This is a genomic window from Amycolatopsis speibonae (assembly GCF_042647925.1).
Classification (GTDB): Bacteria; Actinomycetota; Actinomycetes; order Mycobacteriales; family Pseudonocardiaceae; genus Amycolatopsis; species Amycolatopsis speibonae.
Genome location: NZ_JBHRWK010000047.1, coordinates 1 through 115343 on the forward strand (window position 1 = coordinate 1; position 115343 = coordinate 115343).

Below are 115343 nucleotides of genomic sequence, written 5' to 3' on the forward strand. Positions count from 1 at the left end.
AGTACCGCCTCGACATCCTCCACCGAACCCATAACACAAGCATGACAGCCGAAATCAAAATATACGGTTTATTTATCGGCGCGCCCTCAACGTCCGAAATCTTCTCCCGTCGGCCATCGGCCGGGACGTCCTCGCGACGATGGAGGAATCGGGACACTGAATGTCCCGATTCCTCCATCGTCGACCCAGTACTCTCCTGAAACGCCACCTTCGCCCTGGTCAGGCGTAGGCAGATCCCGGGACGCCGTGAAGGTCCCCTTTACTACCGTCAGGGTAGGGAAGGAGGCCTTCACGGACAGGCCGCCTCCCGACAGCGCGCTCCCTCACCGTGGTCGTGAGTGGCAAGTCGCGTTCTAACCGTCCTTACCACTCACGAGGTCTCTGGCAGGGTGCGCGGCTCCAGGCTGGACCCTGTCACCATCCGAAAGTCGCGTCCTGTTGCTCCGATCATGCAGCGCGGGGACGGAACCCTTGAACCCAGCAGGCACCTATGTTTCTATCTGCTCGATAGTTGGATCAAAGGTGCAGTTTCGATCACATTCGAGCGGGTTCAACGCAATTTCTGGAGGGCTCCGTGCGCCGTCGTACCCTGCTGAAGGCCGCTGGCGCGGCTTCCGCCTTCACCTTGCTGCCGGAGAGTGTCCGGCAGGCGCTCGCCGCCGACGCGCCGACGGGCGGACTCGACGTCATCGAGCACGTCGTCGTCTTCATGCAGGAGAACCGGTCGTTCGACCACTATCTCGGGACACTGCGCGGCGTCCGCGGTTTCAACGATCCGGCCGCGATCAAGCTGCCCTCGGGGGCATCGGTGTTCCAGCAGCCCAACGGCGCGGGCACCCTGCTTCCGTACGCGATCGACGACCAGTTCATGGCCGACGTCGACCACAGCTGGTCCGGCGGGCACCGGGCGTGGAACAAGGGCCGTCACGACGCGTGGAGCGCGGCCAAGGGCGTCCGCTCGCTGACCTATCACACGCGCTCGGCCCTGCGGTTCTACCATGAGCTGGCCGACGCGTTCACCGTCTGCGACGCCTACCACTGCTCGGAAATGGGCCCCACCAACCCGAACCGGATGTACCTGTTCACCGGCAAACTCGGTTTCGAGCCCGACGGGACGACCCGCGCCATCGGCAACGCCGCCTGGCAGAACCCCGGGCACACCGGCTACACCTGGAAGACCTACGCCGAACGCCTCCAGACCGCGGGGCGCAGCTGGCGGGTCTATCAGGAATGGGACAATTACGGCGATAATTCGCTCGACTATTTCAGCGGCTTCCTGGCCGTCGGTGCCAAAGCGCTGTCGAAGGTGAAGGACTCCGCCGGCAAGGCCTTCCCGAAGCTGGAGTACTTCTACTACGCCCTGGATTCGGCCTCGGCCACCGAGCGGACCCGGCTGCTCGACGGGCTGGCGGCTGGAGTGGCGACCCTGACCGCGGCCGAGCGCGCCCTGTACGACCGCGGGCTGGACCGGGTCGCGCCGAAGCAGTTGCTGAGCGCCTTCAAGGCCGACGTCGACGCGGGCAAACTGCCGTCCGTGTCCTGGATCGTCGCGCCGGAGTCGCAGACCGAGCATCCCGCGTGGGGCCCCAACACCGGTGCCGACCTGGTCAAGTCGATCCTCGACACGATCGCCTCCAAGCCGGGGGTGTGGAACAAGACGCTGTTCCTGCTGACCTACGACGAGGACGGCGGTTTCTTCGACCACATGCCGCCGCCGGCGCCGCCCGCTTCCGACGACGAAGGCAAGAGTTCCGTCGCCACGACCGACGAATTCGTCTCCGGCGAACCGATCGGGCTGGGTGTGCGGGTGCCGATGTTCGTCATCTCGCCGTGGAGCCGGGGCGGCAAGGTGTGCTCGGAGGTCTTCGACCACACCTCCGTGCTGCGGTTCCTGGAACAGTGGAGCGGCGTCGCCGAACCGAACATCTCACCGTGGCGGCGCACCGTCTGCGGGGACCTGACCTCGGCTCTGGACACCACGGCGCCGGGCGCCACCTATCCGGCGCTGACCAAACCGGTGCCGACGAGCGGACCGTGGAACACCCAGCCGCAGCCGCCTTCGGAGCAGAAGCCGCCCGTGGCGGAAACCGGGGTCCGGACGGCGCGGCCGTTGCCCTATCAGGTGACGGCGTCGGGGCGGGTGACGGCAGAGCGGTTCTGGATCGACTTCGCCAACACCGGATCCGCCGGCGCGCATTTCTACGTCTACGCCAACGCGCACCGGACCGACGGGCCCTGGCGCTACACCGTCGGTGCCGGAGCGGCGCTCTCGGACTACTGGCAGGTGGGTTCCCCGGACGGGGCGTACGACCTCACCACGCACGGTCCCAACGGTTTCCTGCGGCGGTTCGCGGGAAACCGGATCACCGCGACCACCGGGGGCAAACCGAATCCGGAAGTCGTGCTGCGGCCGGGATCCGGTGTCGTGTACCTGAAGATGACCAACGCCGGAGCCGCCTGCGAGCTGACCGTGCGCACCGGCAACCGCGGCGGCGGCCCGTGGACGTATCAGGTCGCCACCGGCGCGACGGTCGAGGACTGGTTCAGCACCGAAGGCGGCATGAGCGGCTGGTACGACCTGACCGTCCAGGGGCCGGACGGCTTCCTTCGCCGCTTCGCGGGCCATGTCGAGACTGGCGCCGAGACCATCAGCGACCCGGTCATGGGATCCGGGCCGCTCGCCGCCAGCGTCCGCTCGGCCGACAGCCAGGAGACCGCGGGCGAATCCGGCGCGGCCACGAACGCCGTCGACGGCAACCCGGCGACCCATTGGCACACCAAGTGGTCCGGCGGTGAGGACGCGTTGCCCCACGAACTGCAGCTCGACCTGGGCGCCGCCCGCACCGTCACCGGCCTGGCCTACCTGCCGCGCCAGGACGGCTCGGACCACGGCCGCGTCGGCGGTTACGAGGTTTACTTGAGCGCTGACGGCTCGGCTTGGGGGAGTCCCGTCGCCGCGGGTACTTTCGCGGACGACGCTGTGCGGAAAACTCTTCGGTTCTGGCCCGCGCGAGCGCGGTATGTGCGGTTCCGCGCGCTCACCGAGGCGGGCGGGCGCGGGCCGTGGACGTCGGCGGCGGAGGTCACCCCGCTCGGCTGGCCGTGACCGAAGGGGCAGAATCCACCGTCCTAACGGGAAAGATGTGTGACGGCCGCCGAGGTTGCTTTTGTGAGAGCAGCGTCATCGTGACGCATCTTTCCGACCCCGTTGGGCATCCTGCTTGGTGAATGATCCACAGCGAGCGGGACCAAACGGGGAGAAGACGATGAGCCACCGAACCATTCGAACGAACGTCGCGCGGGTCGCCAAGGTGATCGCGGCCTGCGCCGGTGTGCTCGCCGTCGTCGCCTGCAACAACTCCGGTACCCCTTCGGCGGCGCCGCAGTCTTCCGCATCGGCGGGCGGTGCCGGGGTCGAGACGTCGGCCGCGCCGACCGCCACCTCCGCCGCGTCCGTCACTCCCGCCCCTCAGGGCAAGGAAACGGGAGCGGCGAAACCGCCCGCCGCCGGGAAACCTGCCGGTTCGGGGAACAATCCCCGTTGTGCCACAACGGATCTGGCACTCGCCATCGGCACTCCGAAGTCGAGCCCGAACTCGCCGACGCAGCTCGACGTGCCGCTGACGTACAAGAACACCTCGTCCCGGACGTGCGCGCTGTACGGCGTGCCCGGCGCCGACCTGAACGGCCCCGCCGACCCGAACGGCCCGGTCTACCACCTGACCCGGGTCGCCAACGGGGTGAAGTACAACGAGGTTCCCGCGGGTTCCACCGCGACCGCGACCGTCACCGTCCTGAAGCCCGCGGCCGGCGAGGCCACCTGGACGCCGACGCGGGTGACGACCATTCCGCCGGGGCAGACCCAGGCGCTCACCGCGAACTGGCCGTCGGACCTTCCGGTGCTGCGCCAGGACGCCGCCACGCACCCGGGGACCTACGTGAACGGGATCCTCGCCGATCCCGCCTGAGCCCGGCGCTCTTGGTCGGGGTCGTGAGTGGCGATTCGGGTTAGAGCCACGACTTGCCACTCACGACCACCTCGCGGCGGTGGGGCTGGTGGGAAGCGCACGTTGCGAAAGTGGCTTTCGCGACATCCCGCCAAGCCCGTGCGGTGCAGCCACCCGGCGACCACGAAACGTTCGTCTGAGGGGTGAGGCAAAGGTGCCGGGACGAGGTGGCCGGCGAGAGTACGAGGTGTCACTCAGGGTGAGGGGCCGTCGTGACAGGTCCGGTCTGGCGGGACTGTGGATTTCTGGTCATTCAAAGCGCCCGCGGTGCCGCGCGGCTCCCAGTCTTGTATCGTGTACTTGATACAAGACTGGGAGGCTGATCGTGCCGTTCGACAACATCGTGGCCGTCGCCCTGTTCATGGGCCTGTTCGGGCTGGTGCTCCTGATCCTGCTGTGGCCGGGCGAAAAGCAGGGCGCCAAGGTGCTGCGACGGTGGGGCGTCGAGGATCCTTCGCTGTCCGACGTCGACGAGGCCGTGCGTTATCTGCGCCGCCGCCGGTTCTGGTATCCGTGGCTGTACCTGGGGTTGCCGTTGCTGGCCGAGTCCACCGGGGTGCGCGGGGGCGACACGTCGTTCTTCCTGGCCACCCTGCTCGTCGGCGCGCTGATCGCCGAGGTGCTGGCGCAGCGGCCGCGGAAAGGTTCCCGCCGCGAGGCGGGGTTGGACCGGCGTGGGGTGCGCGCGCTCATTCCCGTTTGGGGCCTGGTCACCTACGCGGTGATCGTCGTGGCCGCGGCGGCGTGGCTCGTGGTCCATCGCTGGTGGGCGCTGCTTGGGGTCGCCGCGGCCGTCTCGACGGTCACGTGGCTGGTCATCCTGCTCGCCGTGCGCCGACCGTCCACAGGGGACAGTGTGGCTGACACCGCGTTGCGGGTTCGGAGCGCGCGGGTCGCGGCGGGGCTGGGGCTGGCCGCCACCGTGACACTGGCGATCCCGGAGGTGACGAACTTCGGCTCGTGGATCCTGGTCGTCGCCGGGTTCGCCGGTTGGTACCACCTCGCGCACCGCTCGCGGGCCGAGGTCGCCCGGTCGCGTCCTGAAGCAGCCTGATGCCGCTGAAGGTCGTCGTCGACACGGATCTCGGGATCGCGCCGTGGCGGCAGGTCCGGGACCGGATCGTCCAGTTGATCACCACCGGCGCGCTGGCGCCGGGCACCCGGCTGCCGTCCATCCGGCAGCTCGCCAGGGATCTGGCGCTGGCTTCGGGCACGGTGGCGCGCGCCTATCGCGAGCTGGAAGAGGACGGTTGGGTGCACACGGCTCGCGCCAGGGGCACCGTCGTCGCCGAAGCCGCCGACCGTCCGGGCAAAGCCGCGCTGCTGCGGGCCGCGGCGGACGAATACGCGCGTGCCGCCCGTGAGCTCGGCGTCGAACCGGGCGACGCGCTGACCGCCGCGGTCGCCGCACTGAATGCGGACTGATTCGGCCGTCCGCCGATTTGCGCTTTCCTTCTGGGCAATGGTAGGAACGCCTCGCTGCTGCCCGGGGAGGGGTGGCCAGGCTGAGAAAGGCAGGCGGGTTCCGTGGATGAGCCGCTCCAGAAAGCGGTCGTCATGGTCGACGTCGCAGGTTTCGGCGCGAGAAGCAACCCACATCAGCTGACGGTGCGCGAGTGGCTTTTTTCCACACTCGAAGAGATTCTCGTCGGGAAAGGTCGTTCGCGGCCGGGTTTCTCCCTTGACGAAAGGGGCGATGGTGCCCTCATCGTGATTCCGCCGGACATTTCGTTGACCCGGGTCGTGCGTGTCTTCACGGTGGACCTCGCCCGGCGGGTGCGTGAGCGCAACGATGCCGGCCCTGTGACACAGCGGATCGCTCTGAGGGTGGCCTTGCATGTCGGGCTGGTGCACGCCGATCCTTGGGGTTCGGTGGGGTCGGATGTGAACCTTGTGGCCCGGCTTGAGGGCGCCAAGACCTTTCGGCGGATGATGCGATCGGCCGAGGCCGATTTTGGCGTGATTGTTTCCGGCGCTGTTTACGAGCAAGTCGTCCGCCATCATTACGAGGACATAGATCCAGCAGATTACCGGCGGATATCGGTTTCCAGCAAAGAGACCCGTACCCGGGCATGGGTGACCTTCGCTGGCGCCGGGTCCCCGAGTAAGCGAAGGCGCTTCGATAAAAGCCGAAATAGAGCCCTTTTCGCCCTGACCGCGGCACTTGTGGTGATCGTTGTCGCGGGCGCGGTCTTGATCGCCGTACCTTCGGCGACCGAGGACGACCCCGTCTACCGCATTCCGTTCACGGCTCATGCGGAGTATCTGCTTGAGGACTATCCGACGGCCGTTCACTCCGAATCGCTCACGCCGGACGGCATCCCCGGATCGAGGTACTGCCGAGATCTGGAGAGTGAGGTCGTTCGGCGAGGCGGATGGTTTGCCAGTGGGACACCGGTGCGTCTCACGCTGATCGGGCTCGGCAGCCGGACGGTGGTGATCCGCGGGATCCAAGCGCGGATCGTGGAACGGGGGAAGCCTGCGACCGGAACGGCCTTCGCATGCGCACCCTGGAACAGTGCCCACCCGAGCATTCCACTCGGCGTGGATCTGGACGCCCCGGATCCCCGTGTGAGGAAGGCGTCGGAGCAAGTGAACGGGTCACCTTCCTACTTCGCCGACACCGTGGTCGAGTTGGCTCCCACGGAAAGTGCCACCTTCGACATCAAGCCGATCACCGAGGACTGTGCGTGCGGTTGGGTGGTGCATCTTTCGTATGTGGATGAAGGGCAGGTCCGGGAAACGGAGATCGGAGGGAAGGCGGGTCAACTGCTCCGTACGTCGTCAGTCCAGTCCGCGGGACAGAGATACTCCGAAACCGGCGGTGTCTGGCGGCGCAGTCAGGGTGAGCGATGATCTCCTGTTCGTTGATCGGGTCACTCCAGTGACGTGTCGCCGAAGTGTTCGAGCAGCAGTCGCAGGGCGCCGACCAGTTCGGCCCACCGCGCGGGCTTGAGGTCGGGCAGGAGGCGGGCCTCGTTCTCCAGGTGGAGCACGAAGACCTCGTCCACCATCCGCCGTCCCTCGTCGGTCAGCCGGATCTTGACCGAACGGCGGTCGTCGCTGTCGCGCACCCGCTCGACCAGGCCTTTGGTCTCCATGCGGTCGATGCGGTTCGTGATCGCCCCCGACGTGACCATCGCGGCCTTGAGCAGCGCGCCCGGGGTCAGTCCGTCGGCCTGACCGGAGCGGCGGAGCGTGGTGAGCACGTCGAACTCCCATGATTCGAGGCCGTGCTCGGCGTTGAACTCCTTGAGCTTCTTGTCGAGGATCCGGGAAAGTCGCTGGAGACGCCCGATCACCTCGGCGGGCCAGAGCTTGTCTTCGAGGTCCGGCCGCTCGTGCCGCCAGAGCCCGATCACCCCGTCCACCGCGTCGGCCACGGGACACCTCCAAACATCTCAACATTAAGAAACTTGACAGTGACAGAACTCGCTGATGTTATCTCAACGTTGAGATTATCAGTGAGGAGACATCATGGCGATCATCGCCGAGCGGCCCGTCGTCCCGACCGAGGCGGCGGCCGCGAAACCGACACTTCGCGACGCCGGACTCGCCGCGCTAACACCGGCCAGCTGGGGCACCGTCTACGTCGTCACCGCGACCATGCTGCCCCCGGACAGACCCCTGTCGGCAGCCGTGCTGCGGGCGCTCCCGGCCGGGCTGCTCCTGCTGGCGCTGACCCGCCGGCTCCCGCGCTGGCGTACCCGCTGTGGTTCCGCGGCATCGACCGCTTAGCCCCGACGTCGGTCTCCCTGCTGACGCTGACCAACCCCCTGGTCGCCACGGCCGCGGGCTTCCTGGTGCTCGGCCAGACCCTCACCGGCTGGCAGCTCACCGGCTTCGCCATCGCCCTCACCGCCTTGACACTCAGTCAAACGCTCGGGGCCGTTCGTGCAGGAGCCCGGCGAGTTCGGTGACGGTCGGATGGTCGAACAGGACGCGCGCGGGGACTTCCACCCCGGTCAGCTCCCGGAGCCGGGTGCGCAGGTCGATGACGGCCAGCGAATCGAGCCCGAGGTCGGTGAACGGCTTGTCCTCGGGGATCGTGGCGGGGTCGTGGTGGCCGAGGACCTCGGCGAGTTCGACGCGGAGCAGGTCCCGCAGCTCCTCCTCGGCGGGATCGTCCGGCCAGCGCCGATCCGGTGACGGCGGCGTCGCCCTCGGCGCCGGACGGCCGAGTCCCTCGGCGATCGGGGGCAGGCCGGCGGCGGTGGGGTCGAGCCGGGCGGCGATCAGGACCGGTTCCGCGTGCCCGAGCGCGGCGTCGAACAGGGCCATTCCCTGCTCCAGGGTCAGCGCGGCCACCCCGGAGGCCTGGATGCGATGCCTCGCCGCGTCGGGGATCTGCGAGCCGAGCCCGATTTCCAGGTCCCAGAGACCCCAGGCGATCGACGTCGCGGGCAGGCCCTCGGCCCGTCGCCGGACGGCCAGCGCGTCGAGAAAGCGGTTCGCGGCCGCGTAGTTCGCCTGCCCGGCGTTGCCGAAAATGCCTGCCAGTGAAGAAAAGAGCACGAAGGCCGACAGCGGAAGATGCCGGGTAGCCTCGTGCAGGACCTGGGCGGCGTCGGCCTTCGGGCGGAAAACGGTGTCGAACCCGGCGGGCGTCTGAGCGGTGAACGCGGCGTCGGCGACGACGGCGGCGGAGTGCACCACGGCGGTCAGCGGCGGATCACCGGAGTCGACCAGCTGCCGGACGACGGCGGGATCGGCGATGTCGGCGCCGACGATCCGCACGTCGGCGGGCAGCTGCCGGAGCTCTTCCGCGCCGGGCGCGTCCGGGCCGCGGCGGCTGACGAGCAGCAGGTGCCGGACACCGTGCGCGGACACGAGATGCCGGGCCAGCGCTCCGCCGAGCCCGCCGGTGCCGCCGGTGATCAGCACGGTCCCCGCCGGATCGAGCGGCCGGGCGGACGCGGGCGCGGTCCGCGCGATCCGCAGCGCGTGCGGCACGCCGTCCCGGATCGACAGCTGGGGTTCGGGGTTGCCGCCGACGAGTTCGCGCACCTTCTCCACCGGCAGCCCGGTGGCGACCACGGTGATCAGGCCGCGGTACTCGGCCGAGGCCGCGGTGCCGAGCCCGAAGACGGCGGCCGCCGCCGGATCGGTCTCGTCGCGGGTGACGACGACGGTGCGTTCTCCGCGCGGCAGCGTGTCCTGCAGCTCGGTGAGCACCTTGGCGGTCAGAGGCAGGACGTCTTCGCTGTCGCGCGTGTCGATGATCCGGACGTCGTCGGCGCGCGCGGCAGGCACGGGGAGCCAGCGCGGGCGGTAGAGCATCGTGCTCCCGGCGGGCAGCGGCCGGGTGAACAGGGATTCCACGAGCGCGATGGGTGTTCCGGTGGGGTCGAAGAGTTCGACGCGGACCTCGCCGGGACCTGTCCGTACACAGTGGACTCGCGCCCGGCGCTCGCCGGGGGCGAACACGTGGACGCCGCTCCAGAGGAACGGCACGCGCACCTCGGCGTCCGGCGGTTCGGCCAGCGCCAGGGTGTGCACGGCCGCGTCGAGCAGGACGGGATGCACTTCGAACCGGCCGTCGACACCTTCGGGGAGCGCGACGTCGGCGAACAGTTCGTCGCCGTCGCGCCACAAACCAGTCACCGCGCGGAAAGCGGGACCGTAGTCGAGGGCCGCGTAGGCCCCGTCCAGGTCGACCGGCCGGGTGGCGGGCAGCGGCCACTCGCCTTTCCACGGCTGCGCGAAGACGTCGGACGGCCGCAGCCTGCCTGTGGCGTGCCTTGTCCAAACGCCGGAATCCCGGGCGTAGAGGTCGATCCGGGGTCCGTCCACGACCACTTGGAGTGCGACGTCCTCGGCCGGGCCGAGCCGCAGCGGCGTTTCGATCGTCAGTTCGGCCACGCTCGCCTTGCCCGCGTGCAAGGCGAGTTCGACGAAAGCGGTCGCGGGGAACAGGGTCGTGCCGCTGACGACGTGGTCGGCGAGCCACCCGTGCGAGCGCACGCCCGCCGAACCGCCGTGCACGATCCTGGGGGAGTCGGGCGCGACCAGCGCCGGGCCGAGCATCGCGTGCCCGTCACCCGCCGGGCTCCGGAGCGGTGGCGGGTCGAGCCAGAAACGCTCGCGCTGGAAGGGATAGGTCGGCAACGAAAGCCGGCGCGCCGTGCTGCCGTCGAACACCGATCGCCACGACACGGGGACTCCGGCGGTGTGCAGCTCGCCCGCCGCTTCCAGTACCCCACGACTGGTGTCCAGTGTGGACACTGTGGGGAGCACGGCTCCGGCGGCCCTGCTCAGGACGGCCGACGGGCCGACTTCCAGGCAGATACCGGTTCCTTCGGCGGCGACGGTGTCCAGCGCGTCGGCGAACCGGACCGTGTCCCTGGCGTGCCGAACCCAGTACTCCGGGTCGGCGCCGGTGAGCGCGCGGCCGGTCAGGCCGGAGATCAGCGTGCTTTCCGGGCTGAGGTAGGTCAGCCCGGCGGCGACCTCGCGGAACTCGGCGAGCATCGGATCGATCAGCGGCGAATGAAACGCGTGGCTGACGCGCAGGCGCGTCGAACCCGGCCACTGGGCCGCGATCGCTTCCGTCACGCTCCCGGCTCCGGACAGGACTAGGGATCGAGGGCCGTTGACCGCGGCGATCGCCACCTGGTCGGCGAATTCCCCGACCAGCGGCGCGACCTCGCTTTCGGCCGCCCGGACCGCGATCATCACGCCACCCGGCGGCAACGCGGCCATCAGGCGGCCGCGCGCGGCCACCAGGATCCCGGCGTCTTCGAGGGAGAGAACACCGGCGACGTGCGCGGCGGCGATCTCCCCGATCGAATGCCCGGCGACGACACCGGGCCGGACGCCCCAGGATTCCAGCAGCCGGTACAGGGCGATCTCGAAGGCGAACAAGGCGGCTTGCGCGTGATCGGTCCGGTCCAGCAGTTCGCCGCCGTCGAATGCGACGTCACGGACTTTCCCGCCCAGCGCTTCACAAGCCGCGTCGAACGCCGTGCGGAACACAGGGAAGGTGTCCGAGAGTTCCCTGCCCATCCCCGCGCGCTGCGCGCCTTGCCCGCTGAACAGGAACGCCGCCGTCGCCGGTCCGCGCACGATCCGGCCGCGGCGTTCGCCCGTGGCGAGTGCGCGCAGCGCGGCGAGATCGCCGGACGAGACCATCGCGCGATGCTCCAGCGAGGTACGGGTGGTGAGGGTGAACGCGACGTCGTCCTCGTCCCGGCCGCCCGCCGTCGCCAGCAGCCGGGACGCGACCGCTCGCAGCGCGCCGTCGCCGGCGGCGCTCAGCAGCCACGGCGCGGTGAGCGACGCCGGGCGTCCGGCCTCGGCCGAAGGCGGTGCTTCCGAGACGAGGACGTGCGCGTTGGTGCCGCCGATCCCGAACGCGGAAACCCCCGCGTGCCGGGGTTTCGGCCCGGCACGCCATTCCCTGGCCTCGGCGAGCAGGGTCACGTCGCCCGCCGACCAGTCGATACGGGGACTCGGATCGTCGGCGTACAGCGACGGCGGCAACTGTTCGTGCCGCAGCGCTTCCACCATCTTGATCACCCCGGCCACGCCCGCCGCGGCCTGGGTGTGCCCGATGTTGGCCTTCACGGACCCGAGCCACAACGGCCGGTCACGCCCGGCGCCGTACGCGGCGATCAGCGCCTCCGCCTCGATCGGATCGCCGATCGGGGTGGCTGTCCCGTGCCCCTCCACGGCGTCGACGTCCGCTGCCGTCAGACGGGCGTCGGCCAGCGCCGTCTCGATCACCGCGCGCTGGGCCCGTCCGCTCGGCGCCGTGATCCCGTTCGACGCCCCGTCGGAGTTGACGGCCGAACCGCTCACCAGCGCCAGCACCGGATGCCCGTTCCGGCGGGCGTCCGAAAGCCGCTCCAGCAGGACGACCCCCGCGCCCTCGGCCCAGGCCGTGCCGTTCGCGCCCGCCGCGTAGGAGCGGCAGCGCCCGTCCGGGGAAAGGCCGCGCTGGCGGCTGAATTCGAGGAACGTGCGCGGCGTCGACATCACCGTGGAGCCACCGGCCACGGCGAGCGAACACTCACCGGCACGCAGCGCGCGCACGGCCCAATGCAGCGCGACCAGCGAGGAGGAGCACGCGGTGTCGACGGTGACCGCCGGGCCGTTCAGGCCGAAGGTGTAGGAGATCCTGCCGGACGCGAGCGCGTGTGAGGACCCGATGCCCAGCCGTCCTTCCAGCTGGTGCCCCTGCAAGCGACTGGCGTAGTCCTCGTTCATCACGCCGACGAACACGCCGGTGTCGCTGCCCCGCAGCGTGCCGGTGTCGAGACCGGCGCGTTCGAACAGTTCCCACGACGTCTCCAGCAGGAGCCGCTGCTGAGGGTCGGTCGACAGTGCCTCGCGCGGTGACATGCCGAACAGGGCGGGGTCGAAGTCCGCGGCGTCGTAGACGAATCCGCCGCGCCGGGTGGTGGATCCGCCGATCCGGCCGGGGTCCGGGTCGTACCGCACAGCCTGGTCCCAGCCCCGGTCGGCAGGGAAGTCCCCGGTGGCGTCGACACCGCCGGCCACCAGGTTCCACAGGTCCTCGGGTGAGGTGACGCCACCAGGGAACCGGCAGGCCGTCGCGACGATGGCGATCGGTTCGTCGCTGCCGGCGGGCGCGGTTCCCGCCGTGACGGGCCGTCGCTCCCCGGACAGCAGGCGTTCGAGTTCGGCGATGACCGCCGCCGGTGTCGGGAAGTCGTAGACGAGGGACTGGGGGAGGGCGAGGCCGGTCGCCTCGGCCAGCCGGTGCCGCAGGTGCACGCCGCCCACCGACGTCAGGCCCAGTTCGGCGAACGGCAGGTCACGCCATCGCTCCCCGGCGTTCCCTTCGCACAGTTCGGCGACCGCCTCGCGCACCAGCGCTTCCACGTCGTCGGCCGGGGGAATCCGCAACTCCCGCCGCAGCGCCTTTCCCGACGGCGTCCGCGGAAGCCGCTCGACCAGGTGAAAGGCCACGGGAACCTTGAAGGGGGAGAGCCGCTGACGGCACAGACGGCGTACCTCGTCGAGGTCCGGCTCGTCGGACACCAGGAACGCCACCGGCACCGCGCCGAGGACCCCGTCGGGTCTTCCCGTCACGAGGACGTCTTTCACCGCGGGAAGTTCGGCGATGACCGCCTCGATCTCCGTCGGGTGCACGTTCTGGCCGCCGCACACGATGAGGTCGTCGGCCCGCCCGTCGAGCGTGAGCCGTCCGTCGGCGAGACCGCCCATGTCGCCGGTCCGGTACCAGCCGTCCACGCCCGCCGCGCTCGGCGCCACCCCGGGACCGCGCACCTCGATCTGCCCGTCGGCGATCCGGATCTCCATGCCCGGCACCGGGATCAGGCCTTCCTCGCCGGGGAGCTGGGCGGCGATCTTGCCGCTGGTCTCAGTACTGCCGTAGCCGTCGAGGACCGGGATGCCGAACAGGTCCCGGACCGCGGTCCGGGCCGACGGGGTGCAGGGTGCGCCCCCGGACAGGCACAGGCGTGGCGCGGGGAGCGTGCCGCGGACCTCCTGCCGCAGGTTCAGGAAGGTCGCCGGGACCCCGGCGAGAACGCCGCCGGGATACGCCGTGAGCGCTTCCCGCAGGTCGTGGCCGACGATCCGGGTGTGCGTGCCCAGCGCGATCGTCCCGGCGAAGGCCAGCGACAACGCGTACGCGTGGTGCAGCGGAAGCGGCCAGAGCAGCGTGTCTTCGCCGGTGATCCCGTACATCGGGCCGTAGCAGGCCGCCGACGACCAGAGGACCGCGCGCTGTGTCGTCAGGACGCCTTTCGGACGGCCTGTCGTGCCCGAGGTGTACAGCAGCCAAGCGGACTCGTCGAGACCGAGATCGTCGCGCGGTTCACCCTGGGACGGCATCGGCTCGTCCTCGACGAACACCACCCGCAACCGGGGCCGCTCCGCCTGGACTTCCCGCACGGCCGCCGCGTGCCGGGCTTCCGTGACCAGTAGGACGGCGCCGGAGTCGTCCGCGATCCGGGTCAGCTCGGCCGCCGTCGACCGCGCGCTCGCCGGAACCCCGACCCCGCCCGCGCGCAGTACCGCCAGGCAGTACTCCGCGAACTCGACGCGCCCGCCGAGGTGGATCAGGACCCGGTCGCCGCGGGCGATGCCGAGCCCGGTCGCCAACCGGCCGCTCGAGTCCAGCAATTCCCCGAAAGTCAGGGTCCGGTACTCGTCGGTGAACGCCGGCCGATCACTCGGCAGTTCTCGCAACAAAGTCACCAATGGCCGCAGCGGCCCGCCGCGAATCTCGGTCATTACCCGAAGGTATAGCCGCGCTGCTCCACGCTGGTACAAATGGCCGCGGCCGCGAACGCAGCGAAGTCTTTTCTTGCCCGATCGTGCACTGTCCGCGGACGGATCGCGCATTCCAGACTGGATGTTCCGCAGTGAACCCAGGAGGAAACATGACGGAGACCGCGGCCTCTGCCGAAGCCACACAGATTTTCGAAGCCGTTGAGGCCGAACAGGAAATCCACGTTCCGGCGGACGCGAAGTGGGGCCGGTTCACGTTGCGAGGAGGACAGGGCGGACACGGCAACGCGGATTCCGGCGGCCCCGGGCACGGTGCCGAGGTCGAAGCGACCGTGCCGGTCAAAGGCGGGGAAAAACTCAAAATCCAGGTGGGCGAACAAGCAGGCAGATCCGGCGGTTCCGGATTCCGCACCGGTGGCAGAGGCGGTTCCGGGGAAACCGATTCCGGCCGCAACGGCGGAGGGGGCGGTGGAGCGAGCGCGGTCTGCCGCGGCGACGTGCCGTTGATCGTCGCGGCCGGTGGAGGCGGTGCCGGCGGTGGGGCACTGATCGCCCGCGGCGGTGACGGCGGGGCAGGGGACCAGAAGCCGCACAAGGGCGACGGCGGCGAGGCAGGGGCGCTCGGAGTGGGCGGCGACGGCGGAGGCGGTGGCACCGCGAAGACGTCCAAGGGTGACAACGGTCAGGGCGCGCCTGGAGCGTCGACAGCCGGTGGCGGAGGTGGTGGCGGCGCGGGATACACGCTGGACGGCGGCGGCGGAGGCGGGGGCGGCAAGTCGGGCACCAACGACTCTGCGGGCGGCGGCGGTGGCGCCGGGGCTTCGTACTGCGTCGAGGGCGCCCGGAACGCGTCGATCCACAAGACCGGCGCGAAGGGGAACGGAACAGTCAAACTGTTGGAGTGGCTGAAGAAGTGACCCTCCCGTTTTAGAACTCGTGAGTGGTAAAGGCGGTTCTAACGCAATGCCGCGTAGCTTAAGTTGATCTTGGCACGCGCCCTTCGGTGACTGTCGGTCTGATCGATCAAGCTGGACAAGTCGTCGGCGCCGAACCTGTGGGGTGACTGTTCGCAGAGGACGCCAGCTGGGATCGAGGTGCCTGATGTGGGTGCTTTGCGTAGTCGTACCGGAGGGTCGTGAGTGACAAAGAGCGTTCTAACGCTCTTTGCCACTCACGACCCCTTGATAGAATCGCCCATTAAGTAACAAGTCAGGCATCCTGTCGGCGATAAGTGTCCACAGTGGACGCCCGACGCCTGGTCGGCTCCCATCGGCCAGGGCAACGTGTCCTGTCGTTGAGGTGTGCGCCCAATGCCACAGTGGGGGCTTCCGGGTGGGCGGGATCGGTGTCGCTCTAGGTGTCCCGAGCGCCACGTTCGAGACGATGTGCGTCCCCAGCGTGGCGCTCGGGACACCCACGCCGACCCAGCACGACACGCCAGGTTGCCTTACCCCTCAAGAGAACGACACTTGCCACTCGCGAGGACGGTAAAGGGGGCCTTCACGGCGTCCGGTCGGTCGGGGTGCCCCCGATGCGGCATGGGGGACACTCACCGTCCCCAAGGCCACATTCGGCGCACACCACTCACGAGCGTCAAGCCTTATCGGTCCCTATTCCGTCCAGGTGACCGGCAACGCGTGCACGCCGTAGATGTTCATGTCGGTCTTGAGCTTGATCTCGCCGGCGGGGACGGCGAGCGCGAGGGTCGGGAAACGGCGCAGCAGGCCCTCGAAACCCGCGCGCATTTCGATCCGCGACAGCTGCTGGCCGAGGCACTGGTGGACGCCGTGCCCGAACGAGAGGAGACCGCGGGCGTTGCGGTGGATGTCCAGGGTGTCGGGGGCCTCGAAGCGCCGCGGGTCGTGGTTGGCGGCCAGCAGCGAGACGATGACCGTCGAGCCCGCGCGGATCGTTTCGCCGCCGAGTTCGAGGTCCTCCGTGGCGTAGCGGAAGAAGATGTCGGCGACGGACAGGTAGCGGAGCAGTTCCTCGACGGCGCCGGGGAGCAGCTCCGCGTCGGCACGCAGTTCGGCCAGCTGCCCGGGGTTCTCCAGCAGCGCGAAGGCGCCCAGCGCCAGCATGTTCGCGGTGGTCTCGTGCCCGGCGAGCAGCAGCAGGAAGGCCGCACCCGCCAGCTCTTCGATGGTGAGGTCGTCGTAGCGGCCCAGGTCGGACAGGATGTCGTCGTCGGGGGTCTCGCGTTTGCGCGTGACCAGCTCGGTGAGGAAGGTGTTCATCCCGATGAACGCGGCCATCTTCTCTTCCAGCGTCTGGTCCCGGACCATGAGCTGGGCGGAGCTGGCCTGGAAGCTCTCGCGATCCTCGTAGGGGACGCCGAGCAGTTCGCAGATCACCAGCGACGGCACCGGCAGCGCGAACTCCTTGACCAGGTCGACCGGCGGGACCAGCTTCGCCATCGCGTCCAGGTGCTGTTCGGTGATCTCGACGATGTGCTCTTCGAGCTGCTTCATCCTCTTCACGGTGAAAGCGCCGGTGAGCCGCTTCCGCAGCCGGCCGTGGTCCGGCGGGTCCATCGCGACGAACATGCCCGGCATCGGCGGGGACGGTTCGGTCGGGGTGGGCATCCCCGGCGTCTCGTACGGCATGTGGAGGATGCCGATGTCCTGCCGCGAGCTGAACCGGGTGTCGGCCATCATCTGCCGGACCTCGTCGTAGCCGGTGACGAGCCAGCCTTCGTGACCGTCGGGGAAGACCATGGGACTCACCGGGCGGGCCGCGCGCAGCCGGGTGATCTCGCTGGGCGGGTCGAAGGGGCCCGCGTCACGCTGCATCGGGAGGCCCTGCGGGACGGGAACCGTCTGAGTCATCGGGTCGCCTTTCGTGGTGGTTGTGAAGGCCACTGTCCTCGGAGCGCCTGACATGTGGCTGACACGGCGCTGACACCACCCGTGTCAGCGCCGTGGCGGGGGCGTGTCAGCGGGGCCGCCCAGAGTGATGCCCATGAACGACACAGCGATTGCGGTCTCCGGGCTGCGAAAGACCTTCGGCGACAAGGTCGTGCTCGAGGGGATCGACCTGGAAGTCCCCGCGGGCACCATCTTCTCGCTGCTCGGCCCGAACGGGGCGGGCAAGACGACGACGGTGAACCTGCTGACCACCTTGATGAAGGCCGACGGCGGGACGGCCAGGGTCGCCGGGCACGACCTCGTGACCGGGGCCAAGGCGGTGCGGGCGGCGATCGGCGTCACCGGCCAGTTCGCGGCGGTCGACGAACTGCTGACCGGGCAGGAGAACCTGCAGCTGATGGTGGACCTGAACCGCGGCGCCGCGGGCAAGCGGGTCGTGCCCGAGCTGCTGGAACGCTTCGACCTGACGGAATCGGCGCGGAAGCCGGCGTCGACCTACTCCGGTGGGATGCGCCGGAAGCTGGATCTGGCGATGACGCTCGTCGGCGACCCGCGGATCATCTTCCTCGACGAGCCGACCACGGGCCTGGACCCGCGCAGCCGTCGCACGATGTGGTCGATCATCCGCGAGCTGGTGGCGGGTGGCGTGACCGTCTTCCTCACCACCCAGTACCTCGAAGAAGCCGATCAGCTGGCCGACCGGATCGCGGTCCTCGACCAGGGCCGCCTTGTCGCCAGCGGCACTCCCGACGAGCTCAAGCGCCGGATGCCCGGCACGCATGTCCGGCTCCGGTTCACCACCGTCGCCGAACTCGACGCCGCGGCACGGATCTTCCCCGGCGCCACCCGGGACGACGAGACGCTGGCCCTGCGGGTCCCCAGCGACGGCGGGACGAAATCCCTGCGATCGCTGCTGGACCGGCTCGACGAGCACGCGATCGCCGCCGAAGAGTTCTCCGTCCAGACCCCTGATCTCGATGACGTTTTCCTCGCCCTGACGGGCCACGACACGGAGGCCGCGAAGTGATGACCACCCGGACCACGACCACACAGACCCAGGCCACCTCGACCGCGCGCGCCAAGTCCCCTTCACTGGTGATGTTGCGCCGCAACTTCAAACACCTCACCCGCAATCCGACCTCGGTGTTCAACGCGATCCTGATGCCGGTCGTGATGATGCTGATGTTCGTGTACGTGTTCGGGGACGCGTTCAGCGTCGGCGTCGACTACATCGACTACGCGACGCCGGGCCTGATGCTGCTCGCCGTCTGCTACGGCCTCGGGGCCACCGCGACCGCGGTGAACTCCGACATGACGAAGGGCATCATCAACCGCTTCAAGGTCATGGACGTCTCCCGCGGCGCGGTGCTGACCGGGCACGTCGTCACCAGTCTGCTGACCAACCTGATCGCCATCGCGGCGCTCACCGGAGTGGCCTTCCTGCTGGGTTTCTCCCCGGCGGCGGGTTTCCTCGACTGGCTCGGTGTCGTCGGCATCGTGGTGCTGCTCGGTTTCGCGGCGGGCTGGCTCACGATCGCGCTGGGCCTGGCGGCGAAGTCCCCGGAAACCGCGGGGATGGCCTCGGTGCCGCTGGTCATGCTGCCGTTCTTCAGCAGCGCGATCGTGCCGGCGGAGAAGATGGGACCGGGGCTCCGGGAGTTCGCGGAGTACCAGCCCTTCACCCCGATCATCGAGACCCTGCGAGGGCTGCTCAACGGGGCACCGGCCGCGGGCGACGTGCTCCCCGCCCTCGGCTGGTGCGTCGGGATCGCGCTCGTCGGCTACTTGTGGGCGTCGTCGACGTTCAAGAAGCGAGCGTGACCTCGACCAGTTGCTTCCATTCCGCAGTGGTGCCTTCTCGCGCCGCCTCCGCGAACTTCGTTTCGCCGAGGCGGCGCAGCACTGTCTCCTCGATCCGCGTCACGTCCGGACGTGACCGGTCCGGCAGCCCGCGCAGCTCGTCGGCCGCCGCGAGCAGCCGCGCGGCCTGCTCCGGATCGTCGCGGCGCAGGGCGTAGTCCGCGATCCCGACGATCATGTGGGCGATCAGGGGCACGTGCCGTACCTCGGCCGCCGCCTGCCAGGCCGCTTCCCGATGCTCCCGTGCCTTGTCGAGGTCGTCCGCGAAATAGCCCATCAGGTCGTTGGCGATGGCGCGGACGTGGCCCAGTTCCGCTTCGTCGCCCATCACGCTCATCGCGATGTCGAGTTCCCGTGCGGCTTCCCCGGTCTCACCGCGCCAGTGCGCGAGTTCCGCGCGGGCGAGGGCCAGCATGCCGAGCGCGCCCGGCCACGTGACCTGTTCGGCGCACCGCCGCGCTTCGGCCGCGGCGGCCGCACTGGCCTCCTCGTCGCCCATCAGCCAGTACAGCTGCGCCTGCCGCGACCGCAGCCGGATCAGGTCCTCGACGGAACCGACCTCGGTCACCACCGTGATCGCCTGTTCGTAGTACTCGCACGCGGTCGCGAACTCGCCGCGGGTGGCGATCCGATCCGCGAGTTCGGTCAGGGCGAAGGAGATCCCGAACCGTTCGCCGAGGGCGCGGAACTCGGTGAGCGCCTGCTCGAGGTACGTGTCCGCCTCCCGGCCGGGGTGGCCGAGCGTGATCCGCATCTTGCCGAGGTGCAGCCGCGCCAGCGCGCGGACCCACGCGTTTTCGTTCTCCAGCACCGGTTCCCAGGCGGACAGTGTTTCCTCACCGGCCAGCATGCGCACCAGCGGAACGATGAGCCCGAGCAGCGGATGGTTGTCCTCGCTCTTCTGGCCGAGCCGGTACGACTCGTGAATCCACTTCTCCGCGGTGTATTCGTCGGCGAAACCGGAGCTCACGAACAACGAGACGAGCCCGTACACGATGGCCGCGACGTTGTCGGGCACTTCGCCCGGTGTCTCGACGGCCGCCTTGACCAGTTCCATGCCTTCCGTCCGGTGCCCGCTGAGCCACCAGTACCAGCCGCAGGCCGCCGCGAGCCGCATCGCCGCCGGTGCCTCGGCCGCCGCGAGCGCGCCGCGCATCGCGGAGGTGATGTTGTCGTGGTCGGCGTTGAGCTTCGCGAGCCATTCCAGTTGCTCGGCCTGGCGGAGCATCGGCTCCGCGGCTTCGGCGAGCTCGATGAAATAGGCTAGATGCGCGTCGCGCGCCAGCGCCGATTCCCCCGCCTCGGCGAGCCGGAGTTCGGCGTACTCCTTGATCGTGCCGAGCATCCGGTAGCGCGGTGCTTCGTCGCCCGCGGCGACCAGCAGCGACTTCTCGGTCAGCGCGGTGAGCAGTTCGAGTACCTCGTACCGCTCGACGGCTTCGCTCACGCAGACGTGCTCGGCCGCTTCCAGGCTCGCCCCGCCCGAGAACACCGAGAGCCGGCACAGGACCGTCCGCTCGGCGTCGCTCAGCAACTCCCAGCTCCAGTCGACCATGGCGCGCAACGTCCGGTGCCGCGGCAACGCGGTCCGGCTGCCGCCGGTCAGCAGGCGGAAGCGGTCGTCGAGCCGGTTGGCGAGCTGGTCGATGGACATGGTGCGCAACCTGGCCGCGGCCAGTTCGATCGCCAGCGGCATCCCGTCGAGCACCCGGCACACGCGCGCCATCGTGGCCAGCGTGGCTTCGTCGGCCACGAAGTCCTTGCTCACCGCGCTCGCCCGGTCCCGCAGCAACCGGACGGCGGGGGAGGATTCGATCTCGCCGGGGGCGGCGTGCCTGTCCGGCAGCGCCAGCGGCACGACCTGCCACAACGCCTCACCGGTGATGCCGAGCGGTTCCCGGCTCGTCGCCAGGATCCGCAGACGGCGGCATTCCCCGAGCACTCGATGCGCGAAGGCCGCGGCCTGCTCGATCACGTGCTCGCAGTTGTCGAGGATCAGCAGGACTTCCCGGTCGCGGATCGCGGCGACGACCCGGTCGGCGGGCTCGGCGCTCGGTGCGTCGCCGAGCAGCGCGTCCCGCAGGCCGAGCGCGGCCAGCGTCGCTTGCGCGACATCGCCCTCCGGGCCGATGGCCGCGAGTTCCACCAGCCAGGCCCCGTCCGGCAGGTCGCCGAGCATCGTGCGCGCGGTTTCCGTTGCCAGCCTGGTCTTTCCCGAACCGCCGGGCCCGATCAGGGTGGTGAGCCGGTGCTCGGCGACGAGTCCGCGGACCTTGGCGACATCGGCTTCCTTGCCGACGAAACTGGTCAGCTCGGCGCGCACGTTGGTCTTGCGGTTCTCCTCCCGCCGTCCCAGCTCGCCCCGCAGCAGCGCGACGTGCACCGCGGACAGCTCCGGTGAGGGATCGACGCCCAGCGCGTCGGCCAGGGCTTCCCTCGTGCGCTGGTACACGAGCAGCGCTTCGGTGTCGCGCCCCGTCGCCGCGAGGGCCCGCATCAGCGCGGCGACGAGCCGCTCGCGCAGGGGATGCGCGGCCGCCAGGTCGGTCAGTTCGGTGACCAGTTTCGCGCCGTGGCCGAGTTCGAGCTCCGCGTCGAACCGATCCTCCATGGCCGTCAGGCGAAGACCTTCGAGCCGGGTGACCGCCGCGTCGAACGCGCCGCTGTCCTGCAGGCCGACGTCCTGCATCGCGGCGCCGCGCCACAGGGCGAGGGCTTCACGCAGCCGCCGCGCCTCCTCGTCGCCGCTCGCCTGGCCGAGGAGGCGCTCGAACCGCACGGCGTCGACGTCTTCGGGCGCGACCTTCAGCCGGTAGCCGTCCGTCTGCCCCTCGACGACCCCTTCCGGCAGCACCTTCCGCAGCCGGGAAACCAAGCGCTGCAAGGCGTTCGTCGCGTCGGCGGGCGGCTGCTCGCCCCAGATCCAGTCGACGAGCGTCGCCTTCGGGACCACTCGGCCCGGGTCGAGCGCGAGGGCGATCAGCAGCCCCCGCAGCCGGGCGCCCGGCACGTCGGCGAGCCCGCCGTCATCCGTGCGAACCTCGAAGGAGCCCAGCATCCCGATCTGCATTGGGCCGATTTTGCCACGGATGATCAGCGGGCCTCCCGTCGCGGACACCGGTTGGCTCTGCGTATCCCGCCGGTGTCACCGAGCTACGACTCGCCGCTGATCCTCGCCGTGCCGATCGAGGCCGCGGTGATCGCCCTGGCGGCGGTCTGCGTCGACGAACTGGAGGTCAGGCCGGTGAGCGACGCCTGGTTGAGGGCGTGCACGACGAACTCGTAGGTGTTCACGGTCGAGGGCGAGCACGGACCCTGGTAGCCGTAGAGGCTCGCGCTCCCGCGGTAGTAGATCTGCCTGGCCCCGGCGGGAACGGGCGGCTTGTAGACGTGCTGGACGTTCTGGGGGAGCGAGGCCGTGGCCGGCGGGATGTCGTAGATGACCCAGTGGATGAGGTTGTTGTTGTCGAGGTCGCGCATGACGATCGCGTAGCTCTTGGCCGCGGCGGGAGCGCCCGACCACGCCAGCGGCGGCGACTCGTTCCTCTTCGCGGGGTCCTGGCCGCCGCCGCTGGTGCACTCGTGGACCTTGGGGATGAGGCCGCCGTTGGCGAAAGCGGTACTGGACAGGGTGAACGCGTTTTGCGCCGCCGAGGCCGTGGGGGGAAGGCAGGCGGCGCCGAGGGCGAACAAGGCGCAGAACACGATTCTCGTTGTTCTCACTGGAGACTCCCGAGGAATTTTGTGATTTCCGTGCGCGGAATTCAGCGTAGGCAGCACGGAATGCGGCGGCTAGCGCACTTTCCCGGTCGAACGAGGTGTTTTCGCCGTGATTCAGGGGCGCACGAGCACGGAGAAGTAGATCGGCTTGTTGCCGGGGAACAGTTCCCGGTCCTGTTCGTCGACCATCTTCCAGAACACCTTGCAGTCGGCCGGGGCGGTCGGCGGGGTGCTCACGGTGACCGTCACCTGGACGTTCCCCTGCGGCGCGGTGTCGTTGACCGGGATCCGGTCCGGGGTGCGGCAGGCGCCGGGCGCGACCGGGAGGTCGGTGCGGCGCAGGTACCGCTTCTTCCACTCGACGGTGCCGGTGTTCTTGATCTCCCACACCTTCACGAACTGCGTGCCCGGCTTGACCACGGTGTCGTCGGGGATGGTCACGTCGGCGACGAAACTGCTCGAATCGCCGGGATGCGGCGGTCCGGGCTCGCCCGGCAGCAGGATGACGACGACGGCGGCGATCACGGCGACGAGCACGAGGGCCAGCGGCACCAGGACCCGCTTGGACCGCCAGCGCGGCGGAACGGGTGTGGGTTCAGGCTCGCGCTCGGCGGACAGCACGAGCTGGACGCCCTGCCATCGGGCGTGCCACTCCTCTTCGTCGCCGCCGCAGGCGCGGACGAACTCCCGGACGGTCTCCCACGGCTGCAGCCGTCTGCCGGTGACGGTGAGGTGCAGGGTCGCGTGGGACACCGCGCCGGACTTCGCGGCCATCTTCCGGAAGGAGGGCTCGCCGGCCCCCGTCCGCAGCTTCCGAAGCCCGTCCATGAACGCTTCGAGCTCCGGCGCCCGTTCTTCCGCTTGCGGTCCCGGCACGCTCCCCCTCGCGTTCGTGTCCAACGTGACAACGATTTTCGTCACTCTGCGCGGCCAGGTGACTATATCGCGAACTTCGTCCGGATCGCCGTGCCGACCAGCGGGGCTGCCCTGGCCGAGGCGCTGTCAAACGCTGTCAACCTGCGGTTTTTGACGTCAGACGTTCCGTCCAGGTGGTTCCGGACGGTCCCTCGTCCAAGGCAGTGTCGGTCACAAGCTGTTCACAGGAAGCAGCACCGAGTGAAGGAGCAGTCATGCGCAAGGTGGCAACCGCCGCGATGTTCACCGCTCTGTCCGGCGCCGCGCTCATGGGGGTGACGGCGGGACAGCCCGCGGTGGCCGCGCCGTCGGTCAACATGGAGGCCGTGATCAAGGCGGCCATGTGGGATCCGTACAAGGCCGACCAGGCGATCACGCCGGGCTCCGGCCCGAGCGTCAAGGTGGTCGAAGAGGCGCTGGCGGCGAAGAACATGCTCGACAAGAAGCAGGTCGACGGTCACTTCGGCACCTCGACGGTCAAGGCGTACGAGAAGTACCAGAAGTCGCTGGGACACAGTGGCCTGGCCGCGACCGGGCTGCCGGGCAAGGGCTCGCTGACCGAACTGGGCAAGGGCCGCTACACCGTGACCGCGCCGATCAGCGTCGGGTCGAAGACCAGCCTGGACGGCAAGACGGTGAACAAGCGCACCGCCGACATGATCGCGGCCGCGGAGAAGAAGGCCGGGGTCAAGTTCACCGTCACCCAGGGCTCGTACAACGCGGGCGGCGTCGGCGCCTCGGGCGGCACGCACGACGGCGGTGGCGCCGTCGACATCTCGGTGAACAACATCTCGAACAAGAACGCCGCGGTGAAGGCACTGCGCGAGGTCGGGTTCGCCGCGTGGCACCGCACCCCGGGCCAGGGCGACTGGGCGGAGCACATCCACGGCATCGCGATCAGCGACACCGACATGTCGCCGCAGGCGCAGGCCCAGGCCGGTGACTACTTCAAGGGGCTCAACGGCCTGGCGAGCCACGCCAAGGACGACGGCCCCCAGGTCAAGAAGGTGACCTGGGAGGAAGCCAAGCGCGGATGACCTCAGGGCGTTTCGAGAAGGGCGGGCGGCTTCGGCCGCCCGCCCTTCTCCGTAAGGTCGTTCTCGTGGACGACATCATCGCGGACCTGGACACCACCGGGTTCACCGTGGTCGAGGGGTTCGCCGTGCGGTTCTTCCGGCGGGAGAGCGTGCCGGGGCACGGGTTGCGGTTCGTCGACGGCGACAACGTCCTGCTCGCCGAATTCTCCTGGTGGGACAACGTGGAAGTGACCGTGCGGGACTGGACGCTCGACGACATCCCGCTGGGCACCCCGCGGGAGCCGTTCCGGGAAAGCGACCAATGCTGGCTCTTGCTGATCTGGCGCGAGGGCGAGGACGTGCTGATCGCCGAGACGGACGACCCTCACGATTCGGTGTTCGAACGGCGGTCCCGAGTGCCCGCTTCGGCCTACCTCGACGCTTGGAAAGCCGCTCTAAGCGAGGCCCGCGAACTGTCGGACGGATAGACGCCTCCCGCGTTGTGTGTCACCGCAGGCTTGTCCGCCGCCAGTGTTCGGGCGCCTCGCTCATGTCCTGGTGCAGATGCCGGAAGAACCGACTGGTGGCCTCCAGTCGCGCCCTCGCCGGGCCGTCGAGCAGCCCGGCGCCCCGCCGGGTGACCTCCGCCCACTTGGTCATCGCTTCGAGACTGGCCTGCCAGGCCCGGTAGCCGAACTGGTCGTCGATGACGTACCGCTGCCGCCTGCCTTCGCGTTCGCGGCCGATCAGGCCGCGTTGCCCGAGCCAGCCGACGGCCTTGGACACCGACGCGGGGCTGACCTCCAGCCGCGCGACGAACTAGCCAGGCTGCTCTTCGACGGGCTCCGTCTTCCGGCGGGTGCGCGCGACGCCGACCCACAGCAGCGCGGAGACGACGGCGCCCGGCACCGTCGTCAGATACACCGGCCACGCGCGGAAACCCGACACCCACAGCATCGTGGCCAAGCCGAGGGTGATCAACGTCCATGCCAACGCGAGAGTGCCGCCTCTCCGCCGCCAGCGAGCGACGATGTCGCGCATCCTGTTCTCTGCTCGGATCACACCGGTGAGTACCCGCTCAGCGCCTGGTCAACCCTCGAAAATCAGGTGCGCAGGTAACCGGTGATCATCGTCACGAGTTCGTTCTCGAGTCGCTTGGTGTCGATGGAGCCGGGCGCGGCGATGAGGTGATGCACGGTCATCTCCACCGTCGACGTGACGAGCCGGGCCGCGGTGTCCTTGTCCTGGACCCGGACCTCGGGATGTGTGTTGAGCAGATCGAGCAGATCGTCGATCATCTCCCACTTCACCCGGGTGACCCGCTCCAGCACTTCCCCGGAGCGCGGCGCCTGCTCGATCATGATCCGCAGCAGCTGCGGATCGTCGAGGTGGTTGTCGATCACCGTGCGCACGAACGCCCTGATGATGGTCTCGAGCGGTTCGGGCGATTCCTTGTAGCTTCGGAGCGTGGCTGTGCCGCGGTCGCCGTCGAGGTGGCGGGTCAGCAACTCGGCCAGGATCGCGTCCTTGTTCGGGTAGTACTGATACAGCGAACCGATGGAGACGCGGGCCCGTTCGGCGATGCGGTTCGTGGTCCCCGCGGCGTACCCGTACTCGGCGAAAATGTGAGCAGCCGCGGTGAGGATGCGCTGCCGGGTCAGCTCGGCGCGGACCTGGCGAGGCTGTTTACGTGGCTGGATGCGGCGCTGGTCCGACGTCATGGCACTCCTGGGTGAAGCGGCGTGAAAGCGAGTAGCGGACGGGCTGAACAATTGCTCATAATTGTGCCATGACCAGCAGTTATCTCGTCAATGAGACGCGTCCGCGCCGGATCTCGTACGAGGAGGTGCGCGCCCGGCTCGGCGCACCGGAGGCGATGATCAAGGCCAAGGTCCACGACCGCGTCGACAAGCACGGCCGCCGGTTCATCGCGCATGCCCCGTTCGTGGCGATGGCGACGGCGGACGCGACGGGCCTGCCCGACTGTTCACCGCGCGGTGACTACCCGGGTTTCGTCAAGGTGCTCGACGAACGGATGCTGGCGATCCCCGACCGGCCGGGCAACAAGCTCGCCGACTCCTTCCGCAACCTCTCCGAGAACGACGGGATCGGGCTGATGTTCGTGGTCCCCGGCATGCGGGAGGTGTTCCGGGTCAACGGGCACGCGTATCCCACCGACGAGCCGGACGTCCTCGCCCGGATGCGCACCGAAGGCAAAGAGGCGGAACTGGCGATCGTCGTGGAGGTCGCCGAGACGTTCTTCCACTGTGGGCGTGCGCTGGTCCGCTCCCGGCTCTGGGATCCCGCGAGCCAGGCGCTGGCGGACGAACTGCCGTCCGCCGGCGAGATCGCCACCGAGCAGATGGGCCTCGACCTCGATCCGTCGGTGCTGGAGGAAATGCTCGAAACCAGTTACCGGCAGCTGTACTGAGGGGATTTCGCTGATGCAGAAGACCATTCTCGACCGCGTCGAGCCGGTCGCCGAAGGCACCGTCTCCCTTGTCCTGCGCGGCGCCGAGGGGCCGCTGGCCCCCTGGGAGCCGGGCGCGCACGTCGATCTGGCGTTGCCGAACTGGCTGACCCGGCAGTACTCGCTGTGCGGGGATCCGGCCGATCGCGGCAGTTACCGGGTCGCCGTCCGGCACGACCGGCTCAGCCGGGGCGGCTCGGAGTACATCCACCTGTTCCTGCGCACGGGCCGCACTCTCGAAGTCTCGTTGCCGCGCAACAACTTTCCCTTGCTGCCCGCGCCGGAGTACCTGTTCCTGGCCGGCGGGATCGGCATCACTCCCATGAAGCCGATGCTGGCGGCGGCGATCGCGGCGGGCGCGTCGGCCGGGTTGGTGTACGTGGGCAGGTCCCTGGCCGCCATGCCGTTCGCCGCCGAACTCCAGGCCGCCTACGGTGACCGGGTGCGCGTCCACGCCACCGACGAGCACGGCCGACCTGATTTCACCGCGCTGGCGGCCGAGCTCGGCCCGGAGGCGCTGGTTTACTGCTGTGGCCCGGCTTCGATGCTCGACGCGGCCGAGGCGGCGTTTCCCGCGCAGGGGCTGCACCTGGAGCGTTTCCGGCCGGTGGTCAAGGAATTCGCGCCCCCTGAGCCGTTCGAGGTGAACTGTGTCCGATCAGGACGGACGGTGCCTGTCGCCGCGGAAGAGTCCCTGCTGGACGCTTTGAACCACGCGGGGTTCCGGATCCCGTCCGGGTGCCGCGAAGGGGTTTGCGGCAGTTGCGAGATCGGCGTCGTCGGCGGCGAACCGGAGCACCGGGACGACATCGGCGCGCCGCCGGGGCGGATGTACTGCTGTGTCTCACGTGCGTCGTCGCGGCTCGACCTCGATCTCTGACCTTGTCGTTACAGCTTGTCGTATACAGGTTGTCGGCGCCGGGTGGCTAGGCTCGCGCGATGGCCGAGCCCGCGTACGATCCCGAACTCGCCGCCGTGCTGCCCGCGCTGGCGGGCCATGTCCCGGTCGGCATGACCGCGGAGCAACTGGAGCGCTTCCGGGCGTTGAAGTTCCCGTCCATCGAAGAGCAGATCGGCGACCGCCCGGTCACCTGGACCGACCACACGATCCCCGGCCACGACGGCGCGGAGATCCTCGTCTCGGTCATCGCGCGCGAGGACCACCGTGGCGGCGGGCCGGGGATCTATCACGTCCACGGCGGTGGAATGGTGATGGCCGACCGGTTCGCGTCGGTGCACCCGCTCGTCGACTGGGCGATGAAGTACGACGCGGTCGCGGTCACCGTCGAATTCCGCCGCGCGCCGGAACATCCGCATCCGGTGCCGGTGGAGGACTGCTACGCCGGTCTGGAGTGGATGGCCGCGCACGCGGACGAGCTGGGATTCGACCCGGACCGGCTGGTCATCTTCGGCGGGAGCGGCGGCGGTGGCCTCGCCGCGGGCGTCACGCTGCTGGCGCGGGATCGCGGCGGACCGAGGTTGTCCGGGCAGTTGCTCCAGTGCCCGATGATCGACGACCGCGACGAGACCGTGTCGGCGCGGCAATACGACGGGGTCGGCGTCTGGGATCGGACCAGCAACCTGACGGCGTGGACGATGGTCCTGGGTGAGCGGCGGGGAACCGCCGACGTCTCGCCTTATGCGGCTCCCGCTCGCGCGACGGATCTCAGCGGTCTGCCGCCGACGTTCATCGACGTCGGCGCCGTCGAAGTGTTCCGGGACGAGGCCGTGGCGTACGCGAGTGCGATCTGGGCCGCCGGCGGCGAAGCGGAATTGCACGTCTGGGGCGGCGCCTTTCACGGCTTCCACGACCTCGCACCGGAATCCGCTGTCGCCCGATCGTGCCTCGCCGCACGGGAATCCTGGCTGGAACGGCTGCTCGCCAGACGTGAATGAATTTCCCCGAATTGCCGGGCGTGGAGAGCGGTGTAACCCTGGTCATACCGAACGACACCACCACCACGATGTACAGGAGTCGTTATGACCACCACCGAAATGCCCGCTGTCCACGAATGCACGGTCAGCGGATGTTCGTACAACCACGACGGCTGTCACGCTTTCGCCATCACGGTGGGTGGCGGCAATGGATCGGCCGATTGCGGAACGTTCGTGCCGCTCAACACCAAGGGTGGCCTCGATCGGGTGACCGCGCAGGTGGGAGCCTGCTCTCGGTCCGATTGCCGGCACAATTCCGCTTTGGAATGCACCGCATCGAGTGTCCGGGTGGGACCGGGTGAAGGTGGTCACGCCGCCAATTGCCTGACCTACGCTCCGTAGGCGCTCTTTCGCTTGCCTGTCCGAGGAGTCGTGAGCGGTAAGTGTCGTTCTAGCGCTCCTTGTCACTCACGACCCCCTTTGCAGACCGCTCAACCGGGTACTTTGGCGGGAAAGTTGTCCCTTGTGGACAGTCGAGGTCACGTCGCGAAGGCCGCTGGTGTGAAGCCGTTCGCGAGGGCCCGCGCCATACGTGTCTTACCCCTCAATGGCGCACGACGCTGTTGCAGGTGCGAGGCAGGTTGCGAAAGCCACTTTCGCAACCTTCAAAGTTGCGAAAGTGGCTTTCGCAACGCTTGCCGCCCCCCAGCCGCGCGGACGCTGTGACTGCTGGTGCTCCTGAGGCCGCAGGCAGGTATCGCAAGTCCGTGAAGGCCTCCTTTCCTACCCTCAAGGTAGTGAAGGAGGCCTTCACGGAGTTCAGGTGGCTGCGGGCCTCAGTTGGGCACGCGCAATTCGGTGTTGCCGTTGAAGAACACGCATTCGCCGCTGGGGAAGTAGAGCAGCCTCAGGCCTTCGCATGTCGCTGCCTGTTCGTCCCCGGTCCCGGCCCAGCGGCCGACGACCGTATAGGAATCCTGGGTGGCCGAAGCGGGTACCGCGACGGAAACCGCGGCGCCGACGTCGCGAATCGGGTTCCGGCTGAAAGGTGTTCGCGGGCAACAGGTCTGCCCGATCAGCTGCCGACCTGGTCGCACGAGGCGGCGTCGGTGCCCAGCGCCGGGTCGGTGACCGGGCGGTGGTCGATGGCGACGGTGTTCTGGGTGGTCAGCGCACCGTCGCGAAGGGTGTAGACGGTGCGGGTGCCGCTGTAGGTCAGCGGGTCAGCGCTGATGTCGTCGGCTTCGGCGGCGACGGTTTCGAAGGTGCGGCCGCCGCCTTCGAGCGGGGTGCACTGGTAGCCGAGGTGGGCGGCGACGCCGCCGCCTTCGGCGATCGAGAGGGGCTTGCTGTCGTTGTCGACGACCTGGCTGAGGTTGCGGCCGTCGAAGTGCAGGGCGGTGAAGAACGTGGTGTTGGCACCCACCGACTGGGTGACGATGAGTTCGGCGCGGCCGTCACCGTTGAGGTCGGTGACGCGCGGGGCCTCCAGCGGGACGGCGCTGTCGGCGCCGAGGTGGATCGAGGTGAACGTGCCGTTCACGGTCGCGGAGATGACCTGGTCGCCTGTGCCGGTGAGCTGCGCGGTGACGGTTTCGAGTTCGCCGTCGCCGTCGAGGTCCGCGACGGTTGTGACAGGGTCGCCTCCGGGGCCGGCCAGCGGGTTGCTCAGCGGGCCGGCCAGCGCCGGGACGATGGCGGCGAGGCTCAGTGCGGCGGCGACGCCGGTGATGGTGGCGGTGCGGACGATTCCCTTGTGCTTCATGGTGTTCTCCCTCCAGCTTCGGTGAGCTTTTCACCGAAAGTGCTCTCACAAGGGGAGACGGTTGCGGATCATGGACGTGCATCGAGAGTGTGATGGGCCACACAAACGCAACCGGGTGACCCGCCACCCGAAAGGGGGCGGGCCACCCGGCAAAAGGCGGACTACTTGATCGCCCACAACTGAAGTGCGGAGCCGGTGTCGGCCCGTTGGGTGACGGCCGCACCGTCCGAAGTGGACGCTGTCGTCAGCAGCAGGTTCGACCGGACGCTGGCGATCTTGTAGGTGCCGTCAGGCTGCTTCGCCGCTGTCCAGCGCTGGTTGGGCCCGCCGGTGCACGTCCACTGGATGACCCGCGCGCCCGCGCTGGTGGCCCCGCCCTCGACGTCGGCGCACAGTTTCGAATGCGTGTTGGTCAGGGTGTAGGAACCGTCGGACTGCTTGGTGAACAGCCACTTCTGGTTGGCGCCCTGGTTCGGTGCCCAGGTGACCAGGGGAGTCCCGGTGGCCGTCGACGAATCCGGGTCGTCGAGGTTCTTGCCGGACGCGGTCAGTGTGTGGATCCCGTCGAGCGTGCCCGCGCCGGCGTCGGTGAACTTCAGCGTCTGCTCGGCCGCGGTCCGCCCGCCACCGACGGCGTTCCCGGTGGTGTCGGTCCAGGATCGCAGCGGAGCGGTCTCCGCGAGGCGCGACGTCTTGCCGGAGAGGCCGAGCACGAGCCCGCTGTAGCGGTTCACCAGCCGGAAGGTTCCCTTGTCCACAGTGGACGGGATGATGAACCATCGCTGACCGACCGTCGAGGACGACGTGACGGTGGGCTTCGCGCCCCAGGCGCGGCCCGCCTGCACGGCGTCGACGCCGAGGAACTGGCCGGTGGCGGCGTTGGTGACGCGGTAGGAACCGTCGCCGTCGGACGAGAACTGCCACGCCTCACGGTCGGTGCCGGTCGTGCTCGCGACGGACGTCGTCGCGCTTCCGTTGCCCTGCGCGAGAACCCGGCCGTCGCCGAGGCCGATGCGGTACTTGCGGGAAGTGTCCACAGGGGACGGTGCGGGAGCGGACGAGGTGATGGTCTGGGTGGTGTACTCGCCGCCCGCGCCGCCGGAGCACGCCACCGCGCAGTACGACCGGAACTGCTTGCCGATGATGGTCGAGTTCGTCTTGTTCGCGGCGTCGACGAACCAGCGGTACCAGGACTGGTTGGTGTAGCTCCCGGTGTCGCCGATCAGCCGCCATTTCTGCGTCGCCAGATCGTCGGTCGCGTAGTACCGCTGGGGGACGACGCTGTCCACGGCCTCCGGCGCGCCGATGTAGAGCCCGAGATGCGCGTTGTAGGCGATGTTCATGATGAACAGGTCGGCTTTGCGCGGCAGCTGTCCCGCGGCGATCTGCCGGCTGACGTTGCCGGTGTTGGCCGGGTCGTAGTCGTCCGCGACGGGCGTGTAGCCGGTGTCGCCGGCGGCGGACACCGGGGTCATGTTGCTCTCGCGGCCGCCGACGCCGGGCTGGGTCCAGCCGCCGTCGAACCACTTCTGCCACGAACCGGTCGCCATCTTGGCCGAGATCGGCGAGCGGGCGACGTGCGCCAGCCCGACCATCGGGCCGCCAGCGCCGGCCTTCGGAACGATGCGCGAGCCGTAGTAGACGTAGAAGTACCCGGAGGCGGTGTCGACGAACAGGCGCGGGTCGCCGTCGCCGTAGTCGAACGTCTGATGCGGGAAGGCCGTCGTGTCCCCGCGTTTCGTGCTGTAGGGCGAGGTGATCGCGTGGTCCTTGATGGACCAGGTCTTCCCCTGGTCCTTCGAGACCGCCATGTCGATCGCGTCGTAGTGCGAGAACGAGTAGGCGCCGAACGGTTCGGGTGTGAACTCGTTGTGGATCAGGCCGTACCAGTCGCCGGTGTCCGGATCGACCCAGGTGCCGACGAGGTCGCAGAAGTTCCGCTGCGAGTAGCCCGAACCGGCGGGCGGATTCGTCGACTCCTTGCCGGTGGGGCTGTTGTTGCAGCGCCAGGTCGTGTCGTCGTTGCGGTCGGCCGGGTTGGCCGGGTTGACCGCCTTGCTGATGGGGTTCTTGGTGAAGCTGTCGAAATCGCGTCCGCTGTAGAAGTCCCACTCGCGCGGCTGGTCGGCGCCGTAGAGCGCGGCCGCCTGCTGGAAGTAGAACGTGCCGTCCTTGTCGACATAGCTACTCGCCGGGGTGTCGGTGGTGGGGCTGAACGACTTCTTGGCGTCGACCGTGATGGTGTACGTCGCGTCCGGCGGCGCGGCGTCGGACGATGCCGGTACCACCGTGGTCGCCGCCACGGCCAACGCCGCGGCGCCGAGAAGAGGCAGGGTCCGCATGACTCTCTCCCAAGGGTGACCCGCACCACAGTTGGCGGGGCGGTCGCCGATGTTATGAACGTTACTGCGCGTAAGTCAACGCTTTCGCTCAACTTCAAGCGTTGTTCATGCACTTAGTGCGCGGAAAGTCCAAGCGGTGCCGCACAGAAGTCCAAGGGGGTCAGTCGGGCACCAGCGGCGGGTCGTCGGGCGAAGGGATCCGCGAACTCCAGCCACCGGGGACGGCCTGGACGCGTGACTCGCGGAAGCGTCCGGGGGAGACCCCTGCCCGGCGGGTGAAAAGCCTGCTGAAGTAGGCGGCGTCCTCGTAGCCGACCGCCTGGGCCACCTCCTGGACCGGCATCCGCGTGGTGGCCAGGAGTTCCTTCGCGCGGTTGAGGCGGAGCGTCAGCAGATGGTCCTTCAGTCCCGATTCGGTGCTCCGGCGGACGGCGGCGCGCAGTTCGGGCAGCGTCATGCCGCGGCGGGCCGCGATCTCGGCGACGCTGATCGGCAGCAGCGCGTCGCGCGCCAGCGCCTCCAGCAGAGAGCCGTCGCTGGGGGTGCTGTCGGCGGCCCGCCGCAGCGCCACCAGCAGATGGTGCACGGCCGCCGAGGCATCGACCTGGGCCAGCGGGCTGCCGCCCCGTGCGCAGCGCACGATCCGGCTCACGATGTCGCGGACGACCTCGACGTCGCCCAGCGGCACCACCGGTGTCCCGGGGGTGACGTAGCCGAGCTCCACGTAGGCGTCCACGGCGCTGCCCTCGAAGTCGACGAAGCACTCTTCCCAGCCCTGCCCGGGGTCGGACGCGTAGTGGTGACCGACCCCGGGGACGAGCCACAGCAGGGCGGGCGCGACGACCTCCTGCCGTTCCCCGCCCGCCACGGCGAACCACCCGCGCCCCTTGGACACCACGACGGCCACGTAGTGATCGAGCACGCGAGGCCCGACGACGGGCAGCGCGCCGTGCTGCAGCCCGACCCCGAGGCACACCAGGCCCAGCCGTCGGTGCACGGCGGACGGTGTGAAGTACCGCATCCAGGTCCGGTAACCCATCCCCGCATCTTCGCGCAATCACCCCAGAGCGGCGTCGAGGGTGACCGCCGCGTCGATGAGCGCGAGATGGGTGAACGCCTGCGGGAAGTTGCCGAGCTGCTCACCGCTGGGCGCGATCTCCTCGGCGTAGAGACCGGCGTGGTTGGCGTAGGTCAGCATCTTCTCGAACGCCGCCCGCGCTTCGTCCAGCCTGCCCGCCCGGGTCAGCGCGTCGACGTAAGCGAAGCTGCACAAGGAGAACGTGCCTTCCGAGCCCGCCAGGCCGTCCGGGGACGCCGCCGGGTCGTACCGGTGGACCAGGCTGTCGGTGACCAGGTCGTTCCCGATCGCGTCGAGGGTGGAAAGCCACAGCGGGTCCCGCGACGGGAGGAAGCCGGTGCGGGGCATCCGCAGCAGCGACGCGTCCAGTTCGTCCCCCGTGTAGTGCTGGACGAACGCCTGCCGTGTCCGGTGCCAGCCCTGGTTCAGGATCTGGTCGTAGATGCTGTCGCGCTGCCACGTCCAGTCCTCGATCGGGGCGGGACGGCCGTGCGCGGTCGCCATCCGGAGGCCGCGGTCGAAGGCGACCCAGCTCATCAGGCGGCCGTAGGTGAAGGACCGGCGCCCGCCCCTGGTCTCCCAGATGCCCTCCTCGGGCTGGTCCCAGTGCTCGCCGAGCCAGTCGAGCGCCGCGCGCACGGCGACCCAGCCGCGGTGGGGCAGTTCGAAACCCGCCCTGTCGGCGGCGAAGACGCTGTCCAGCGCCTCGCCGTAGATGTCCAGCTGCAGCTGTCCCGCCGCGTCGTTGCCGATCCGGACCGGGGTCGAGCCGCGATACCCGGACCAGTGCGAGAGGTCTTCCTCGCCGAGGTCCGTCGCGCCGTCCACGCGGTAGAGCACGGCGAGCGGCCCGCCCTCGCCGCGCCCTGGACCGCCTTCGCGGATCCTGTCGCCCAGCCAGCCGCCGAACCGGGCGGCCTCTTCGGTGAAGCCGAGAGCCAGCAGCGCGGAGACCGAGAACGACGCGTCCCGCACCCAGGTGTAGCGGTAGTCCCAGTTCCGTTCCCCGCCGAGTTCCTCCGGCAGGCCGAGGGTGGGCGCGGCGACCAGCCCGCCGGTCGGCCGGTAGGTGAGCAGTTTCAGGGTGATCGCCGAACGGGTCACGATCTCCCGCCAGCGTCCGCGGTAGGTGGAGCGGGCCAGCCACGAACGCCACCAGCCCACCGTGTCGTCGAACAGGTCGGTGAACTCGCCGAGCCGGATCTCCCGCGGCGGTTCCGCGGTGTCCGTTTCGAGCACCACCCCCCGGACCTGACCCGCGGTCAGGCCGAGCCGCAGGTGCACGTCGCTGCCTTCGAGCCGCGTCTCGGCGAGATACTCGTCGTCGGGTTCGCGGACCGGGTGGAGCGTCAGCGACAGTTCACTCGAAACGAAGACGGCGCCGTGTCCGAAAAGGATCGCCTCGTGCTGACGGCGGCCGTAGTCGAACCGGGGCGCGACCACCATGTCGAAGGTGATCTTCCCGCGGACACAGCGCACCAGGCGGGCGATCCGATGCTTGGCGGTCGCGGCGTCGTCGAGCGGCGGCATGAAGTCGACCACCTCGCCGATCCCGTCCGCGCTGGAGAACCGGGTGATCAGGACCGCGGTGTCCGGGTGGTACATCTGCCTGCTCGTGTACGGCCCCGCGGGGTGGATGCTGAACCGGCCGCCGCGTTCGTCGTCGAGCAGCGCGCCGAAGATCGACGGTGAATCGAAGCGCGGGCTGCAGAACCAGTCGATCGACCCGCCGGTGGTGACCAGTGCGGCGGTCTGCAGGTCGCCGATCAAGCCGTGATCGGCGATCGCGGTTTCGGGCATGGTGCCTCCTCTGGCATCGGGTGCGGTCGGTGAGATCACCGTCGTCCCGGCGGGCGGCCACTGCCTCATCCGCCCGGGGTGAGGTGGCCGGGGTGCCGGTCACGACACCGTGTGCGGCACCCGAGAAGGAAGGCCACGCCGATGATCGTGCCGCCCTTGGCCCTCGCCCAGTTCATCGCCAGTTACGCCGCGACGACGATGACCGTGGCCGTGAGCGTGATCGCCGCGGACCTCGGCACGACGGTGCTCGGCGTCCAGACCGCGATCACGTTGTTCACCCTCACCATGGCGTCGCTGATGGTGCCCGGCAGCAAGCTGACCGACGTCCTGGGCCGCAAAAGATGTTTCCTGCTCGGCCTCGTCGTCTACGGCGCGGGCGCGCTGCTCGCGTCGGCCGCGCACGGGACGGTGACCCTGATCCTGGGGTACTCCCTGCTGCAGGGCATCGGGTCGGCGCTGATGATCCCGCCGATCTACATCCTGGTCACCGTCACCAGCCCCGACGTCGAGACCAGGGCCCGCCGGTTCGGCGTGGTCAGCGGCGCGGGCGCGCTCGGGGCCGCCGCCGGGCCGCTGCTGGGCGGGCTCGTCACGACCTGGCTCGGCTGGCGGGCCTCGTTTCTCCTGCAGGTACTCGTCGTCGGCCTGATCGCCCTGCTGGCCCTGCGGCTCACGGAGCCGCCGGGACGGCCGGCCAGGACCCGGTTCGACGTCGTCGGCGCGGTGCTTTCGGCGGCGGGCCTGTTCTGCGTCGTGGTCGGGATCCTGCGGATGGGCAGCTCGATGTTCTGGATCTTCGCCGGGATCGGCGCCGGGATCCTGTGCGTGTTCGCCGCGCACCTCCACTCGCGGGAACGGGCGGGCCGTGAACCGCTGGTGTCCTCCGCGCTCTTCCGCGACCGCGCCACCCGCTTCGGTCTGATCACCCAGCACGTGCAGTGGCTCGTTCTGCAGGGCTCGTTCTTCGTGATCGCCGTTTTCCTGCAACAGATCCGCGGCTACGACGCCATCGAGACCGGCCTGATGCTGACGCCCGCGACGGTCGGCATCCTCGCCGCCTCGGCGGCCGCGGGGCGGATGGCCCGGCGGCACTCACAGCGCCGCCTGATCCGCGGCGGCTTCGTGGTCGCCATCGCCGGACTGGTGCTCGTGCTGCTGCTGGTGCGGGCCGATTCGGGGGTGGCGAGCGCCGTGCCGGGGCTCTTCCTCCTCGGCGCCGGAGTGGGGATCATGCTGACCGCGTCGGTGAACCTGGTCCAGTCGGGCAGCCCGGACTCGGCCCAGGGCGACATCTCGGGGGTCTCGCGCAGTGTGTCCAACCTGGGCTCTTCGGTGGGGACGGCGCTGGCCGGTTCCGTGCTGGCCGGGGTGGTACGGCCGGGCGGGACGTCCTTCGCGCTGGCGCTCGCCACCTTGACGCTGGCCGCGGTGGTCGGACTCGTCGCCGCCCTCTTGCTTCCCAAGCCGCGGTGAACCGTCCGATGTGGACGAACGCCGGTGCCGCACGGCGGTCACGATCAGCCGCAGGGCGACGCTCAGCACGATCAGATTCGCCACCATCTGGATCGTCACCAGTATCCGCGCCGTCGCCGAAACCGGAGCTATGTCCCCGAAACCGACCGTGGTGAACATCGTGACCGTGAAGTACAGGGCGTCCGTCCTGCTCAGGCCCGTGCCGAACGAACCGGGAAAGTCCTGGCCGAGGATGTAGTAGACGTCGGCGAACAGCAGCAGGAACAACGGCACGATCAGGGCCAGCGCCTGGATGCCCTGCAGGGCGGGGAACGGTGAGCGGAGGATCATCCGCACCTCGGCGACGACGAGGAAGGCCACGACGGCGAGGCCACCGGCGAAGGCGGCCACGGTCCAGGTGCGCACCCCTTGGTCGACAGGGAGGAGGTAGTACAGGCACAGCAGCGCGGTGACCGTGAGCAGCGGCCGCAGTATCGCGAGATGGAAGAACCGCCAGCCGGGCGCCGCGGTCAAGACGAGAGCGCCTTCCGCTTGAGGACAAGGAACTCCTCCTCGGTGATGACCCCGTCGTCCCACAGGCGTTTCGCGTCGGCGATCCGCTCCGCGGCGCCTTTGTCCACTATGGACGAACGGGAATGTCTGCCCTGGGTGCCGAGATAGAGCAGGACGCCGACGAACGGCAGCACGAACACCAGCACCGTCCAGCCCGCCTTGGCCCAGCCTGAAACACCTGGCCTGCGGTAGAGGTCGGTCAGGACGAGGAACAGGAGCCAGAACCAGGCGACCCAGCAGAAGAACACCAGCATCGTCCACATCAGCTCGGAGAACGGGTAGTCCGCGCTCGCCATGGCCATTGATCTCTCCTCACACTGGATCGGGGCGTGTCCGGTTCACTCGACCGGATCCAGGGCGTACTCGCCTCACCCGAGCCGGGTGAGGCGAGCACGCTCAACCTGTGAAGTCGGTGAACTCGGTGTCCAGCAGGCCGCGCCGGAGCGCGGTCGCCACGGCGTCGCGTCGGCTGCGGACGTCGAGCTTCGCGTAGATGCCGCGGACGTGGGTCTTGACCGTGTTCGGCGAGACCGTCAGGTCCTCGGCTATCTCGTCGATCGACCGCTGGGTGGGCAGCAGGCGCAGTACGTTGCGTTCCCGTTCGGTCAGCGGAGCCGGCATCTGCGGGGTGCGTAGTTCACGGCGCAGGGCGAGCACCTGGCAGGCGAACCGCTCACCGGAGCCCAGCCTGCCGAGCCGAGCGGTCAGGAACGTGATGACGTCGGAAGGGGCGAACACGAACGGGAACCGGACATCGCCGGGTTCGGCGGCGCGCAAGGCCTCGTCCAGCGACCGCACCGCCCGCTCCCGTGCTCCGGCCGCCAGTGCCGCCCGCACGCCGATCAGCGACGCTTCGATCCCCGCCCACGGCAACAGCATCGGCGCGTCCTCTTCCGACAGTGAGCGCAGCACGGAACTCGCCGCGTCCTGCCTGCCGAGCCGCAGCTGGGTCCTGGCCCGCATCAGCAGCAGCTCACCCGAGCCGGCGATGATCGGCTGGGCCCAGCGGAGGGTCTCCCTTGCCTGATCCGCCGCGCCGAGCCGCAACGCCGCCCGGTGTTCCAGCACCGAGCACCACGCCGCGTGCTCGGCGGAGAAACTCCGTCCGGTGCCGAGCCGCGTGCGTGCCCGCCGCATCCGCCGCAATCCCGAATGCCAGCCGCCGAGCTCGAACTCGGCCGCGCCACGCAGGGTTTCGGCGATCAGGCCCAGATTCCGGGCCGCCCTGGCGGGCGCGTCGCCCAGCATCCGTCCGATCTGCTTCGCGTGTTCGACGCACTCGGCGGCCTCGCCACGCAGTAAGGAACCGAAGGCGAGCTGAGCGGACACCTGGGCACCTTCGAGCGAGCGATGCGGATCGTGCGCCGCGTGGCGGGCCAGCACCCGGCGGGCCAGCGTCTCCATCACCCGGTAGTCGCCATCGGACCCGGCGAGCCCGCTCAGCGTGATGAGGCACTGGGTGACCAGGAAAGGGTGATCCGCGCTCTCGGCGGCGTCGGCGACACGGGACAGGGCGTCCCGGGCCGAGCCCCGGTCACGGCGGGCGGTCAGGGTGCCGATCCGGTGCAGGGCCGTCAATCCGCTGAGCCCGGTGTCCGCCGCCAGATGCTCGTCGATCTGCTCGGCCGCGCGGACGGCCTGCGCCGGTCCGCGATCGACCTGCGCGAGCCGGGAGCGCACGAGCTGCCGCAGCACGGTCAGCTCCGCCTCCGGCTCGGCGGGCCAGGCCACGTCCGCGCAGCTCAGCTGCGACTCGGCCGCCGACGGCTCACCTCTCTCCAGATGCAGCGCGGCCGAGACCAGCGCGAGCAGGGGAGAGGACACGGCCCGCCGGTCGCCGAGGACGGCGAGCCCGAGCCGCAGCACGTTGTGCTCGCCGGTGAGGAACAGTGTCACCGCGTGACGGCGCAACAGTTCGCCGACGCGGGTGGTGTTCCCCGAGCGAACACTGTGCAGCAACGCGGAGGCGGGCCGGTCGTGTTCGGCGAACCAGCGCGCCGCCGACGCGTGCAGGCTCCGCGTCCGCTCCGGGTCCCGGCGCAGCAACTCGGCCCGTAGGTAGGTACGCAGCAGAGGCGGCAGCCGGTGCCGGGCCGGGGACCCGCCGGAGTGGACCACCTGCCCGGCCGGTTCGCCGAGTTCGCGGAGCATCGCCTCCGCGTCCGGCCGGTCGCCCAGCGCGGCCGCCAGTCCGGCCGGGACTTCCTCGCAGATGCTGATCGCGCGCAGCAGATCCCGCTGGGCGACGGTCAGGGGAGCGAGCACCTCGTCGGTCAGGTAGTCGAGCACCGCCCGGTCCCGTCCGGCGAAGAAGTCGGCGAGATTCCCTTGCCGTGCGGCGGAAGCGGCGGCGAGCCGCAGCCCGGCGGGCCAGCCGCCCGTCCTGGTGACGAGCAGTCCGACCTGCTGTGGCGGGATACCCGGCCCGGCCGCCTCGACGAGTGTTCCGGCCTCCTCCGGTGAAAAACGCAGGCGGTTCACGCCGACTTCCAGCAGCCGTCCCGCGACGCGGGCGCGCACCAGCGGCAGCGGCGGCTCACAGCGGCTCGAGATCACCAGGCGCAGCCCCGACGGCTGATGCCGGAGAAGGGCCTGCAGCCCGCGCCACGTGCCCGGATCGGTGATCTCCTGAGCGCCGTCGAGGACGAGCAGGACGGGTTCGTCCACCGTGTCCAACGCGTCGGCGAGCGTGGCCAGGAAGGCGAGATCCGTGCCGGGGGCGGCGGGGACGGCGAGCGTCCGCACCGGATTCCCCGCCGGGATCCGGTCGCAGCCACTGAACGCTTCGAGGATCGCGGACCAGAAGAGCCGGTCGTCGTTGTCCTCGGCGTCGGTGGACACCCAGGCGATCGCACCGCGGCGGCGGCCCGCCCAGTCGGCGAGCAGCACCGTCTTGCCGTAGCCGGCAGGAGCCCCGACGAAGACCATGGCGTGCTCCGCCCCGTCGTCGAGCGCAGTGAGCAAACGCGGCCGGGAAACGAGATCCCCCGGGGGTTCGGGGATGGTCACCTTTGTCATCGGAACCCGTCTTCGCGGCGAAATGTCTTGGTTCTTCATCATGCGCCAGCCTCCTTTGCGGCCAGTTTCACATCGTCTTGGCGGATCCTGCCACGCAATTCGGCCGTCTCACCCGCGTTGGGCGAGGAAAAGGACACGCCTACCCAGAATCGTGTGCCCCGTGAAGGCTCGTGGAGATTACTGGATAAATCAGAAAGGCCGGAAACGGCCGACGTCGGTATTCATCGCGACGCAGTTCTTCTGGATCGGTCCCGTCGAGTTCGTGACACTCGACGTCCTGCGGACCGGTCGCGTCGGACCCGAGGCGGTGCTGTTCTCGCTCGCCGTCCTGTTCGCCACCCTGACCTCGGTGACCTCGATCCGGCTCGCCGTCAGGGCCGGTCTCGACCTGTTCGCGAGGCTGGTGTTCCTGCCGTCGAACACCTGGTCTTCGATCATGTCGGCGGTCGACCTGGCGATACTCGCCGCGGCGTGGTTCCTGGCGGGGCGGGCCGGAAGGGGGGAGGGGAACCGATGAGCCTGTCGATTCCGGTCCAGGGTGGACCATTGGCCGGAGTGAATTACGTCTTCCGGGGCAGCGGCCGAATCCCCGAACAGGCGAACGGGGCGGTAGACGATTTCCGGGGAATGCTCGTCGTCCCGGTCGGCACGGAGATGATCGTTTTCGGCACCGTCACCGATCAAGGAAGCATTTCCCGCATTCTGCGGACGCTCGAGGCGCTCGGTATGCGGGTGGACTCGGTGCACCGAGTCCGGGAACTACCCGAATACACGACCATTCGATAATCCGTCCGTGAAGGCCTCCTTGAAGGACCCAGGGTCCTTCAAGGAGGCCTTCACGGACTTACCCGTCGTGTGCGGTCAGAGCCGTTCGGGGAGCGGGAACTCGCCGAAAGCGGTCCGCAGCCGCGCCTCTTCCTCGTCGGAGAGATTCGTGGTCAGCAGGGTGGCACCGGTCTCCTTGAACGGCTCCGCGACCCTGTCCAGGACGGTGCCGTCCGCCATCACGAACAGCGCGGACGTGCCCGGGATGACGCGCTCCCGGACGGTGGCGACGAAGTCGTCGTCGATGCCGATATGGGACAGCGAACCGGTCAGTGCCCCGATCGCCGCGCCCACGGCCATCCCCAGCAGCGGGACCAGGAAGATCAGGCCGAACAGCAGCCCCCAGAACCCGCCGCCCAGCGCGCCGGCACCGGTCAGGGAGCCGAGGTCCTTGGTCTTCGGCTTCTTCCGGTCTTCGGGCCAGGTGACGTACGCCGCGTCGGCGATCGAGATGAGCTGTTGCTTCTGCAGTCGTTTCAGCAGCTCGAGCGCGTTCTCGGCGCCATCGGCGGTGGGAAAGGCCCATACGGTCAGCGAACTCATGATGTGGTCCTCCTCGGTCGGCGAATCGATCGTCCGAGCGGCACTGTGCTCGCCGTCGCCGCTGCCCCGCATCGCCCGTGCGGCGTGAGCCGGAGACCGCTCCGGCCAGGCCTGATCTCACCTGACGCGGGCGAGGCCCCCGTCACGGTGGACGCACCATGATCGCCCGAGTCCGCAGCCTCTCCTTCCGAAAAGAGGGACCATGAGTGAAAGAACGCATCACTGGACCGCCACGGCCGGGACCGGCCCGCCGCCGTCCCCTCCGGACCCGGCCACCGCCCGGTCCGGACGGTCGGGTTGGATCTGGTTCGCCGGGTCGATCACCGTCATGGCAGGCCTGTTCACGGCGGTGGAAGGACTGGTCGCACTGTTCGACCGGAACTACTACCTGCTCGGCCCCTCGGGGTTGCTCGTCTTCGACCTCGGCGCCTGGGGGTGGATCCACCTGATCGTCGGGGCCCTCGCCGTGCTCGCGGGGAGCGCGCTGTTCACCGGAGCCCCGTGGGCCCGCATCATCACCGTCGTGCTCGCCGGCTTCAACGCCTTGGGGCAACTGGTGTTCCTGTCCGCGTACCCGATCTGGGGCGTGGTGGTCATCGCGCTCGACGTCCTGGTGATCTGGGCGGTGCTCGTGCACGGGGACGAGGGCAAGTACGAGATCTGGTGACCTGTAGGCCACTCCGGCGATCAGTACAGTCGTGGCCTCCGCCGGCTCAGACGCGGAACCGGGGTCGCGATCCTTCGGACGATCGAGAGGTTGACTTGCCCGCTCGAACGACGTCGCGGTCCTGGCGGATCCCCGGAGCGAAGGTGACGGTGCCGCGGGTGCCGGGCATCTTCGTCCCGCGTTCCCGGCTCATGGCCCTGTTCGACCGCGTCACCACCCGGCCGGTGACGGTGCTCCGGGCTCCGGCCGGCTCCGGAAAGACCACGGCACTGGCCGGGTGGGCCCGCGATCGGCGGGACATCGCCTGGGTGTCACTGGACGACGACGACAACGACGAACGACGCCTGTGGGCGGCGATCCTCCTCGCGCTGCGGCGTAGTCCCCACCTGCCGGAGGACGGTTCCCTGTGCCGGCTCGGGCCACCGATACCCGGGCGGCGCACCGAGTTCCTCGCCGATCTCGGCGACGCGTTCGCCGGGCTGCGTGAACCGGTGTGGCTGGTACTGGACGACGTCCAGGAGATCACCGGTCCGGAATCGCTGGAAGCGCTCGCGGCGCTGGCCCGGCACCAACCGCCGATGCTGCGGCTGGTGCTGGCCACCCGGGTCGAGCCGAAACTCCGGCTGGCCCGCCTTGAGGTCGAAGGCACCCTTTCGCGGCTCGGTGCCGTCGAACTCCGGTTCAGCGCGGAGGAGACGGCATGTCTCCTCCGCGCCACCGGGGCCACGGTGAGCGAAGACCGCGTCCGCGAACTCACCGAGCGCACCGCCGGTTGGGCCGCCGCGCTCGGCTGGGCCGCGGTGTCGGTGCGAGACGCCGAGGACGCGGACGGACTCGTCGCCGCGGTCGGGGGCGACGAGCTCGCCGTGGCCCGGTTCTTCGCCGACGAGGTGCTTTCGCGGCTGCCGTCGGCGACGTCGGATCTCTTGCTGTGCATCAGTGTCTGCGAAACGGTGAGCGCGTCGCTGGCCGCCCGCCTGTCGGGTTCGCCGGACGCCGGGGTGACACTGGACGAACTGGAGCGGGAGACCGGTCTGGTCGTGCGTACCCCCGCCGACACCTACCGCCTTCCCGCGCTGTTGCGCGGTTTCCTGCAGGCCGAACTCGCGCGGCGAGCCCCCGCGCGGGTTCGGCGACTGCAGGGGATCGCCGCCCGCTGGTACGCCGGGGAAGGCCGGTTCGGGGAAGCCCTGACGCACGCCGTCGCGGGACGCGATCGCCAGCGCGTCCTGCACCTGGCGCGGGACCACGCGGTGCGCCAGGTGCTGGCGGGCGACGGGGCCCTGGTCCGGGGAGCGCTCGCCTATCTGGGGGAGGGGGCGTTGACGGCGAGCCCGCGGCTGCGGCTGGCGTCCGCGCTGGAACACGTCCAGCGCGGGGATTTCCTCGCCGCCGCCACCGATCTCGGTGACGACGGCCTGCGGCTGCTGGCCGTGCCCCATCTCGCGCTGGTGACCGGGAGCAGGCCGCCCGAGATCGCGGTGCCCCCGGTGGCGCGGTCGCCGGAGGCCGTCGCGTGGGACAAGCTCGACCTGGTCTGGCGGTCCCTCTACCGGGGCGCTCGCCGCCACGCCGTCACCCGCGCCGAAGAAGCGCTGCGCGCGGCACACGGAGAACGTCTGGAACACCTCGTGCTCCACAGCAGACTCGCGCTCGCCGTCGCTACCGCGCTGCTCGGGGACCACACGGCGATGCGGCGGGCGTGCATCGGCGCGCTCGCCGTCGCCCGGCGGCACGGCTGGCGCCGGTCACCGGGCGTCGCCGAATGCCATCTGATGCTGGCCTATGACGATCTGATGCGCTTCGAGCCGGTGGCGGCGGCGGGCGAACTGGCACAGGCCCCGAGAACGGAGGTGCCCGGATCCACTCCGGTTCTCGGGCCGCTCCGCGGGTTCTTTGAAGGCATGGTCCGCTTCGACAGCGGTGACCGGGCGGCGGGCTCGCAGGCCATGCGGGTGGCACGGCGCCGGCTCGCGGACCTCGAACTGCCTCGCGAGATCACGGCGATCTGCACGGTGGCGGAACACCATGCGGCGCTCGTGGTCGGCGAAGGACTGCACGCGGCCGAGGTGTTCGCCTGGGCACAGGAGAGATTGCCGGGTACCGCCGAACTGGCCCTGCTCCAGATACGGGCCCATCTCGCCGTCGAAGAGACCGGCCTGGCCGAGAAGATCCTGCGCGCCACCGCGGCCGCTCCCGCGCTGTTGCCCGCCACGCCGGTGGACACCTGTCTGGCGGAAAGCGCGCTCGCGTCGCGCTCCCACCGGCGGACCCTGGCGCTGCACGCCCTGGACCGTGCGCTCACTCTCGCCCGGCCGCACCGCCTGGTACGCCCGTTCGCGCTCGCCGAGCCGCGGGTCCGGAACCTCTTGATCGACCATTCGGGCGGTTTCGGCTCGCTGGACGGCTTCGCCCAGTCGGTCCGCGGCAGACTCGTCCCGAACACCCCGCCCAGCGAGCTGACCGATCGGGAGCAGGTGGTGCTGCAGCGGCTGCCGTCGCAGCGCTCGCTGGACGAGATCGCGTCGGATCTCACGGTCTCGGTCAACACGGTGAAGACCCACGTCCGGTCCATCTACGGCAAACTCGGGGTGAACAACCGCCGGTCGGCCGTGGTGGTGGCGCGCCACCACGGCCTGACCTGAGCGGCCGGTCACTCCGGCTCCCGGTTCGGCGCGCACAGCAGCGCCTCCGCCCAGCGGGCGCGGGGATCGACGTCGATGAGCAACGCCTTCGCCAGCAGCGTCGCCGGCACGGCCAGGACAGCGCCGAGCGGGCCGAGCAGCCAGGTCCAGAACACCAGCGTGAGTACGGTGACCAAAGTGGACAGACCGACCGATTCCGCGACGAACCGTGGCTGGATCAGCGACTGCACCACGAAGTTCAGCAGGACGTAGACGGCGATCGTCACGACCATGGCACGCCAGCCGCCGTCGAGGAGTGCGATGAGCGCGGGCGGGACCACCCCGATCACGAAGCCCACGTTGGGCACGTAGTTGGTGACGAACGACAGCAGACCCCACAGCACGGCCGCCGGGATGCCGAGCAGCGCGAGCGCGACCGTGTCGAGCGCCGCCACCACCCCGCCGAACACCGTCGTCACGACCAGATAACGCCGGGTGCCGAAAGCGAAGCGCCGCAACGCCATGCTGATCCACGGCCGATCCCGCGCGATCCGGTCGAGCCGCTGCCCCGCCCACGCCGATTCGGTGCTCAGGAACAACATCAGCGCGAGCAGGAAGGCCAGGTTCGTGACCAGGCCACCGACGCTCGCGAGCAGGGAACCGGCGATACCGACCAGTTTCCCGGTGTCCACAGCGGACAGCATCTCGTGCAGCTGCTGGTCGCCGACCCCGAACCGGCCGAGGAACGCCATCCCGTCCCGGAGCAGTTCGTCGGCCTGCCCGGCGTAACGGGGGAGCAGGGCCGACAGTTGCGCGAGGGACACCACGACCACCAGGAACAGCGTGAGCAACGCGGTGTACACGGTGACGACCAGGACGGCGACCGTCAGCCACCGGGGTAGACCCTTGCCTAGCAACCAGGTCCGCACCGGATCGAGGGTGATCACGATGACGAGCGCGAGGAACACGGGCCCGACGAGCCAAGCGACGGCATTCACCCCGGCCAGCACGATGACCGCGGCGGCGGCGCCCAGCAGCACCACCAGCGCGCGAGGCAGCGCCGTGCCGGTGGCCCGCTGGTCCGAGGGCGGCCACGAAACCCGTGGCGCGCCGGTGTTGAGCTTGCCCGCGAACCCGCGGATCGGATGGCGGGATTCCCGTCGCCGCCCCGTTCTCTGGCGGCGACGGGTCCATCGAGGGCGGCGGAACCGGTACACGGGGAATTCGTCGAGTCGCACCATGCGGCATCCTCCGGAGACGGTCTGGTGTTGCCCTACGGTGGCAGGGTTTCGCCGTGGGAAGGTCACCCGGTGCGGGCGAAAGCTCCGGTGGTCTTGAGTGGTTCGGGTCGCTCTGGGGCGGCGTGTCGTGTCGTTGAGGTGTCCCCAATGCCACATTGGGCGCAGGCTCGGTGTCGTGAAGGCCTCCTTGAGGACGTTCAACGTCCTGAAGGGGGCCTTCAGGACAGCGGTGTAGTCCCCTTCAGTAGCCCGACCCCTTTGCCTCACCCCTGATTTGTCCCTTGTGGACAGTCGCGGTCTATGTGCCGCGAAAGCCACTTTCGCAACGTGGGTTCCGGCGCCTGCGTCGGGGTCGCGACCGGTTGGCTCCTGCCGAGAGGGGGCCGGAGGGGTGCGGCCGAGCACTGTCGCCGCATAACGGCGACGTCGAAGGATCGTGACCTGAAAAAAGGGGATCCGCCCGCCCCGCCACTCCCTGAAGGCGAAATCCTCAGCCGCGCTCCAGTGCCTGCGCGACCACCGGAAGTTCCGGTATACGTGGAATGGACAGCGCCGCCGGGGAGGACGGCATGGCGCGTCAACGCAAGGGGGATTCAATTGTTCGACGCACGTATTGTCGCCGATCAAGTCAGTCCGGTCGCCAAGCCGAAGATCAGAATTCTGTTCTACACGGATTTCATCGGCTTCAGCGGTAACGGTGGTTTCGCACTGGGCATTCTTCGCGATCTGATCTTGGCGAATCAGCCGTTCTTCGCTCAGATAGAGATCGATCTGATCAATCGGCACGACGGCGGGCATGCCGCCAACAAACTCACTTCCGGTGTGCTCGGCAGATACGAGCAGGTGTGGTTCTTCGGTCTGGCGCAGTCCAATATGCCGGGACAGCCGGAGAACGAACTCGTGGACGCTGAGGTCGCCGCCCTGCGGACCTGGATGGACGCCGGCGGCGGTGTGCTCATCACCGGCGACCACTCCAATCCGCGTCCGCCGGGGGCGGATCCGTCACTGGCCGAGTACCTGAACCTGGGGCGCGCGCTGGGGCACCGGGTCCCGCGTGCGGGTGAGCTGCGGGTGTGGGACGACCGGCCGGATTCGAGTATCGAGTTCAGCCACAACACCCACCAGCCGGACCCGTGGGGCAGTGACCTCAACCAGCCGATCCCGAACGATCTGGACCCGTACCCGCAGGAGCTGATCCTGCGGCGCCGGCTCGGCAGGCCGCACCCGTTGTTCCAGGGCAGGCGGGGGCCGATCACCGTCTTCCCGGACCACATGCACGAGGGTCAGCTGCTCATCCCCGAGCGGTTCCCGGCGGACGTGTGGCCGTCGGGCCGCCTTGGCCGGCCGAAGCCCGAGATCGTCGCGCATGGCACCGACAAGCGCAACGGCGCGGTCTACGGCGTGTCCAGTGTGTACGACGGGGCGGCCGCGGGCGTGGGGCGGATCGTGGCCGACGCCACGTGGCACCACTATTTCGACCTCAACCTGTGGGGGTTCCAGAAGGGCGGCGACGTACTCGACCGCCTCACCGAGTACTACGTGAACCTCACACTCTGGCTGACGCCGAGGCTGGTCAAGCGGGAGGTCAACGGGCAGCTGCTGTACTGGCTTTCGCACAGCCTGAGCATCCGGGCGGTGCTGCCGGAGGGCTTCCGGGTGCCGGGGATCACCGCGGCGGGCCTGGTCCGCGAGGTCGCCGGGCAGGGTGTCCTGGACGACCTGGTCTGGCCACTCGAAGGGACGCCCGGGGTGCCGGAAGAGCTGTTGCTGGGCGCCGTCGTCAAGGCTTCCGTCGCCGCGCTGAGCAGCGCGGATGCCGCGGCGTTCGACACCGCGGACGTCGTCGGACGGGGCCTGCGGGCCGGCACCGAGGAGTACGCCGCCGAGCTGCGGGCGGCGCTCGGCGAGCTCGACGGCTTGAACGAGCTCATCACCCAGGGTCTCCGCTGACCTGGTTCCGCATGCTCGAGGGCCCCCTTTTCCGCGTTCGGCGCGAGGGGAGGGGGCCTTCGCCAAGGGTCGGCGCCGGGACGGAAGCACCCCGTGATCGAGTGGGTACAAAGCGTGGAGGAGTATCGGTACCGCCATGGCTTTGTGGCATCCGTCACGGGACGGTTTCGTCACTCGGCCCGGGCGGGCAAGATCTACCGCAAGGCGCCCGTGGCGCAGGTGAGCGAAGACGATGCGACCCCTCCGAGCAGAGGGTTCGTCCTGGCTGTTCAACACGGCGCGCACTCGGTGCTACCGGTTGGTAACATATTGTCGGGGCATCGAAAACCCCATAAGAGACGGCAAAACCGCGCTGCCTACAATGTCGGGCATGACCTACAGCGAACCAGCGCGATCAGCTGCCCCCCGCACCGGATCGCTGGCGTCCGCGTCCCCCTCGGCCGTCTTGACCAGGGGAATCACGATTTATGGCTGCGGGCAGGACGAGGCCGCCTTGTTTCGGGAGATGGCACCTCGTTTCGGCATAATGCCGACCATCGCGGAGGCGCCGGTATCCGAGGCCAATATCGAACTGGTTTCGGGAAACCGTTGTATCAGTGTCGGTCATAAGACCCCGATCACGAACTCCATTCTTTCCGCACTCGCCAAGGCGGGCGTGGAATACATCTCCACGCGGAGCATCGGCTTCAACCACATCGACGTGAACCACGCCGAGAGCGTCGGTATCACCGTCGGTAACGTCGCCTACTCGCCCGACAGCGTCGCCGACTTCACCCTGATGCTGATGCTGATGGCCGTGCGCGACGCCAAGTCCATCATCCGCCGGACGGAAGTCCACGACTACCGGCTGAACGAGGTCCGCGGGAAAGAACTGCGCGATCTGACCGTCGGTGTGGTCGGAACCGGGCGGATCGGTGTCGCTGTCCTGGACAGGCTGCGCGGTTTCGGTTGCCGGGTGCTGGCCTACGACACGCTGCTCACCGCCCCCGTCGATTACGTCTCTCTTGACGAATTGCTGCGGGAGAGCGACATCGTGACGCTCCACGTGCCGCTCAACACCGACACCTACCATCTGCTCGATCAGCGGGCCATCGAGAAGATGAAGCACGGCGCGTACATCATCAACACCGGACGTGGTCCGCTTATCGAGACCGAGGCCCTCATTTCGGCCCTGGAAAGCGGCAAGCTGGGCGGAGTGGGACTGGATGTCCTCGAAGGAGAGGAAGGGATCTTCTACGCCGACTGCAGGAACAAGACGATCGAGAGCAAGACGTTGCTGCGGTTGGAGAAACTGTCGAACGTTCTCATCAGTCCGCATACCGCCTACTACACTGACCACGCGCTGAGTGACACTGTTGAAAACTCCATCATCAATTGTCTCAAATTCGAAAGCGGGAAGTAGCATGGATAGGTTGAAAATCGGAATTCTGTTCGGCGGGCTTTCCGAAGAACACCCTATCTCCATCAAGTCTGCGAGCGAGGTCGCGAAGAACCTCGACCTCGAGAAGTACGAGCCGTTCTACATCGGGATCACGCAGAGTGGTTCCTGGCTGCTGTGCGACGGCCCCTCCGCCGACTGGGAGCAGACCGCGAACCCTCGCCCCGCCATCCTGTCGCCGGACCGCGGCGTGCACGGCCTGCTGGTCCTGGACGAAGGCAAGTACGAGACGATCGCCCTTGACGTGGTGCTGCCGGTCCTGCACGGCAAGTTCGGTGAAGACGGCACGGTGCAGGGTCTGCTGGAGTTCTCCGGCATCCCTTACGTCGGCTGCGACCTCCCGAGCTCGGTCATGTGCATCGACAAGTCGCTCACCTACTCCGTCGTCCGCAGCGCGGGCATCGCGACGCCGAACTTCCACATCGTCACGGCGGACAACGACATCGATGCCGACAAGCTCACGTACCCCGTCTTCGTGAAGCCGGCCCGTTCGGGTTCGTCCTTCGGTGTCAGCAAGGTCTCTTCGAAGGAAGAGCTGCCCGCCGCCCTCGCGGAGGCGCGTCAGTACGACGGCAAGATCCTGATCGAGGAAGCCGTCATCGGCAGCGAGATCGGCTGCTCCGTCCTGGGCAGCGGCGACGACCTGCTGACCGGTGAGGTGGACCGGGTCGCGCTGACCCACGGGTTCTTCAAGATCCACCAGGAAGAGAGCCCCGAGACCGGTTCCGAGAACTCGAGCTTCATCGTTCCCGCGGACATCCCGGAGGAGGCGAGCACGCTCGTCAAGGAGACCGCGAAGGTCATCTACCGCGCCCTGGGCTGCAGCGGGCTCGCGCGGGTCGACCTCTTCCTCAAGGAGGACGGAAGCGTCGTCCTCAACGAGGTCAACACCCTGCCCGGCTTGACCTCCTACAGCCGGTACCCGCGGATGATGGCGGCCGCCGGCATCTCGCTCGACGTCCTTCTCGACCGGCTGGTGACGCTGACCCTGGCGGGTCGCAACGGATGAGGGAGGATTTCGCCTTCGTCGACGAGGTCGTCCCCGGAATCCGCTGGGACGCCAAGTACGCCACCTGGGACAACTTCACCGGCAAACCGGTGGACGGCTACCTGGTGAACCGCGTCGCCGGCACGCGTGCGTTCTGCGCGGCGCTGGAGAAGGCACGGGACAAGGCCGAGTCGCTCGGCTTCGGCCTCCTTCTCTGGGACGTTTACCGCCCGCAGCGCGCCGTGGACCGCTTCATGCGCTGGGCGGAGGAGCCCGAAGACGGCCGGAAGAAGGCCAGGCACTACCCGAACATCGATCGCCCCCAGATGTTCGAACAGGGCTACGTCGCCACCAAGTCGGGCCACAGCCGGGGCAGCACGGTGGACCTGACGCTCTTCCGTCTGGACACCGGTGAACTCGCCGACATGGGTGGCGACCACGACGTGATGGACGTCGTCTCCCATCACGGCGCGGCCGGTGTCACGGAAGAACAGGAAAAGAACCGCAAACACCTCTGTTCCGTCATGGAGGACAGCGGCTTCAGCTCGTACGAGTGCGAGTGGTGGCACTACAGCTTGAAGGACGAACCGTATCCGGACACCTATTTCGACTTTCCGATCGCCTGATCGGAAAGAAGGGGACCGGTGTCCGCCCGGTCGGTCATGTCGATGCCGCGGGTGCCCTGAGTGGCACTCGCGGCATCGCCGTCTTCTGACAAAGTTTGTCTTCCTCACTCGGCCGGGGTAGCCCGAACCGTGGATATATCCGGAAATCTCCCTCCGATCGAGCGGTGTGCGCCCGCCTCCGGGTGAAGAAGCGGAGAACAGCAGGTTCCCGACGGCCGCCGCTGCGTGGACGGTTCAGGGTCGCCTCCACCTTCGCACTCCCCGCTTTGCTCCCGGCGCTCGTCGCTCCTCGGTATCGCATAGGGGGAAGAACCGTGCGATAGCGGACCAACCGTTGAGAAGCGCCGACTCGACCGTTCGTGTGAACAAGTGTCGAAGATCGGAACGGGGCGACCGGGTGCCGTGATCATCCCACGTTTGAAATCAAGTCCTGCGAATGGACTAACGGACCCCGCCGGCGGCTCGGTCACCATGTCCGTGACCTGCGCAGGCGGTAGTGCGCTACTTACCGTCGGCGATCGAGTCAATACCGAAGTTGAAGTTTCGAATATTGATCTTGGGTACCCGCTTCGCTGCGGAATTACCCTGTTCGTCAATTGCCGACAACGATTTGCCGTGCCATGCTGCAGTGGTGTGCAACCCGCTGGGGTTGACCGGGTGCGCACTTACTGGGGACTCGAGGGGGGGCGACGGTGTCTCGCGATGCAGTCATAGATTCCGGCCGGTGAGCCACTGATCCGAACCGGTGTCGAGAACACCAGATCGAAAACTTCCGAGACCTCGCTTTGTGGTGGGCTCCGGCTTCTTCGGGCTGAACGGGTGTAGGCCCTTGCCGGACCGAAGCCGCTGAGCGAATGTCTTGAGGAGAGCTTCAGCCGGGGCGAGGGAAGGATTTCCTTCCGCCTCGGTGGTTCGTCGGAACACACGCTGCCACCGGTCAGCTGGGAGACCGTGGAGGCGGACCGCACGCGGTCCCGCAGGTGGCGTTTTCAGTAGTCCTCACCGTCGAGGACGCCCGCCGCGCGGCGGAGATCGCGCCGGCCGGGATCGTGGTGTCCAACCACCGAATCCAAGCAGTTGGACGGTGGGTCCACAGTCATGTCAAAAAAGTGACGAACAACAGATTCAGTGGGGGCTAGGTGGATCCGACGAGAGTTGACCTGTCCGCTCTCCCGGTCGTCGAAATCGAGCTGTCACGGCTGTCGTCCGTGTGCTCGCCGCGAACTTCGGGCGAGGATCCGGACCACGTCGAGACATTGCTGTCGGCAGAATGGGAGCTTCCGCCCATTCTCGTGCACAGACCGACGATGCGGGTGGTCGATGGCCTGCACAGGCTCAAGGCGGCGCGAGTCAGAGGCGACACGAAGATTCAGGCAAGATTCATCGACGGCACCGAATCCGATGCCTTCGTCCTGGCCGTGGAAGCGAACATCCGGCATGGTCTGCCGCTCACACTGGCGGATCGCAAACGAGCGGCCGTCCAGATCATCGGAACGCATCCACAGTGGTCCGACCGGCGGGTGGCCTCGGCGACGGGGATCTCCGCGGGCACGGTGGCGGATCTTCGCAAACGTGGTGGGGACAACGGGAACGAGGCCAGGATCGGCCGGGACGGGCGCGTCCGCCCCGTCGACAGCTCGGAACGGCGGAAGCTCGCCGCCGACCTCATCCGCAGTGATCCCGGTCTTTCGCTCCGGCAGGTCGCCAAGCAGGTCGGCATCTCCCCGGAGACGGTCCGGGACGTGCGCGGCAGGCTGGAACGCGGCGAGAGCCCGACCCCGGACGGGACCCGGAGACTGAGGGCCAAGCCGGATCCGTTGAACCTGACGGAATCCGACCTTGGCCACACCATGGATCGGGAACGACTCACCGTGCTGGAGCGGCTCAAGGCCGACCCGGCGCTGCGGCTGAGCGAAGTCGGCCGGATCCTGCTGCGGATGCTCGCCATGCATTCCCTGGACGGGAACGAGTGGGAAAGGATCCTGCACGGTGTCCCGCCGCATCTGTACGGCGTGGTCGCCGGATTCGCCAGGGAACACGCCAGGGTCTGGGCGGGGTTCGCGGATCACCTGGAGCACCGGGCGACCGATCTGGCCGCGCGATGACCCCGGAAGGCATCGGGTAGGCGAAGAACGCAAGACCGGCTTTCGCCGGTGATCGGGGCGAAGGGGATCTTCCCGCGCGACATGCGGTGAAGGTCCTTCTCGCCCCGTTTCTTTTTGTTGAGGGGTAAGGCAAAGGTGCCGTTGAGGTGTCCCCAATGCCACATTGGGCGCACACCCGGGGTCGGGGGCTCGGTGTCGTGAAGGCCTCTTTGAAGACGTTCAACGTCCTGAAGGGGGCCTTCAGGACAGTGGGGTGGCGCGGCGAAAGTCCCCTTCACCAATCTGACCCGGTGGCCTTACCCCTCGACAACTGCCAAGGCCCCGCGGCTCGACATCCCCCGGAGCACGGCCTAAGAAGTAGGAGTGACCATCGAGAGCGCGCTTGTCGACGGCACCGGACTCATCGGCACCTCGGCCGCGTTGGCCCTTCGCGAGAAGGGCGTGACGGTCTACCTCTCCGACATCGACGGGCGGGCCGTCCGGCTGGCGCGGGAGCTCGGCGCGGGGCGGGAATGGGCAGGCGAGGAAGCCGACGTCGCGGTGATCGCCGTACCGCCGCACCTCGTGGGGGAACGGCTGGCCGAGCTGCAGAAACAAGGTGCCGCAAGGACTTACACCGACGTCGCCAGCGTCAAGGCCGACCCGATCGCCGACGCGGAGCGGCTCGGCTGCGACCTGACGTCCTATGTGCCGGGACATCCGCTCGCCGGCCGCGAGCGGTCCGGCCCGGCCGCCGCCCGCGCCGAGCTGTTCCAGGGCCGTCCCTGGGCGCTTTGCCCCGGGCTCCGTACGGACGCGGAAGCCTTGAGACGGGCGCGGGAGCTGGTGACGCTGTGCGGGGCGACGGCCGTCACCGTCGGCGCGGCCGAGCACGACTCGGCGGTGGCGCTGGTGTCGCACGCCCCGCATCTGGTGGCGTCGGCGATGGCGGCGAGCCTGCAGGGAGGCGACGACGTCGCGCTGAGCCTGGCGGGGCAGGGGTTGCGCGACGTGACGCGTATCGCCGCCGGGGATCCCTTGCTGTGGCAGCGGATTCTTTCCGGGAACGCCGTGGCGGTGGCCGGGGTGCTCGACCGGATCGCGGCGGATCTCGCGGTGGCGGCCTCGGCGTTGCGATCCGGCGATCCTGCAGGGGTGACGGATCTGCTCTGGCGTGGCGTGGCGGGTCACGGCCGGATCCCCGGTACACCGGGCTGCCGGGACCCGGCAGGTTCCACGGGACGCTAGGCGAAACGACGGTTCCCGGTGGGGCGCCCGCTTCCGCCCTGCGGCAAGGCCTTCACGAACGCGTCCAAGTGCCGAAAGTGCTCGCTTGGACCACTCGTGGACATCGACCCGATTCAGCACGATTGAGATCGCCGACTTGGCGTGTGAGAGAGGTGACCGAATGGACGTGGTGTTGCGGTTCGGGGGGGTGGACAAGAGCGATGACGATCCCGATCCCTGGGTCACCAAGGTCCACAAGGGAACGGTGCGCCGGGTGCTCACCTACTTCCGCCCGCATATCGGCAAGGTGGCGCTCTTCGTTCTCGTCGCCGCACTGGAGGCGCTGATCGTCGTCGCGACTCCGTTGCTGCTGAAGGAACTCATCGACGAAGGCATCGTCAAGAACGACGTCGGGGTCGTGGTCCTGATGGCCTGCATCACCGCCGGGCTCGCCTTCGTGGCCGCGGCGCTGGCGCTGGTGTCCGGCTACATCTCCGGGAAGATCGGCGAGGGGATCACCTACGACCTCCGGGTGCAGGCGCTCGAACACGTCCGGCGGCTGCCGATCGCGTTCTTCACCCGCACCCAGACCGGGATCCTGGTCGGCAGGCTGCATTCGGAACTGATCATGGCGCAGCAGCATTTCACCGGGCTGCTGATGGCCGCCACCGGCGTGGTCATGGTCGTGGTGGTGCTGGCCGAGCTGATCTACCTTTCGTGGCTCGTCGCCCTCATCACGCTGGTGCTGATCCCGATCTTCCTGGTGCCCTGGATCCGCGTCGGCCGGGTGATCCAGAAGCGCAGCGTGGCGCAGATGGACGCGAACACCGGCCTCGGCGGGCTTCTCCAGGAGCGGTTCAACGTCCAGGGGGCGATGCTCTCCAAGCTCTTCGGCCGCCCGGCCGAGGAGATGGCCGAGTTCAAGGAGCGGTCCGGCAAGATCCGCGAAATCGGCGTGAGCCTTTCCGTCTGGGGCCGGACCGCGTTCGTCATGATGGCGCTGATGGCCTCGCTCGCCACGGCGCTCGTCTACGGGATCGGTGGCGGGCTCGTGCTCGCCGGGGCGTTCCAGCTCGGCACGCTGGTCGCCATCGCCACCCTGCTCTCGCGGCTGTTCGGGCCGATCACCCAGCTGTCCGGGATGCAGGAGCTCGCGCAGACCGTCGTGGTGAGCTTCTCGCGGGTCTTCGAGCTGCTCGACCTGAAGCCGCTGATCCGGGAACGCCCCGACGCGGTCGACCTCGAAAAGAACAAGGCGCCGGACATCGAGTTCGAGAACGTCCGGTTCCGCTATCCCACCGCGGACGAGGTTTCGCTGGCGTCGCTGGAGCACCTGCGGACCGAGCGGGAGCGCGGCGAAGTGTCGCCGGACGTCCTGCGCGACGTGAGTTTCCACGTGCGGGCCGGCACCCTCACCGCGCTCGTCGGCCCGTCCGGCGCGGGGAAGTCCACCATCACCCACCTGGTCTCCCGGCTGTACGACCCGAACTCCGGGACGGTCCGCGTCGGCGGGCACGATCTGCGGGACCTCACCTTCGAGTCGCTCCGCGACACGGTGGGCGTGGTCAGCCAGGACGCGTACCTCTTCCACGACACGATCCGGGAGAACCTGCTCTACGCCCGCCCGACCGCCACCGAGGAAGAGCTGGTCGAGGCGTGCAAAGGGGCCCAGATCTGGGACCTGATCGAGTCTCTCCCGCTCGGGTTGGACACCGTCTCGGGTGATCGCGGCTACCGCATGTCGGGCGGGGAGAAGCAGCGGCTGGCCATCGCCAGGCTGCTGCTGAAGGCGCCCTCGATCGTCGTACTCGACGAGGCCACCGCTCACCTGGACTCCGAATCGGAGGCCGCCGTCCAGCGGGCGCTCAAGACCGCGCTGCGCGACCGGACCTCGATGGTGATCGCCCACCGGTTGTCCACGATCCGCGAGGCCGATCAGATCCTCGTGATCGACGGCGGCGGGGTCCGGGAGAGCGGGACGCACGACTCGCTGCTGGCGGCGGGTGGTCTCTACGCCGAGCTTTACCGCACGCAGTTCGCCAACCCGGACCGCGACGCGCCCAAGCCGGAGCTCGAAGAAGCCGAAGTGGAAGAGCCCGAACCGGCGATCCAATACATGGGTTTCGGAGGTTGACGATGAATTCCGCAGCGCGGACCACTCGGACGGTGCTGGAGCTGTTCGCGTCGCACGTGGACCGGACACCCGACGCGGTGGCCGTGGTCGACGGTGACCGGGTTCTGACGTACCGGCAGCTCGATGAGGACGCGGGCAGGCTGGCCGGACGGCTGGCCTGCCGGGGCATCCGCCGCGGCGACCGGGTCGCGGTGATGATGGGCCGCTCCGCGGATCTGGTGGTGGCGCTGCTTTCCGTGTGGAAGGCGGGGGCGACGTACGTCCCGGTGGACGCCGCCTACCCCGCGCCGCGCGTGGAATTCATGGTGTCGGATTCGGCGGCCGCGCTGACGGTGTGCTCGGCCGCCACGCGGGCCGCCGTCCCGGCGGGGACGGCGTCGCTCGAAGCGGACGCCGTCACGGACGAGGACGCGGGCGACGTGCCCGCCGAGGCGGTGCGCCCGGAGGACCTGGCGTTCGTGATGTACACGTCCGGTTCGACGGGCACGCCGAAGGGCGTGGCGATCTCGCAGCGCAGTGTCGCGGAACTGGTGCGGGATCCCGGTTGGGCGATGGAGCCCGGCGAAGCGATCCTCATGCATTCGCCGCACGCCTTCGACGCGTCCCTGTTCGAGGTCTGGACGCCGCTGGCGTCCGGCGCGCGGGTGGTGATCGCCGAGCCGGGCGCGGTGGACGCCCGGCGCCTGCGGGAAGCGGCCCGGGCCGGGGTGACGAGGGCGTACCTGACCGCGGGGAGTTTCCGTGCGGTGGCGGAGGAATCGCCGGAATCGTTCGCGGCCTTCCGCGAAGTGCTGACCGGCGGTGACGTGGTGCCCGTGCACGCGGTGGAGCGGGTGCGGGCAGCCTGCCCCCGCGCGCGGGTCCGGCATATGTACGGCCCGACGGAAGCGACGATGTGCGGGACCTGGCAGCTGCTGGAGCCGGGTGACGTCCTGGGTTCGGTCCTGCCGATCGGACGTCCGCTGGCGGGGCGCGGGGTCCGGGTGCTCGACGAGTCGCTGCGGCCGGTGAAGCCGGGTGTCGTTGGCGACCTGTACCTTTCCGGCAGCCTGGCCGAGGGCTACTTCGGCCGCGCCGGGCTGACGGCGGAGCGGTTCGTGGCGGATCCGTCCGAACCGGGACAGCGGATGTACTGGACGGGGGACCTCGCCCAGTGGACCGCCGACGGTGAGCTGCTGTTCGCGGGCCGGGCCGACGACCAGGTCAAGGTCCGCGGGTTCCGGATCGAACCCGGCGAGATCGAGGCCGCGCTGATCGCCCAGCCGGACGTCCAGGACGCCGTGGTGGCGGCGATCGACGGACGGCTGGTCGGCTACGTGGTGGCCGAGGACGTGGATCCCGCTCTCGTCCGCGAGCGCCTCCGTGCGGTACTGCCGGAATACCTGGTTCCGGCTGTCGTGCTGGCGTTGGACGCGTTGCCGCTGACCGGCAACGGCAAGGTGGACAGGGCGGCGCTGCCCGCGCCCGAGTTCGCGGCGAGCACCACGGGCCGTGAACCCGGCACCGAGGCCGAACGCGTCCTTTGTGGACTGTTCGCCGAAGTGCTCCGGCTCGACAGGGCCGGTGTCGACGACGGTTTCTTCGAACTGGGCGGGGATTCGATCCTCGCGATGCGCTTGGCGGCACGCGCGGCCAAGGCGGGCTTCCTGGTGACGCCCGCCCAGATCTTCGAGGAGACGACTCCCGCCCGGCTCGCGGCCGTGGTGCGCGACCTCCCGTCCGACAGGCCTGACAACGGCCCTTTGCTCACCCTGACCGAAGCGGAAGAGGCGGAGCTGGCGATCGCCGCTCCGGGCGCCGACGAGATCTGGCCGCTGTCCCCGCTGCAGGAGGGGTTGCTGTTCGAAGCGATCCTCGACGACCAGGGTCCCGACATCTACCAGGTGCAGGTGATCCTGGAGCTGACCGGGCCACTGGACGAGACCCGGCTGCGGGCCGCGTGGGAAGCGATCGTCCGGCGGCACGTCGAACTCCGGCTGACCTTCCACCGGCTCGAGTCGGGCAAGACGGTGCAGGCCGTCCACAGTGACGTCACCCTGCCCTGGCAAACGGAGGATCTGACCGGCGCCGAAGACGTCGACGCGGCCTTCGAGGCCCTTGCCGTCCGGGAACAGGCGAAGCGGTTCGACCTCGCCGCTGCGCCGCTGGTCCGGCTGGTGCTGGTCCGGGTCGGTGAGGACCGGCATCGCCTGCTGGTCGTCATCCACCACATCCTGGTCGACGGCTGGTCGGTGGCTGTCCTGCTCAACGAGGCTTTCGAGGCGTACACGTCGGACGGCCCGTTGCCGGGACTCCGGGGCGGCGCCTCCTACCGGGACTACCTGGCCTGGCTGGACCGGCAGGACAAGGACGCGGCGCGCGAGGCCTGGCGGGCGGAACTGTCCGACCTCGGCGAGCCCGCGCTGATCGCGTCGGCGGCCCCCGCGACGGACTACGACTACCGCGTCACCCACCTGTCGCCGGAGCTGCACACCCGGCTGCTGGAGTTCACCCGCGAGCGCGGGCTGACGCCGAGCACGGTGGTGCACGCCGCCTGGGCGATGGTGCTGGCGCGGCTCACTCGCCGGACCGACGTGGTGTTCGGCACCATGGTCGCGACCCGGCCCGCGGAACTGGCGGGCATCGAGTCGATGCCGGGCCTCCTGATGAGCGCGATGCCGGTCCGGGTGGCCTTGGACGGCGGCCAAGCGGTCGCGGACATGCTCACCGATCTGCACGGCCGTCAGCTGGCCCTCATGCCGCATCAGCATCTGGGGCTGCCGGAGATCCAGAAGGCGGCCGGACCCGGCGCGACCTTCGACACGCTGCTGGTGGTCGAGAACTACCCGCGTGAGTACGCCGGCCAGTACAAGTATCTGCGCACGATCGAGGGCACGCACTATCCGCTGACCCTCGGCATCACCCCGGGGGACCGGTTCAAGATCCAGCTCGGCTACTGGCAGGGACAGGTCCCGGAAGCCGTCGCCGACTCGCTGCTGGACTGGTTCGTCGGCGCCATCGGCGCGGTGGTCGCGGATCCGGCGGCCCCGGTGGGGCGGATCGGCGTCGGCACGGCCGAGGTACGCCAGTGGGCCCCGCCGTTGGTGGCGGGGGAGCCGCTGCCGACGCTGGTAGGACGGATGGCGGCGCAACAGCCGGACGGCGTGGCGCTGGTGGACAGCGCCGGCGAGTTGTCCTACGCGGAGCTGTGGGAACGGTCGCTGAAGTTCGCGGCGGTGTTGCGTGCTCAGGGTGTCGGGTCCGAATCCCGGGTCGGCCTCGTGGTCGGCCGGTCGTCCTGGTGGACGGTGGGCATGCTGGGAGTCATGCTCGCGGGCGGCACCTTCGTGCCGGTGGACCCGGCGTATCCGGACGAGCGCAAGGAAACGATCTTCCGGAGCGCGGATCCGACGCTGGTGGTGTGCGCGGGAGCGACGCGGGGAGCGGTGCCCGCGGAGTTCGCGGACCGGCTGCTGGTGATCGACGAGGTCGAGCTGACGGCGGGTCCGGAAGCCGAGCTGCCGCAGGTGGATCCGCGCAGTGCGGCGTACGTGATCTACACGTCGGGGTCGACGGGAACCCCGAAGGGAGTCGTCGTCACCCACACCGGGCTGGGGAACCTGGCGCTCGCGCATATCGACCGGTTCGGGGTGACCCCGGCGTCACGGGTCCTGCAGTTCGCGGCGCTCGGCTTCGACACCATCGTGTCCGAGGTGATGATGGCGCTGCTGTCGGGAGCGACGCTGGTGGTGCCGCCGGAGCAGGAGCTGCCGCCGCGGATGGCGATGTCCGAAACGCTGGAACGGTGGGCCATCACGCAGGTGAAGGCTCCGCCGTCGGTGCTGGCCACCGTCGACGTGTTCCCCGCTCGGGTGCAAACCGTGGTCGCGGCGGGGGAACTCTGCCCGCCCGGTCTGGTGGACCGGTTGTCCGGGGAGCGGCGGATGATCAACGCCTACGGGCCGACCGAGACCACGATCTGCGCGACGATGAGCATGCCGTTGTCGCCGGGGCAGCAGCCTATCCCGTTCGGCGGGCCGGTTCCGGGGGTGCGCGGCTATCTGCTGGACTCGTTCCTGCGTCCGCTGCCGCCCGGGATCACCGGAGAGCTATATCTGGCGGGGATCGGGGTGGCCCGCGGCTATCTGGGCCGTCCGGCGCTGACGGCCGAGCGGTTCATCGCCGACCCGTTCGCCCCCGGCGAGCGGATGTACCGGACCGGGGACCTGGCGTACTGGACCGACGACGGCGAACTGGTGTCCGCCGGGCGGGCCGACGACCAGGTCAAGATCCGCGGCTTCCGGGTCGAACCCCGCGAGATCGAATTCGCCTTGTCCGCCTACCCGCGGGTCACCCAGGCCACGGTGACCGTTCGCGACGAGCGACTGCTCGCCTACGTGACGCCGGGCGACATCGACACGCAGGCGGTACGGGCGCATCTCGCGTCGCGCATGCCCCAGTACATGGTGCCCGCGGCGGTGGTGGCGCTGGACGTCCTGCCGCTGACGGCGCACGGGAAGATCGACCGGCGCGCGCTGCCCGATCCCGATTTCGCCACCGGCGCGCCCGCCAGGGAGCCCGCCACCGAGACCGAGCGGACCATGTGCGAGCTGTTCGCCGGCGTGCTCGGCCTGGCACAGGTCGGGGTGGACGACAGTTTCTTCGATCTGGGCGGGGATTCCATCCTCTCCATGCAGCTGGCGGCGCGGGCGCGGCGTTCGGGGCTGACGTTCACCGCGGCGGACGTCTTCGACGGCAAGACCCCGGAGCGGATCGCGCAGCTGGCGGAGGTTTCGACGCCGCCGGAGCAAGGTCGTGCCCCGCAGACCGACGGTGTGGGCGAGGTCGCCTGGACACCGGTGACGCGGCTGCTGGGGGACGGTGTCGCGGGGCCGTGGTTCGCGCAGTGGATGGTCGTGGGAGCGCCTTCGGATTTGACGGAAAAGACGCTGCTGGCCGGGTTCTCGGCTGTGGTGGAGACGCACGACATGCTGCGGGCGCGGGTAATCGACGGTCGTTTGGTGGTGGGCGAGCGCGGGTCGGTGAACGTGGCCGGGCTGGTCACGCGCGTCAGGCTCGACGGTCGTTCGCCGGACGAGGCCGTGGCGGACGCGGCGCGAGACGCCGTGAGCCGGTTGGACCCGTCGGCGGGGGTGATGGCGCAGGCTGTGTGGTTGGACGCCGGACCGGATCAGCCGGGGCGGTTGCTGGTGGTGGCACACCACTTGTCGGTCGACGGGGTGTCGTGGCGGGTTCTGCTTTCGGACCTCCAGGTGGCTTGCGAGGCGGCGGCCGCGGGACGGAAGCCGGTGCTGGAGCCGGTGGCCGTGTCCTTCAGGCGATGGGCGGGACTGCTGAAGGAGTGGGCGGTCTCCCCGGAGCGGGTCGGTGAGCTGGCGGCGTGGAAGGCGATCCTCGGGCAAGAGGATCAGCCGGCTGGCAAGGCTTCGGAAGGCGAGGTGCGCTCGCGGTCGTGGGTGGTGCCCAAGGCGTCGGCGTTGGTCGGGCGGGTTCCGGTGGCGTTCCACTGCGGGGTGAACGAGGTCCTGCTTGCGGGGCTGGCCGGAGCGGTGACGCGCCGGCGCGGCGGGGACGCGGTGCTGGTGGACGTCGAAAGCCATGGCCGCCACCCGGTCGGCGGCACGGACTTGTCCCGGACGGTGGGCTGGTTCACCAGCGCGCACCCGGTGCGGCTGGCTGTGGCGGGGACCGATCTGGCGGACGCGCTCGCCGGTGGCCCGGCGGCCGGGCGGTTGCTGAAGCTGGTCAAGGAGCAGTCGCGGGCCGTGCCCGGCGACGGGCTCGGCTACGGCTTGCTGCGGTACCTCAACGACGTGACGGGTCCAGTGCTGGCGGACTCGCCGTCGCCGCGGATCGGGTTCAACTACATGGGCAGGTTCGCCGCCGGTGAGAAGAGCGGTGTGCGGGCTTGGCAGCCTGTCGGTGACATCGGCAGTTCGCTGGAAGCCGGGATGGGCTTGCCGCACGCGCTCGAAGCCAACGCGATCGTCCAGGATCTGCCTGATGGTCCCGAATTGACGCTCATGCTGGAGTGGCAGGACGGTGTACTGGACGAGGCCGAGGTCGAGCAGCTGGGCCAGGGATGGCTCGACATGCTGTCCGGGCTGGCCCGTCAGGCGGACGATCCCGCCGCGGGCGGGCACACCGGGTCCGACTTCACCCTCGTCGACCTGGAGCAGGCCGAGATCGAGGCCCTCGAAGCCGAATACGCCGACGCCGGTGGGGTGACCGACGTGCTGCCGCTTTCGCCGCTGCAGCACGGTCTCGCCTTCCACGCCGGTTATGGCGGTGACGGCGTCGACGTCTACACCGCGCAGGCTGTGCTGGAGCTGACCGGTCCGCTGGACCTCGGGCAGCTGCGGAAGTCGGTGCGCGGACTGGTGGACCGGCACGCGAACCTGCGCGCCGGATTCCGGCACGCCGCCTCCGGGACCGCCTATCAGGTGATCCCCGGCGTCGTCGAGGTGCCAGTGTCCTTTGTGGACGTGGCCGGGTCGGCGGATCCGGAGGCCGAGGCGGCGGCGGTGGCCGCGGCAGACCGGGCACGGCCGTTCGACCTGGCCAAGCCCCCGCTGGTGCGGTTCACGGTGGTTGCCCTGGGTCCCGACAGCCACCGGCTGGTGCTGACCAACCACCACATCCTGCTCGACGGCTGGTCGACACCGCTGCTGGTGGACGAACTGCTCACGCTGTACCGCGACGGAGCGCCGGCGCCGGTCAACCCGTATCGGGAGTACCTGGCCTGGGTGCGCGAAACCGATCGGGACGCGACGATCTCCGCGTGGCGCGAAACCCTGTCGGGCTTGCCGGAACCGACCCTGGTCGCGGTGGACCGGGAGGTTCCGGTCCAGGTGCCCGGGCAGATGTGGGCCGAACGGGACGAGGTGTTCGCCGACGCGCTGGCGGCGCGGGCCCGCGAGTGCGGGGTCACGGTCAGCACGATGCTGCAGGCGGTATGGGGCCTGGTGCTGGCGGCGATCACGGGACGCGACGACGTGGTGTTCGGGGCGGTGGTGTCCGGGCGCCCGGCCGAGCTGCCCGGGATCGAGACCATGGTCGGACTGTTCATCAACACCGTCCCGGTCCGGGTCCGGATGCGGCCGGGGCACACCTTCGCCGAGCTGGTGCGGGAAGTCCAGGACGAGCAGATCGCGTTGCTGGCCCATCACCACGTCGGGCTCGCCGACATCCAGCAGGCTGCCGGGCTCGGCAAACTGTTCGACACCCTCGTCGTCTACGAGAACTACCCCAAACCGGCCGGGGCCGCCGAGGCGGACCAGGATCGGTTGCGGGTACAGGGAATGACCGCCGCCGACGCCACGCACTATCCCTTGGCGCTGGCTGTCGTCCCGGGCGACACTCTGCGACTGCGGCTGGAGCACCAGCCCGCGCTGTTCACCACCGAGCAGGCCGCCGCCGTGCTGGCCCGGTTCACGCGGGTGCTCGAAGCCGTGGTCGCCGATCCCCGGACGCCGCTCGCGGCGGTGCCGATCCTGTCCGGCGCCGAACAGCGGGAGCTGGCGGCGCGCAACGACACCGCGGTGCCGGTGCCGGACCGGACGCTGCCGGAATCGTTCGCCGCGCAGGTCGCCGCCACCCCGGAAGCGACCGCGGTGATCTCCGAAGACCTGTCGCTGTCCTACGCCGAACTCGACGCCCGCGCCAACCAGCTGGCGCGCCTGCTCATCGAGCGGGGCGTCGGGCCCGAAAGCCTGGTCGCGGTGATGCTGCCGAGGTCACCGGAGCTGGTCGTCACGGTGCTGGCGATCACCAAGACCGGCGGTGCCTGGCTGCCGATCGACCCGGTCTATCCGGCCGATCGCGTCGCCTACATCCTCGACGACGCCGCGCCGGCGCTCGTGATCACCACCGCCGCGCTGACGGCGTCGCCCGCCGGTGCGGTGGTGATCGACGATCCTGAGACGGTGGGCGACCTGGCGGGCCGTGACAGCGCGCCTGTCACCGACGCCGACCGCGCTCGACCGCTGGACCCGCGTCATCCGGCGTACCTCATCTACACCTCGGGTTCCACCGGCCGTCCCAAGGCCGTCGTCGTGACCCATCGGAACCTGGCGAACTACCTGTTCCACTGTGGACGGAAGTATCCGGGGCTGCGGGGACGATCGCTGCTGCATTCGTCGATCGCCTTCGACCTGACGGTCACCGCGATGCTCACGCCGTTCACCGTCGGGGGAGCGGTTCAGGTCGGTGCGCTGGAAGACCTGATCGGCACGGTGGACAGCGCCCCGGCGGTGTTCCTCAAGGCCACGCCAAGCCATTTGAAGACCCTGGAGACCGGTTCCCGGGAAAGCGCCGTTCCGGGCGATCTGCTGCTCGGTGGCGAACAACTGTCCGTCGACACGATCGCTCAGTGGCGCCGGACGTACCCGAACACCGTCGTGGTCAACGAATACGGGCCGACCGAGGTGACCGTCGGGTGCGTCGAATACCGGCTCGAACCCGGGCAGGCGCCTCCGCCCGGCGACGTGGTGCCGATCGGCACTCCGATGACGAACCTGCGGGCGTTCGTGCTGGACTCGTGGCTGCGGCCGGTGCCGCCGGGTGCGGTGGGCGAGCTGTACGTGTCCGGCGAAGGTGTCGCACGGGGGTATCTGGGACGGCAGGGACTGACCGCGACGCGGTTCGTGGCCGATCCGTCCGGCTCCGGTGACCGGATGTACCGGACCGGGGACCTGGTGCGCTGGAACCCCGACGGGGAACTGGTGTTCGCCGGTCGCGTCGACGACCAGGTGAAGGTGCGGGGATTCCGCATCGAACCCGGCGAGATCGAAGCGGCACTGGTGGCACACGAGTCGGTGGGGCAGGCCGTGGTGATGGCCCGCGACAGCGCGTCCGGCAAACGACTCATCGGCTACGTGACCGCCGCCGGGGAGTCCGGAGTGGACGTGGCCGCGGTGCGCGAGGCCGTCGCGGCCCGGCTTCCGGAGTACATGGTGCCCGCGGCCGTGGTGGTGCTCGACGCGCTTCCGTTGACAGCCAACGGGAAAGTGGATCGGGACGCGCTGCCGGATCCCGACTTCAACGAACGCGTTTCGGGCCGGGAACCGGTCACGGAGGCCGAGCGGCTGCTGTGCGCGCTCTTCGCCGAAGTGCTCGGCCTGGAGCGGGCCGGCGCGGACGACAGTTTCTTCGAACTGGGCGGGGATTCGATCCTTTCGATGCAACTGGCGGCGCGGGCGCACCGCGCGGGAATGGCCTTCGGTGCGCGCGAGGTGTTCGAGCAGAGGACGCCCGCGGGGATCGCGGCGGTCGTGGAGCGGGGCGCGGGTTCGCCTGCGGCTGTGGAGCTTGTCTCGTCGGATGTCGCGCTTCTTGAGCTTGGTCAGGACGAGATCGATGAGTTCGAGGCTGAGTTTGAGAGCGGGCGCTAGTTGGGGGGGCGGGCGGGTTGGTCGTGAGTGGTAAGTGTCGTTCTAACGACACTTACCACTCACGACCAACTGGACGCGGCTGGGGCCTGAGTTGGTTCCTTCCCCGCTGGATTGTCGGTCGCAGGGTTTGAGGCGCGCGGCCTTGATCAACGGAAGATCCGGGACACTCAACGTCCCCATTCCTCCACCGTCGATCCGGGCGCGGACTGGGAGCGTTGCGAAAGCCGCCTTCGCGACATCGGTTTCGCCACACCAAACCTGACTGATCCGCGAACCCGAACCCCGGCTGGACATGTTGTCCGGCAAGGCCGGGCAGGTGGATGATCCCTGCACGGGGGATCTTCCGAATACGACGTCGCTCTCCTCGATCCGGTTCCAGAACCGGGTCGAGGAATTCAAGCTGAGTTCGGCGAACTTCACGCCCTTCGCTGATTGAGGGAGATATTGATGAACCAGTCGCGGATCGAGGAAATCTGGCCGCTGTCGCCTTTGCAGGCCGGGTTGCTCTTCCACGCGGTTTACGACGGCGAAGGGCCTGACGTCTACGTAGGTCATTGGATCCTGGATCTGGACGGACCGGTGGACGCGGCCCGGCTGCGCGCGGCTTGGGAGACTTTGCTGACCCGGCATGCCCCGCTGCGCGCCTGCTTTCGGCAGCGCAAGTCGGGCGAGACGGTGCAGATCATCGCCAAGCAGGTGGACCTGCCGTGGCGCGAGATCGACCTCTCCCAGCACGACGAACCCGGCGAGGCTGTCCGAGAGCTGGCCGAGCAGGACCGGACGACGAGGTTCGACCTCGCGCAGGCGCCGTTGCTGCGGCTGACCTTGATCCGGCTCGGCGACCGCGCGCACCGCCTGGTGGTGACCTGCCATCACACGATCATGGACGGCTGGTCGCTGCCCATCGTGCTCGACGAGATGGCGAAGCTGTACGGCGGCTCGGCGGAGCTGCCGGAGGTGACGTCGTACCGGGAGTATCTCGCGTGGCTGGGCCGTCAGGACAAGGCGAGGTCGCTCTCGGCCTGGGCGGCACGGCTGGAGGGGACCGACGAGCCGACGCTGGTGGTGCCCGCCGACCCGGGGCGCGCGCCCGCCGAGCCGGAGAGTGTCGAGGCTGAACTGCCGGAGGACCTCACGCGGGCGTTGGCTGGGCTGGCCCGGCGCCAGGGGCTGACGCTGAACACGGTGGTGCAGGGCGCATGGGCGCTGGTGCTGGCGCAGCTGTCGGGCCGGACGGACGTGGTGTTCGGGGCGTCGGTGTCGGCGCGCCCGCCGGATCTGCCCGGGGTGGAAGGGATGGTGGGGCTGTTCCTCAACACCGTTCCCGTGCGCGTGCGGCTGAACGGCTCGATGCCGGTCGCCGAACTGCTGACGGATCTGCAGAAGCGGCAGTCGGCGCTCATCCCCGACCAGTACGTGGGGCTGGCGGACATCCAGCAGGCGGCCGGCCCCGGCGCCGTCTTCGACACGTTGATCGTCTTCGAGAAATTCCACCACGATTCCGGCGAATTGGGTTCCGCGGAGACCTTCGGCATCCAGGTGCATCAGGGCCGGGTGGCCGCGCACTATCCGCTGACGCTGGTCGCCGTCCCCGGCGAGTCGCTGTACTTCAAGCTCGACTATCTGACCGATCTCTTCGATCGGGACACCGCGCTCGCGATCGTCGAGCGGTTCACGGGCGTGCTGCGTCAGCTGGCGGGCGCGGGCGACCTCACAGTGGCCGGTGTCGAGGTGACGAGCGCGGCCGAGCGCGCCTTGGTGGTCGACGCGTGGGGAGCGTCGTCCCAGTCGCCGCCGAGCCTGACGGCGCCGGAGCTGTTCGCCGGTCAGGTGGACCGCCGTCGCGACGAGGTGGCTGTCGTCGACGGCGATCGGGCGTTGTCGTACGGAGAACTCGCCGAGCAGGCGGAGCGCCTCGCCGGTTTCTTGCACGACAAGGGAGTGCGGCGCGGGGACCGGGTGGCCGTGGTGCTGGACCGGTCACCCGAGCTGATCGCGACGCTGCTCGCGGTGTGGAAGGCGGGCGCGGCGTACGTGCCGGTGGACCCCGCCTACCCGGTCGAGCGCGTGAAGTTCATGCTGGCGGATTCCGCGCCCGCGGCGGTGGTGTGCGCGAAAACGTACCGGGAAGCCGTGCTGGACGTCGGCCTCGATCCGATCGTCCTGGACGACCCCCGGACGCGGCAGGCGGTGGCGGGGTCCACTCGCCTGTCGGCGGGCACGAGCGCCCAGGACCTCGCCTACGTGATGTACACGTCGGGTTCGACGGGGACGCCGAAGGGTGTCGCGGTGTCGCACGGCAATGTCGCGGCGCTGGTCGGCGAACCGGGGTGGCGGGTGGGTCCCGGCGACGCCGTGCTGCTGCACGCCTCGCACGCGTTCGACATCTCGCTGTTCGAGCTGTGGGTGCCGCTGGTGTCGGGCGCGCGCGTGGTGCTGGCCGGAGCGGGCGCGGTGGACGGCGAGGCGCTGGCGGGTCACGTGGGCCGCGGTGTCACGGCCGCGCACCTGACCGCGGGGGCCTTCCGTGTGCTGGCCGAGGAATCGCCGGAGTCCGTCGCCGGTCTGCGCGAGGTGCTGACCGGTGGCGACGCGGTCCCGCTGGCGGCGGTGGAGCGGGTGCGGCGGGTGTGCCCGGACGTGCGGGTGCGCCATCTGTACGGTCCGACGGAGGCCACGCTGTGCGCGACGTGGTGGCTGCTCGAACCCGGTGACCGGACGGGATCGGTGCTGCCGATCGGACGACCGCTTCAGGGGCGGCGGGTCTACGTCCTCGACGCGTTCCTGCGGCCCGTGCCCGCCGGCGTGGCAGGCGAGCTGTATGTCGCCGGAGCCGGTGTGGCGCGAGGCTATCTGGAGCGTCCCGGGTTGACGGCCGAGCGATTCGTGGCCGATCCGTTCGTTCCCGCCGGGCGCATGTACCGGACCGGGGACCTGGCGTACTGGACGGATCAGGGCGTGCTGGCCTTCGGCGGGCGCGCCGACGACCAGGTGAAGATCCGCGGCTATCGCGTGGAACCCGGCGAGATCGAGGCGGTCCTCGCCGGTCTGCCGGGGGTCGGCCAAGCCGTGGTGCTGGCCCGGCACGAGCACCTGATCGGGTACGTGGTCGCCGAAGCGGGACGAGAGCTCGACCCGGCGTGGCTGCGCGAAGAGCTCGCCGAGACGCTGCCCGAGTTCATGGTCCCGGCCGCCGTGTTGGTACTGGACGAGTTGCCGTTGACGGTCAACGGAAAGGTGGACCGGCGGGCGCTGCCCGAACCGGACTTCGCGTCGAATTCGGCGGGCCGGGAACCGGTCACCGACGCCGAACGAGTCCTTTGTGGAGTGTTCGCCGAAGTCCTCGGCCTCGACCGCGTCGGGATCGAGGACAGCTTCTTCGAGCTGGGCGGCGACTCGATCTCGTCGATGCAGGTCGCCGCCCGTGCGCGACGCGAAGGGATTTCCCTTACCCCGCGCCAGGTTTTCGAGCTGCGAACCCCTGAGCGCCTCGCGGCCTTGGCGCAGGAGGCGAGCACGGCGCCGCGCGCCGAGGTCGTCATCGGCGTGGGGGAGATCCCGCGGACGCCGGTGATGCTCGCCCTCGGGGAAGACGCGGTGCGCCCCGGCTTCGCGCAGGTGCGGGTCGTCGTCACCCCGGCGGGCTTGAAGCTGGACGCGCTGGTGAGCGCCGTGCAAGCGGTGCTGGACGCGCATGATCTGCTGCGGGTCCGGGTGGAGCCGGACGGTCGGCTGATCGTGCCCGAAAGCGGTGCGCTGGACGCGGCCGGCCTGGTCACGCGGGTGGCCGCCACGACAGCGGAACTCGACGAGATCGCCGAGCGCGAGGTCCGGACGGCGACGGGCACGCTGGACCCGTCGGCGGGGATCATGGCGCGGGTCGTGTGGGTCGACGCCGGGGACGCCGGGCCGGGCCGGTTGGCCTTCGTGGCGCATCACCTGGCGGTGGACGCGGTCTCGTGGGGAATCGTGCTGCCGGATCTGCAGGCGGCTTATGACACGGCGAGCTCCGGCGGGACCCCCGCACTGGAAGCTCCCACGACGTCGTACCGGCAGTGGGCGCGACGGCTGACCGAACAGGCGCTCAGTGAGAGCACCGTGGCCGAACTCGAAGACTGGGCCGCCGTGCTGGAGGGCGCGGACCCGGCACTGGAGCAGGACACCGGGCAGCACGCCGGGCAGTCGCATTCGTGGTCCACGCGCCTTTCCGGCGCCGAGGCGCGCAATCTGGTGGCGCTGGTGCCGGGAGCGTTCCACTGCGGGATCCAGGACGTCCTGCTGGCGGGTCTCGCGGGTGCGGTGGCGCGGGTGCGCGGTACCGGCGCCGGGCTGCTGGTGGACGTGGAAGGGCATGGCCGCGAAGCCGCCGACGGCGAAGATCTGCTGCGCACCGTGGGCTGGTTCACCAGCGTTCACCCGGTCCGCCTCGAACTGTCCGATGTGGACCTCGCGGCCGCCGGACAGTTGCTGAAGACCGTGAAGGACCAGATCCGTGCCGTGCCCGGCGACGGGTCCGGCTACGGACTGCTGCGCCAGCTCAATCCCGACGCTCGCGCGAGGCTGGCCGGGTTGCCGTCCTCGCGGATCGGCTTCAACTATCTCGGCCGGACCGTCCTCGCTCCCCAGGACACCGCGTGGCAGCCAGGGGGCGAAGGGCCGCTGGGCGGTGGCCCGGACATGGTCCTCGCCCACGCCGTCGAGGTCAGCGCGGAAGTCCAGGACACGCCGGACGGACCTCGGCTGGGGCTGGCCATCGACACCCGGGATTCCGACTTCGCCACGGTGGAGCGGCTCGGTGAGGCCTGGCTGGAGACGCTGATCGGCCTCGCCGCCCTCGCCGGGGATCCTGACGCGGGCGGGCACACGCCGTCCGACTTCGAGCTCGTCGGCCTGACACAGCGGGACGTGACGGAGCTGGAGGCCTCGACGCCGGGGCTGGCGGACATCTGGCCGCTGTCTCCGCTGCAGGAAGGCATGCTCTTCGAACGGGCCTTCGACGCCGACGGGGTCGATGTCTATCAGAGCCAGCGGATCCTGGACCTCGACGGGCCGCTCGACGCGCGACGGCTGCGCGCGGCCTGGAACCAGGTCCTCGTCCGGCACGCATCGCTCCGCACCGGCTTCCACCAGCTGGGTTCCGGCGAAACGGTGCAGGTCGTCTCGGACGCGGCCGAAATCCCTTGGCGCGAGGCGGATCTGTCGCACCTCGACGAGGCCGCCGCGGCCGCAGAGGTCGAACGGCTGCTCGCCGCCGATCAGGCTCAGCGATTCGACGTGACCAAGCCGCCGTTGCTGCGGCTGTCGCTGATCCGGCTCGGCGCCGACAGGCACCGGCTCGTGCTGACGTCACACCATGTCGTGCTGGACGGCTGGTCGACGCCGCTCATCGTGGGCGAGGTGTCGACCGCCTACGCGGGCGGGCAGCTCCCGTCGGCACCGTCCTATAAGGACTATCTGGCGTGGCTGGGCCGTCAGGACGACGACAGGACGCGTTCGGCATGGGTGGCCGAGCTCGCCGGGGCCGACGAACCGTCCCTTGTGGACGTCGACGCGGGCAAGGCGATGGTCATGCCCGGGGACCACGCCGAACTGCTGTCCGAGGAGACGACCCGCGCGCTCATCGAGCTCGCCCGGGGGAACGGTTTGACGACGAGCACGATCCTGCAGGCCGCCTGGGCGCTGGTGCTGGCGCGGCTGGCGGCCCGGACGGACGTGGCGTTCGGGTCGGTGGTGTCGGGGCGGCCGGCGGAGGTCCCGGACGTCGAGCGGATGGTGGGGATGTTCATCAACACCGTCCCCGTCCGCGTACGGCTCGACGGCGCTCAGCCGGTGCTGGAGCTGTTCCAGGACCTGCAGGGGCGCCAGGCGGCGCTGACCGAACACCAGTATCTGGGGCTGCCGGAGATCCAGAAGGCGGCGGGCGCGGGCGCTGTTTTCGACACCATCGTGATGATCGAGAACTATCCGCACACCGCCGACGGTCTCGGCGACGGCGGCGGGGTCGCGATCAGCTCCGTCGTCACCCGGACCGGCACCAGCTACCCGCTGACCATGAACGTCAGCCTCGGGGATCGCTTGCGGATCACCGTGTCCTACCGGCCCGACAGGCTCGGCGCCGAAACGGCCGCCGAGGTCGCCAGGCAGGTCGTGCGGGTCCTGGAACAGGTGGTGGCGCGGCCTTCGCTGCCGGTGGGCCGCCTCGGCGTGACGAGCGAACCGGCCCGCGAGTCGGTGGTGGAACGCTGGAACTCGACGGGCGAAGCGGCCGACACGACGTCGGTGCCGGAGTTGTTCCGTCGGCAGGCCAACGCTTCGCCGGACGCGATGGCGGTCGTGGACGGGGAACGCGCCCTGTCCTACGCCGACCTCGACCGGGAATCGGACCGGCTGGCCGGACAACTGGCCGGTCTCGGCGTGCGGCGCGGTGACCGCGTCGGCGTGGTGATGGCGCGCGGCGCGGATCTGCTGGTCGCCCTGCTCGCGGTCTGGAAGGCGGGTGCCGCGCAGGTCCCGGTGAACGTGGACTACCCCGCGGAACGGATCGAGCGGATGCTGGCCGACGCCGGGGTCTCGGTCGCGGTCTGCCTCGAAGCGAGCCGCAAGGCGGTGCCGGACGGGGTCGAGCCGGTGCTCGTGGACGTCCCGGCGATCGGCGCCACGCCGCTCGTCTCGGTGGGAGCGCACGACGTCGCGTACGTCATGTTCACGTCCGGATCGACAGGCGTGCCCAAGGGTGTCGCGGTGCCGCACGGAAGTGTGGCTGCGCTGGCGAGCGACCCGGGGTGGTCGCAGGGCCCCGGCGATCGTGTCCTGCTGCACGCGTCGCACGCTTTCGACGCGTCGCTGGTCGAGATCTGGGTGCCGCTGGTCAGCGGAGCGTGCGTGGTCGTCGCGGAGCCGGGCACTGTCGACGCGGAGCGGCTGCGCGAGGCGATCTCGCGCGGCGTGACCACCGTCCACCTGACGGCGGGCGCTTTCCGTGCGGTGGCCGAGGAAGCGCCGGAGTCCTTCCGTGGCCTGCGTGAGCTCCTGACCGGCGGGGACGCGGTGCCCCTCGCCTCCGTCGAACGGATGCGCCTGGCGTGCCCGGACGTCCGGGTCCGGCAGCTCTACGGCCCGACCGAGATCACCCTCTGCGCCACGTGGCTCGTCCTCGAACCGGGGGACGAGACGGGCGGCATCCTGCCGATCGGCGGTCCGCTGGCGGGACGTCAGGCCTTTGTGCTCGACGCGTTCCTGCAGCCGGTGGCGCCGAACGTGCCCGGCGAGCTCTACCTCGCCGGAGCGGGACTGGCGCACGGCTACCTGGGCAACACCGCGTCGACCGCGGAGCGGTTCGTCGCCAACCCGTTCGGACCCGGGAGGATGTACCGGACAGGCGATCTGGCGCGCTGGACGGAGTGGGGCGAACTGCTGTTCGGCGGGCGTGCCGACTCGCAGGTGAAGATCCGGGGCTACCGGGTCGAGCCCGGCGAGATCGAGGCGGCGCTGACCGAGGTCCCCGACGTCGCGCAGGCGATCGTGGTGGCACGGGAAGAACGTCCCGGCGAAAAGCGACTGATCGCCTACGTGACCGCGGAATCGGGACAGGGACTGGAATCCGACGCGGTCCGCGAGCAGCTCGCGGCCCGGCTGCCGGAGTTCATGGTGCCCTCGGTGGTGCTGGTGCTGGACGTCTTCCCGTTGACGCTCAACGGAAAGATCGACCGCGCGGCGCTGCCCGCCCCCGAGTTCACGCCGAGGGCCGCCGGTCGCGAACCGCGTACCGAGACCGAGCGGGTGTTGTGCGCCCTGTTCGCCGAGCTCCTCGGGCTGGACCGGGTCGGCGCCGACGACGGCTTCTTCGAGCTGGGCGGGGACTCGATCCTCTCGATGCGGTTGGCCGCCCGCGCGCGCCGCGAGAATCTCGTCTTCGGGGCCAAGCAGGTCTTCGAGCAGAAGACGCCCGCGGGGATCGCGGCGGTCGCCGAGCACGGCGGACAGGCGCGGACCGAGGACACCGAGGGTGTCGGTGAGGTCCCGCTGACGCCGGTGGTGCGGGCGCTGCTCGAACGCGATCCTCTCGGGCTGACCCGGGAAGGCATGGCGCAGTGGGTGATCGTGGACGTGCCCGCCGATCTTTCCGTGCCCGCGCTGGCGGCCGGACTGGGCGCCGTGATCGACACGCACGATCTGCTGCGGAGCCGGATCGTCGAGACCGACGGCGCGGAGCCCAGGCTCGTCGTGGCCGACAGGGGAACGATCGACGCGGCGACGCTGGTCGAACGGGCCGCCGGGGGCGACCTCGACGAGATCGCGAGTGACGCGGCGGCACGCCTGGATCCCGTCGGCGGCGTGATGGTGCGGGCGGTCCTGGCGGACGCCGGACGGCTCGTGGTGGCCGCGCATCACCTCGTGGTCGACGTGGTGTCGTGGCGAACCCTGCTCCCGGACCTGCAGGCCGCCTGTGAAGCCGCGATCGCGGGCCTGCGGCCGTCGCTCGATCCGCCGGACGTCTCGTTCCGGCGCTGGTCGCGGACGCTGGCCGACGAGGCGCTGCTCCGGACCGGCGAGCTGGCGACGTGGACGGCGGTCCTCGACGGGGCACAGTCGCGGCTGGGCGAGCTCGATCCTTTGCGCGACACCGTGTCGAGCGCGGGACGCCGGTCCTGGACCGTGCCCGCGGGCACGCTGGTGGAGAAGGCCACCTCGGCCTTCCACTGCGGTGTCCACGAGGTCTTGCTGGCCACCCTGGCCGGTGCCGTGGCCGGCTGGCGCGGCGGCACCGGTGTCGTGGTGGACGTCGAAGGGCACGGCCGTCAGCCGCTCGGCGAGATGGACCTTTCGCGGACGCTCGGCTGGTTCACCGACGTCCACCCGGTCCGGCTGGACGTCACCGGCGCCGACCCGGCCGAGGTGCGCGCGGGCGGCGACGCGGCGGGCCGATTGCTGAAGCAGGTCAAGGAAAACGTGCGAACCGTGCCCGACGGCGGGCTCGGCTACGGGATGCTGCGCTACCTCAACGCCGAGACGGGACCCGTCCTCGCGGCGCTGCCGAAGGCCGAGATCGGGTTCAACTACCTCGGCCGCTTCTCGTCGGGCTCCGACGGCGGCTCGCGCCCCTGGCAGATAACGGGAATCGTCGGCGGCGCGGCCGATCAGGACACGCCGTTGCGGCACGCCCTGGAGATCGACGCCGTCGTGGCGGACGGCCCGGACGGACCCGAGTTCAGCCTGACCGTGACCTGGGCCCGGCGGATCCTCGACGACGCCGAGGCGGAGTCGTTCGCCGACGCGTGGCTCGCCATGCTGGAGGGCCTCGCCACCCACGTCGACGGCGGCGGCGCCGGGGGACATACGCCGTCCGACTTCCCGCTCGCCGCGCTGACGCAGCGAGAGGTGACGGAGGTCGAGGCCGCCGCGCCGGATCTGCTCGACATCTGGCCGCTTTCCCCGCTGCAGGAAGGTTTGCTGTTCCACACCGCCGACGAGCACGGCCCGGACGTCTACGCGAGCATGCGGACCCTCGCCCTCGACGGCCCGCTGGACGTCGCCCGCTTCCGCGCGTCCTGGCAGGCCTTGCTCGACAGGCACGCCGCCCTGCGGGCGAGCTTCCTCCAGCTCAAGTCCGGGACGGCCGTGCAGGCGATCGCCCGCGAGGTGACGCTGCCCTGGCGGGAGACCGACCTTTCCGGCCTGCCCGAAGACGAGGCCCTGGCGGAATTCGGCAGGCTCGCGGACGAGCAGCACGCCGAACGGTTCGACCTGGCCCAGGGGCCGCCGCTGCGCCTGCACCTGGTGCGTCTCGGCGAACGCAAGCACCGGCTCATCGTCACGTCGCATCACATCGTGGTCGACGGCTGGTCCCTGCCGCTCATCGCCGCCGACGTGCTGGCGGCGTACGAAGCGGGCGGTGACGGCCGGGCGCTGCCCGCCGCGGCGTCGTATCGCGACTATCTCGCCTGGATCGCCCGCCAGGACAAGGCGGCCGCCCAGGAGGCGTGGCGGACCGAACTCGCGGGCCTCGACGAGGCGACGCAGGTCGTGCCGCCGGAGTCGATCCTCACGCCGCTCACGCCCGAACGCGTCCGGTTCGAACTCGGCGACGAGCCGAGCGGGCGCCTGGCGGAGTTCAGCCGAAGTCACGGCGTCACGCCGAACACGCTGTTCCAGGGGCTCTGGGCACTGCACCTGGCTCGGCTCACCGGACGCGAGGACGTGGTCTTCGGCGCCGCGGTGGCCGGGCGCCCGCCCGAGATCCCCGGCGTGGAGTCCTCGATCGGCCTGTACATGAACATGCTGCCGGTCCGGGCCCGGCTCATCGGCGCCGAACCGGTCGTCGACCTGTTGAAGGGCTTGCAGGAACGGCAGGTCGCGTTGCTGCCGCACCAGCACCTCGGGCAGAGCGAGATCACCAAGTCCGCCGGCCGCGGCGCCGCGTTCGACACGATCGTGGTGTTCGAGAACTACCCGCCCCCGCCGCCCCGGTTCGACGGTCCCGACGCGCTCGTCCTGAGCCCGGCGGGGAATTCGGACGACGACGGGCACTATCCGCTGTCCCTGCGCGCGTCCGTGGCGGGAGGCCCCGTCCGCGGCGAACTCATCTACCGGCCGGACGTGGTCGACCGGGCCGGGGCCGAGGAGATGGTCGCGTCGCTCCTCCGCGCGCTCGACCAGGTGCTGGCCGAGCCCCGGACGCCGGTGGGCCGGATCAGCCTGCTCGGCCCGGAGCAGCGCCGTCTGGTGGTGGACGAGTGGAACCGGACCGACGCGCCGCTCGTGGCGGAGACGCTGCCGGTACTGGTCCGCGACCAGGCGGAGCGGACGCCGGACGCGATGGCCGTCCAGGACGGGACGCGGAGCCTGTCGTACGGCGAACTGCTCGGCGAGGTCGAAGCGCTGGCCCGGCTGCTCGTGGGGCTGGGCGTGCGGCGGGAGACCCGGGTGGGCGTGGTCGTCGGCCGCTCGGCCGAGCTGGCGGTGACCCTGATGGCGGTTTCGTTCGCGGGCGGGGTTTTCGTGCCCGTCGACCCGGACTATCCCCGTGAGCGCGTCGAGTTCATGCTGGCGAATTCGGCACCCGAGGTGCTGGTGTGCACGAAGGCGACCCGGGCGGTCGTGCCCGCGGGGTTCGCGGGCACGGTGCTGCCGCTGGACGAGCTGCCCGCCGCCGATCCGGGCGTCGCCTTGCCGCCGGTGGCAAGGGAAGACGCGGCGTACGTGATCTACACGTCCGGGTCGACAGGGGTGCCCAAGGGTGTCCTGGTCACCCACTCCGGGCTCGTCAACCTGGGCTACGCGCATATCGAGCGGATGGCCGTGACGTCGTCCTCGCGGGTCCTGCAGTTGTCCGCGATCGGTTTCGACGCCATCGTCTCCGAGCTCTACATGGCCCTGCTGGCCGGCGCGACCCTGGTCCTGCCGGACGCGGCGAGCATGCCGCCCCGGATGACCCTGGGCGACGCGATCCGGCAGGCGGGCATCACCCACCTGACCGTGTCGCCGAGTGTGCTGGCGAGCGAGGACGACCTGCCGGACACGCTGCGGACCGTGCTGACGGGCGGCGAGGCACTGCCCGCCGCGCTGGTGGACCGCTGGTCGCCGGGCCGCCGCGTGATCCAGGCGTACGGGCCGACCGAGACGACCATCTGCTCGACGATGAGCGCCCCGTTGTCGCCGGGACACGACCAGGTCCCGCTCGGCGGCCCGATCCACAACGTGCGGCACTACGTGCTCGACGCCTTCCTGCGGCCGGTGCCGCCCGGCGTGGTCGGCGAGCTCTACATCGCCGGCGTCGGGCTGGCCCGCGGCTACCTCGGGCGTCCCGGCCTGACGGCGGAACGGTTCGTCGCCAGCCCGTTCGCCCCCGGGGAGCGGATGTACCGCTCCGGTGACCTGTTCCGCTGGACCCGGGAAGGCCAGCTGCTCTTCGCGGGCCGGATCGACGCGCAGGTCAAGGTGCGCGGATACCGGGTCGAGCCCGCCGAGATCGAGGCCGTGCTCGCGGAGCATCCGTGGGTCGGCCAGGTCGTGATCTCCGTCCGCCGGGACGGGCCGGGCGACAAACGGCTGGTGGCCTACGTCGTGCCGTCGGCCGAAGCCGCCGACGGGAACGGCGCGCTGACCGCCGCGCTGCGGGAACTGGCGGCCGAACGCCTGCCGGACTACATGATGCCCGCGGCGTTCGTGGCGCTGGAGAAGATGCCGCTCACCCCGAACGGCAAGCTCGACCATCGGGCGCTGCAAGCCCCCGACTTCGCCGCGCTGTCCTCGAAACGGGCCCCGCGCACCCCCGCCGAGGCGAGGTTGTGCGAACTGTTCGCGGAAGTGCTCGGCCTGGAGCAGGTGGGGCCCGACGACAGCTTCTTCGAACTCGGCGGCGACTCGATCACCTCGATGCAGCTTTCGGTCCGGGCTCGCGGCACCGGACTGAAGCTGACCCCGCGGCAGGTGTTCGACGAGAAGACACCGGAACGGCTGGCGGCGATCGCCCAGGAACTCCCGGGTGAGGACGAGACCGCCGCGGCGCCGGAACCCGCCGGGGGCACGCTCGTCGCCCTCTCCCCGGACCAGATGGACCTACTCGAGGCCGGGCTGGCCGAATGACCGCCTTAAGGAGCACATTGTGACCGTTGACGACACTCGCGCGAAGCGTCGCTCCAGCGTGGAGGACGTCTGGCCTCTTTCCCCGCTGCAGGAGGGAATGCTCTATCACACCGCCCTCGACGACGAGGGTCGTGACACCTACACCGTGCAGACCGTCTACGCCATCGACGGACCGCTGGACGCCGGTCTGCTGAGGGCGTCGTGGCAGGCACTCGTGGACAGGCATGCCGCGCTGCGGGCCTGTTTCCGCTATGTCAGCGGAGCGCAGATGGTGCAGGTGATCGCGCGAGAGGCGGAAATCCCTTGGCGTGAAACGGATCTCGCCGGACTGCCGGACGACGTCGCCGACAGCGAGGTGGATCGGCTGGCGGGCGACGAGCTCGCCGAGCGGCTGCGCATCGAGGCGGCGCCGCTGATGAAACTGCACCTGATCCGGCTCGGCCCGGAACGCCACCAGCTCGTGCACACACTGCACCACGTGCTGGTCGACGGCTGGTCGATGCCGATCCTGCACCGTGAGCTCGCCGCGATCTACGCGGCGGGCGGGGACGCGTCCGGCCTTCCGCCGACAGTGTCCTATCGGGACTATCTCGCCTGGCTTGGCAAGCAGGACAAGGAAGTGGCGCGCGCGGCCTGGCGGGACGAGCTCGTCGGGCCGGACACGCCGACCACCGTCGCCGCGCCCGATCCGGGCCGAATGCCGGACATCCACACGACGGTGGTCGAGCTGTCCACGGAGCTGACGGACGGTTTGGCGCGGTTCGCGCGCGGCAACGACCTCACCCTGAACACCGTCGTGCAGGGCGCGTGGGCCGTCGTGCTGGCGCAACTCGCGGGCCGTGACGACGTCGTGTTCGGCGCGACCGCCTCCGGGCGGCCCGCCGACCTGGACGGCGTTGAGGCGATGGTCGGCCAGCTGCTCAACACCCTGCCGGTGCGGGTCCGGCTCGACGGCGGCCTTCGCGCCGTCGAGCTGTTCGCGCGGCTGCAGCGCGACCAGTCGGCGCTCATGGCCCACCAGCATCTCGGGCTGCAGGACGTGCAGGCCGTCGTCGGGCCCGGAGCGGTCTTCGACACGCTCGTCATCTACGAGAACTTCCCCCGCAAGGGGCTCGGCCGGGCCTCGGACGAGGGCCTGACCCTGATCCCGGTGAAGCGCGGGCGCAACTCGTCGCACTACCCGTTCACGCTGATCACCGGACCCGGCGAGCGGATGCCGCTGATCCTCGACTACGACCGGACCCTGTTCGACGCCATGGCCGCCGGATCGGTCGTCGGTGCGATGGCACGGGTGCTGGAGCGGCTGGTCGCCGAGCCCGACGTCCTCGTCGGCCGTCTGACGCCGGCGAGCGAGGCCGAGCGCGCCCTGGTGGTGGACGACTTCAACGCGACCGCCGGCCCGGTGCCGGGGGAGTCCGTCGTCGAGCTGTTCGCCCGGCGGGTGGCCGCGGCGCCGGACGCGGTGGCGATCACCGCCGCCGACGGCGCGAACCTGACCTACGCCGATGTCGACGGCGCGTCGGACCGGCTGGCGGGCTACCTCGCCGGTCGCGGTGTCGGTCGCGGCGACCGTGTCGGGGTGGCCATGGAACGGTCGCCGGAGCTGGTCATCGCGTTCCTGGCGATCTGGAAGGCGGGCGCCGCCTACGTCCCGGTGGACGTCGAGTACCCGGCCGAGCGGATCTCGTTCATCTTCACCGATTCCGGCGTCTCGACCGTCCTGTGCACGGAAGCCACCGGCGCTGTCGCGCCGGAGAACGCGATCGTGCTCGACGCGCCCGCGACGCGCGCTGCCGTCGACGACTGTGCCGCGCCGGAGATCCGGCCGCACGCGGGCGATCTGGCGTATGTCATGTACACCTCCGGATCCACCGGCCTGCCGAAGGGCGTGGGCATCCCGCACGGGGCCGTCGCGGGTCTGGCGGGGGACGCGGGCTGGCAGATCGGGCCCGACGACGGCGTGCTGATGCACGCGACGCACGTCTTCGACCCGTCGCTCTACGCGATGTGGGTGCCGCTCGTCTCGGGCGCCCGTGTGCTGCTCACCGAGCCGGGGGCGCTGGACGCGGCCGGGGTCCGGCAGGCCGTGGGACGCGGCGCGACCTTCGTCCACCTCACCGCCGGCAGCTTCCGCGCGCTGGCGGAGACGTCGCCGGAATGCTTCGACGGCCTGATCGAGATCGGGACCGGCGGTGACGTGGTTCCCCTGCAGTCGGTGGAAAACCTGCGGCGCGCCCAGCCCGGTTTGCGCGTGCGCAACACCTACGGGCCGACCGAGACCACGCTGTGCGCGACGTGGCTGCCGATCGAACCCGGTGACGTGCTCGACCGGGAGCTGCCGATCGGCCATCCGATGACCAACCGCCGGATCTACGTCCTCGACGCCTTCCTGCGCCCGGTCGCGCCGGGGGTGGCGGGCGAGCTGTACATCGCGGGCACGGGGCTGGCGCGGGGATACCTGAACAGCCCCGGCCTGACGGCGGACCGCTTCGTGGCGTGCCCGTTCCTCGCCGGTGAACGCATGTACCGCACCGGGGACCGGGCGCGCTGGACCCGTGACGGCGAGATCGTGTTCCTCGGCCGCGCCGACGACCAGGTGAAGATCCGCGGCTACCGGGTCGAGCTCGGCGAAGTGGAGGCCGTGCTGGCGGCCCAGCCGGGTGTGGTCGAAGCGGTCCTCCTGGCGCGGGAAGACCAGCCGGGCGAGAAGCGCCTTGTCGGCTACTTCGTGTCCGACGGCGGCGACGCGGGGCCGGAGGAGATCCGGCGGCAGATGGCGCTGGTCCTGCCCGACTACATGGTCCCGATCGCGGTCGTCGCCCTGCCCGGCCTGCCCGTCACTCCCAACGGCAAGGTGGATCGCCGGGCCCTGCCCGCCCCGGATCTCGTGGGACGCGCGTCGGAGAAGGCGCCGGAGAACGAGACCGAGAAGGTGCTGTGCGCCCTGTTCGGCGAGATCCTCAGCGTCGAGCAGGTGGGTGTCGACGACGCCTTCCACGACCTCGGCGGCAGTTCGGCGCTGGCCATGCGGCTCGTCGCGCGGATCCGGGAGGAACTCGGCGAGGATCTGCCGATCCGGCAGCTGTTCTCCTCGCCGACGCCCGCCGGGCTGGCCAGGGCTCTGGCCGCGAAGTCCCGCCCCGTCCTGGAAGTCGCCCAGCGGCCGGACCGGGTGCCCCTCACCGCCAGGCAGCTGCGCGCCTGGCTGCTGGCCGACCCCGGCGGCGAGACGGCGGGCCTGACCACCTCGGTCGCCCTGCGGTTGCGCGGCAAGCTGGACGTGCCCGCGCTGACGGCGGCGCTCGGCGACGTCGCGACCCGGCACGAGCTCCTCCGCACGACTTTCCCCGGCGACGCGCCCGGCGACGTGCAAAGAGTGCACCAGCACGTCCACGACGCCCCGGCGGTCGAGCCGACTCCGGTCCCGGCCACCGAAGCGGACCTTCCCGGGTTGCTCGCGGAGCGGCGCGAGTCGGCCTTCGACCTCACCAAGGATCTGCCGTGGCGATGTGACCTCTTCGCGCTGTCAGACAAGGAGCACGTCCTTCACCTGCAGGTGCACCGGATCCTCGCCGACGACGACTCGCTGGACGTGTTCTTCCGCGATCTGGCGGCCGCGTACGGCGCGCGGCGCGAAGGCCGTGTCCCGCAGCGTGCGCCCTTGGCCCTGCAGTTCGCCGACTACGCGCTCTGGGAGCGGCGGCTGCTCGAAGACGAGGACGAGCCGGGCAGCCTGATCAACGAGCAGATCTCCTTCTGGCGGGACAATCTGGCGGGTATCGACGGGGAGACGGTGCTCCCGTTCGACCGGCCGCGGCCCGCCGTCCCCTCACGGCGCGCCGATACGGTCGCGCTGCGGCTGGACGCCGGCCCGCACGCCCGGCTGACGGCGGCTGCGGAGTCGACGGGCGCGGAGACGCACCAGTTGGTGCACGCCGCGCTCGCCATGCTGCTGACCAAGTACGGGGCCGGCCACGACCTGGTGATCGGTTCGACGTTGCCCAGGGACGAGGAGCTCTTCGACCTCGAACCGATGGTCGGCCCGTTCACCCGGCCGCTCGCCCTGCGCACGGATCTCTCGGGCGATCCGGGCTTCCTGGAGGTCGTCAGCAGGGTGCAGGAAGCCTTCCAAACCACGGAACAGCACTTGGACGTGCCTTTCGAACGGATCGTCGAGCTGCTGGACCTGCCCGCCTCGCTCTCCCGGCACCCCGTGTTCCAGGTGGGACTGCGGGTGGACGAGGAGGACATCGACGGCTGGTCGGCGGCGGAACTACCCGCCCTGCGCACCAGTGTCGAACCCGGCGGGACCGAGGCCATGGAGCTGGATCTCGCGATCAAGCTCGCCGAGCGCTTCGATGACGACGACAACCCCGGCGGTCTCGAAGGCGCGCTGCACTTCGCCACCGACCTGTTCGACCAGGCCACGGCCGAGTCGGTGGCCCGGCGGCTGGTCCGCGTCCTCGAACAGGTGGCGGAGGACCCGCAGCGGCGGATCAGCGACCTGGACCTCTTCCTCGACGACTTCGAACGTGGCCGTCCGCCCATCGCACCGGCGCGGTGGGCCGGGGCCGTGCCCCAGGTGGTCGCCGACCTCGCCGGGGACGACCCGGTCGGCGCGCTCGTTTTGGACGACCAGTTGCGTCCTGTCGCTCCGGGCACCGTCGGCGATCTCCATGTCGTCGGCCCGGCCGTGGACGCGGGACCGGCCGAGCTGCCGACCGTGCCCTGTCCGTTCGGGGAGGAAGGGCACCGGATGCTGCACACGGGTCTGCTGGCCCGGAAGACCCCCGCGAAGACCCTGGTCGTCGTGGGCGAGCGGCGGCGGGCGAGCACTTCGGTGAAGACGGGCGACTTCGAGATCCTGCTGCCGCTGCGGGTCGGCGGCGACCGCCCACCGCTGTTCTGTGTCCACGCGAGCGGTGGCCTGAGCTGGAACTACGAGCCGCTGCTGCGGTACCTCCCGGCGGACCAGCCGGTCTACGGCGTGCAGGCCCGCGGCCTGGCCCGGACCGAGCCGCTGCCGGGCAGCGTCGAGGAGATGGCGGCCGACTACCTGGACCAGATCCGCGCCGTGCAGCCGACCGGGCCGTACCACCTCCTCGGCTGGTCACTCGGCGGCCGCATCGCGCAGGCGATGGCCAAGCTGCTGGAGGCGGAAGGGGAGAAGGTCGGCCTGCTGGCCCTCCTCGACGCCTATCCCGTCTACATGGGACGCAAGACGACCGGTGCCGCGAGCGAAGAAGCGGCCCTGTCGAAGCGGAACCAGGCGGACCTGGATCTCGCGGGTCAACTGGTCAAGGGGGAGGCCGCCCGGTCGCGGCTGGAGGCTGTCATGCGCAACCTCTGGGACGTCGGGCCGAAGCACGTCTCTTCGCCCTTCGACGGCGACATCCTGCTCTTCGTGGCCACTGTGGACCGTCCCGAGCATCTGCCCGTCTCGGTGGCGAAGGCCAGCTGGAAGGACTTCACCAGCGGGACCATCGAGACCCACGACGTCCCGTCCAACCACTACGACATGGTGCAAACCGCGGCGCTGGGCCAGATTGGAGCCATCGTCGCCGAAAAACTCCGGCACCGCCCGGAAGGTGAAAGGACACAACGATGACGAATCCGTTCGACAACGAAGCCGGTTCCTTTTTCGTGCTGGTCAACGACGAGGGTCAGCACTCCCTGTGGCCGTCCTTCGCGGAGGTGCCCGCGGGCTGGACCCGTGTGCACGGCGAAGCCCCCCGCCAGGAGTGCCTCGCCTACGTCGAGGAGAACTGGACGGACCTCCGGCCGAAGAGCCTCATCCAGGAAGTCGGCGCCTGAGAAGGCGTCCAGCCGCTCAACGCGGACGGTTGGACGGCCGCGGTCGTGAGTGGCAAGTGTCGTTAGAGCGACCCGAAACACTCACGACCCACCGGTGGTGTTCGGCCGCGGAGCCCGGGTCGCCCTGGGACCGCCTGGTGGCGGTCGTGAGTGGCAAGTGTCGTTAGAGCGACCCGAAACACTCACGACCCACCGGTGGTGTTCGGTCACGGAGCCCGGGTCGCCCTGGGACCGCTTTGATGGCGGTCGTGAGTGGCAAGTGTCGTTAGAGCGACCCGAAACACTCACGACGTGCCGGTGGTGTTCGGTCACGGGAGATCGGGTCGCTCTGGACCCACCGAGGCTTCGGTGCCGACGAGGACCACATGCCTTCACGGACCTCGCGCCGGACCACGCGCCCGAACGAGCGCTCGGGAAGTGCCGGACAAGCCACCTTTGCGCTACCACTGTTCCACCGGCCGGCTGAGGCGAAAGGACCTTGTGCAGTGTTCGAGGAGAACAACGCCAACCGGGGCACGGAGATCCACCGGAGAGAGCGATTCGATCCGGGACCGGAGTTGCGTTCCCTGATGGCCGAAGGCCCCATGTCCGTGCTGGAGGCCGAAGAATGCCCCGCGGGGCGGACGGGCTGGCTCGCCACCGGGTACGACGAGACCCGGCAGGTCCTCGGCTCGGACAAGTTCAGCGCCAAGCTGCTTTTCGGCGGGACGGCGGCCGGCCGCATCTGGCCCGGCTTCCTCGGCCAGTACGATCCGCCGGAGCACACGCGCCTGCGCCGGATGGTGGCCTCCGCGTTCACTTTCCGGCGGATGCGGGACTTCCGCCCGCAGGTCGAGCTGATCGTCAAGGCCACCTTGGACGACATCGAGGCCACCGGTGGCCCGGTGGATTTCGTCCCGCGTTTCGCGTGGCCCATCGCGACGACGGTGATCTGCGACTTCCTCGGCATCCCCCGTGACGATCAGGCGGATCTGTCGCGTGCCCTGCACGCCAGCCGGTCCGAGCGGTCGGGCAAACGCAGGGTCGCGGCGGGTAACAAGTTCTGGACGTACATGGGCCAGGTCGCCGCCCAGACGCGCCGCGATCCCGGTGACGACATGTTCGGTGCTGTCGTGCGCGAACACGGCGACGACATCACCGACGCGGAACTGCTGGGGGTGGCCGCGTTCGTCATGGGCGCGAGCGGGGATCAGGTGGCCCGTTTCCTCGCGGCGGGCGCGTGGCTGATGGTCGAGCATCCCGAGCAGTTCGCCGTGCTCCGCGACGAGCCGGACAGCGTCCCGGATTGGCTGAACGAGGTGGCCCGCTACCTCACCAGCGACGAGAAGACCACTCCGCGCGTCGCGTTGGAGGACGTGTACGTCGGTGATCAGCTCGTCAAGGCAGGCGACGCGGTCACTTGTTCTTTGCTGGCTTCGAACCGCCGGAAGTTCCCCGACCCGGAGGACCGGTTCGACATCACCCGGGAAAAGCCCGCGCACGTCACGTTCGGGCACGGCATCCATCACTGCCTCGGCAGGCCGCTGGCCGAAATGGTGTTCCGGGCGGCGATCCCGGCGCTGGCGCACCGCTTCCCCAAGCTCAGGCTCGCCGAACCGGGCCGCGAGATCAAACTGGGCCCGCCGCCGTTCGACGTGGAAGCCCTCTCGCTCGACTGGTAGTGCGAAACCTCGGTAGCAAAGGAGTTTTCCCGTTGAGTGAGGACGACCCGCGCCCGCTGCACATCCGCAGACAGGGTTTGGACCCGGCCGACGAACTGCTCGCCGCCGGAGCGCTGACGAGGGTCACGGTCGGATCCGGCGCGGACGCCGAGAACCACTGGATGGCCACCTCGCACGCCGTCGTCCGGCAGGTGATGGGCGACCACCGGCAGTTCAGCACCCGGCGCCGCTGGGACGCGCGCGACGAGATCGGCGGGAAGGGCATCTTCCGGCCGCGTGAACTGGTCGGCAACCTGATGGACTACGACCCGCCCGAGCACACGCGGCTGCGGCAGAAGCTGACCCCCGGCTTCACGCTGCGCAAGATGCAGCGGATGCAGCCGTACATCGAACAGATCGTGACCGAACGGCTCGAAGAGATGGAGCAGGCGGGATCCCCCGCGGATCTGGTCGAGTTCGTCGCCGAAAAGGTGCCCGGCGCCGTGCTGTGCGAGCTGATCGGGGTGCCCAGGGACGACAGGGCCACTTTCCTGCAGCTGTGTCACGCGCATCTCGACGGCTCGCGAAGCCAGAAAAGGCGTGCGGTGGCGGGAGAAGCGTTCTCCCGCTACCTGCTGGCGATGATCGCCAGGGAACGCGAGGAACCCGGCGAGGGGCTGATCGGCTCGGTCGTCGCCGAATACGGTGACGAGGCCACGGACGAGGAACTGCGCGGCTTCTGCGTTCAGGTGATGCTGGCCGGCGACGACAACATCTCCGGCATGATCGGGCTCGGAGTGCTGGCCCTGCTGCGCCACCCCGAGCAGATCGACGCGTTCCGCGGCGACGAGCAGCCCGCGCAACGAGCCGTCGACGAGCTGATCCGGTACCTGACCGTGCCGTACAGCCCGACGCCCCGGATCGCCCGAGAGGACGTCACTTTCGGGGATCAGGTGATCAAGGCGGGCGAGAGTGTCATCTGCTCGCTCCCGGCGGCCAACCGCGACCCGGCCCTCGTGCCGGATCCGAACCGGCTCGACGTCACCCGCGAATCCGCGCCGCACATCGCTTTCGGGCACGGGGTCCACCATTGCCTGGGAGCCGCACTGGCCCGCCTGGAACTGCGCACGGTCTTCACCACCCTGTGGCGGCGTTTTCCCGCGCTGAGGCTCGCGGATCCGGCACAGGAGGACAAGTTCCGCCTGACCACTCCCGCCTACGGCTTGACCGAGCTGATGGTCGCCTGGTGATCGCCCGATCCGTCCACATGGAGCCGCTGGACGTCATCGGTGATTACCGGTGAAATTGGAGCGTCCGAAACGAGATTTTCCCGGCCGACAAGAGAGTTTCCATTCTGATGGGACACGGTAGCGATCAGGTCGCGCCACTCCTGCGGGAGCCGGCGAACTTCCAGCTGAGGACGGACTGCGATCCGCACGAGGACAATTTCGCGCTCCGGGCGCAGGGGCCGCTGGTCCGGATAACCGGGGAATCGTCCGCCCAGCTGGGCCGGGATTTCGTCTGGCAGGCACACGGCTACGACGTCGTGCGCGAGATCCTGGGCGACCACGAGAATTTCACCACGCGGCCGCAATTCACCCAGGCGAAATCCGGGGCGTATGTGGAGGCCCAGTTCGTCGGGCAGATCTCGACCTATGATCCGCCCGAGCACACGCGCCTGCGCAAGATGCTGACGCCGGAGTTCACGGTCCGCCGGATCCGCCGCATGGAGCCCGCGATCCAAAGCCTCATCGACGATCGCCTCGACATGATGGAAGCCGAGGGGTCGCCCGCGGACCTCCAGGGACTCTTCGCCGATCCTGTCGGCGCTCACGCTTTGTGTGAACTGCTCGGCATTCCCCGCGACGACCAGCGTGAGTTCGTCCGGCGGATCAGGCGGAACGCCGATCTGAGTCGCGGGCTCAAGGCACGGGTGGCGGACAGCGCCGCGTTCAACCGGTACCTGGACAACCTCATCGCCGCACAGCGCAAGGACCCCGACGACGGATTCCTCGGCATGATCGCGCGAGAGCACGGCGACAACATCACGGGCGAGGAACTGAAGGGCTTGTGCACGGCGCTGATCCTCGGCGGGGTCGAGACCGTCGCCGGGATGATCGGTTTCGGAGTGCTGGCGCTGCTGCGGAATCCCGGTCAGATCCCGTTGCTTTTCGAAAGCCAGGAAAAGGCCGATCGCGTCGTCAACGAACTGGTGCGGTATCTGTCTCCCGTGCAGGCGCCGAATCCCCGCCTCGCCATCAAGGACGTCGTCGTCGACGGACAGTTGATCAAAGCGGGGGATTACGTCCTCTGCTCGGTCCTCATGGCCAACCGGGACAAGGCGCTGACGCCGGATCCCGACGTGCTCGACGCGAATCGCGCCGCGGTTTCGGACGTCGGATTCGGGCACGGCATCCATTACTGCGTGGGCGCGGCGCTGGCCCGCTCGATGCTGCGGATGGCCTATCAAACGCTGTGGCGCCGATTCCCCGGGCTGCGGCTGGCGGTGCCCATCGCGGAAGTGAAGTACCGAAGCGCTTTCGTCGACTGTCCTGATCAGGTCCCAGTCGCCTGGTAGCGCGCGATTCAACACTCGACAGAGGAATGGTGGGAGATGACGGTCGAAGACTTCGACGTGGTGGTTGCCGGTGGCGGACCGGGCGGTTCGACCGTCGCCACGCTGGTGGCGATGCAGGGCCATCGGGTGTTGTTGCTGGAGAAAGAGGTTTTCCCCCGGTACCAGATCGGTGAGTCGCTGCTGCCCGCCACGGTGCACGGTGTGTGCCGGATGCTCGGCATCTCCGACGAACTGGCCGCGGCCGGGTTCCCGATCAAACGGGGCGGCACGTTCCGCTGGGGCGCGCGGCCGGAGCCGTGGACGTTCCACTTCGGCATCTCCGCCAAGATGGCCGGTTCGACGTCGCACGCCTACCAGGTCGAGCGGGCGGTTTTCGACGACATGCTGCTGAAGAACGCCAAGCGCAAGGGCGTCGTCGTGCGGGAAGGCTGCTCGGTCAACGACGTCGTCGAAGACGGCGAGCGGGTCGTCGGCGCCCGGTACACGGATCCCGACGGCAACGAGCGTGAGGTGTCGGCGCGGTTCGTGATCGACGCGTCGGGCAACAAGAGCCGGCTCTACACGAAGGTCGGCGGTTCGCGGAACTACTCGGAGTTCTTCCGCAGCCTCGCGCTGTTCGGCTATTTCGAGGGTGGCAAGCGGCTGCCGGCGCCGGTATCGGGAAACATCCTGAGCGTGGCCTTCGACAACGGCTGGTTCTGGTACATCCCGTTGAGCGACACGCTGACCAGTGTCGGCGCGGTGGTGCGCCGGGAGGACGCCGACAGGATCCAGGGCGACCGCGAGAAGGCCCTCGACAGCCTGATCGCCGAATGCCCGATGATCTCGGACTATCTCTCGAACGCGACCCGGGTGACCACCGGCAGGTATGGCGAACTGCGTGTCCGCAAGGACTACTCGTACCAGCAGGAGAGCTACTGGCGGCCCGGGATGGTCCTGGTCGGCGACGCCGCTTGCTTCGTTGACCCGGTGTTCTCCTCCGGCGTGCACCTGGCGACCTACAGCGCGCTGCTCGCGGCCCGGTCGATCAACAGCGTCCTCGACGGCGATCTCGACGAGAAGACCGCGCTGAACGAGTTCGAGTCGCGCTATCGCCGCGAGTACGGCGTCTTCTACGAATTCCTCGTCTCCTTCTACCAGATGAACGTGAACGAGGAATCGTATTTCTGGCAGGCCAAGAAGGTCACGCAGAACCAGAGCACCGACATCGAGTCGTTCGTCGAGCTGATCGGCGGGGTGTCGTCCGGGGAGACCGCGCTGACGGCCGCCGACCGGATCGCCGCGAACAGCGCCGAATTCGCCGCCGCCGTGGACAAGATGGCGGCGGGCGACGGCGACGACATGGTGCCGATGTTCAAGTCGACGGTGGTCCAGCAGGCGATGCAGGAAGCGGGCCAGGTCCAGATGAAGGCGCTGCTCGGCGACGACGCCGAACCCGAGCCGCCGCTGTTCCCCGGCGGCCTGGTGACTTCGGCCGACGGCATGAAGTGGCTGCCTCACCACCCGGTATGAGCCGCCGCCCGTCGAAAAGGACCTACGGAACAGGGGATGCGAAATGCGCGTGCTGATCTCGGGGTGTGGATCACGCGGGGACACCGAACCGTTGGTGGCCTTGGCCGTCCGGTTGCGGGAGCTCGGCGCGGACGTGCGGATGTGCCTGCCGCCGGACTACGTGGAGCGGTGTGCCGAGGTCGGGGTGCCGATGGTGCCGGTCGGCCGGGCGGTGCGCGCCGGGGCACGCGGGCCGGGGGAACCGGCGCCGGGGGATCCCGAAGTCGTGACCGAGGTGGTCGCCGAGTGGTTCGAGAAGGTCCAGGCGGCCGCCGAAGGCTGTACCGCGGTGGTGGCGACCGGTTTGCTGCCCGCCGCGGTCGCCGCGCGATCGGTGGCCGAGAAGCTGGGCATCCCTTACCGCTACACGGTCTTGTCCCCGGACCATCTGCCGTCCGTGCACAGCCGGGCGGAGCTGGACATGTACAACCAGGGCGCCTACGGGCTTTTCGGTGACGTGGTCACCGAAAAGCGGGCCTCGATCGGCCTGCCGCCGGTGAAGGACCTCTTCGACTACGGCTACACCGGACAGCCCTGGCTGGCGGCGGACCAGATCCTGGCCCCGCTGCCGACGGCGGACACCGGCACCGTGCAGACCGGTGCGTGGATCCTGCCGGACGAACGGCCTCTTCCGGCGGACCTGGAGGCGTTCCTGGCCGCTGGGTCAACGCCGGTGTACGTGGGCTTCGGCAGCTCGTCCGGGGCCAGGACAGCCGGTGCCGCGAAGGCGGCTCTCGAGGTTGTCCGGGCCCAGGGCCACCGGGTGGTCCTTTCCCGTGGCTGGGCCGATCTGGCCCTGCCCGACGGCGGGGAAGACTGCTTCGCCGTCGGGGAAGTGAACCTTCAGGAGCTGTTCGGCCGGGTGGCAGCCGCCATCCACCACGACAGCGCGGGTACGACGCTCCTGGCCATGCGGGCGGGTATCCCGCACGTCGTGGTCCGCCGGGTGGTGGACAACGTGGTGGAGCAGGCGTACCACGCCGACCGGGTGGCCGAGCTGGGTGTCGGGCTGGCGATCGACGGCCCGATCCCGGCCTTCGACGCCCTGACGGCCGCGCTCACCACGGCGCTGGCCCCGGAAACGCGGGCGCGGGCGACAGCCGTGGCGGAGACGATCCGCACCGACGGGACGACGGTCGCGGCGGACCTGCTGTTCGACGCCGTCCGCCGCGAGAAGCCGGCTGTTCCCGCGTGAACGGGGGAAACGTGACGCGGGTGCTGCTGGCGACGTGCGGAAGCCGCGGCGACGTCGAACCGTTGGTGGCACTGGCGATCCGGCTGCGGGAGCTCGGTGCGGAGACGAGGCTGGCCGCGCCGCCGGACTGCGCGGACAGGCTGGCCGAGGCCGGCGTGGAGCACGTGCCCGTCGGCGCTTCCGCGCGCGAACCGGTCAAGAACGCGGCGCCGCCGACGCGTGAGGACATGCAGCGGTTCATGACCGAGACGATCACCACGCAGTTCGACCGGATCCCGGCGGCCGCCGAGGGCTGCGACGCGGTGGTGGCGACCGGGATGCTGTCCGCCGCGCTCGGCGTGCGGTCGGTGGCCGAGAAGCTGCGCATCCCGTACTTCTACGCCTTCCACTGCCCGAGCTTCGTGCCGTCGCCGCACTATCCGCCACCGCCGCCCCTCGGCGAGCCGCCCGCACCGGCCGGGACCGACATCCGGGCGTTGTGGCAGCGGAACAACCAGAGCGCCTTCCGGCGGTACGGGGGCACGCTCAACGGCAGGCGGGAAGCGATCGGCCTGCCGCCGGTGGAGGACATCTTCGGCTTCGGCTACACCGACCATCCCTGGATGGCGGCGGACGCTGTCCTGGCGCCGTTGCAGCCGACGGATCTCGACGCGGTGCAGACAGGCGCGTGGATCACGCCGGACGAACGGCCTCTTTCCGTTGAGCTGGAGGACTTTCTGGCCGCCGGCCCGCCGCCGGTGTACCTGGGGTTCGGGAGCCTGCGTGCCCCCGCCGACGCCGTCCGGGTGGCCATCGAGGCGATCCGTGCCCGCGGCCTCCGGGTGATCCTTTCCCGTGGCTGGGCCGATCTGGTGCTGCCCGACGACAAGGACGACTGCTTCGAGACCGGCGAAGTGAACCACCAGGTGCTGTTCCGCCGGGTGGCCGCCGTCATCCACCACGGCGGCTCGGGGACGACGCACGTGGCGACGCGGGCGGGCGTACCGCAGATCCTGCTGCCGCAGATGGCGGACCAGCCGTACTACGCGAGCCGGGTGGCCGAGCTGGGTGTAGGGGTGGCGCATGACGGCCCTGTCCCGACTTTCGACTCCCTGTCGGCGGCGCTCACCACGGCGCTGGCGCCGGAAACCCGGGCGCGGGCGACGGCCGTCGCGGACACGATCCGCACCGACGGGACGACGGTCGCGGCCGGACTGCTGCTCGACGCGGCCAGCCGGGCGAAGCCGTCTGTTTCCGCGTAAAGCCCAGAACCGATCAAGATAGGGGACGCGAAATGCGTGTGCTGTTGTCGACCTGCGGAAGCCGCGGAGACGTCGAACCGCTGGTGGCACTGGCGGTCCGGTTGCGGGAGCTCGGCGCGGAGGTGCGGATGTGCGCGTCGCCGTCCTCCGCGGAGCGGCTCGCCGAAGCCGGGGTGCCGCATGTGCCGGTCGGCCTGGCGCACGAGGGAATGCTGCTGCAGGAAGGGATGCCGCCGCCGTCGGCCGAAGAAGAGCGCAAGTTCGCGGCCATGGCGATCGACATGCAGTTCGACCAGGTCCCCCCGGGCGCCGAGGGCTGCGACGTGGTGGTGGCGACCGGCGAGCTGGCCCACGCGACCGGCGTGCGGTCGGTGGCCGAGAAGCTGGGCATCCCCTACTTCTACGCCGCCTACAGCCCGAACTACCTGCCGTCGTCGAACTACCACCCGCCCGAGGACGAGCGGACCACGCCGGGCGTGACCGACTTCGGGGTGCTCTGGGCCGAGCGCGCCGAGCGGTTCTCCGAGCGGTACGGGGAAGCGCTCACCAGCAGGCGGGAAGCGATCGGCCTGCCGCCGGTGAAGGACGTCTTCGCGTACGGCTACGGCGAACAGCCCTGGCTGGCGGCGGATCCGGTGCTGGCACCGGTGGATCCGGCTCTCGACGCCGTCCAGACCGGCGCGTGGATCCTGCCGGACGAACGGCCGCTTCCGGCGGACCTGGAGGCGTTCCTGGCCGCCGGGCCTCCGCCGGTGTACGTGGGCTTCGGCAGCGCGTCCGGACCCGGTCTCGCCGACGCCACGAAGCTGGCCATCGAGGCGATCCGGGCGCAGGGCCGCCGGGTGATCCTTTCCCGTGGCTGGGCCGATCTGGTCCTGCCCGACGACGGCGCCGACTGCTTCGGCGTCGGCGAGGTGAACATGCAGGCGCTGTTCGGCCGAGTGGCCGCGGCCCTGCACAAGGGCAGCGCGGGCACCCTCCACCTGGCCACGCGGGCGGGCATCCCGCAACTCGTGCTGCCTCGCCATACGGATCAGCCGTACTTCGCCGGCCGCGTGACCGAGCTGGGTATCGGGGTGGCGCTGGCGGAACGTCCGGTCCCGACCTTCGACACCTTCTCGGCCGCGCTCGCCAAGGCCCTTTCCCCGGAAACCCGCGCGCGGGCGGCGGCCATGGCTGAGAAGGTCCGCGCAGACGGCCGGACGACGGCCGCGGAACTGCTGTTCCAGGCGGCGGGCCAGGGCAAGCTGACCGTCCCCGCCTGAACGCGCGCCACTTCTTCTTCGACGACAAAGCACCTGAGGAGACCGCATGTCAGCCACGTCCGAGTGCCGTATCTGTGACGGCACTGTCACCGAGTTCATCGATCTGGGACGCCAGCCGCTCTCGGACGCGTTCGTGGTCCCCGGCGACGGGAAGAAGGAGTTCTTCTTCCGGCTCGCCACCGGGATCTGCGATTCCTGCACGATGGTGCAGCTGATGGAAGAGGTCCCGAGGGACCTGATGTTCCACGAGGCGTACCCGTACCTGTCCTCCGGTTCGGCGGTCATGCGCACGCATTTCCACGAGCTGGCCAAACGCTTCCTCACCACGGAGCTGACCGGCGAGGACCCGTTCATCGTCGAACTCGGCTGCAACGACGGCATCATGCTCAAGGCCGTAGCCGACGCGGGCGTGCGCCAACTCGGCGTCGAACCCTCCGGCAGCGTCGCGGATCTGGCCGCGGCCAAGGGAATCCGTGTCCGCAAGGACTTCTTCGAAGAGGCGACGGCGGTCGACATCCGCGAGAACGACGGTCCCGCCGACGTGATCTACGCGGCCAACACCCTGTGCCACATCCCTTACATGGACTCGATCCTCAAGGGTGTCACCAAGCTGCTCGGCCCGAACGGCGTGTTCGTCTTCGAGGACCCGTACCTCGGTGACATCGTGGAGCGCACGTCTTTCGACCAGATCTACGACGAGCATTTCTTCTTCTTCACCGCGCGCTCGGTGCAGGAGATGGCCCGGCGCAACGGCCTCGAACTCGTGGACGTCGAGCGCATCCCGGTGCACGGCGGCGAGGTCCGCTACACCCTCGCCCTCGCCGGGGCCCGCAAGCCGACCGAGGCCGTGGCGGAACTTCTCGCGTGGGAGGCCGAGCGCAAGCTGGCGGAGTTCGCCACGCTGGAACAGTTCGCCGCCAACGTGAAGCAGATCAAGGAAGACCTGATCGCGCTGCTGACCAAGCTCCGCGCCGAGGGCAAACGCGTCGTAGGCTACGGCGCGACGGCCAAGAGCGCGACAGTGACCAACTTCTGTGGCATCACCCCGGATCTGGTGGAGTTCATCTCGGACACCACTCCCGCCAAACAGGGCAGGCTCAGCCCCGGACAGCACATCCCGGTCCGCGAGTACCAGGAGTTCGCCGGAGACCACCCGGACTACGCGCTGCTGTTCGCGTGGAACCACGCCGACGAGATCATGAACGCGGAGCAGGCCTTCCGTGACGCCGGCGGGCAGTGGATCCGGTACGTGCCGAACGTGCACGTGAGCTGACAGACATGACCCAGAACCCCTACACGGGCCGGATCGTGGCGATATCGCCGCATCTGGACGACGCTGTCCTGTCCTTCGGCGCCGGGCTTTCCCGTGCGGTGCGGGACGGAGCGAAGGTGACCGTCCACACGGTGTTCGCCGGGACCGCGGCGCCCCCGCACTCACCGGCGGCGGAGCGGCTCCACGCGATCTGGGGCCTCACGCCGGAGCAGGACGCGTCGCTGCATCGCCGGAACGAAGACATCGCCGCGCTCGCCCACCTGGGGGCCGACTACCGGCACGGCGGATTCCTCGACGCCATCTACCGCAAGCTGCCGGACGGCCGATGGCTGGCCGACAACGTGCCCGGGCGGCAGAAGCTGGCCATCGGCGAGCAGTCGCCGCAGGACGATCCGGAGCTGTTCTCCGCGGTGAAGGCCGAGATCACCTCGGTCGTCGAAGAGTGCGCTCCGGCGCTGATCCTGACCTGTGCGGCCGCCAGTGGCCATATCGACAACAAGATCACGCGGGACGCCACGCTGTCCGTCGCGCGGGAGAAAGGTATTCCGGTGCGGCTGTGGGAAGACCTCCCGCACGCGATCTTCGCGCCGGGTGCGGTGGAACTCCCGGACGGGTTCCGGGCCGGTTCTCCCGAATTCGTTTCCGTCGAGGCGGAGGCGCGGACCCGGAAATTCGAAGCCCTGCGGCTCTATCCGTCGCAGATGTTGATGCTCCACGGGCCGGAAAAGGACTTCTTCGCCCTGTTGGACGGGCATGCCCTGAAGAGCGCGCCTTCGGGCGGATACGGAGAAACGACCTGGCCGGTCGTCTCTCGCGAAGACAACGGCTGAACGGTTCCGGACAAGAATGTCGACCAGGAGGTTGTCCTCATGACCGAGCAACTTGAGCGTGGCCCGGTGCGGACCGCGCACGCGGGTGTCCTGCTGGCCGCCGTGGGCGAGCGGGGCGTTCTGTGCGACTTCTACGACGAGGACGGCTCGGACACCTATCGGGATCTGATCCAGGACGCGGACGGCACTTCGGAAGCGCGGCAGTTCGCCGCCCGCCTCCGCCCCGCGCCCGGACCCGTGCTGGAGCTCGCGGCCGGAATGGGCAGGCTGACGTTCCCCTTCCTGGATCTCGGCTGGGAGGTGACCGCCCTGGAGTTGTCGGCCACGGTGGTCACCGCCTTCCGGAAGCGGCTGGCGGAAGCGACGGCGGACCGCCAGGGCCGGTGCACGGTGGTCCAGGCGGACATGAGCGCCTTCGCGCTGGGCAAGCGCTTCGAAACGGTGGTCATCAGCTCGGGCTCGATCAACGAACTCGACGAGGACGGCCGGAAGGGCCTGTACGCGTCGGTTCGCGAGCATCTCGAACCCGGCGGGAAATTCCTGCTCAGCCTGGAAATGACGAAACCCGTCGGGGCGGAACCGCTGGAACGACAGCAGGAACTGCCGGGCCGCAGTGGACGGCGGCACGTGTTGCACGTGAAGATCCTGCCGTCGGAGGAGATCCAGGAGATCACCATCTATCCGGCCGAGGAGACCGCGGATCCGTTCGTCGTCTGCACGCATCGACGAAGGCTCGTCACGGTGGACCGGATCGTGCGGGAACTCGAAGGCGCCGGCTTCGCCGTGCTCGCACGGGCGCCGTTCGCGTCCACCAGCGCCGGTCGTGACGACATGGTGCTGGTGGACGCGGTGAAGCGGGAAATCACCCGAGACGTGCGGTGATGAGTGCCGCGAGCCTGCTCACGCCCTCTTCGATCAGTTCCGGCGTGAGCAGGCTGATGGACAGCCGGAGCTGATTGAACCCGTCCTTGCCGCCGTAGAAGTGATGCATCGGGGTGAACAGCACACCGTGGTCGCGGGCGGCGTGTGCCAGCAGGTCGTCGTCGACGACGAAGGGCACGGTGACGGTGACGAAGAACCCGCCCGTCGGGGTGTTCCAGGAGACCCCGGGGCTCCCGCCGAGCCTGCGGTCCAGTTCACCCAGCGTCAGGCGGAGATTGCGCTGGTAGATGGCGGTCTCGCGGACGTTGGCCTTGGTCAGGCTGAAGTCGTTGAGCAGCAGCTTCCCGGCGATCACCGCCTGGGCGATCGGGGAGGTGTTCACCGTGAGCATGCCCTTGAGCTTGGAGAGCTGGTCGGCGAACAGGCCGCCCCCGGTCATCCGCTGATCCGCCACGGCGTAGCCGACCCGGGCACCGGGCATCCCGGTCTTGGCGAAGGAACCGATGTAGACCACGGTCCCCGACCGGTCGAGCGCCTTCAGCGTGGGGAGGCGCTCGGCGCCGAAGAGCCCGTACGCGTTGTCCTCCAGCAGCAGGATCCCGTTGGCCGCGGCGACATCCAGGAGCCGGTGGCGGGCAGGCAGGTCCATGCTGGTGCCGGTGGGGTTGGCGAAGTTGGGCGTCACGTAACAGGCCCGGACCCGCTTGCCCTGTTCGTCGGCTCGTTTCAGCTGGAGGACCAGGTCTTCGGGGTCGATGCCGTTCTCGGTGGACCGCACCGGCCAGACGGGGGTGTCGGTGAGCAGCGCCGCCCCGGTCAGGCCGACGTAGGTGGGGGCGGGGGCGAGCAGCACGTCCCGATCGCCCGCCCGCAGCGTGCGGAGCACCAGGAACATGGCCTCCTGGGCGCCGACGGTGACGACCACGGACTCCGGGGCGGCGTCGATGTTCTCGTCTTCGGCGAGGTTGCGGGCGATGAGGTCGGCGATGATGCCCTTCGTGGTGCCGTATTGGAAGAGCGCGCGCGTCACCCCGGCCTCGTCGACTTTCCGATCGCGCCGCAGATGGTCGCAATAGGCGTCGAGATAATCGTGAATGAGGCGGATGTCGAAATACTCTTCGTACGGACGGCCTGCCGCCATGGAAATGGCCACAGGGTATTCGTCGATCAGCTCGTTCAGCAGATTCATCGACGAGATGGCCGGATCGGTGAGCGATCCGTGCAGCGTTTCCATGCTCAAGTGAGTGGACAAACCGTTCGAATCCATAAATGCCAGGATTTCCATCCGGTGTCGAAGTGTCAAGCAGGGATCGTGGACGCGATTCGCGCCTTTTCCGTCCATGTCCAGCACTATCACTGCGGATAATCGAGCCGCGACGGTACGGTCACCTGAGTGCGTCGCGGACCTGGGGATCGCACGTTCCACATCGGACAGAACGAGTGACCACGTCAACTCTGCCCTGTTCCTCAAAGAACCCGGTGCCGGCGGACTTCGCCGGCGGCCATGTCGCTGCGCGCCGTCGGCGAGCGGGGAAGGACCATCATGCTGATGACAACCGAGAACGGGATCCGGTTGTCTTACCACGATCAAGGCGACGGTCCGGCTGTCCTGTTGCTGACCGGCACCGGGGCGCCGAGCTCCGTCTGGGACCTGCATCAGGTACCCGTGCTCCGCGCCGCCGGATTCCGCGTGATCACCATGGACAACCGCGGGATCCCGCCGAGCGACGAGGGTGCCGGCGGGTTCACCATCGACGACCTCGTCGAGGACGTGGCCGCCCTGATCGACTACCTCGACGCCTTGCCGTGCCGCGTGATCGGCACGTCGATGGGTTCCTACATCGCGCAGGAGCTGGTACTCGCCCGTCCGGAGCTGGTGGACTCGGTCCTGCTGATGGCCGCCTGCGGCAAGAGCAGTCTCGTGCAGCGGGAGCTCGCGGAAGGCGAAGCGAAGCTGATCGAGCAGGGTATCGAGCTGCCACCGGGTTTCCTCGCCGCCGTCCGGGCCATGCACAACCTGGGGCCCGCGACACTCGCCGACGACGACCTCGCCGGCGACTGGCTCGACCTGTTCGCCGCGGCGGGTTCCTGGGGGCCGGGTGTCCGGGAGCAACTGCTGCTGAGCGCGTTGCCCGACAGGTTGGACGCCTACCGCTCGATCAAGGTGCCCTGCCACGTCGTCTCGTTCGAACACGACCTCGTGGCACCACCGGCCGCCGGACGCGAACTGGCCTCCGCGATCCCCGGCGCGACCCACCGCACGGTTCCCGGGTGCGGGCATTTCGGCTATCTGGAGAACCCGGAAGCGGTGAACCGCGAGCTGCTCCGGTTCCTCCGCACCGAATCCCGCGAGACACTGGGGGAGACCGCATGACCGTCCTTTCGGCGGCCACGACACCGGCCTTGTTCGAGGCGACCGCAGCCGTGCTGCCGGATCGGCCCGCGGTGGCGATGGACACCACCAGACTCACCTACGCCGAGCTGAACGGCGAGGCCAACCGGCTCGCCCGGCGGCTCGTGGCGCACGGGGTCGGCCCGGAGCGGCTGGTCGCGCTGGCCATGCCGAGGTCGATCGAGTTCGTCATCGCGATCCTGGCCGTGCACAAGGCGGGCGCCGCTTACGTGCCTGTCGATCCGGACTATCCGGAGGAACGCAAACGGCACATGCTGGACGACACGGCGGCGCGGGTCCTGCTGTGCCTGCCCGGGCAGGACGTGCCCGGTGCCGCCGTCGTCCTGAGCGTGGAACGCGAGCCGAGCCTCACCGAGCCGAACCTGGACGAGGGAGACCGGCTCGGCCCGTTGCGGCCCGACCATCCCGCGTACGTCATCTACACGTCGGGCTCGACGGGGAAGCCGAAGGGCGTGCTGGTCACGCATCGCGGGATCCCGAACCTGGCCGACGACTACGTGCGCCGCCAGAACCTGGTGCCGGACAGCAGGTTGCTGGCTTTCGCGTCCCCCAGTTTCGACGCCGCCGTCGCCGAGTTCTGGCCGATCTGGCAGGCCGGCGGCTGCCTGGTGCTGGCCTCCGCGCCGGACCTTGTCCCCGGCGAACCGCTCGGCAGGCTGGTGCGCGAGCAGCGCATCACCCACATCACGCTGCCGCCGTCCGCGCTGGCCCCGCTGGAGGAGTCGGGCGGCCTGCCCGCCGGGCTGACCCTCCTGGTGGCGGGCGAGGCGTGCCCGGCCCCGGTCGCGAAACGCTGGGCCATGGACCGCGTGATGATCAACGCGTACGGCCCCACCGAGGTCACCGTCGCGGTGACCGCGAGCGAGCCGCTGACCGGGGAGGACACCCCGCCGATCGGCAGGCCGATCACCGGTGTCCGCACCTACGTCCTGGACGAGCGGCTGCGGCCGGTCCCGGACGGGGACGTGGGCGAGCTGTACACGATGGGCCCCGGCCTCGCCCGCGGTTACCTGCGGCGGCCCGGCGCGACGGCGGAGCGGTTCCTGCCGGATCCGTTCGGCGAACCGGGCGGCCGCATGTACCGCACCGGCGACAGGGTGCGGAAGCGTTCGGACGGCCAGTTCGTCTTCGTCGGCCGGGTCGACGACCAGCTGAAGGTCCGCGGTCACCGGATCGAACCGGGCGAGGTCGAAGCCGCCCTGCTCACGGTGGAAGCGGTGGCCCAGGCGGTGGTGACCGCGCACGACAACCGGCTCGTCGCCTACGTGGTCGGCACCGGGGGCGAGCGGGTGGCGGCCGAAGACCTCCTCCCGCCGCTGCGGGAACGGATGCCTTCCTACCTGGTGCCCGATGTGGTGGTCAGCCTGCCGAGGCTGCCGGTCTCGCCGAACGGCAAGGTCGACCGGACAGCCCTGCCCACTCCCGAGGAGGAGAGCGCCGGGCGCGCGGCGTCGGGGCGGGCGCCGAGCACCCCGACCGAGATCCTGCTCGCCGGACTGTTCGCCGACGTGCTCGGCGTCGGCAGCGTCGGCGTCGAGGACAGCTTCTTCGAGATCGGCGGCCATTCGCTGCTCGCGACCCGGCTGGTGAGCCGCATCCGCGAAAACCTGAAGATCCGGCTGAGAGTGCAGGCCTTCTTCGACGCGCCGACCGTGGCACAGCTCGCCAAGGTGCTCGACGGCGCACTCACCTGACCTGGAGACCTTTGATGCAGACGACGACAGCCGTCGACCTCGGCGACCCTGACCTGTACACGAGCCTGGACCGCCATGCCCGGTGGCGTGAGTACGCGGCGGAAGACGCGATGGTGTGGAGCGAGCCGGGCAGTTCGCCCACCGGTTTCTGGTCGGTGTTCTCGCACCGGGCGTGCGCCGCGGTCCTCGGACCGTCCGCCCCGTTCACCTCCGAGTACGGGATGATGATCGGCTTCGACCGCGACCACCCGGACAACTCGGGTGGCCAGATGATGGTGGTGTCCGAACAGGACCAGCACCGCAAACTGCGCAAGCTGGTCGGCCCGCTGCTTTCCCGGGCGGCCGCGCGGAAACTGTCGGACCGGGTGCGGGCAGAGGTGCGCGACGTCCTCGACAGGGTGCTCGACGGGCAGGTGTGCGACGTGGCCGCCGCGATCGGCCCGCGGATTCCCGCCGCTGTCGTCTGCGAAATCCTCGGGGTCCCCGCCGAGGACCAGGACATGCTCATCGACCTGACGAACCACGCTTTCGGCGGCGAGGACGAGCTGTTCGACGGGATGACGCCGCGTCAGGCGCACACCGAGATCCTCGTCTACTTCGACGAACTGATCACCGCGCGCCGCGCGAGCCCCGGCGACGACCTCGTCAGCACGCTGCTGTCCGACGACGAACTCTCGGTCGACGACGTGGTGCTCAACTGCGACAACGTGCTGATCGGCGGCAACGAGACCACCCGGCACGCGATCACCGGCGCGGTGCACGCGTTCGCCACCGTGCCCGGCCTGCTGGAGCGGGTGCGGGCCGGGAGCGCGGACGTCGACACCGTCGTCGACGAGGTGCTGCGCTGGACCTCGCCCGCGATGCACGTGCTCCGGGTGACGAGCGGCGACGTCACGATCAACGGCCGCGACCTGCCGCCCGGTACGCCGGTGGTCGCGTGGCTGCCCGCCGCGAACCGGGATCCGGCCGTGTTCGACGATCCCGACACGTTCCGGCCGGACCGGAAACCCAACCGCCACATCGCTTTCGGTCACGGCATGCACCACTGTCTCGGCTCCGCGCTCGCGCGGATCGAGCTGGCGGTCGTGCTGCGGGAAGTGGCCGAGCGAGTGTCGCGAGTGGATCTGGTGAAGGAACCAGCCTGGCTGCGCGCGGTCGTCGTCCAGGGATACCGGGAACTCCCGGTGCGGTTCACCGGCCGGTGAACCCTGTCCGTCCTCTGTGGACGGAGGTGTCAAGCGGACACCATTGATGCGTGATCGGCCTCGCGCCATTCTGTATTCGAGGATTACATCTATTCCACGGAGGAATGCCTTGTCTTCTCAAGAAAGCACGCGGAACTTCGAGATCGACCATGTGGAAATGTATGTGGCCAACCTGGAGGTGGCCGCATCCGGGTGGATGGACAAGTACGGCTTCTCCGTCGCCGCCACGGACCGGTCGGCCGACCACCGGAGCGTGACGCTGCGGCAGGGGCCGATCGCGCTGGTCCTCACCGAGCCGACGTCGGACCGCCACCCCGGCGCGACGTACCTGCAGACCCACGGCGAGGGGGTGGCCGACATCGCGCTGCGTACGTCGGACGTGGCCGCCGCCTTCGAGGCCGCGGTGGCGGCGGGCGCACAGCCCATCCTCGAACCGGGCGAGCGCGAGGACTCGGTCATCACCGCCACCGTCAGCGGTTTCGGCGATGTCGTGCACACGCTGGTCCAGCGCGACCTCACCGGCGAAGCGCCGGACGCCTTCCGCGGCAGGGGAGCACTGGAACTGCTCGCGATCGACCACTTCGCGGTCTGCCTGAACGCGGGGGATCTCGGCCCCACGGTGGCGTACTACGAGCGCGCCCTCGGGTTCAAGCAGATCTTCGAAGAGCACATCGTGGTCGGCGCCCAGGCGATGAACTCCACCGTCGTGCAGAGCGCGTCGGGCGAGGTCACCCTCACCCTGATCGAGCCCGACAAGAACGCCGACCCCGGCCAGATCGACGACTTCATCAAGGAACACCACGGGGCGGGTATCCAGCACATCGCCTTCACCAGCCCGGACGCGGTCCGCGCGGTCAAGGAGCTTTCCTCGCGTGGCGTGGAGTTCCTGAAGACCCCGGAGGCCTACTACGACCTGCTCGGCGAGCGGATCCAGCTGGAGACGCATTCGCTGGACGATCTGCGGGAGACGAAACTGCTCGCCGACGAAGACCACGGCGGCCAGCTGTTCCAGATCTTCACCGCTTCCACCCACCCGCGTAAGACGATCTTCTTCGAGATCATCGAGCGCCAGGGCGCGGGGACGTTCGGCAGCTCCAACATCAAGGCCCTGTACGAAGCCGTGGAGCTGGAGCGGACCGGACAGAGCAAGCTCGGCCCCGCCCGTCGATGACCCACGTCTGCCTGGACGACCTCGAGCGCGCGGCGCGGGCCGTCCTCCCCGGCGAGATCTGGGACTTTCTCGCCGGGGGCAGCGGCGCGGAGGCCTCCCTGGGGGCCAACCGCGCCGCGCTCGAGCGGATCTTCGTGATCCCCCGGATGCTGCGTGAGCTCGGCGGTACCGTCGAGGCCGAGCTCTTCGGCCGCCGGGCCGCGCTGCCGATGGCTGTCGCGCCTGTCGCGTATCAGCGGTTGTTCCACCCCGAGGGCGAACTCGCGGCGGCACGCGCCGCCCGGGACGCCGGCGTGCCGTACACCATCTGCACGCTGAGCAGTGTGCCGCTGGAGGAGATCGCGGCCGTCGGCGGACGGCCCTGGTTCCAGCTGTACTGGCTGCGCGACGAGAAACGCTCTCTCGACCTCGTCCGCCGCGCGGAGGACGCCGGCTGCGAGGCCATCGTGTTCACCGTCGACGTGCCGTGGATGGGACGGCGGCTGCGGGATCTGCGGAACGGTTTCGCGTTGCCGGATTCCGTGACCGCGGCCAACTTCGACGCCGGTGACGCCGCGCATCGCCGCACCAGCGGACATTCGGCGGTGGCGGACCACACCGCCCGCGAATTCGCCCCGGCCACCTGGGCGTCGGTCGAGGCCGTCCGGGCGCATACGGAACTTCCTGTGGTGCTCAAAGGGATCCTCGCGGTCGAGGACGCGACCCGCGCCGTCGACGCGGGTGTCGGCGGGATCGTGGTGTCCAACCACGGAGGCCGTCAGTTGGACGGCGCCGTGCCGGGTATCGAGATGCTGGGCGAGATCGCCGCCACCCTCTCCGGATGGGACGGCGAACTGCTGCTCGACGGGGGGATCCGCGGCGGTGGCGACATCCTCAAGGCGATCGCGCTGGGGGCGTCGGGCGTCCTGGTCGGGCGGCCCGTGATGTGGGGGCTCGCCGAGGGCGGCGAGGACGGTGCCCGGCGGCTGCTCGACCTGCTCACCGTCGAATTCCGGAACGCGCTGGGCCTCGCGGGCTGCGACTCGGTGAGCGCGGCCCGCCGGCTGGGCACGAGGGTCTCTCACCCCGGCTGACCTTCCTTAAGGAGGAAAGTGCTTCTCTCGCTTCCGGCGCCGGTCGCCCCGATCGCCGCCCACAGTCTCCTGATCTTCTTGCTGCAGGTCGGTTCGCTGCTGCTGCTCGCCGTCGTCTTCGGACGGCTGGCCGCCCGGTTCGGGATGCCCGCCGTGGTCGGCGAACTGGTCGTCGGGGTGATCCTCGGTCCTTCGCTGCTGGCCTGGGCCGCACCGGGGCTGCACGGCTGGCTGTTCCCGGCCGTCGCCGAGCAGTACCACCTTCTCGACGCCGTCGGCCAGATCGGTGTCATCCTGCTGGTCGGCTTCACCGGCATGCAGATGGACATGGGCCTGCTGCGCCGTCGGCGCGCCGCCGCCGCGGGGGTCGGGCTCGGCGGCCTGATCGTTCCGCTCGGACTGGGCATCGGCGCGGGTTACGTCCTGCCCGAGATGCTGGTTCCCGACGGCACGGACATCACCGTCTTCGCACTGTTCCTCGGTGTGGCGTTGTGCGTCAGCGCCATCCCGGTCATCGCCAAGACCCTGATGGACATGAAGCTGCTGCACCGCAACGTCGGGCAGCTCACGCTCGCCGCCGGTGCGATCGAGGACGCGTTCGGCTGGTTCATGCTGTCCATCGTCAGCGCGATGGCGGTCACCGCGGTGTCGGCCGGTGCCGTGCTCCTCTCGCTCGCGTACCTGGCCGCCGTCATCGTCTTCGCGCTCACCATCGGCAGGCCACTGGTCCGGGGCGTGTTGCACACCGCCGCCAAATCCGACGGTCCCGGGCTCACCGTCGCCGCCGCTGTCGTCCTGATACTCCTGGCTTCGGCCGGGACGCAGGCCCTCGGTCTGGAGGCGATCTTCGGCGCCTTCGTCTGCGGCATCCTGATCAGCACCGCGGGCAAGGTGGATCCCGCCAAACTCGCGCCCCTGCGCACTGTCGTCCTGTCGGTCTTCGCGCCGATCTTCTTCGCCACGGCCGGGCTGCGGATGGATCTCACCGCGCTGATCCGCCCGCAGGTGCTGCTCACCGGGCTGGCCGTGCTCGCCTTGGCCATCATCGGCAAGTTCGTCGGCGCGTACGCCGGCGCGCGGCTCAGCGGCCTGAACAAATGGGAAGGGCTGGCGCTCGGCGCGGGACTGAACGCGCGGGGCGTCATCGAGATCGTGGTGGCCATGGTGGGCCTGCGGCTGGGCATCCTCAGCGTCGAGATCTACACGATCATCATCCTCGTCGCGATCGTCACTTCGCTGATGGCGCCGCCGATCCTGCGGTTCGCGATGAAGCGGCTGGAACAGACCGCCGAAGAGGAAGTGCGGGAGACCGAACACCGGGCGTGGACCTCGCACCCGGCGAAGACCGGACAGGAACAGCCGCTCTAGTCACGCGTGTCGCCCGTCTGATCACGCGTGTCGCCCGTCTGATCACAGTTGTGCGCACTTCTGGTGACGCCCTTCAAGACGACGCGTGTGATCAGACAGACGACACGTGTGATCAGGCGGACGCGACCCAGTTCGCTCGAAGGGATTGGACGAGCTGGACCGCTCCGCCGGACCGAAGCTACCTTTCTGTTTCGTTGGCACGCAAAGGGGATAGACGGCCATGACAAGGAGTCCTTCGACACTGGTGCGCCCCCGTGACGCCCGTGACCACGCGGACCGCATCGCCTTGTCCGCCGCGACCACCGAAGGCGCGCACCTGCGGACCGAAGACGTCCGCGCCTGGATCGCCGAACGCCGTGCGGCCAACGTCTTCCACGTCGAACGCATCCCTTTCGCGGACCTCGACCAGTGGGGATTCGAGGCCGTCACAGGCAATCTCGTGCACCGGAGCGGGCGGTTCTTCACCATCGAGGGCCTGCACGTCGTCGAGGCCGACGGCCCGCACGGCGACGGCCCCTACCGCGAGTGGCAGCAGCCGGTCATCAAACAGCCGGAAGTGGGCATCCTCGGCATCCTGGGCAAGGAGTTCGACGGCGTCCTGCACTTCCTGATGCAGGCCAAGATGGAGCCGGGAAACCCCAACCTGGTGCAGCTTTCGCCGACCGTGCAGGCCACCCGCAGCAACTACACGAAGGCGCACGGCGGCACGAACGTCAAGCTGATCGAATACTTCGCCCCGCCCGACCCCGAGCGGGTCATCGTCGACGTTCTCCAGGCGGAGCAGGGATCGTGGTTCCTCCAGAAGTCCAATCGCAACATGATCGTCGAGACCGTGGACGACGTGCCGATGTGGGACGACTTCTGCTGGCTCACCCTCGGCCAGATCGCGGAACTGCTGCACGAGGACGAGACGATCAACATGAACGCCAGGAGCGTCCTGTCGTGCCTGCCGTACCACGACAAGGCTCCCGGTGCGCTGTTCTCCGACGTCCAGCTCCTGTCGTGGTTCACGAACGAACGGTCACGCCACGACGTGCGCGCCGGCCGCATCCCGCTCCGGGACGTGCGCGGCTGGAAGCAGGGCGTCGAGGAGATCGAGCACGAGGACGGTCGCTACTTCAAGGTCCTCGCCGTCGCGGTGAAAGGCAGTAACCGCGAGAAGGTCACCTGGACCCAGCCGCTGGTCGAATCCGTGGGGATGGGCCTCATCGCGTTCCTCCTGCGCGAGATCGGCGGCGTGCCGCACGTGCTGGTCCATGCCCGCGCGGACGGTGGTTTCCTGGACACCGTCGAGCTCGCGCCGACGGTCCAGTGCACGCCCCAGAACTACACGCATCTGCCCGCGGAGAACCGCCCGCCCTTCCTCGACAGTGTCCTCGGCGCCCCACGATCGAGGATCCGTTACGAGGCAATCCATTCCGAGGAAGGCGGCCGCTTCCTCAGTGTCCGTGCCCGCTATCTCGTGATCGAGGCGGACGACACGGTCGAGCCGCCGCCCGGCTACGCCTGGGTCACCCCGGCCCAGCTCACCGCGCTCACCCGGCACGGGCACTACGTCAACGTCGAGGCCCGCACGCTGCTCGCCTGCCTCAACGCCGCGACGGCCCAGCCCCGGGGAGGTGCGTGAGGTGAAGACGATCACCGTCCTCGGCGCGTCGGGTTTCGTCGGCTCGGCCGTCACCCGCGCGCTGGCGCGGCAGCCGATCCGGTTGCGAGCGGTGGCGCGCAGGCGGGTCACGCCTCCGCCCGGCAGGGCCGAGACCACCGTCGTCGCCTCCGACCTCACCGACCGCGCCGCGCTCGCCGACGCGGTCGCGGGCTCGGACGCGGTCGTGTACCTGCTGCTGGGGGAAGGCGGCTGGCGGGCGGCCGAGGACGCCGAACGCGTGAACGTGGGGGTGCTCCGGGACCTCGTCGAGATCGTCGGCGACGGCGGCGGGCCGCCCCCGGTGGTGGTGTTCGGCGGTTCCACCTCGCAGGTCGGTGTGCCGCCGAGGGAACCGCTCGACGGGACCGAGCCCGACCATCCGGCGACTCCTTACGACGTGCAAAAGCTTGCGGCGGAACAGTTTCTCAAGAAGGCCACGGCCGACGGCCGGGTGCGCGGGATCAGCCTGCGGCTGCCGACGGTCTTCGGCGAGACCGCGACCGAAGGCGCGAACCACGACCGCGGAGTGGTGTCCGCCATGGCGCGGCGTGCGCTCGACGGCCTGCCGCTCACCATCTGGGGCGACGGCACGGTGCGCCGCGACCTGGTCCACGTCGACGACGTCGCGGCCGCGTTCACGGCGGCACTGGAACATCCGGATCCCCTGGCGGGCGGGCATTGGCTGATCGGTGCCGGCCGGGGCGACCGGCTGGGCGAGGTCTTCCGCCTCGTGGCGAAGGAGATGTCCGAACACACCGGGAAGAGCCCGGTGGACGTGACCTGTGTGGAACCGCCGCCGCACGCGCCCGAGACGGATTTCCGAAGCATCACCATCGATTCGACGCCGTTTCGGGCGATCACCGGCTGGCGCCCGGAGATCTCGCTGTCCGAGGGAGTGCGCCGCACCGTCGCCGCTTTGACGTCATCAGTTCACGGAAAGGTTCGCACATGACCACGCGTGTATGGGACTACCTGGCCGAATACGGGGCGGAGCGGCACGACCTGCTGGACGCGGTCGAGACGGTCTTCAACTCGGGCCAGCTCGTGCTCGGCGCCAGCCTGCGCGGTTTCGAGTCGGAATTCGCCGCGTACCACGGGGTCGGGCACTGCGTCGGTCTCGACAACGGGACGAACGCGATCAAACTCGCCCTGCAGGCGCTGGGCGTCGGGCCGGGCGACGAGGTGATCACCGTGTCCAACACCGCCGCCCCGACCGTGGTCGCCATCGACGGCACCGGTGCCACCCCGGTCTTCGTCGACGTCCGCGAAGAAGACTTCCTGATGGACACCGGCCAGGTCGAGGCCGCGATCACCGAGCGCACCAAATGCCTGCTGCCCGTGCACCTGTACGGCCAGTGCGTGGACATGGCCCCGCTGAAGGCACTCGCCGCGAAGCGCGGACTGTCCCTTTTGGAGGACTGCGCCCAGGCGCACGGGGCCCGGCAGAACGGGACCATCGCGGGCACGACCGGCGACGCGGCCGCGTTCTCCTTCTATCCCACCAAGGTGCTCGGCGCGTACGGCGACGGTGGCGCGGCCATCACCTCCGACGAAGCCGTGGAGCGACGGCTGCGGCGGTTGCGGTACTACGGGATGGAAGAGCGCTACTACACGGTGGAGACGCCCGCCCACAACAGCCGTCTCGACGAGGTCCAGGCGGAGATCCTGCGGCGCAAGCTCAAGCGGCTCGACACGTACACGGCGGGCCGCCGGGCCATCGCCGAGCGCTACGTCCAGGAACTCGGCGACACCGAACTGAAGCTCCCCAAGACCGCTCCCGGCAATGAACACGTGTACTACGTGTACGTGGTGCGGCACCCGAGGCGCGACGAGATCCTCGAACGGCTCAAGGCGTACGACATCCACCTGAACATCAGCTACCCGTGGCCGGTGCACACCATGACCGGGTTCGCCCACCTCGGCTACGAGAAGGGTTCGCTGCCGGTCACCGAGAAGCTCGCGACCGAGATCTTCTCGCTGCCGATGTACCCCGCGCTTTCCCCCGACCTGCAGGACAAGGTCATCCACGCGGTCCGCGAAGTGCTGTCCAGTCTCTGATAGTCCCGACCACAGGAGCAGTTGTGCAAGCACGCAAACTCGCTGTCGAGGGCGCGATCGAGTTCACTCCCCGGGTCTTTCCCGACGATCGGGGCCTGTTCGTCTCGCCGCTCCAGGAAGAGGCCTTCGCCGAGGCCCACGGCAGCCCGCTCTTCCGGGTGGCGCAGACGAATCACAGCAAGTCCAAACGCGGCGTGGTGCGGGGCGTCCACTACACCACCACGCCGCCGGGCACCGCGAAGTACGTCTACTGCGCGAACGGCAAGGCCTTGGACATCGTGGTCGACATCCGGGTCGGCTCGCCGACGTTCGGCCGGTGGGACGCGGTCGTGCTGGACCAGCAGCACCACCGGGCGATGTACTTCCCGGTGGGGGTCGGGCACGCGTTCGTGGCGCTCGAAGACGACACCGTCATGTGGTACCTGCTTTCCACGTCGTATGTGGCGGAGAACGAACTGGCCCTTTCGGTTCTGGATCCGGCGCTCGGCCTGCCTATCGATCCGGGCGTCGAGCCGATCCTGTCCGATCGGGACCAGGTGGCCGTCACGCTCGCTGAAGCGGAGCGGCGGGGGCTGCTGCCGGACTACGCCACCTGCGTGGAGCTTGACCGGCGGCTGTCCGAAGTCCCGATCCCGACGTGAGTTCTCTTGAGGGGTAAGGCAAACGTGTCACGTCGTTGAGGTGTGCCCCCAATGCCACCTTGGGGCACCGTAGGGTTCGCCCTCCCTCGGATAAGTAAGGGAATGGCGCCACGCGTGCGCGGAGGTCCGTGAAGGCCTCCTTCCCTACCCTGAGAGTAGGGAAGGAGGCCTTCACGGACCGCCCTCCACCCCGGCCCGCCGACGTTGGACGACGTTGACCGCCGTGATCCGCCGAGCTTAATTTCCTCACTGTCCACCCGACTCAGAGAAAGGTGCGATCGATGTCCGCTGCGCGGTTCAAGCAGCTACTCCGAAGCAAGTTGAGAACATGGGGATGGATGTATCGATGACTGCCCTCGCCGAATCAGCCCAGGATCTTTCCGTCTTTTCCGGACTCACCGAGATCACCAGGTTCGCCGGTGTGGGGACAGCGGTTTCCGCGTCGTCCTACTCGCAAACCGAACTTCTCGAAATCCTCGACATCGAGGATCCGAAGATCCGCTCGATCTTCCTGAACAGCGCGATCGACCGGCGTTTCCTCACCCTGCCGCCGGAGGGTCCCGGCGGCACCCGCGCGGCGGAACCGCAGGGTGATCTCCTCGACAAGCACAAGAAGATCGCCGTCGACATGGGCTGCCGCGCGCTCGAAGCGTGCCTGAAGTCGGCGGGAGCGACGCTTTCGGATCTGCGTCACCTGTGCTGTGTCACCTCGACCGGGTTCCTGACCCCGGGTCTGAGTGCCTTGATCATCCGCGAACTGGGTATCGACCCGCATTGCGGCCGTTCGGACATCGTCGGCATGGGGTGCAACGCCGGCCTGAACGCGCTCAACGTGGTCTCGGGCTGGTCCGCGGCGCATCCGGGCGAGCTCGGCGTCGTCCTCTGCAGCGAGGCCTGTTCCGCCGCTTACGCGCTGGACGGCACGATGCGGACCGCGGTGGTCAACAGTCTTTTCGGCGACGGATCGGCCGCGCTGGCCGTCATCTCCGGCGACGGGCGCGTGCCCGGCCCCCGGGTCCTGAAGTTCGCGAGCTACATCATCACCGACGCGGTCGACGCGATGCGCTACGACTGGGACCGTGACCAGGACCGGTTCAGTTTCTTCCTCGACCCGCAGATCCCTTACGTGGTCGGCGCCCACGCCGAGATCGTGCTCGACAGGCTGCTGTCCGGCACGGGGCTGCGCCGCAGCGACATCGGGCATTGGCTGGTGCATTCCGGTGGGAAGAAGGTGGTCGACGCCGTCGTCGTCAACCTCGGCCTGAGCCGGTACGACGTCCGCCACACCACCGGTGTGCTCCGCGACTACGGGAACCTTTCCAGCGGCTCCTTCCTCTTCTCCTACGAGCGGCTCGCCGACGAAGACGCCGCCCGGCCGGGGGACTACGGCGTGCTCATGACCATGGGGCCTGGCTCCACTATCGAAATGGCGCTTATCCAATGGTGACGCGTAATGAGATCAACGGCGAACCGGTGCTGCGTTTCGAGGGAGCCCGGCCGCTTTCCGCCGCGGCCGTCGAGGAGATCGACGCCCTCTGCGATCGCGCCGAGGACCGGCGGGACTCGGGGCCGGTCGTCATCCACGTCACGGGCGCCCCGCCCGCCGACTGGGCGAAGGGGCTGGCTGTCGGCCTGGTCTCCAAATGGGAACGTGCCGTGCGCCGGTTCGAGCGGCTCGGCAGGCTCACGGTCGCGGTGGCGTCGGGTGAATGCGCCGGGACGGCCTTGGATCTCCTCCTCGCCGCCGACATCCGGATCGCCGAGCCGGGGACCCGGCTGCGGCTCGCCTGGGCCGGCGGCGGCGCCTGGCCGGGGATGACCGTCTACCGGCTCACCCAGCAGGCGGGCGCGGCGGGCATCCGGCGGGCCGTACTGCTCGGGACCCCGATCGAGACCGATCGCGCGCTCGCGCTCGACCTGATCGACGAGGTGTCCGCCGACCCGGCGAAGACGCTGGCCGAGCTGGCCGAGGTCACGGACGGAGCCGAGACGGCGATCCGGCGGCAGCTGATCTTCGAAGCGGGATCGACCACCTTCGAGGAGGCACTCGGTTCCCACCTGGCCGCGGCGGACCGCGCGCTGCGGCGGGAAGCCAAGTCGTGACAACGGATCACCCGGTTCTCTCGCCAGGGCTCGACCTCCGGGCCCTGGCGGGGGAGGCGCACCGGGTCGACGACGACATCCGCGCGCTGCGCAAGGACTTCGTCGAGGCACACGCGGAAGAGATCTACGACGAACTCACCGGCGGCCGGACGCGGTACCTGCGCATCGACGAACTCGTCCGGGCCGCCGCCCTCGCCTACCCCGGTCTCGTGCCTTCGGAAGAGCAAATGGCGGCCGAGCGTTCGCGGCCGCAGGCGGAGAAGGAAGGGCGCGAGATCGACCAGGGCATCTTCCTGCGCGGGATCCTGCGTTCCCCGCAAGCCGGTCCACATCTGCTCGACGCCATGCTCCAGCCCACTCCCAGGGCGCTGAAGTTGCTTCCCGGCTTCGTCGAGACCGGCGTCGTGCAGATGGAAGCCGTCCGGCTGGAACGCCGTGACGGCGTCGCGCACCTGACGCTGTGCCGCGACGACTGCCTGAACGCCGAGGACGCCCAGCAGGTCGACGACATGGAGACCGCGGTCGATCTGGCGCTGCTGGACCCGTCCGTCCGAACGGGACTGGTGCGGGGCGGGGTGATGAGCCATCCCCGCTACCGGGGGCGCCGGGTGTTCTGCGCGGGGATCAACCTCAAGAAGCTCAGCTCGGGTGACATCCCGCTCGTCGACTTCCTGCTGCGGCGGGAACTCGGCTACCTCCAGAAGATCTTCCGCGGCTTGCTCACGGACGGTTCGTGGCATTCGCGATCGAGCGAAAAGCCGTGGATGGCGGCCGTCGACTCCTTCGCCATCGGAGGCGGGACTCAGCTCCTCCTGATCTTCGACCACGTGCTGGCGGCGTCCGACGCGTACCTCAGCCTGCCCGCGGCGAAGGAGGGGATCATCCCCGGCGCGGCCAATTTCCGGCTTTCGCGGATCGCCGGGCCGCGAGTGGCCCGGCAGGTGATCCTCGGCGGCCGCCGACTCCAGGCCGACGAACCGGACGCCCGGTCGCTCGTCGACGAGGTCGTCGCGCCGGAGGAGATGGACGCGGCGATCGACGGCGCGCTGGCCCGTCTCGACGGGGAAGCCGTGGTGGCCAACCGGCGCATGCTGAACCTGGCCGAGGAACCGCCGGGGGAGTTCCGCCGCTACATGGCCGAATTCGCGCTGCAGCAGGCGTTGCGCATCTACGGCGCGGACGTGATCGACAAGGTCGGCGGCTTCGCGGTGGGAGCGCGATGAGCGAAACCCGGGTGCGGTACGAGAAGAAGGACCACGTCGCCTACGTGACGATGGACCGGCCCGACGTGCTGAACGCGATGGACCGGCGGATGCACACGGAACTAGCCGGGATCTGGGACGACGTCGAAGCCGACGACGACGTCCGGGCGGTGGTCCTGACCGGCGCGGGGGAGCGCGCGTTCTCCGTCGGGCAGGACCTCAAGGAACGCGCGCGGCTGACCGACTCCGGCGTGGAAGCCTCGACGTTCGGCAGCGGCGGTCAGCCCGGCCATCCCCGGCTGACCGACCGGTTCACGCTGTCGAAACCGGTGGTCGCCAGGGTGCACGGTTACGCGCTCGGCGGCGGTTTCGAACTGGTACTCGCCTGCGACCTCGTCATCGCCTCCGAGGAAGCTGTGTTCGCTTTGCCGGAGGTCCGGCTCGGCCTGATCGCCGGTGCGGGCGGCGTTTTCCGGCTGCCGCGGCAGCTTCCGCAGAAGGTGGCGATGGGCTATCTGCTGACCGGACGCAGAATGGACGCGGCGACGGCGCTGCGCCACGGGCTGGTGAACGAGGTCGTCCCGCGGGACGGGCTGGATCAGTGTGTCGCCGAATGGACGGACAGCCTCGTGCGCGCCGCACCGCTTTCGGTCCGCGCGATCAAGGAAGCGGCGCTGCGGTCACTCGATCTCCCGCTCGAAGAGGCGTTCACGGCTTCGTATCCGTGGGAAGAACGCCGCCGGCGGAGCGCGGACGCGAGCGAGGGCGCCCGCGCCTTCGCGGAGAAAAGGGAGCCGATCTGGACCGGGCGATAGAATTTCGCACGGCGAGCGGCAGCGGAGTTGGACAGGGCTTTTCCATTGTCTTGCGTGAAGGATGGTGGGAGATTCCGGAGTAAGAGAAATCACCGGAATTCTCCTCGCAACGAGTAATGCCGGGCTTTGTTCCTTCGTTCATCCGAGACCGCCGGCCGGGCCGGGAAATCCCGGCTTTCCCCGCACCCGGTGCCGGCAGAAACCCTGGATATCTGTGATGACAACCATCGCCGCGGTCGATCTCGACAACCAGCGCATCGACCGGATGGTCCCGCTGGTCACCCCCGCCCTGCTGCACCACGAACTGCCGCTCAGCGCCACCGCGGCGGACACGGTGCGGCAGGGGCGGGAATCCGTCCTCCGCGTTCTCGACGGCA

Annotated in this window: 76 protein-coding genes and 1 pseudogene (1 of these 77 running past the window's edge); 57 read left to right on the top strand and 20 right to left on the bottom strand. The window is 69.5% G+C overall.

Going from position 1 to position 115343, the window contains the following annotated elements:
- The first annotated feature begins 574 nt into the window (after nt 1-574).
- The 5 genes from ACFOSH_RS27715 (at nt 575) to ACFOSH_RS27735 (ending at nt 6863) form a co-directional block, all read left to right on the top strand.
- Nucleotides 575-3106, top strand: a complete 2532-nt coding sequence (locus tag ACFOSH_RS27715) for a phosphocholine-specific phospholipase C (RefSeq protein WP_378242000.1) — start codon at nt 575-577, stop codon at nt 3104-3106.
- A 160-nt stretch (nt 3107-3266) separates the two neighbouring features.
- The gene (locus ACFOSH_RS27720; protein ID WP_378242001.1) at nt 3267-3968 is read left to right on the top strand and encodes a DUF4232 domain-containing protein; all 702 of its coding nucleotides are present in this window, start codon (nt 3267-3269) and stop codon (nt 3966-3968) included.
- A 364-nt stretch (nt 3969-4332) separates the two neighbouring features.
- Nucleotides 4333-5061 (top strand): hypothetical protein, encoded by a 729-nt coding sequence (locus ACFOSH_RS27725; protein ID WP_378242002.1) that lies wholly within the window; start codon nt 4333-4335, stop codon nt 5059-5061.
- Nucleotides 5061-5432 (top strand): GntR family transcriptional regulator, encoded by a 372-nt coding sequence (locus ACFOSH_RS27730; protein ID WP_378242003.1) that lies wholly within the window; start codon nt 5061-5063, stop codon nt 5430-5432. The genes ACFOSH_RS27725 and ACFOSH_RS27730 overlap by 1 nt, the downstream gene beginning before the upstream one ends.
- Nucleotides 5433-5534: 102 nt before the next feature.
- The gene (locus tag ACFOSH_RS27735) at nt 5535-6863 is read left to right on the top strand and encodes a hypothetical protein (protein ID WP_378242004.1); all 1329 of its coding nucleotides are present in this window, start codon (nt 5535-5537) and stop codon (nt 6861-6863) included.
- A gap of 20 nt (nt 6864-6883) precedes the next feature.
- On the opposite strand, the gene ACFOSH_RS27740 is transcribed toward ACFOSH_RS27735, so the two are convergent.
- Nucleotides 6884-7390, bottom strand: coding sequence for a MarR family winged helix-turn-helix transcriptional regulator (locus ACFOSH_RS27740; RefSeq protein ID WP_378242005.1), 507 nt, complete (start codon nt 7388-7390; stop codon nt 6884-6886).
- A gap of 94 nt (nt 7391-7484) precedes the next feature.
- Between ACFOSH_RS27740 and ACFOSH_RS27745 the strand changes: the two genes are divergently transcribed.
- Both ACFOSH_RS27745 and ACFOSH_RS27750 read left to right on the top strand, forming a co-directional pair.
- Nucleotides 7485-7745: a hypothetical protein gene (locus tag ACFOSH_RS27745; protein WP_378242114.1), complete on the top strand. Its 261-nt coding sequence runs from the start codon at nt 7485-7487 to the stop codon at nt 7743-7745.
- 17 nt (nt 7746-7762) lie between these two features.
- On the top strand, nt 7763-7927 hold the full coding sequence (locus tag ACFOSH_RS27750) for a hypothetical protein (RefSeq protein ID WP_378242111.1): 165 nt from the start codon (nt 7763-7765) through the stop codon (nt 7925-7927).
- On the opposite strand, the gene ACFOSH_RS27755 is transcribed toward ACFOSH_RS27750, so the two are convergent.
- On the bottom strand, nt 7878-14234 hold the full coding sequence (locus ACFOSH_RS27755) for an SDR family NAD(P)-dependent oxidoreductase (protein ID WP_378242006.1): 6357 nt from the start codon (nt 14232-14234) through the stop codon (nt 7878-7880). The two genes, ACFOSH_RS27750 and ACFOSH_RS27755, sit on opposite strands and share 50 nt — an antisense overlap.
- Nucleotides 14235-14383: 149 nt before the next feature.
- On the opposite strand from ACFOSH_RS27755, the gene ACFOSH_RS27760 reads away from it, so the two are divergent.
- Nucleotides 14384-15148, top strand: coding sequence for a PE-PGRS family protein (locus ACFOSH_RS27760; RefSeq protein WP_378242007.1), 765 nt, complete (start codon nt 14384-14386; stop codon nt 15146-15148).
- A gap of 693 nt (nt 15149-15841) precedes the next feature.
- On the opposite strand, the gene ACFOSH_RS27765 is transcribed toward ACFOSH_RS27760, so the two are convergent.
- Nucleotides 15842-17059 (bottom strand): cytochrome P450, encoded by a 1218-nt coding sequence (locus ACFOSH_RS27765; RefSeq protein WP_378242008.1) that lies wholly within the window; start codon nt 17057-17059, stop codon nt 15842-15844.
- 133 nt (nt 17060-17192) lie between these two features.
- On the opposite strand from ACFOSH_RS27765, the gene ACFOSH_RS27770 reads away from it, so the two are divergent.
- Together ACFOSH_RS27770 and ACFOSH_RS27775 are read left to right on the top strand one after the other, a co-directional pair.
- Complete coding sequence (locus ACFOSH_RS27770; RefSeq protein WP_378242009.1) at nt 17193-18125, top strand: ATP-binding cassette domain-containing protein; 933 nt, start codon at nt 17193-17195, stop codon at nt 18123-18125.
- Between the two features lie 71 nt (nt 18126-18196).
- A complete protein-coding gene (locus ACFOSH_RS27775; protein ID WP_378242112.1) occupies nt 18197-18919 on the top strand; it encodes an ABC transporter permease in 723 nt (240 codons plus the stop codon).
- Here ACFOSH_RS27775 and ACFOSH_RS27780 read toward each other — a convergent pair.
- The 3 genes from ACFOSH_RS27780 to ACFOSH_RS27790 form a co-directional block, all read right to left on the bottom strand.
- On the bottom strand, nt 18903-22028 hold the full coding sequence (locus ACFOSH_RS27780; protein ID WP_378242010.1) for a BTAD domain-containing putative transcriptional regulator: 3126 nt from the start codon (nt 22026-22028) through the stop codon (nt 18903-18905). The genes ACFOSH_RS27775 and ACFOSH_RS27780 overlap by 17 nt on opposite strands.
- Before the next feature lie 83 nt (nt 22029-22111).
- Nucleotides 22112-22663 (bottom strand): YbhB/YbcL family Raf kinase inhibitor-like protein, encoded by a 552-nt coding sequence (locus ACFOSH_RS27785; protein ID WP_378242113.1) that lies wholly within the window; start codon nt 22661-22663, stop codon nt 22112-22114.
- A 129-nt stretch (nt 22664-22792) separates the two neighbouring features.
- Nucleotides 22793-23554 (bottom strand): NBR1-Ig-like domain-containing protein, encoded by a 762-nt coding sequence (locus tag ACFOSH_RS27790; RefSeq protein ID WP_378242011.1) that lies wholly within the window; start codon nt 23552-23554, stop codon nt 22793-22795.
- A 254-nt stretch (nt 23555-23808) separates the two neighbouring features.
- On the opposite strand from ACFOSH_RS27790, the gene ACFOSH_RS27795 reads away from it, so the two are divergent.
- Both ACFOSH_RS27795 and ACFOSH_RS27800 read left to right on the top strand, forming a co-directional pair.
- The gene (locus ACFOSH_RS27795) at nt 23809-24630 is read left to right on the top strand and encodes a peptidoglycan-binding domain-containing protein (protein ID WP_378242012.1); all 822 of its coding nucleotides are present in this window, start codon (nt 23809-23811) and stop codon (nt 24628-24630) included.
- A 65-nt stretch (nt 24631-24695) separates the two neighbouring features.
- Nucleotides 24696-25097 carry a hypothetical protein gene (locus ACFOSH_RS27800; RefSeq protein ID WP_378242013.1) on the top strand — a complete coding sequence of 134 codons (402 nt, stop codon included), beginning with the start codon at nt 24696-24698 and terminating at the stop codon, nt 25095-25097.
- Between the two features lie 19 nt (nt 25098-25116).
- On the opposite strand, the gene ACFOSH_RS27805 is transcribed toward ACFOSH_RS27800, so the two are convergent.
- The 3 genes from ACFOSH_RS27805 to ACFOSH_RS27815 form a co-directional block, all read right to left on the bottom strand.
- The gene (locus ACFOSH_RS27805; protein ID WP_378242014.1) at nt 25117-25395 is read right to left on the bottom strand and encodes a hypothetical protein; all 279 of its coding nucleotides are present in this window, start codon (nt 25393-25395) and stop codon (nt 25117-25119) included.
- A gap of 33 nt (nt 25396-25428) precedes the next feature.
- A complete protein-coding gene (locus tag ACFOSH_RS27810) occupies nt 25429-25650 on the bottom strand; it encodes a hypothetical protein (RefSeq protein ID WP_378242015.1) in 222 nt (73 codons plus the stop codon).
- A 62-nt stretch (nt 25651-25712) separates the two neighbouring features.
- Nucleotides 25713-26330: a TetR/AcrR family transcriptional regulator gene (locus ACFOSH_RS27815; protein ID WP_378242016.1), complete on the bottom strand. Its 618-nt coding sequence runs from the start codon at nt 26328-26330 to the stop codon at nt 25713-25715.
- Nucleotides 26331-26398: 68 nt separating this feature from the next.
- Here ACFOSH_RS27815 and ACFOSH_RS27820 point away from each other — a divergent pair, with 68 nt between their 5' ends.
- The 4 genes from ACFOSH_RS27820 to ACFOSH_RS27835 all read left to right on the top strand — a co-directional run bounded on the left by ACFOSH_RS27820 (nt 26399) and on the right by ACFOSH_RS27835 (nt 29356).
- Complete coding sequence (locus ACFOSH_RS27820; protein WP_378242017.1) at nt 26399-27040, top strand: MSMEG_1061 family FMN-dependent PPOX-type flavoprotein; 642 nt, start codon at nt 26399-26401, stop codon at nt 27038-27040.
- A gap of 13 nt (nt 27041-27053) precedes the next feature.
- The gene (locus ACFOSH_RS27825) at nt 27054-27959 is read left to right on the top strand and encodes a PDR/VanB family oxidoreductase (protein ID WP_378242018.1); all 906 of its coding nucleotides are present in this window, start codon (nt 27054-27056) and stop codon (nt 27957-27959) included.
- A gap of 59 nt (nt 27960-28018) precedes the next feature.
- On the top strand, nt 28019-28975 hold the full coding sequence (locus ACFOSH_RS27830) for an alpha/beta hydrolase (RefSeq protein WP_378242019.1): 957 nt from the start codon (nt 28019-28021) through the stop codon (nt 28973-28975).
- An 84-nt stretch (nt 28976-29059) separates the two neighbouring features.
- Complete coding sequence (locus ACFOSH_RS27835; protein WP_184900410.1) at nt 29060-29356, top strand: DUF1540 domain-containing protein; 297 nt, start codon at nt 29060-29062, stop codon at nt 29354-29356.
- Between the two features lie 434 nt (nt 29357-29790).
- On the opposite strand, the gene ACFOSH_RS27840 is transcribed toward ACFOSH_RS27835, so the two are convergent.
- The 5 genes from ACFOSH_RS27840 to ACFOSH_RS27860 all read right to left on the bottom strand — a co-directional run bounded on the left by ACFOSH_RS27840 (nt 29791) and on the right by ACFOSH_RS27860 (nt 35939).
- Nucleotides 29791-30051 carry a hypothetical protein gene (locus tag ACFOSH_RS27840; protein ID WP_378242020.1) on the bottom strand — a complete coding sequence of 87 codons (261 nt, stop codon included), beginning with the start codon at nt 30049-30051 and terminating at the stop codon, nt 29791-29793.
- Nucleotides 30030-30719, bottom strand: coding sequence for an FG-GAP repeat domain-containing protein (locus tag ACFOSH_RS27845; protein ID WP_378242021.1), 690 nt, complete (start codon nt 30717-30719; stop codon nt 30030-30032). Before ACFOSH_RS27845 ends, ACFOSH_RS27840 begins: the two co-directional genes overlap by 22 nt.
- A gap of 161 nt (nt 30720-30880) precedes the next feature.
- Entirely contained in the window at nt 30881-33061 is a 2181-nt protein-coding gene (locus ACFOSH_RS27850) for an RICIN domain-containing protein (protein ID WP_378242022.1), read from the bottom strand.
- 160 nt (nt 33062-33221) lie between these two features.
- A complete protein-coding gene (locus tag ACFOSH_RS27855; RefSeq protein ID WP_378242023.1) occupies nt 33222-34100 on the bottom strand; it encodes a helix-turn-helix domain-containing protein in 879 nt (292 codons plus the stop codon).
- A gap of 18 nt (nt 34101-34118) precedes the next feature.
- Nucleotides 34119-35939, bottom strand: coding sequence for a glycoside hydrolase family 15 protein (locus tag ACFOSH_RS27860; protein ID WP_378242024.1), 1821 nt, complete (start codon nt 35937-35939; stop codon nt 34119-34121).
- A 141-nt stretch (nt 35940-36080) separates the two neighbouring features.
- On the opposite strand from ACFOSH_RS27860, the gene ACFOSH_RS27865 reads away from it, so the two are divergent.
- Entirely contained in the window at nt 36081-37412 is a 1332-nt protein-coding gene (locus ACFOSH_RS27865; RefSeq protein WP_378242025.1) for an MFS transporter, read from the top strand.
- 90 nt (nt 37413-37502) lie between these two features.
- On the opposite strand, the pseudogene ACFOSH_RS27870 reads toward ACFOSH_RS27865, so the two are convergent.
- From ACFOSH_RS27870 to ACFOSH_RS27880, 3 genes and pseudogenes are all read right to left on the bottom strand, one after another.
- Nucleotides 37503-37742 (bottom strand): annotated as a pseudogene (locus tag ACFOSH_RS27870) (ion channel); the annotation flags it as partial.
- 179 nt (nt 37743-37921) lie between these two features.
- Nucleotides 37922-38266, bottom strand: a complete 345-nt coding sequence (locus ACFOSH_RS27875; protein ID WP_378242026.1) for an SHOCT domain-containing protein — start codon at nt 38264-38266, stop codon at nt 37922-37924.
- A 94-nt stretch (nt 38267-38360) separates the two neighbouring features.
- The gene (locus ACFOSH_RS27880) at nt 38361-40982 is read right to left on the bottom strand and encodes a LuxR C-terminal-related transcriptional regulator (protein ID WP_378242027.1); all 2622 of its coding nucleotides are present in this window, start codon (nt 40980-40982) and stop codon (nt 38361-38363) included.
- A gap of 262 nt (nt 40983-41244) precedes the next feature.
- Here ACFOSH_RS27880 and ACFOSH_RS27885 point away from each other — a divergent pair, with 262 nt between their 5' ends.
- Nucleotides 41245-41499 (top strand): hypothetical protein, encoded by a 255-nt coding sequence (locus tag ACFOSH_RS27885; protein WP_378242028.1) that lies wholly within the window; start codon nt 41245-41247, stop codon nt 41497-41499.
- Nucleotides 41496-41768 (top strand): hypothetical protein, encoded by a 273-nt coding sequence (locus ACFOSH_RS27890; RefSeq protein ID WP_378242029.1) that lies wholly within the window; start codon nt 41496-41498, stop codon nt 41766-41768. Before ACFOSH_RS27885 ends, ACFOSH_RS27890 begins: the two co-directional genes overlap by 4 nt.
- A 75-nt stretch (nt 41769-41843) precedes the next feature.
- Here the strand turns inward: ACFOSH_RS27890 and ACFOSH_RS27895 are convergent, their stop codons facing one another.
- Nucleotides 41844-42350, bottom strand: coding sequence for a DUF1269 domain-containing protein (locus tag ACFOSH_RS27895; RefSeq protein ID WP_378242030.1), 507 nt, complete (start codon nt 42348-42350; stop codon nt 41844-41846).
- A 202-nt stretch (nt 42351-42552) separates the two neighbouring features.
- Here ACFOSH_RS27895 and ACFOSH_RS27900 point away from each other — a divergent pair, with 202 nt between their 5' ends.
- Both ACFOSH_RS27900 and ACFOSH_RS27905 read left to right on the top strand, forming a co-directional pair.
- Nucleotides 42553-43017, top strand: coding sequence for a DUF7144 family membrane protein (locus ACFOSH_RS27900; protein WP_378242031.1), 465 nt, complete (start codon nt 42553-42555; stop codon nt 43015-43017).
- A 143-nt stretch (nt 43018-43160) separates the two neighbouring features.
- Nucleotides 43161-45662 carry a LuxR C-terminal-related transcriptional regulator gene (locus ACFOSH_RS27905; RefSeq protein WP_378242032.1) on the top strand — a complete coding sequence of 834 codons (2502 nt, stop codon included), beginning with the start codon at nt 43161-43163 and terminating at the stop codon, nt 45660-45662.
- 8 nt (nt 45663-45670) lie between these two features.
- Here ACFOSH_RS27905 and ACFOSH_RS27910 read toward each other — a convergent pair whose 3' ends face one another.
- The gene (locus ACFOSH_RS27910) at nt 45671-46882 is read right to left on the bottom strand and encodes an AI-2E family transporter (protein ID WP_378242033.1); all 1212 of its coding nucleotides are present in this window, start codon (nt 46880-46882) and stop codon (nt 45671-45673) included.
- Between the two features lie 597 nt (nt 46883-47479).
- Between ACFOSH_RS27910 and ACFOSH_RS27915 the strand changes: the two genes are divergently transcribed.
- From ACFOSH_RS27915 to mpaM, 21 genes are all read left to right on the top strand, one after another.
- Nucleotides 47480-48832: a hypothetical protein gene (locus ACFOSH_RS27915; protein ID WP_378242034.1), complete on the top strand. Its 1353-nt coding sequence runs from the start codon at nt 47480-47482 to the stop codon at nt 48830-48832.
- 370 nt (nt 48833-49202) lie between these two features.
- Nucleotides 49203-50234 carry a VanH-AOV family D-lactate dehydrogenase gene (gene vanH, locus ACFOSH_RS27920; protein ID WP_378242035.1) on the top strand — a complete coding sequence of 344 codons (1032 nt, stop codon included), beginning with the start codon at nt 49203-49205 and terminating at the stop codon, nt 50232-50234.
- 1 nt (nt 50235) lies between these two features.
- Nucleotides 50236-51279: a D-alanine--(R)-lactate ligase VanA-Ao2 gene (gene vanA-Ao2, locus ACFOSH_RS27925; RefSeq protein ID WP_378242036.1), complete on the top strand. Its 1044-nt coding sequence runs from the start codon at nt 50236-50238 to the stop codon at nt 51277-51279.
- Nucleotides 51276-51884, top strand: a complete 609-nt coding sequence (gene vanX, locus ACFOSH_RS27930) for a D-Ala-D-Ala dipeptidase VanX (RefSeq protein ID WP_378242037.1) — start codon at nt 51276-51278, stop codon at nt 51882-51884. Before vanA-Ao2 ends, vanX begins: the two co-directional genes overlap by 4 nt.
- A gap of 1307 nt (nt 51885-53191) precedes the next feature.
- Nucleotides 53192-53989: a winged helix-turn-helix transcriptional regulator gene (locus tag ACFOSH_RS27935; RefSeq protein ID WP_378242038.1), complete on the top strand. Its 798-nt coding sequence runs from the start codon at nt 53192-53194 to the stop codon at nt 53987-53989.
- Between the two features lie 363 nt (nt 53990-54352).
- Nucleotides 54353-55216, top strand: a complete 864-nt coding sequence (locus ACFOSH_RS27940) for a prephenate dehydrogenase (RefSeq protein ID WP_378242039.1) — start codon at nt 54353-54355, stop codon at nt 55214-55216.
- A 160-nt stretch (nt 55217-55376) separates the two neighbouring features.
- Complete coding sequence (locus ACFOSH_RS27945; RefSeq protein ID WP_378242040.1) at nt 55377-57329, top strand: ABC transporter ATP-binding protein; 1953 nt, start codon at nt 55377-55379, stop codon at nt 57327-57329.
- 2 nt (nt 57330-57331) lie between these two features.
- Nucleotides 57332-66721 (top strand): amino acid adenylation domain-containing protein, encoded by a 9390-nt coding sequence (locus tag ACFOSH_RS27950; RefSeq protein ID WP_378242041.1) that lies wholly within the window; start codon nt 57332-57334, stop codon nt 66719-66721.
- Between the two features lie 447 nt (nt 66722-67168).
- Nucleotides 67169-79306 (top strand): non-ribosomal peptide synthetase, encoded by a 12138-nt coding sequence (locus tag ACFOSH_RS27955; protein WP_378242042.1) that lies wholly within the window; start codon nt 67169-67171, stop codon nt 79304-79306.
- Between the two features lie 19 nt (nt 79307-79325).
- Nucleotides 79326-84914 (top strand): amino acid adenylation domain-containing protein, encoded by a 5589-nt coding sequence (locus ACFOSH_RS27960; RefSeq protein ID WP_378242043.1) that lies wholly within the window; start codon nt 79326-79328, stop codon nt 84912-84914.
- Nucleotides 84911-85120 carry an MbtH family protein gene (locus ACFOSH_RS27965; protein ID WP_378242044.1) on the top strand — a complete coding sequence of 70 codons (210 nt, stop codon included), beginning with the start codon at nt 84911-84913 and terminating at the stop codon, nt 85118-85120. The genes ACFOSH_RS27960 and ACFOSH_RS27965 overlap by 4 nt, the downstream gene beginning before the upstream one ends.
- Nucleotides 85121-85605: 485 nt before the next feature.
- Entirely contained in the window at nt 85606-86781 is a 1176-nt protein-coding gene (locus ACFOSH_RS27970; RefSeq protein WP_378242045.1) for a cytochrome P450, read from the top strand.
- A gap of 32 nt (nt 86782-86813) precedes the next feature.
- Nucleotides 86814-88010, top strand: coding sequence for a cytochrome P450 (locus tag ACFOSH_RS27975; protein ID WP_378242046.1), 1197 nt, complete (start codon nt 86814-86816; stop codon nt 88008-88010).
- Nucleotides 88011-88117: 107 nt separating this feature from the next.
- Nucleotides 88118-89338: a cytochrome P450 gene (locus ACFOSH_RS27980; RefSeq protein ID WP_378242047.1), complete on the top strand. Its 1221-nt coding sequence runs from the start codon at nt 88118-88120 to the stop codon at nt 89336-89338.
- A 36-nt stretch (nt 89339-89374) separates the two neighbouring features.
- On the top strand, nt 89375-90850 hold the full coding sequence (locus ACFOSH_RS27985) for a tryptophan 7-halogenase (RefSeq protein ID WP_378242048.1): 1476 nt from the start codon (nt 89375-89377) through the stop codon (nt 90848-90850).
- A 43-nt stretch (nt 90851-90893) separates the two neighbouring features.
- The gene (locus tag ACFOSH_RS27990; RefSeq protein WP_378242049.1) at nt 90894-92084 is read left to right on the top strand and encodes a glycosyltransferase; all 1191 of its coding nucleotides are present in this window, start codon (nt 90894-90896) and stop codon (nt 92082-92084) included.
- Nucleotides 92085-92095: 11 nt separating this feature from the next.
- Nucleotides 92096-93325 (top strand): glycosyltransferase, encoded by a 1230-nt coding sequence (locus tag ACFOSH_RS27995; RefSeq protein ID WP_378242050.1) that lies wholly within the window; start codon nt 92096-92098, stop codon nt 93323-93325.
- 32 nt (nt 93326-93357) lie between these two features.
- The gene (locus ACFOSH_RS28000; protein WP_378242051.1) at nt 93358-94590 is read left to right on the top strand and encodes a glycosyltransferase; all 1233 of its coding nucleotides are present in this window, start codon (nt 93358-93360) and stop codon (nt 94588-94590) included.
- 46 nt (nt 94591-94636) lie between these two features.
- Nucleotides 94637-95863, top strand: a complete 1227-nt coding sequence (locus tag ACFOSH_RS28005; protein WP_378242052.1) for a methyltransferase domain-containing protein — start codon at nt 94637-94639, stop codon at nt 95861-95863.
- 5 nt (nt 95864-95868) lie between these two features.
- Nucleotides 95869-96693: a PIG-L deacetylase family protein gene (locus tag ACFOSH_RS28010; protein WP_378242053.1), complete on the top strand. Its 825-nt coding sequence runs from the start codon at nt 95869-95871 to the stop codon at nt 96691-96693.
- Between the two features lie 39 nt (nt 96694-96732).
- Nucleotides 96733-97575: a daptide-type RiPP biosynthesis methyltransferase gene (mpaM, locus tag ACFOSH_RS28015; protein WP_378242054.1), complete on the top strand. Its 843-nt coding sequence runs from the start codon at nt 96733-96735 to the stop codon at nt 97573-97575.
- On the opposite strand, the gene ACFOSH_RS28020 is transcribed toward mpaM, so the two are convergent.
- A complete protein-coding gene (locus tag ACFOSH_RS28020) occupies nt 97556-98842 on the bottom strand; it encodes an aminotransferase-like domain-containing protein (RefSeq protein ID WP_378242055.1) in 1287 nt (428 codons plus the stop codon). The two genes, mpaM and ACFOSH_RS28020, sit on opposite strands and share 20 nt — an antisense overlap.
- Nucleotides 98843-99118: 276 nt before the next feature.
- On the opposite strand from ACFOSH_RS28020, the gene ACFOSH_RS28025 reads away from it, so the two are divergent.
- From ACFOSH_RS28025 to ACFOSH_RS28095, 15 genes are all read left to right on the top strand, one after another.
- Nucleotides 99119-99949 (top strand): alpha/beta fold hydrolase, encoded by an 831-nt coding sequence (locus ACFOSH_RS28025; RefSeq protein WP_378242056.1) that lies wholly within the window; start codon nt 99119-99121, stop codon nt 99947-99949.
- A complete protein-coding gene (locus ACFOSH_RS28030) occupies nt 99946-101682 on the top strand; it encodes an amino acid adenylation domain-containing protein (protein WP_378242057.1) in 1737 nt (578 codons plus the stop codon). Before ACFOSH_RS28025 ends, ACFOSH_RS28030 begins: the two co-directional genes overlap by 4 nt.
- Before the next feature lie 14 nt (nt 101683-101696).
- On the top strand, nt 101697-102887 hold the full coding sequence (locus ACFOSH_RS28035; RefSeq protein ID WP_378242058.1) for a cytochrome P450: 1191 nt from the start codon (nt 101697-101699) through the stop codon (nt 102885-102887).
- Nucleotides 102888-102996: 109 nt separating this feature from the next.
- Nucleotides 102997-104058, top strand: coding sequence for a 4-hydroxyphenylpyruvate dioxygenase (gene hppD / locus ACFOSH_RS28040; RefSeq protein WP_378242059.1), 1062 nt, complete (start codon nt 102997-102999; stop codon nt 104056-104058).
- Nucleotides 104055-105131 (top strand): alpha-hydroxy acid oxidase, encoded by a 1077-nt coding sequence (locus tag ACFOSH_RS28045; RefSeq protein ID WP_378242060.1) that lies wholly within the window; start codon nt 104055-104057, stop codon nt 105129-105131. Before hppD ends, ACFOSH_RS28045 begins: the two co-directional genes overlap by 4 nt.
- 18 nt (nt 105132-105149) lie before the next feature.
- Complete coding sequence (locus ACFOSH_RS28050) at nt 105150-106499, top strand: cation:proton antiporter (protein ID WP_378242061.1); 1350 nt, start codon at nt 105150-105152, stop codon at nt 106497-106499.
- A gap of 220 nt (nt 106500-106719) precedes the next feature.
- Nucleotides 106720-108126 carry an NDP-hexose 2,3-dehydratase family protein gene (locus tag ACFOSH_RS28055; protein WP_378242062.1) on the top strand — a complete coding sequence of 469 codons (1407 nt, stop codon included), beginning with the start codon at nt 106720-106722 and terminating at the stop codon, nt 108124-108126.
- Between the two features lies 1 nt (nt 108127).
- On the top strand, nt 108128-109099 hold the full coding sequence (locus ACFOSH_RS28060) for an NAD-dependent epimerase/dehydratase family protein (RefSeq protein ID WP_378242063.1): 972 nt from the start codon (nt 108128-108130) through the stop codon (nt 109097-109099).
- Nucleotides 109096-110205, top strand: coding sequence for a DegT/DnrJ/EryC1/StrS family aminotransferase (locus tag ACFOSH_RS28065; RefSeq protein WP_378242064.1), 1110 nt, complete (start codon nt 109096-109098; stop codon nt 110203-110205). Before ACFOSH_RS28060 ends, ACFOSH_RS28065 begins: the two co-directional genes overlap by 4 nt.
- A gap of 23 nt (nt 110206-110228) precedes the next feature.
- Nucleotides 110229-110846, top strand: a complete 618-nt coding sequence (locus ACFOSH_RS28070; protein WP_378242065.1) for a dTDP-4-dehydrorhamnose 3,5-epimerase family protein — start codon at nt 110229-110231, stop codon at nt 110844-110846.
- A gap of 346 nt (nt 110847-111192) precedes the next feature.
- Nucleotides 111193-112293, top strand: coding sequence for a 3,5-dihydroxyphenylacetyl-CoA synthase DpgA (gene dpgA / locus ACFOSH_RS28075; protein WP_378242066.1), 1101 nt, complete (start codon nt 111193-111195; stop codon nt 112291-112293).
- Nucleotides 112287-112949: an enoyl-CoA-hydratase DpgB gene (dpgB, locus tag ACFOSH_RS28080; protein WP_378242067.1), complete on the top strand. Its 663-nt coding sequence runs from the start codon at nt 112287-112289 to the stop codon at nt 112947-112949. The genes dpgA and dpgB overlap by 7 nt, the downstream gene beginning before the upstream one ends.
- Nucleotides 112946-114172: a (3,5-dihydroxyphenyl)acetyl-CoA 1,2-dioxygenase DpgC gene (dpgC, locus tag ACFOSH_RS28085; protein WP_378242068.1), complete on the top strand. Its 1227-nt coding sequence runs from the start codon at nt 112946-112948 to the stop codon at nt 114170-114172. The genes dpgB and dpgC overlap by 4 nt, the downstream gene beginning before the upstream one ends.
- The gene (dpgD, locus tag ACFOSH_RS28090; RefSeq protein ID WP_378242069.1) at nt 114169-114966 is read left to right on the top strand and encodes an enoyl-CoA-hydratase DpgD; all 798 of its coding nucleotides are present in this window, start codon (nt 114169-114171) and stop codon (nt 114964-114966) included. The genes dpgC and dpgD overlap by 4 nt, the downstream gene beginning before the upstream one ends.
- A gap of 217 nt (nt 114967-115183) precedes the next feature.
- Nucleotides 115184-115343, top strand: partial view of a 3-deoxy-7-phosphoheptulonate synthase gene (locus tag ACFOSH_RS28095; protein ID WP_378242070.1) — the beginning only. The gene runs 917 nt beyond the window's last position; the window shows 160 of its 1077 coding nt (coding positions 1-160); the start codon lies at nt 115184-115186; its stop codon lies off the right edge, out of view.

Bases quoted from the DNA above. Each gene is read 5' to 3' on its own strand.
- ACFOSH_RS27880 (WP_378242027.1), bottom strand. From the start codon at position 40,982: ATGACAAAGGTGACCATCCCCGAACCCCCGGGGGATCTCGTTTCCCGG.
- dpgA (WP_378242066.1), top strand. From the start codon at position 111,193: ATGACTGCCCTCGCCGAATCAGCCCAGGATCTTTCCGTCTTTTCCGGA.
- ACFOSH_RS28020 (WP_378242055.1), bottom strand. From the start codon at position 98,842: ATGGATTCGAACGGTTTGTCCACTCACTTGAGCATGGAAACGCTGCAC.
- ACFOSH_RS27865 (WP_378242025.1), top strand. From the start codon at position 36,081: ATGATCGTGCCGCCCTTGGCCCTCGCCCAGTTCATCGCCAGTTACGCC.
- ACFOSH_RS27835 (WP_184900410.1), top strand. From the start codon at position 29,060: ATGACCACCACCGAAATGCCCGCTGTCCACGAATGCACGGTCAGCGGA.
- ACFOSH_RS27755 (WP_378242006.1), bottom strand. From the start codon at position 14,234: ATGACCGAGATTCGCGGCGGGCCGCTGCGGCCATTGGTGACTTTGTTG.
- ACFOSH_RS27795 (WP_378242012.1), top strand. From the start codon at position 23,809: ATGCGCAAGGTGGCAACCGCCGCGATGTTCACCGCTCTGTCCGGCGCC.
- dpgB (WP_378242067.1), top strand. From the start codon at position 112,287: ATGGTGACGCGTAATGAGATCAACGGCGAACCGGTGCTGCGTTTCGAG.
- dpgD (WP_378242069.1), top strand. From the start codon at position 114,169: ATGAGCGAAACCCGGGTGCGGTACGAGAAGAAGGACCACGTCGCCTAC.
- ACFOSH_RS28055 (WP_378242062.1), top strand. From the start codon at position 106,720: ATGACAAGGAGTCCTTCGACACTGGTGCGCCCCCGTGACGCCCGTGAC.
- ACFOSH_RS27875 (WP_378242026.1), bottom strand. From the start codon at position 38,266: ATGGCCATGGCGAGCGCGGACTACCCGTTCTCCGAGCTGATGTGGACG.
- ACFOSH_RS27945 (WP_378242040.1), top strand. From the start codon at position 55,377: ATGGACGTGGTGTTGCGGTTCGGGGGGGTGGACAAGAGCGATGACGAT.
- ACFOSH_RS27820 (WP_378242017.1), top strand. From the start codon at position 26,399: ATGACCAGCAGTTATCTCGTCAATGAGACGCGTCCGCGCCGGATCTCG.
- ACFOSH_RS27765 (WP_378242008.1), bottom strand. From the start codon at position 17,059: ATGACTCAGACGGTTCCCGTCCCGCAGGGCCTCCCGATGCAGCGTGAC.
- ACFOSH_RS27850 (WP_378242022.1), bottom strand. From the start codon at position 33,061: ATGCGGACCCTGCCTCTTCTCGGCGCCGCGGCGTTGGCCGTGGCGGCG.
- ACFOSH_RS27900 (WP_378242031.1), top strand. From the start codon at position 42,553: ATGAGTGAAAGAACGCATCACTGGACCGCCACGGCCGGGACCGGCCCG.
- mpaM (WP_378242054.1), top strand. From the start codon at position 96,733: ATGACCGAGCAACTTGAGCGTGGCCCGGTGCGGACCGCGCACGCGGGT.
- ACFOSH_RS27770 (WP_378242009.1), top strand. From the start codon at position 17,193: ATGAACGACACAGCGATTGCGGTCTCCGGGCTGCGAAAGACCTTCGGC.
- ACFOSH_RS28030 (WP_378242057.1), top strand. From the start codon at position 99,946: ATGACCGTCCTTTCGGCGGCCACGACACCGGCCTTGTTCGAGGCGACC.
- ACFOSH_RS27950 (WP_378242041.1), top strand. From the start codon at position 57,332: ATGAATTCCGCAGCGCGGACCACTCGGACGGTGCTGGAGCTGTTCGCG.
- ACFOSH_RS27955 (WP_378242042.1), top strand. From the start codon at position 67,169: ATGAACCAGTCGCGGATCGAGGAAATCTGGCCGCTGTCGCCTTTGCAG.
- ACFOSH_RS27845 (WP_378242021.1), bottom strand. From the start codon at position 30,719: ATGAAGCACAAGGGAATCGTCCGCACCGCCACCATCACCGGCGTCGCC.
- ACFOSH_RS27775 (WP_378242112.1), top strand. From the start codon at position 18,197: ATGTTGCGCCGCAACTTCAAACACCTCACCCGCAATCCGACCTCGGTG.
- ACFOSH_RS27810 (WP_378242015.1), bottom strand. From the start codon at position 25,650: ATGCGCGACATCGTCGCTCGCTGGCGGCGGAGAGGCGGCACTCTCGCG.
- ACFOSH_RS27860 (WP_378242024.1), bottom strand. From the start codon at position 35,939: ATGCCCGAAACCGCGATCGCCGATCACGGCTTGATCGGCGACCTGCAG.
- ACFOSH_RS28010 (WP_378242053.1), top strand. From the start codon at position 95,869: ATGACCCAGAACCCCTACACGGGCCGGATCGTGGCGATATCGCCGCAT.
- ACFOSH_RS27745 (WP_378242114.1), top strand. From the start codon at position 7,485: ATGGCGATCATCGCCGAGCGGCCCGTCGTCCCGACCGAGGCGGCGGCC.
- ACFOSH_RS27780 (WP_378242010.1), bottom strand. From the start codon at position 22,028: ATGCAGATCGGGATGCTGGGCTCCTTCGAGGTTCGCACGGATGACGGC.
- ACFOSH_RS28035 (WP_378242058.1), top strand. From the start codon at position 101,697: ATGCAGACGACGACAGCCGTCGACCTCGGCGACCCTGACCTGTACACG.
- ACFOSH_RS27825 (WP_378242018.1), top strand. From the start codon at position 27,054: ATGCAGAAGACCATTCTCGACCGCGTCGAGCCGGTCGCCGAAGGCACC.
- ACFOSH_RS27985 (WP_378242048.1), top strand. From the start codon at position 89,375: ATGACGGTCGAAGACTTCGACGTGGTGGTTGCCGGTGGCGGACCGGGC.
- ACFOSH_RS27990 (WP_378242049.1), top strand. From the start codon at position 90,894: ATGCGCGTGCTGATCTCGGGGTGTGGATCACGCGGGGACACCGAACCG.
- ACFOSH_RS27980 (WP_378242047.1), top strand. From the start codon at position 88,118: ATGGGACACGGTAGCGATCAGGTCGCGCCACTCCTGCGGGAGCCGGCG.
- ACFOSH_RS27830 (WP_378242019.1), top strand. From the start codon at position 28,019: ATGGCCGAGCCCGCGTACGATCCCGAACTCGCCGCCGTGCTGCCCGCG.
- ACFOSH_RS27895 (WP_378242030.1), bottom strand. From the start codon at position 42,350: ATGAGTTCGCTGACCGTATGGGCCTTTCCCACCGCCGATGGCGCCGAG.
- ACFOSH_RS27855 (WP_378242023.1), bottom strand. From the start codon at position 34,100: ATGGGTTACCGGACCTGGATGCGGTACTTCACACCGTCCGCCGTGCAC.
- ACFOSH_RS27965 (WP_378242044.1), top strand. From the start codon at position 84,911: ATGACGAATCCGTTCGACAACGAAGCCGGTTCCTTTTTCGTGCTGGTC.
- ACFOSH_RS27890 (WP_378242029.1), top strand. From the start codon at position 41,496: ATGAGCCTGTCGATTCCGGTCCAGGGTGGACCATTGGCCGGAGTGAAT.
- ACFOSH_RS27910 (WP_378242033.1), bottom strand. From the start codon at position 46,882: ATGGTGCGACTCGACGAATTCCCCGTGTACCGGTTCCGCCGCCCTCGA.
- vanX (WP_378242037.1), top strand. From the start codon at position 51,276: ATGAGGGAGGATTTCGCCTTCGTCGACGAGGTCGTCCCCGGAATCCGC.
- vanH (WP_378242035.1), top strand. From the start codon at position 49,203: ATGACCTACAGCGAACCAGCGCGATCAGCTGCCCCCCGCACCGGATCG.
- ACFOSH_RS28025 (WP_378242056.1), top strand. From the start codon at position 99,119: ATGCTGATGACAACCGAGAACGGGATCCGGTTGTCTTACCACGATCAA.
- ACFOSH_RS27760 (WP_378242007.1), top strand. From the start codon at position 14,384: ATGACGGAGACCGCGGCCTCTGCCGAAGCCACACAGATTTTCGAAGCC.
- ACFOSH_RS28045 (WP_378242060.1), top strand. From the start codon at position 104,055: ATGACCCACGTCTGCCTGGACGACCTCGAGCGCGCGGCGCGGGCCGTC.
- ACFOSH_RS28065 (WP_378242064.1), top strand. From the start codon at position 109,096: ATGACCACGCGTGTATGGGACTACCTGGCCGAATACGGGGCGGAGCGG.
- ACFOSH_RS27815 (WP_378242016.1), bottom strand. From the start codon at position 26,330: ATGACGTCGGACCAGCGCCGCATCCAGCCACGTAAACAGCCTCGCCAG.
- ACFOSH_RS27720 (WP_378242001.1), top strand. From the start codon at position 3,267: ATGAGCCACCGAACCATTCGAACGAACGTCGCGCGGGTCGCCAAGGTG.
- ACFOSH_RS28005 (WP_378242052.1), top strand. From the start codon at position 94,637: ATGTCAGCCACGTCCGAGTGCCGTATCTGTGACGGCACTGTCACCGAG.
- vanA-Ao2 (WP_378242036.1), top strand. From the start codon at position 50,236: ATGGATAGGTTGAAAATCGGAATTCTGTTCGGCGGGCTTTCCGAAGAA.
- ACFOSH_RS27730 (WP_378242003.1), top strand. From the start codon at position 5,061: ATGCCGCTGAAGGTCGTCGTCGACACGGATCTCGGGATCGCGCCGTGG.
- ACFOSH_RS28000 (WP_378242051.1), top strand. From the start codon at position 93,358: ATGCGTGTGCTGTTGTCGACCTGCGGAAGCCGCGGAGACGTCGAACCG.
- ACFOSH_RS27935 (WP_378242038.1), top strand. From the start codon at position 53,192: ATGCGGGTGGTCGATGGCCTGCACAGGCTCAAGGCGGCGCGAGTCAGA.